Genomic DNA, 115343 nt, shown 5'->3' with positions numbered 1-115343 from the left:
GCGACGATTCGCGCGACCGTATCGGTCGGGCCGCCCGGGGCAAAGCCATGAACCAGCGTGATCGGTCGGTCGGGCCAGTAGGGTTCTGAACGGGCGGGCATGGCGAACAGAGCGGAGAGGCCACCCAATACAGTTCGCCGCGTGAGCGCGGTCATGATTTTTCAGCCAGATGGGACTGCTCCAATGTCGAGGCCAAATCCTCAACCGTCGTGCGCCGCATGTCACGACGATCCTCTGTGTTGTTAAAGGGCCGCCCGCGGTGAAGCGTGCAACGGTTGTCCCAGACGACTAGATCCCCGACCCTCCAGCGGTGCTGATAGACAAAGCACGGTTGGGTAGCAAAAGACATCAACTCGTCGAGAAGCGCGCGACCCTGGTCGACTGGCCATCCGACGATGTGCGAAGCATGCGAGGCGAGATAGAGAGTCTTGCGACCGGACCCTGGATGCACACGCACTAAGGTTTGGGGGACCGCTGGCAGTGTGGCGCGTTCCTGGTCGGAAAAGTCGGTGTAGCCGATGAGACTTCGGGAGTGAAAGATCGAGTGCTCTGCAACAAGATTGTCGATCCGCGCCTTAGTGGCTTCGTCGAGCGAATCGTAGGCAGCGCGAAGATCGGCGAATTCGGTTTCGCCGCCATTCGGCGGCACCTCGTGCGCCGACAGTAGGGACACTTTGCCCGGCACTCGCTTGAACGAGCTGTCGGTGTGCCAAAGCTGGTTGGCCAGTATCATCATGCACCAGCGGTCCGCGAGCAGGCGGACATTGTTATCCTCATCAAGGTTCGAGACGTCGGCGATCTCCTGTCTTCCTAGGCGATGCTTGCGGTCTTTGCGGATCGTGCCGATCGAGGTCTCGAGACGTCCGAACAACTGGCTAAATGCGATCTGCTGCTCGTCCGCCAGCGGCTGAGCCCGGAAGATCAGTACGGCATAGCGGTCGAGCGCGGCTTCGATTTCCCGGAAGATTTCCCGATCGACGGGACAGCGCAGATCGACACCGGATACTTCGGCAACGAAGATGGGATGCAGCGGCCTCACGATAATCGTCATGGTGAGTTCTCCGACAAGATTGCGATTGAGAGCGTAGGGCTGGCCGCTATAATGAGAAGGCGGAAAAGTGTGATATCCCCCTGAGGAAAAGGTTATGTCTCCCTCGATCGAGCATTGGGAGGCGCGGATCGGACGCCGCGTTCGGCTACGCGACCTGCATGTGCTTCTGACTGTCGCGCAATCGGGCAGCATGGCGAGAGCGGCGCAGCGCCTGGCCTTGTCCCAGCCCGCCGTTTCCAAGGCGATCGCGGACCTCGAACAGACGCTCGGGGTGCGGCTGCTAGATCGCGGTCCACGGGGCGTCGAACCCACCTTGTATGGCAGCGCCCTGGTGCGGCGCGGTCTTGCGGTGTTTGACGAGTTGCGTCAGGGAGTCGACGAAATTGCATTCATGGCCGATCCCACTACCGGAGAGGTGCGGATTGGTTGCAATGAGTCGCTGTCAGCGGCGCTGCTTCCGGCTGTGATCGCGCGCCTTTCCGAGCAATCTCCCGGCGTGACCGTACACGTAGCCCAGATGAGCCGTCCTATCACGGTCGAAATCCGGGAGCTGCGCGAACGGAACGTCGATCTCATCATCGGTCGAGGGGTGTTTTCCATTCCCGAAGATGACCTGATCTCCGAGATATTGTTCGAAGAACCATTGATCGTAGTAGCCAGCATACGAAGTCCCTGGGCGCGTCGGCGCAAAGTCGAGTTGGCGCAGCTTGTGCGGGAGAAATGGATACTCTACCCGCGCGATGAAGCACCTGGAGTGCTTGTGCAACAAGCCTTCCGCGACCGAGGATTGGAGCTGCCGCGGGCGAGCGTGGAGACGATGTCCTTTCACCTCCGCGACATGCTGCTGACGACGGGCGAATATTTCACCGTGATCCCGGCCTGCATGATGCACGTTCTCAATGCGAAGCGTCCGACAGTCAATTCTCTGCCAATTGATTTGGGCATTCAGACAAGGCCCGTAGCGATTTTCACCTTAAAGAATCGCACATTGAGCCCGGTTGCGGAGTTGTTCATCAACTGTGTCCGCGCTGCAGCGCAGTCTATAGTTTCCTAAACGAGATAGCCCGGCTCGAGGCCGATCGGCATGGCCGGCTAGCGAAGGGTAACTGGACGGTCTGGCAATATCGGAAGACTCTCAGGAGGCGTAGCGCGAAATCGCAGGCCGTCGCAGTATCGCAGATACGCGCGCGTTGCGGGCTCCGGCATCATAGGGCAACGGCGAAACAATAGTGCCCATCTTCATCGGCCTGGTGCGCCACGGCCGATGAAGATGGGCACTACTCCCTCGCGATTCCCCTATGATGCTGCAGCCCACGATGCGCTCCACTTGGCAAGTCTGCGATGCTCTGCCATTTAGCACTACGCGTCGTGGATCCCCGCGGGGTGGTCCGCTTACCCCTCAATAGCGGTAATCTCGATCAGCCTCCCAGATAGACGCGAAGGGCCATGTGCGGACTCATGCAGTGCAGCTATTGGGGATCCTTACCGCCCCGTGGTCGTGCGCGGAGCGACTGCGAACCGTCCGCTTACTCTTGCAGCGCAAATTCGGTCTGGGCCTCCTCATAGGCCTTCTGGTCCTCGGCGCTGAGCTTGGACTCGCCGAGGGTGACGACGACCTTGTTTAGTGTCCCCGTGAATTTGAAGGGCACCTGATAGTCCTCGCTTACCGGCGTGCCCGCGTCTTCCCCAACGTCGAAGGTCTCGTCCAGCGAGACGCGCATTGGCAGCGTGCGTTCGACCCGGCCCTCGGCCACCGCCTTGCCATCCACCGACAGCACGATAGCGCCGCCTTTGCCGAGGCCTCCGTCGTACTTGAAGTTGGCGGTCAAGGTATGCTTGCCGGCCGGTACTTTCTCCTTCGAGACAACGTTGTAGCGCGCTATCCCCGCGAGGTTGTAGTGATAGACGAGCTTGCCGTTCAGCAGGTAAAGCCCGTAGCCACCGAAGCGTCCGCCCTGCGTAAGCAGCACGCCGTCGGCTCCCGCCTCCGGAGTTTCAACCTCCGCACGGATTTCGAAGGATTTGTTCTTCAGGTCCGGCGCACTGCCTTCGGGGATGCGGATGATGCCGGGATAGTACGTAAAGACGTGGCGTCCACTGAGCAGGCTGGGACGGATCGACACGTCGAAGCGCTCGATGCGGCTGTTGTCCAGAGGCATCACGTTGTAACGGCCGGCCTCTGCCCAAAAAAGCTCCTTGAGCTCCAGGAGCTTGGCCGGATTCTCTGCGGCGAGGTCCTTCGCCTGCGAGAAGTCGTAGGTCACGTGGTAGAGTTCCCATTTGTACTCATCGACAGGAGGCAGCTTGCTCGTCATGTTCCAGGGAGCTATCGGCGGTGTAGTGCTTGCCATCCACCCTTCATGGTAAATGCCGCGGAAGCCGAGCACTTCAAAATACTGCGTCTTGTGGCGTGAGGCGGCCTTGGCGTCGTCGAACGTGTAAAGCAGGCTTCCGCCTTCGACCGGCTTTTGGGCCACGCCATTGATGCTGGACGGAAATTGGATACCGGTGGCTTCCAGGATGGTGGGAGCGATATCGATCACAGAGGAGAATTGCGAGCGGATACCTCCCTTGCCTTTAATGCGCGCTGGCCAGGAGATGACAAGGTCGTTGCGTGTGCCGCCGAAGTGGCTGGCGATCTGCTTCGTCCACTGGAAGGGCGTGTCCATTGCATGCGCCCAGCCGACCGGGTAGTGGTTGTTCGTCATCGGGCCGCCCAACTCGTCCATCCGGCGCTGCACCTCCTTGAAGTCCTCGGGGATGCCGTTCAAGATTGTCAGCTCGTTGAGCAGGCCCTGCGGGGTCCCCTCGGCGCTGGCGCCATTATCGCCCTGTATGTAAATGACCAGCGTGTTGTCCAGGTCGCCCGACTGCTCAATCGCGTCGAGGACGCGACCGATCTGGTAATCACAGTACGAAAGGGCGGCCGCGTAGACCTCCATCATGTGGGCGAAGACCTTCTGGTGGTCGGCATCGAAGGAATCCCAGGCGGGGATGGCCGCCGGCCGCGGCGTGAGCTGGGTGTCCGCCGGGACGATGCCCAGCCTCTTCTGGTTCTCGAGGGTGATCTCGCGCTGCTTGTCCCAGCCCTCATCGAACTTCCCTTTGAATTTGGCGATCCAATCTTTGGGAGCGTGGAGCGGGGCATGAGCGGTGCCAGGGGCGTAATAGGCTACCCAGGGTTTCTCCGGAGCGACCGCCCGCAGCGTGCGGAGGCGGTCGATGAAGTGGTCGGCCAGGTCCTTTTCAAAGAAGTAGTCCTTTTGATCGTGCGGAGGCTCGATGGGCTTGATGTTCTCGTAGAGAGCGGGCGAATACTGGTTGGTGTCCCCACCGAAGAAGCCATAGAAATACTCGAAGCCCAAGCCGGTAGGCCACAGATCGAACGGTCCGGCCTGGCTGCTGTGCCAGTCGGGAACGTTGTGGTTTTTGCCGTACCAGGCGGTGTTCCAGCCATTCTGCTTGAGGACCTCGGCGAACGTCCCGCAGCTCTTGGGCATCAGGCTGTTGTAGCCTGGATAGCCAGTGGCCAGCTCCATGACGATGCCCACGGAACAGGAGTGTTGATTGCGCCCCGTGAGCAGCGCGGTACGCGTAGGCGAACAAACGGCAGTGGTGTGGAACTGGTTGTAGCGCAGCCCGTTTTTGGCCAGGCGATCGAGCGTCGGGGTTGGGATCGGCCCGCCAAACGGGCTGCTGGCGCCGAAGCCGACGTCATCGGTCAGGATGAGTAAGATGTTCGGAGCACCTTTCGGGGCCTTCACTTCCTTGGGAAAGTCGGGGGTCGAGTCCTTGGCTGTGCGGCCGATGGTGCCCAGGAAGGGCGCCTCCGGCGGGGGCAGCACCGGGTAGCCGCCGAGCCCAGCCGGCTCGGGGGTTTTTGTCTTCACATCCGGGGAGACGGGCGGCTGGCTTTGTGCGGTCGCCGTCGCGATGCCCAAGCCAACAGCGGCTAGCGCTGACAGTGTCACTCGATTGCGCATGACAGGCTCCTCGCTCTCCTCGACCGCATCTCGAAGATTTCAGGTCATTGACGGAAACGAGAGTTACCCAAGCTTACGCTTTCGAAAAGCAAAGTCGAATCACGTCAGATGCTCGGAATGACCGCTCGGGGTCAAAAGCGGCGCTCGGCAGCTTCACGAAGGCGTTCCGCTCAGCCCTCGGAAGCGGACCGTGCGAGGCCGAGAGGGGAAGTCAGCCACGGGCCAGAAGCCCACCTCAGTGTCTTGACCGGGTCTGGAGCGAACGGACGGTCTCGGCCGCCGCTCCCTGAAGCTCGCCGAGATGACGGGCGGCAAACGCCTCGATCGAGAACGCGGTCTTGAGCCACAGCATGTTGATGGCTCCCAACACCCGTTGTCCATCGCGCAACGGGACCGCGATCGAGAACAATCCATCTGCGTGGGGCGGCCCACCGTAATAGCCGCCGACATGTGTCGCGTCCCGCGTCGCATAGCCGCGCGAACGTACTTCCGTAAGGATGGCATTCAACCGCGCCGGCTCTCGCGCCAGCCGATCCTCGGGTTTGGTCGAGTTGCGCAACAGATCGAGGACGCGCTGCCGCTCCTTGGCCGGGCAGTAGGCCAAATAAGCCCTGCCGACCGCCGAGAGCAGCCAGTTGACCGGCAGCCCGATGCGCTCCTGCTGCAGCAGGATGGGACTGCGCGCCCGCGTGGTCTCCCGGATCTCCATGTGGTCACCCGCAGGCACCATCAGATCGGATGGCCAGGACACACGTTGGCAGAGCCGCTCCAGGACTGGCGCTGCGGCTTCCGCGATCCGGTCGCGATGTTCGCGCCGCGACGGCGCATGCGAAAGCGTGGCGCCGATGCGGTAGCGACCGTCAGCAAGTCGTCTGGTCACCAACCCGGCCCGAGCAAGCGTGTGAAGGATGCGGAGAAGACTCGGCTTGGAGATGTTGGTGAAGACGTAGAGCTCCTGGAGCGAGGAATTCGGCTGCATCTGCAACGCCTGCAGGACGAGGAGGCCCCGCTCAAGGCTTTTGATCACTTTCGTCATCGTACACCCTCCTCGATTCCGCGTTTTACAATGTGGAACGTAGCGTTTCACAGTGTGGAATGCACGCCGATTTCGCTGGCTAATCCGGCCTCCGCGTTCGAAGTTCGGCGTGCCTGCAGATTGCGAATTGGAATTGATGCCGGATTCTCATTGTTTGATGGAGCAGATTTCCATGACACCTCATCTGTCTTGCCGCACCAGCCTATTGTCGGTCGCGACCCTGGCGCTCCTCGCAGCATCCGGGCAACCCGCCGCCGCACAGGCGCCGTTTCCGACCGGGACTGTGCGCTTCGTGGCGCCGTTTTCCGCGAGCACGCCGCCGGACATCATCAGCCGCATCGTCTCGAAGGAGCTGACCGAAACCGAGGGCTGGCGCGTCATCGTCGAGAACCGGCCCGGCGGCGTCACGACCATCGCGGCGACGGACGTCCTCACCCAGCCGGCGGATGGCAACAGCCTCTATGCGATGTCCGTACCTTCGGCCGCCGCGCCGTCGCTGGTGCCGAACATCTCGTTCGATCTCGACAGGGACTTCGATCCGGTCGTCAAGGCGACGGTTTCCTACAACGTCCTGGTGGTCAATCCGTCGGTGCCGGCCAACACCGTTGCGGAGCTGGTGGCGCTGCTGAAAAGCCAGCCCGACAAGCTGACCTTCTCTTCGGGCGGCTTCGGCACGCCTGCGCATCTGATCGGTGAGCAGTTCAAGCTGCAGACCGGCACACGGGCGCAGCATGTGCCCTACGCGCAGTTTCCACAGGCGATCGGCGATCTGCTCAATGGTACTAACGCGTTCATGTTCATCACCATGTTGCCCGTGGTCGATCTGATCAAGAGCGGCAACCTGCGGGCACTTGCAGTGACCGGGCCAAAGCGGGTGCCGATCCTGCCCGACGTGCCGACCATCGTCGAGGCCGGCTATCCTTCGCTCGTCGTCGAGGACTGGACCGGTTTCGCGGTCAAGCACGGCACGCCGAAGGAGACGGTCGCGAAGCTCAGCGCGGCGATCAACAAGGCGCTGGAGAAGCCATCGGTGCGCGAGGCGCTGGCGAAGATCGGCGCCGAGCCGGCCGGCGGCACGCCGGAAGAGTTCGGCCGCATGGTCGGCAAGGAAGTCGCCCACTGGCACAAGGTGGTCGCCGACGCAGGGATCAAGGTCCAGCAGTGATGGCGGCCGGTTTTCGAGTCACTCTTCTCGGGACGGGGACGCCCATCCCCCGTCCCGACCGCTTTGGTCCCAGCACGCTGATCGAGGCGGGCGACAACACGGTCCTGATCGATGCCGGCCGTGGCGCGACGATGCGCCTGTTCCAGCTTGGCGTCCCGATCGGCGCCATAGATGCGCTGTTGCTCACGCATTTCCATTCCGATCACACTGTTGGCATTCCCGACCTTTGGCTGACGGGGTGGCTGAGCTCGCACTTCGGCAACCGGCAGCGCCCATTCAAGACAATCGGACCCATCGGCACCGAGAAATTGATGCGCCACCTCGAAGCGGCCTATGCGCAGGATATCGAGATCCGCATCGAGGACGAGAGGCTCGCGCGCGAGCATGCCGCGATCAGTGTCGAGGAGTTTGCGAAGGACGGTATCGTCTATCGGGCCGGAGACCTCGTCATCATCGCGTTTGCGGTCGATCACGGTGATGCGATCAAGCCGGCCTTCGGCTATCGCGTCGAGTACCGCGGCCGGGTGGCGGTGATCTCCGGTGACACAAGGTACAACGAGAATGTTCTGCACTATGGCCAGGGCGCCGACCTGATGGTGCATGAAGTGGCAATGGCGCGCCCCGAGCTTCTCAACGAAGCCTACATCCAACGCATCGTCAATCACCACACCTCGCCGCAGGAAGCGGGACGAGTGTTTGCACAGACGAGACCGGAACTCGCTGCATTTACACATCTCGTCATGCTCGCCAGCGAAAACGTGATGGCGCCGACTGTCGATGAGTTGATCGCGGCGACCCGCGAGACCTATGCGGGACAGCTGATAGTCGGCGAGGACCTGATGAGCTTCGAGATCGGTGAGACAATCAGTGTGCGGCGCACTTGAAACTTGGTCCAGAGAGTTTCTCTTCGGGTCAATCGCGTCGATCGACCCCTGCGGTTATAAACTTCCGATCGGCCCTGCGGAGCGGACGTCCTCAACGCCCGTCTAAAGGGCTCCGACGGGCCAGTGAGAGACATTCACCAAGGATGAGGGAGCCTGGTGAACGGCCACGGTGACAAATCGCGTCACCGGCCTTGAGGTCGATGCGGCAACTACTCGGGATAGATCTGGACCTCCTCTGGCCCTGGCTTGTTGAAAAGGATGAATACTAAGGGATTGCCCGGCTCGGACATTGCATCGCTGCGCTGGCCCGTTATCTCTCCGGTCACGTCGCTTGTATACTCCGCAACCACCTCACCGAAGCTATCGCGCTGGATGGCAACCTTCTGTCCGGTTGTGACCTTGTCGTTGAGTCTGACCAGATGCTCAACGAGACCGCCCGCGGTGGCCAGGATCGGGTGCGCGCTGTTGCCGACAAAGACAGTCACGTCCTTGCCTGTACGTCCCATTGGCCCGGCAACGATGCCGTGATGCTTGAGGACGTTCATTGTGCCTTCCACGAAGAGCGAGATCATCTCGAGGTCCAGGCCGCGCGCAGCGCCGATTTCCGGTGTGAAGGACGGGATGCCCACGTCCATAAACGCGTTGTGCAGGACACCGGGATATACATGATTGTTGAAGATCTGACCGACGGGATAGAGTTCCACCATCGCCTTGACCTCGGGCACATCCATGCCGCCAACATTGAATGCGGTGGCTTCGAATCCGGTTGTCCCTGTGTGGAAGTCGATCGCGAAGTCGGCGTTTGGCCGAAGCAGCCGGTTGAACAGAAGCCCAGCGTGTCGGCTGGGTGCGGTGGCGCCGTTCTCGTTCCCGGGCCACTCCCGATTGATATCAATCAGATCGCTGCCTCTGCTCTGGTTGGGCCATCTGCGCTGCATGCTTTCCAAGGCCGGGCGGGACACGTCCGTGACCGCCATCACCGTGCCCGACATCTGCGCCGGGTCGAGTTGGCTCATCACGGTCTGGACCGTATGCACAGAACTCACCTCGTCCCCATGGACGCCACTGGTCAGGACGCCGCGCTTGCCCGGCTTTGCTCCCTTGGCGACCGTCACAGACACATACCAGTGCTGTCCGGTTGGCATCTCAACGCCCTGAAAATACAAAAGGTGCTTCTTGCCGGGCTCCAAGTCATTGACGTCGAGCGCGCTGACGACCTTCTTTCCGCCTATCGTGTCTCCGGTAAAAGCGGTTCCTCGTGATGCAGTCGCTGCCCGCGTACTCGGGGGGGCAGAGCTGGCCGCGAGCGCAGCTGAGGCACCGATTGCGGTGACCAAGAAGTGACGGCGATTAAGGCTGTCCGGTCCCTGATTGTTAGACATCGCGGAGACCCTTTCGCGTTAGGTCGTTACCCCGAGCCGCACACAGACTATCACAAAATTCAACCAGAAGTCGGCTCCGGGTCAATCGGGTCGATTTTGCGACGTCAGCTTTAGCGTCCGCTGTCCACAATATCGGACATTATCACGTCCGATTGGGACCGGTCTGCGAGGCGGGGAAGAGCGGTCCGATCGGTGTCGACGCGGTCCTTCAGCGGAGCAGCCATCGGCGTCGCCAACAGCTTTCGAGCTCACGGGACGGCCGCGAAAAAGATTCGCAGAGTGTCGGAATGAGCGGTCCTTGTCCGTCCTTTGGGGCGGACGGCAATCCAGGAGAACCACAATGGATAGCGATACCGATACCGACCAGAGAGACCGCCTATGCTCCGAATAAACTATTTGGCGGTGATCGCGGCGGCTACTGCGGCGCTTTTGGAGGGCGCGGTGTGGTACAGCCCGCTGCTGTTCGGCGAGGCGTGGACGACGCTGCGTGGCATGGACCCCGGCGCCATGGCCAATCCGAAAATACCGATCGGGGAGATGATCGCCGAGTTTGCTCGCGCCCTCGTCGTCGCCTACGTACTTGCGCGCTTCGTCGTGCTTTTTGGGGTCGTGGATTGGAAGGGGGCGGTTCAGATTGGAATCTGGGTGTGGGTTGGTTTTCAAGCCACGGCCGTTATGGGCGCCGTCATTCACGAGAACTACCCGTGGGCGCTTTATGCCATTCATGCCGGTGACGCGCTCGTGAAGACCCTTGTTATGGCCGCTATTCTCGGCACGTGGCCCAAGTCGAAGGTATCGCCTGAGGCAAGGAGCGCCGGAGATGGCAAAGAACAAAACTGAAAAGATCGACATGGAAAACGTGAACCATCGCGGGCACGTCAAAAGCGTTGACGCGGACATGTACGAAGCAACGAAACGGGCATTCCTGAAGATACTTCCGAAGACATCGCCGGGTCTGACAGCGGATGAAGTTCGAGAAAGGGTGATTGCTTACTTACCCGAGGACCTGTTCCCGGGTGGCGCCAAGGCGGGTTGGTGGACAAAGGCCGTTCAACTCGATCTGGAGGCCAAAGGTGTTATTGCGCGAGAGAAAACGAGGCCGCTGCGTTGGCGTAAGGCATGACGTCGCTAGACTCGCTTTCAAGAAGCGCGAGCGGTCCGGCCGCACCCTCGTCTCACTTCAAGTTGCCTCGGCAAGCGATCACGCCCCCTGCACGACGAGATCGATTGCGGCGTCACCAACCATTTCCCACTGAGGATGGCGGCGAATAGCAACCACCGCTTGCCTCGCGTTGCGGAGAGAGGCACAGCGCCGCAGCGCAAAGCTTGGCGCAACTCTGGGCACTGCATCGTGCAAAATCGTAAACTGGCGCGCCCGACACGATTCGAACGTGTGACCTTTGCCTTCGGAGGGCAACGGCGCCAGATATTCCTTCAACTGACCACAAATTTGGACCGAAAATCACGTTCGATCATTGCCTAAGTATGCTCAACCATGATTGAGCGTGAAGACGGCCCGCGAGTGGGATTGTTGTGGACCAGGATCAGCGCGGTGGCAGACAGTTCCAGCGCGCGCTTGATCACTTCGCGTGGATAGACCGGCGTGTGGTCGACGGTGCCGATCTGCTGCACCTCATCGGCAATGAGCTGGTTGCGCTTGTCGAGGAACAGGAGGCGAAACTGCTCCTTGTCGGCGAAGGCCATGCTCGAACGGCAATAGTCGAGCACGTCGTTCCATGACGACAGCGCCTTGCGCCGCTTCACCTCGCCCTTGGCGACGCGGCTCGCGGCGGCCGCGATCAGCTTGAGCTGGTTGACCGAGGCTTCGCCGATGCCCTCGACCTCGCGCAGGCGGGCGACGGGCGCATGGATCACCTCGGCAAACGAGCCGAAGCGTCTCAGCAATTCCTTGGCGAGCGGCTTGGTGTCGCGCCGTGGGATCGAGGCAAACAGCGCCATCTCGAGCAGTTCATAGTCGCTCAGCGCGTCGGGCCCGGCGCTATGGAAGCGTTCGCGCAGGCGCTCCCGATGGCCGTGGTAATGCGGCGTCTCGGCGGGCTGGTCTGTGTTGGTCTTGGCGGGCATCGGCGCCAAACATGCCGTGCCGCGCGGTTTTTGCAACCATGAAGTGCCGCGGACGCATCGAAGCCTTCGACATGCGCCAGAAGACCGGCCGGTCTTGATCGCTTCCGCGTGATGGGCGGCCAGCAATCGTTGCGATTTGGCTGCGAGCCGGCCACATTGGGGTGGCTGGGGATTTCGTCGATTGCCGGATATCGGGTTATGTCGAATGAATTCCACCCATAAAAAGCTCAACTTCGCATCTCAACCAGAGCAACCGGCGTCGCCAGGGGCACACGGTTTCGGAAGCTACGGCGCCTCGGGGCTTCTGGCGTCTTCCACCGATCGGGGCTGGTCGGGCATAGCGGCGGAGCTTCGCAGTCACAGTAGTGGCACGATCGCCTGGAAGAGCCCGCAGCCGGACATCGAAATCTGCATCGACGTCCGGGGCAATGGGTCCGTGGTCACGCGCGAGAGGTATGGCGTCACCGATCGCAGCGTCTCCGAACGTGGGACGATCTGGGTTTCGCCGCCGGTGGCCGAGCATGGCCTGATCGATTTGTCCGATCCCGTTCCGGCGGTCCTGCACATTTATCTGCCGCCGAGCCGGTTTTCGCCGGAGAGCTTTGGCGAAGGGCTCGCCCCATGCGTTGTGACGTCGCTGCGTCATGAAAGCAGTTTTCGCGATCCGCTTCTGGCCGAGATCGCCTATGCACTCACCTCCGAGCTGGAGCGCGAGACGTCTGCCGGCCGGCTTCTCGCGGAGACGCTGGCCTCGAGTCTGGCCGCAAGATTGGTTCAAAACCATTTCGGCAAGCTATCGCTCGACTTCCTCGCACCCCGCGAGGGACTTGACCGGCGCAGGCTGGCGCGTGTGCTGGATTACATCGAGACGAATTTGGAGGGCGAATTGACGGTCCGCCATCTGGCATCGATCGCGTGCCTGAGCCAGTTTCATTTCGCCCGCGCGTTCAAGGCAGCCGTCGGCCGATCGCCGCATCGTTACGTCAGCGCCCGGCGGCTCGAACGTGCCAAGGAATTGCTGGGACAAAGGGAGCAGCCGCTGGCCGATATCGCGCTCAGGCTCAGATTTTCGTGCCAAGCCAATTTCACCCGCGCGTTCCGGCAGGCAACCGGCCTGACGCCCGCTCAGTACCGCCGCAGCGTCGTGGCCTGATTTGTTACGGATGTAACCGATCTGCGTCCGCTGATCCTGACAGCGGCAAGAAATGACAAAAGCTGAGCAACCGAGGCAAAGCCGCGTCCGGTCGCATCGTGCATCTATCGCTCCGATAAACCCCAGGCAATTGCGAGGAGCGAACATGACATCAGAGCGAAAGGTCGTCATCATCACCGGCGCGTCACGCGGCATTGGCGCGGAATTGCTGAAAGCCTATCGCGAAAACGGCTACCGCGTCGTGGCCACCGCCCGTTCGATCGGCAAGAGCGATGATCCGTCGGTCCTCATGATCGAGGGCGACATTGCACACCCCGAGACGGCCGAGCGCATCTTTAAGCTGGCGATCGAGCGTTTCGGTCGCATAGATACGCTCGTCAACAATGCCGGCGTGTTCATTGCCAAGCCTTTTACCGAATATTCCGCCGCCGATTTCGCAAAGATGGTCGCGGTCAATCTCGCCGGATTCTTTCATCTGACCCAGAAGGTCGCAGCGAGAATGCTGCAGACGGGTTCTGGCCACATCGTCAACATCACCGCCACGATCGCCGAACAGCCGATGACATCGCTCGCAGCGGGTCTTGCGGCGCTGACCAAGGGCGGGCTCAACGCGATCACGCGCTCGCTCGCGATCGAATATGCGCCCCGGAATATCCGGGTGAATGCCGTTTCGCCGGGCGCGATCAGCACGCCGATGCATTCGCCGGAGGCGCATGGTTTTCTCGCCGCGCTGCAGCCGATCGGTCGGATGGGCACGACGCAGGAGGTCGTCGATGCCGTGATGTATCTGGAGAAGGCAGCCTTCGTCACCGGCGAGATCCTGCATGTCGATGGCGGCTGGTCCGCCGGTCGCGGCTAGGAGATGCGAGATGTGGTCCGACCGTCGTCTGCTTGAATTGTTTGGAATCGAACATCCGATCGTGCTGGCACCGATGGCGGGTTTCGCCACGGTTGAGCTCGCTTCCATCGTCGCCGATGCCGGCGGCCTCGGCTCGATCGGCTGCGCCACCATGGACCCGCAGCGCGCCGCCGATGCGATCACACAGATGCGGCGGCTGACCAGCAAGCCGGTCAGCCTCAATTTCTTCTGCCACGAGCCGGCGAAGGCCAATGCGGGGCGCGAGCGTGCGTGGCACGAGACGCTGTCACCCTATTATCGCGAGCTCGGAATTGACGATCAGACACCGCCGCCGCGCACCGATCTTGCGCCGTTTGGCAGTGCGATGTGCGAATTCGTCGAGGACGCGAGGCCGGAGGTGGTGAGCCTCCATTTCGGCTTGCCTGCACCGCCATTGCTGGCACGGATCAAGGCGGCAGGCTGCAAGGTGATCTCGTCGGCGACGACGGTTGCGGAAGCGCGCTGGCTGGAAGACCATGGCGCGGATGCAGTCATTGCCCAGGGCTATGAAGCCGGCGGCCACCGGGGCACGTTCCTCGATCGCGACCGGAACTGGGCGGTCGCTTCGCAGCTCGGCACCTTCGAGCTGGTGCCGCAGGTCACTGACGCGGTCAGCGTGCCCGTGATCGCCGCCGGCGGCATCGCCGATGGGCGCGGCATCGCCGCTGCTCTTGCCCTCGGCGCCTCCGGAGTCCAGATCGGGACCGCTTTCCTGCTTTGCCCCGAGGCGGCGACGCCGCCGCTGCACCGCGACGCCTTGCGCCAGGCGCGCGAGCTTGGCACCGTGATGACCAACGTGCTCTCAGGCCGGCCGGCGCGCGCCATGGTCAACCGCTTCGTCGCCGAGGTCGGCCCTCTGTCCGACGCTGCACCGGATTTTCCGTTGCCGATGGGCGAGCTGGCACCGCTGCGGGCCGCGGCGGAGCGGAAGGGAAGCCGCGACTTCACCCCGATCTGGGCAGGACAGGGCGCTGCGCTGGCACGTGAGCTCCCGGCCAAGGCGCTGATGCAGACCTTGGTGAAGGAGGCCGTCGAGCGTCTGAAGCATATCAGGGGCGGCTGAGATCCGCCGCATTGGCATCACGGCGTGCGTCACGCTATGATCGTCCGTCCCTGCCAATGCAAAGAGGTCTCGCCGCGTGACGTCGTTTAGGGCTATTCGGGCGCGGGCCGAGAAGCGCAAGGGCGGCGCGAAAGCGCTGGAGAAGCTGCTGCCGCCGGCGCCGAACGCGAAATCTCTGGCTAAGCTGAAAGACGATCGCGTTCTCGCCGAGATGACGAAGCGGGTGTTCTGCGCCGGCTTTGCCTGGAGCGTGATCGACGCAAAATGGCCGGGCTTCGAGGAGGCCTTCCTCGGTTTCCAGGTGGAGAAGCTCGCCTTCGAGCCGGACGAATTCTGGGAGCGGCTCACGAGCGATGCGCGCATCGTGCGCAACGGCGCCAAGATCATGTCGGTGCGTGACAACGCCCGCTTCGTGCAGGAGATCGCGGCTGAGCACGGCAGCTTCGGCAAATTCTTGGGCGATTGGCCGTCCTCCGACGAAATCGGGCTGTTGAACCTTCTGGTCAAGCGCGGCAGCCGGCTCGGCGGCAATACCGGCCAGATGCTGCTGCGTTTCCTCGGCTGGGACGGCTTTGTCACATCAAGGGATGTCGTCGCCTGCCTGCGCGACGCCGGCCTCGATATCGCGGAAGAGGTGAAGTCGAAAGGCGATCTCGCCAAGGTGCAGGCGCAGTTCAACGCCTGGGCCAAGGAGACCGAGCTGCCTTATGTGCATCTCTCCCGCATCTGCGCGATGTCGATCGGGGAGAATTACGAGCCGGCCGAGCTCACGCGACGCATGGGCGGCGATGACTGATCAGACCACCGTCCACGGCTTCTCGCCGCTCCGCTGGGACAGCGTGAAGATCTCCACGCCATCGGCGGTCACGCCGACCGAATGTTCGAACTGTGCCGACAGCGAGCGGTCGCGCGTCACCGCGGTCCAGCCGTCGGACAGGATCTTCACATGCGGCTTGCCGAGATTGATCATCGGCTCGATGGTGAAGAACATGCCTGGCTTCAACGCCACGCCTTCGCCGGGCCGGCCGACATGGATGATGTTCGGCTCGTCGTGGAACATGCGCCCGAGGCCGTGGCCGCAGAAATCGCGCACCACGCTCATGCCCTGCGGCTCGACATAGCTCTGGATCGCATGGCCGATGTCGCCGGTGGTGGCGCCGGGCTTCACCGCGGCGATGCCCCGCATCATCGCCTCATAGGTCACCTCGATCAGCCGCTCGGCTTTGCGCGCGATCGGCCCGACCGCATACATGCGGCTGGAATCGCCATACCAGCCGTCGACGATGAAGGTGACGTCGATATTGACGATGTCGCCTTCCTTCAGTGGGCGGTCGCCGGGCATGCCGTGGCAGACCACATGGTTCAGCGAGGTGCAGGTCGAATAGCGATAGCCGCGATACATCAGCGTCGCCGGATAGGCGCCATGGCTGAAGGCGAACTCGCGCACGAACTGGTCGATCTTGGAAGTCGGGATCCCCGGCTTGACGATGTCGGTGAGCTCATCGAGGCATTTCGACACCAGCGCGCCCGCTTTGCGCATGCCGACAAAGCCGCTTTGTCCGTGCAGCTTGATCTGGCCGGTCTTGCGTAGGGAGGTGTCGGTTGCTTCGATATAGCTCATGTTCGGGTCATTTGGCGGGGTCTGTCGGACGGGCGATAATTCACCTAATTTAATGATCGAGGCGGCCAGCGCAAGCCAAGGTTGGGGCCGAAATGGCCTTTCCTGCCATGGATTTAGCTGGAAGTCTCGATCACGGTCTCGACCGGCAGGGCGCCGCGGACCCGAAGTTCCCGCACTGGATAGGGCACGCGGATGCCCTCGCGCTTGAAGGCGTCCCACAGCGCCAGCATCACGTCGCTTTTGACGTTGTCGAGGCCATCGGGATCGCCAATCCAGAAGGTCAGCGAGAATTTCATCCCGGCTTCGGCGAATTCGGTCAGGATGCAGTTTGGCGGCTTGCCTTTCAATGCCCGCGGCGCCGCGGCGGCGATCTCGATGGCGAGCTTGCACACCAGCCGCGGATCGGCCTCGTAATTGGTGCCGAAGGGGATTTTGACCAGCGTGTTCTTGTCGGTATAGGTCCAGTTGACGACCTTCTGCGTCACCAGGTCCTCGTTCGGGATCAGGAATTCGCGGCCGTCGCCGGCGGCTACCGAGATGTAGCGGGTTTTCATCGCGCTGATGCGCCCCGAATTGTCGCCGATGGTGACGAGGTCGCCGGGCTTCACCGACTTGTCAGCGAGCAGGATGATGCCCGAGATGAAGTTGGCGACGATCTTCTGCAGGCCGATACCGATACCGACACCGACCGCGCCGGAGAACACCGCGAGCGCTGACAGGTTGATGCCGACCGCGCTCAGCGCGATGGCGATCGCGACCACCATCAGCCCGATGCGGATGATCTTGATCAGGAGCACCTGGACCGACGGCGTCAGGTCGGTGGCGCGGTTGATGCGGCTCTCGACGAAATTGCTCGCGATGTTGGTGAGCCACAGCGCCAGGATCACCAGCGCGCCGGCTTTGATCAGGAGCAGCGGCGTCAACCGCAGGCCGCCGACCTCGATCGCGACCGAATCCAGCGTCTCGGCCGTCGCATCGAGCTGGCCGATGATGCTGAGCGCCGCGACGATCCAGGCCCCCACCGACACCAGGCGGACGATGAAGGCGTTGCGGATGACCGACGCCACCAGGGAGATGACGAGCCAGGCCAGCGCCAGCTTGGCCGAGACTACGATCAGGTAGCTGCGGCTCGGCCAGGTCGAATGCGCCATGATGATGCGCGTCGCGATCATCAGGAGCGCGAACACCGCGGTCGAGGCGCTGCCGACCAGCACGCGGATGAAATGCCTGAGCGGCAGCGGCAGGTGCGACGCCAGCGAATCCGTGTCGACCCGTAGGCGGATCGCGGCGTCGGCCGCATAGGCGATGCCGGCGGCGGCCAGGATGATGCCGAACTGCAGATAGAACCAGGGCGAGGTGACCTCCGCTCCGACCGACCGTGCGGCCATCTGCAGGGTCTCGATGACGTCCTTCAGCTCCATTTCCATCGGCGAAATCTCATGAAGTGCAGATTCAAGCGAATTTGATTCGAACGGTCGGCACGATCCCACAAACGCGACGCGCGGACCATCGCCACAACTGGCGTGCGAGGTGAGGCTGGGCGCAAAACCAGAAGTCTGACGCCATGTTCAGAAAATGGGTTGGCGTCGAACTGTGGCGACGGTAAGGATGCATTGCAACTCTTCTCTTTCCCTACGGCGTATGGCTTCTCTCGATCAGGTCAGCATAGCCATCCTGCTTGGCGCAGTTCTCGTGATGGCCGGCATCCTGTCGAGCCTTTTGGCGCTGCGCTTTGGCGCCCCCCTGCTGCTGGTCTTCCTCCTGATCGGCATGCTCGCGGGCGATGCCGGTCCCGGCCACCTGCAGTTCGACGACGTCCGCACCACCTATCTGGTGGGCTCGGTGGCGCTGGCGCTGATCCTGTTCGATGGCGGACTACGCACGCGCTTCCAAAGCATCCGTGCCGTGCTGGCGCCCTCGATGGTGCTCGCGACCGGCGGCGTGCTGTTGACCGCGCTGATCACGGCGCCGGTGGCCAAATATATGCTCGACCTCTCCTGGACCGAGGCATTGCTGGTCGGGGCCGTGGTGGCTTCGACCGACGCCGCGGCGGTATTCCTGCTGGTCCACACCCAGGGGTTGCGCCTGCGCCCGCGCGTCGGCGCCACGCTGGAGGCCGAAAGCGGCACCAACGATCCCTTCGCGATCTTCCTGACGCTGATGCTGGTGGAATTCATCTCCCTCGGAGAAAGCTCGGCGTCGCACATCGTCCTGGAGTTCGTCCGCGAGGCCGTGCTTGGGGCGATCGTGGGCGTGATCGGCGGCCGGCTGGTCGTGATCGCCATGAACCGCGTCGCTCTGCCGCAGGGCCTGCACGCGCCATTCGTGACCACGGCGGCGCTCGTGATCTTCGGCGCGGCGCAGATCGCCCATGCCTCCGGCTTCCTCGCCGTCTATCTCGCCGGCATCATTATCGGCAACCGCCCGACGCGCGCGCACAGCTCGGTGGTCGCGTTCCTCGACGCCGCGACCTGGCTCGCGCAGATCGTGATGTTCGTGCTGCTCGGGCTCCTGGTGTCGCCGCACCGCGTGCTCAGCAGCCTGGGTGCTTCGGTCGTGGTGGCGCTGGCGCTGATGCTGCTGGCGCGGCCGCTTGCCGTGTTCGCCTGCCTGGCGCCGTTCCGCTTCAACTGGCGGGAGAAGGTGTTCATCGCCTGGACCGGGCTGCGCGGCGCGGTTGCGATCTTCCTCGCCTCGATCCCGATGCTGGTGGGCCTGTCGAAGGCCTATCTCTATTTCGATGTCGCCTTTGTCGTCGTCATCATCTCGCTTTTGCTGCAGGGCTGGACCCTGGCGCCGGCGGCGCGTCGGCTGCACGTGGCGCTGCCGCGCGTCGACCGCGGCCCGCGGCGCGTCGAACTGGACCTGCCCGGTCAGCTCGAGCAGCAGCTCGTCGGCTATCCCGTCGGCGCGAAGAGCCTGTTTTTCCGCCGCGGATTGCTGCCGTCCTGGTCGAGGCCGACGCTGGTGATCCGCGACGAGAACATTCTCTCCCCCGCCGAGGCCGACCCGATCGCGCCCGGCGACTACCTCTATCTGCTGGCGCCGCCGGAGCGGGCGGAAGCGCTCGACCGCTTCTTCGTCGACATGCCGCCAAGCACCGCGCCGGACCCGCATCTGCTCGGCGACTTCGTGGTCTCCGGCGAGCATACGCTTGGCGAGCTTGCCGAGATCTACGGCGTGACCGTCGATGAGGACCAGAAGAAGCTGACGCTGTCGGACTATTTCGACATCCATCTCGACCGAGCGCCGAAGGAAGGCGCGGAGCTCGCGCTGGACAGCATCGTCCTGGTCGCGCGCAGCCTCGGTGGTGGCAGGGTCAATGTCGTCGGCCTGCGCCTGCCGGAGGAAGAGGAGCCGGTCGTGCCGGCGACCCGGCTGCAGCAGTTCAAGCGCAAGCTCGCCGGGATCTGGACATCGGTCGCAGGCGTCTAAAGTCGCGCCCCGAAAGAGAGCGTAGCCCGGCTGGAGCGCCAGCGTAACCCGGGACCGCTTGCAAACCTTGATGGAGATGTCCCGGGTTGCGCGGCTGTTTCGCGGGACGACAGAATCGTAGGGTGGGCAAAGCGCAGCGTGCCCACCGTTTCTTGCTCCGAACGTGGAGACAGTATCCCACTCGAGTTGCGCGTGATACGCGCAAACCGATCGTTGGTCACGCGGAGACCTTCGTGGTATTCCTTTCAACAGGCCGCATCAGTGCCTTAGCAGTACTATCGCAATATGGGTGTAGCCATTGGCTGTTGTCGATGTCTGCTGCACCGCCTTGCGATTTTTCCTTTATGTGATCCAGATGCATGGATTTTTTGTCGATGCGTGCACCGCATAGTTTGCAAACAAACGCGTTTGCTAGAACGTCGGTAAGTAGTTTGGCGTTCTTTGCGTCTTGGGAAAAGGCCTTCGCTCTCTTTGAGGGGGTTGGACGCTCCTTGACCAACATCTGATACTTCTCATTAGCTGCTAGATCTGTCTCAACCTGCGCCTCACTGCGACCGGCCTTAATACGATCAAGAACGAACTGGTAGTAGTCGCGGATCGGCAGATATCCCTTCACCATGCTTCCGTGGCGAATTGTGAGTTGATTTATGAACATCTTATGATTCACCAAGAAAGTCTCGAACGCGGCGCGATGCTTTGTAAACTCTAGGAAACCGTCGATTTTTTCCATGTCTTTTATGAACTGAGCGACCGCCAAAACGGTTGTCGGCTGGTGTCTGATATTGGTGGCGTAGAAATACACACCGGGATGCAATCCAAGCGACGCAGGATGCGTTGTAGTGATACGGTGAACCAAGCGTTCAGTTTCTTTAATCGTGGATACCGTGGGCGTTTCATCTGGCTTCGCGTGTCCTTGCGGAACGAGATACTTTTTCTTGTTTTTTCCTGCATCCTCAACCGCAAGGCTGTTTGCTATGTTTACAAGATCAAAGATCAAGGGCAGCGTCTGCGAGCCGTAACCATGACCTGCAACTGGTAAATCCTCAGATCGAGGCGGAGTCTGTAAAGGAGGGCTATACAAGGCCGAATAGATCGCCTTGCCCGTTTCAACGACTGCTTTCTGCCCATCGGGAGAGAACGAATCCCAATACTTCGTTCCCGTGGCATTGCGGACTATCGTGCGGGCAGCAACCGCATTAGGTTTCGAACGAGCATTCAGAATCTTTAGCTCCGTTGCGTCGATCTCGACCGCAGACTGGTTGATGGTGAAAAATGCTTTCTCAGCCTTCGTCGCGTCATTTCCAGGAACCCACAGCAACGGGACTTTCGCATGAGCTAACCCGCGCACCTTACCCGTAAGTTCCGGAACGCTATTGGGCTCGGCAGTTTCGCTCCGCCACTGAGCGTAAGAAAGAACCCGCTTATTGACCAGTTCTCGGGTCTTGTGATGCATACGCTCCTGCTGTTCAGGTACTTTGCCGTAAAACCTCAGAGAGCGACTTCCCGCGCCATAGTCGTCCATTATCCAGGCTATGATGGCGCTTAAACGATGGGCGCCATCGATAATGAACGTGAGCCGAGCCGGCGACTGCCAGCAAATGACCGACGGAATAAGATCATTGCTTACGAAAGCTTCGATGAAGTCGCAGACGGCGCTGGGTGTCCACGCCGCCGTTTCTCTCTGGAAATCGGGCTTTCTTAGTGTCTCAAAAAATGATTCTCTGGCTGTTAAGTCGGTCGCTGAAGCAGAGGGTTTCCCGAGTTCACCAGCAGTGGTGCTGGTGTTGTCCGGCGGTGCAATAAAATCTTCCCTCGGAATGAGTGCATCAAGATTGACTACCTCTGCCACGTAACTGCCCCCCGACCGCATAAGTTGTAGTTTGGGGGTATGTAAACCGTCTTTCATGTGCAGTCAAAGTGATAGCCGCCCTTATCAAGGGGTGGCGGCCGCAATGATCTGCTTATCTTCTGAGGGAGCTTGCATCGTTCGCGAACGTCCTGATCAGTTCGCTGAGGTCGTCGTCGGCCGATGTGATGCTGTCGTTTCCATCTTCCGGATTTGGCTCGAGACGAATCTCGGGGGCGCTCCGGATGCGCGGGGCGATGGCGGCTGCCCTGGTGCTGCGGACATCGGGTGCTGCGCGCGGCACCACCGCGACCTTTGGCGCGTGAATCTTCGGCGGGCTGCGATCCGGCTCGGTCCGCGCATGTGGCGATCTCGGTTCTTGATCGACCGATGGCTGATGCACTTCGGGCGATGCCGCCGGCGTGGATTCCTTTCGTGCGGCTTTCGCGATGATCTCGTTGACGATCGCGCCGAGGCGGCCCTTGTCCGGCTGTGCCAGATAGCTATTGGCGAATTCATCGACATAGTGCTGGCCGTAGTCGGACAGCACCGCGGCCAGTCGCGCCAGATCGGGATCGCTCTCGACCAGGCGGCGCCATACTTCCTTGTCGTAAGCGGAGGCGTCGGCGCTCGAGGTCGTTTGCGGTGCCGGCAAGGGGGGAGGTTCCGGAGTGATCGGAACAGTTTCTGCGTTGGCCGGAGGCACTTCGGCAAGTGCGATAGCCGGCTTCGGACGCGCATCGAGGGCGGCGGACTCCGTCTTCTCGGACTTTCGCCGCTTCCGCTCGGCGACCTGCAGCGACACGAGGCCGATGCCCATCAACAGAAAGCCGAGAGCGGCCCAGGCCACCGTGAGGCACAGGACGAATCCTGTGAGCAGCAAAACCCAACCAGCAATACGCATGGCACGCCTTTCTTCCGGCAACAATTTGGCGCGCTCGGGCGGATTTGGCAAATCGACAAGCTTTGTCCTTAAAGCAAACGAATCTGTGAACGAGTCGAGCCGATGTCTTTTGCCGAGCACCGCGGGGAACCGTCACATTGTCGCCAATCGGCGGTCAACAAGCGGTTGCAACCGCTGCGGATCACCCAGTTTCGCTGTGAAATGGGAACCAATACGCCTCGAGGGCTGTTGGTGCCTGCCGTAACGAACTTTCACCAGGAGTGGCACATGCGAAAATTCATCCTCCCGATGATCGTGGTTATGACCCTTGGAATTGCGACGCACGCCAGGGCTTATGATTCTGGCGATCTCATATCGATGCAGAGAGCACTGGCGATCGCGACCGATCTCGGGCTCGTAACCGTATCTCACACTGAATTTGCCGGCTATGAATGGCAAATCGAGGGGCGGGATCTCGAAGGCCGGTACATGGAAGTCGATGTCGACGCCCGCACCGGTGCGGTGCTCAACGTCGATCGATAAACCTGCGAGGTGCTGCTTGATGCGCCCTCGCCCCTTGTGGGAGAGGGCTACTCCGGCGTCAGCACGCACCCGCTTGGGTGAGGGGTCTCTCTCCACGCGCACCGTGCCCGCGGCGACGACCCCTCATCCGGCGCTTCGCGTCACCTTCTCCCGCAAGGGGAGAAGGGAAGGTGACCGAAATCAATTCGAGCCTCCCGTCAGCACCTTTACGCCGCCGAACGCAGTCACCTCGCCACGACGCAGCATCACGATCTGGGTCGCGAGCTGGCGCAGTTCGGCGGCGTCGTGGCTGACGTAGACCATGGGTATGCCCTCGTCGCGCAGTCGGATCAGATAAGGGAGGATCTCCACCTTCCGCCCTTCGTCCAGCGAGCCCAAGGGCTCGTCGAGCAGCAACAGGCGCGGCTTCGACAACAGCGCGCGTCCGAGCGCGACGCGCTGGCGCTCGCCGCCGGAAAGTTTACCCGGACGACGGTCCATGAGATGGCCGATGTCGAGCAGGTCGGTGACGCGTTTGCGCTGCGCCGGATCATCCGGCAGGCGATTCATGCGGCGCCCGTAATCGAGGTTCTGCCGCACGTCGAGATGCGGGAACAGCCGCGCGTCCTGGAACACATAGCCGATGCGGCGCCGGTAGGGCGGCACATGCACGTGCGCTTCGGTGTCGTCGAGCGTCTCGCCATCGAGCGAGATGATGCCGCGGTCGGGCTTCAGCAGTCCCGCGATCATGTTGATCAGCGAGGTCTTGCCGGCGCCCGACGCGCCGAACAGGCCGATGACGCGGCCCTCGCTGGTGAAGGACGCAGAGAGCGTGAATTCGCCAAGGTGCTTGGTGACGTCGACACGGAGCATGGTCAGTTTCCGTGCAGCCGCTTCGTCGCGCGCCGCGCGAACCACTCTGATGCAACAAGCGCGCTCATCGCAAGAACGATGGAGATGATGACCAGCCGCGCCGCCGCAAGGTCGCCCTCGGGCGTCTGGATCAGCGAATAGATCGCCGACGAGATGGTCTGGGTCTCGCCCGGAATGTTGGAGACGAAGGTGATGGTCGCGCCGAACTCGCCGATCGCCTTGGCGAAGCCGAGCACCATTCCGGCGAGCACGCCCGGTAGCGCGAGGGGCAACGTCACGGTCAGGAACACCTGCCACGGCGCCGCGCCCAGCGTTCCGGCGGCCTGCTCCAGCCGCCGGTCGACGGCCTCGATCGACAGCCGGATCGGCCGCACGAGCAATGGAAAGGCCATCACGCCGCAGGCGAGCGCCGCACCGGTCCAGCGGAACGCGAAGACGATGCCGAGATGATCGGCAAGCCAGGCCCCGACGAGGCCGCGCCGTCCAAACGTGAGCAATAGCAGATAGCCGGTGACAACAGGCGGCAGCACCAGCGGCAGATGCACGAGCGCGTCGAGCACCGATTTGCCCCAGAAGTCACGGCGCGCAAGCAGCCACGCCAGCGCGATCCCTAAGGGGGTCGCGACCAGTGTTGCGACGATGGCGACCCGCAACGACAGCAGGATCGCCGTCCACTCGGTCGGCGAAATCTCGAACACGTGGGCTCAGATCATGCTTCCGCTTTTCCGGATCATGCTCAGGTCGTCGGCGTGATCAGGAACTTGAAGCCGTACTTCTCGAGGATCGTCTTTGCCGCCGACGATTTCAGGAAGTTGAGGTACTCGGCGGTCTCGGGTTTGGCCGTCGTCGTCGCCGCGACCGGATAGATGATCGCGGGATGGCTGTCGGCCGGGAAGGTGCCGACGATCTTGACGCCGGGCTCGACCTTGGCGTCGGTCGAATAGACGATGCCGAGCACGGCCTCGCCGCGGGCGACCAGTGTCAGCGCCGCGCGCACGCTTTCGGCCATAGCGAATTTCGGCTCGGCTGCTTGCCAGGCGCCGAGCTTCTCCAGCGCCGCCTTGGCATATTTGCCGACCGGCACGGCCTTGACGTCGCCGGTCGCGATCCTGCCGTCACCGGCGAGCTTGGCGAGGTCGAAGCCGGCGCCGATATTGACGTTGTCGATCTTGGAGTCCTTCGGCGCGATCAGCACGATGCTGTTGCCGAGCAGATTGACCCGCGTCGCCTCGTTGATGTTCTTCTGCTTGACCGCGTAGTCCATCCAGTCGGTGTCGGCGGAGACGAACACGTCGGCCGGCGCGCCCTGCTCGATCTGCTTTGCCAATGCTGAGCTGGCGGCATAGCTCGCATTGACCTTGACGCCGGTCTTGGCGGTGTAGGCGGCGTCGATGTCGTCGAGGGCGTTCTTCATCGAGGCGGCCGCGAACACGGTCAGGGTCTTTTCCTGCGCGTTCGCAGCTAAGGCGGCTGAAGACAGCGCAAGGACAAAGGCGGCGACAATTCCGGCAAGGCGGTTCATGGCAGGCGCTCCATCACGTCCGCATGCACGCGGACCGCGCGCACTTCGGGCGTTGGTTGAATCGGTAAGGATTGCGACAGACGGAAGCGCCGTTCCGGTGATCCCAACGGACTGACGGTCGGTCGGGGCATCGCTATGGCCAGACAATAAACAGGCCCGCGGCCCGGGTAAAGGCGACCCTTTGTGCATTTGCCCAGGCCTATTCGCCGCTCATTCCGCTGGCAGGATCGCGACCGAGATCGAATTCTCTTTGGCCCCGCTGATCTGCAGCACGAATGGGCTCGCGGAAAGCTCGAATTTCACCGTCTTGCGGATACCGTCGCAGTCGGTGGCGCCGCTGAATGCCTTGGGCTTGAGGAAGTGACCATCCTGCACCACGTCCAGCCATGCGCCGGACGACAGGCTGATCGTGTAAAGCCCGGCCTTGGGCGTAGTCTTGAAGCTGGTGAAGCCGGCAAAGGTGCTGTCCTTCGGCGCACGCTCCGGCGGCGTCGGCAGTTTTGCATCTGCCGGCGCCACCAGGGTCAGCGTGAATCCGCTTGCGGGCAAGGCCGCAAACTCGTTGCCTGAGGTCAATTTGGCGCGATCTGGCGCGGTCAGCGCGGCGCGCTCGCGATCGATCGGCCATTTGAACTTGTCGCAGCCGCTCGGTTCTTCCGCCGCAAGGGCGGGTGCGCTGCCGAGCAGCAGCAACCCAACCAGAACAGATGTCCGCCGCATGACTAATCCACCGCGATCATGACATCGGAGGCCTTGACCACCACGATCACCTTGCCGCCCACCTTGATGCCGAGATCGTCGACCGCCTCGTTGGTGATCGAGGACGTCATGACGGTGCCGCCGATATCGACGCGGACATGGGACGTGGTTGCGCCCTTCTTCACCTCGACGACGGTGCCCTTGATCTGGTTACGTGCACTGAGACGCATGATCGCTCCTCGCAAGGGTTGAATGCGCGCAGTCGTGCTGCGCCTATGTGGCTTTTGGTTGAAACGAGCGGGACCGTCGTCCCCGGCAGACGCCTTGCGCTTGCGGCGCTGGCCGATGCGACAATAGCCCATCAAGCCGCCGTGGGAATAGCGTCCTGACGAAGATGTTATCCTCGCGGGACAATGCGTAGCCCGGATGGAGCGTCAATCGAAGAAGATGTTACTGCTTCGCGTCCGGCGCGTTCAGCACCGCTTTGCAGGCGGCCGGCATTTGCGCCAGCGTCATTGGCGGCTTCGGCTTTGGCGGTATCGGCGGCGGCTTCGGATGCAGCACCGCATCGGAGAACCAGAAGTCGAAGTCGGAAGGCTTGCAGCCTTCATCCTCCGACTGCGACGGCTGTCCCTCGCATTCGCTGGCGCCGGCCGGGCAGCGCATGCGGATGTGGAAGTGATAGTCATGGCCCCACCACGGTCTGATCTTGGCGAGCCAGCTACGGTCGCCCTTGGCCTCGCGGCACAACGCCTTCTTGATCGCGGCATTGACGAATATCCGCTGCACGGCGGGCTCCTGCGCGGCGTCGCGCAGCACCAGCACATGGCCGGGGGTGAACACTTTGGGATCGACGTCGAGCCGGTCCGGCCGCACCATCATCACCGCCGACATGTCCTCGCGTTCTTCGCGCGACAGCCTGCGGTCGGGCATCGGCGTCAGCCAGACGTCGGCATCTAAACCGATCTGGTGGCTGGCATGGCCGCTCAGGGCGGGCCCGCCGCGCGGCTGCGCGATGTCGCCGACCAGGATACCCGGCCAGCCGGCATCCTTGTGTGCGTTTACCGACAGGCGCTTGAGCAGCGCGATCATGCCGGGATAGCCCCAGTTGCGGTTGCGCGACAGCCGCATCACTTGCCAGGTCTCGCCATTGATCGGCATCGGCGCCGCGCCTGCGAGACAGCCTTTGGAATAGGAGCCGATCACCCGCGTCGGCGTCGCCGTCGGCAGCACCTTGCGCGCGAACAATTCCTTGGCGCCGAGCTTGGGATCGTTGGGATTGGCGAGCGGCGGCAGCGGCTTCGGATTGACCGAGCCTCTGTCCTGCGCCGACGCCGCGTCGGCACCAAGCGATAGAGCTGCAAGAACCAGCAGGGTCAATATCGGGCGGGACGTCATGGGATTCACTCGAAGGGCAGTCAGGGTAACATGGATTCGATGGTCCGCGAGCCGCCGTGACATCGCAATTGGTTGATGGAGCTAAACTCCCTCTCCCGCTTGCGGGGGAGGGCCGGGGTGGGGGTATCTCCGGACTCTTCGTGTGGAGAGGGCCCTCACCCGGCGCTTACGCGCCGACCTCTCCCGCAAGCGGGAGAGGTCGGAAGAGCCTTCACTGCATCTCGATCTTGGCCGACTTGATCACCGTGCTCCAGCGGTCGACCTCGCTGCGCAGATATTGCGACGTCCGCTCCACCGAGCCGCCATAGATTTCCGCGGAGAGCTTTCGGAAGTTGGCCTGGATATCGGGCCGGGCCAGCACTTCGTTGACGTCGGCATTGATCTTCTCGACGATCGCTTTCGGCGTCCCTGGCGGCGCCACCATCGCAAACCAGGCGACCGCTTCGAAGCCCGGCAGCGTTTCGGCGATCGTCGGCACGTTGGGCATGGATGGCAACCGTTTGGGCGAAGCCACCGCCAGCAGCTTGAGCTTGCCGGCCGTCACCAGCGGCAGCGTGACGCCGAGATTGTCGAACATCAGGTCGACGTCGCCGGCGAGCAGGCCCTGCAGCGCCGGCACGGTGCTGCGATAGGGAATCTGGCGCAGCTTCACCTTCGCCATCGTCTCGAACAATTGGGAGCTCAGATGCGACGTTGTCCCGCTGCCGAGCGTGGCGGCTGTGAGCCCATCGGGGTTTGCGCGCAGATGATCGATCAACTCCGCCACGCTGGACGCCTTGATGCCGTTCGGGCGGACGAAGATCGCGTTCGGCACCTGCGCCATCACGACGATCGGCTCGAACCTCGCCGGATCAAAGCGGAGCTTGCGAAAAAGGTTCTGGTTGATGACGAGCGGCGGCGGTGGCGCGGAGAGAAGGGTGTAGCCGTCGGGGTCGGCATTGTAGACCTCCTCGGCCCCGACGTTGCCGGCTGAACCGATCCTGTTCTCGATTACGATCGGCTGGCCCCATTTGCGCGACAGCCAATCCGCCACCAGCCGCGGGACCGCATCCGCGGTGCCGCCGGCAGAGAATGGCACGATGATCCTGACGGTGCGGTCCGGGTAGTCTCCGGCAGCGCCGGGACCACACGTCAGCAGCAGCGCCAGCGTCGCCGCCAAGAGAGTGCTGATGGTGAGAGATCGATTGTGCGTGCTCTGGCGCATCGGGTGCCCTCCCCAAGGCGATGCTTGCGCCTCGTCCCCTGGAGCGGAGGATAGCCTGAACCGGCAGGCGCCCGAAGCCTTTTTGGCGGCAGCAGATGCCGCCGCCTCGTGATTGGTTCGATGCAAGCTCGCGGCTTAACCGGGTACTAACCCTGTCGCGGAATGACGCAATTTCGTGCGGAATACGCGCCATTGGTGCATCCGCAGCATCGCTACCCGGATCGCGGGAAAATTGGCTGCGCGCGCTTGGTTGATTTGCCCGTTGGATTTGCTTCTCAGCCCCTCCGAGCCGCCCACCGGTATTCAGAGATGCGGACGTCCGCCTCCTAAACAGGCAGCTCGGAGTCCGGCTCTATTCTGGAAACCGGCGGAATACACCATTTTTTCAGACACTTATCGGAGAACCATCCGCGGCGGGAGTGCGTGTGGGCGAAAAGTCGATGCCGAAGATGCGGCCAAGAACGGCTAAGAAACTGAAGCGTAAGGTGGCGGCGAGAATTCCCGGCCGTCCCGTCAAACCCGATCCGAAGCTTGCAAGTGGCAGGCGGCGCGTTCCATCCGAGATCGGCGAGATCGTGCGCAACCGCGCCGAGACTGAAGCGGCAATCGCGGATGCGCGCCGCTCCAACGAACGCCTGCGCGAGGCGATCGACATCCTGCCGCAGGGCATCGTGTTCCTCGACGCCGAAGGCCGCTACATCCTCTGGAACAAGAAATATGCGGAGATCTATAGCCGCAGCTCCGACCAGTTCGAGCACGGTGCGCGGCTGCAGGATACGCTCCGGGTCGGCGTCGCGCGCGGCGACTATCCCGAGGCGGTCGGCCGCGAGGAGGCGTGGATCGCCGAGCGGCTGAAGAAGCTCTATGAGCCCGGAGAGCGGCATGAGCAGAAGCTCGCCGACGGCCGCGTCGTCTTGATCGAGGAGCGGCTGACGTCGGATGGCGGCGTCGTCGGCCTGCGCGTCGACATCACCGAATTGAAGCAGCGCGAGGCGTCGTTCCGCCTGCTGTTCGACGGCAACCCGGTGCCGATGATCCTCTGCTCGCTCGACGGCGAGCGAATCCTTTCCGTCAACGATGCCGCGGCCGAGCATTACGGCTTCAGCCGCACCGAATTTGAGAAACTGACCATCCGCAGCCTGCAGGCATTCGATACCGAACTGCCATGGATCGGCGGCCGCGGCGGCGACGAGCAGGCGGCGCGGACCTGGAAGCATGTGCGGGCCGACGGCACGCTGATCGATCTTGCGATCTATTCGCGCGAATTGATGCATGGCAACCAGCCCGCGGTGCTGCTGGCGCTGATGGACATGACCGAGCGCAAGCGCGCCGAGGCGCGGCTTGCCTTCATGGCCCAGCATGACGGGCTCACGGGGCTGCCCAACCGCAATCTGCTCCGCCAGCAGATGGACGACATGCTGCTGCACACCCGCCGCAGCGCCGAGAAGGTCGCGGTGCTGGTGCTCGGGCTGGACAATTTCAAGGCCGTCAACGACACGCTCGGCCATGGCGTCGGCGACAAGCTCCTGCGCGGGGTCGCAAAGCGCCTGCGCTCGACCTTGCGCGAGGAAGATGCGCTGGCCCGTCTCAACTCCGATGAATTCGCGATCGTCCAGAGCGGCGTGTCGCGTCCGGAGGATGCGGTGCTGCTCGCGAAGCGCTTGCTGGAAGCGATCGGCGAACCCTATCTGCTCGACGGCCATTCCATCGTGATCGGCGCCAGCATCGGCATTGCGATGTCGCCCGGAGACGGTGACGAATCGGAGAAACTGTTGAAGAGCGCCGACATGGCGCTATCGCGCGCCAAGAGCGAATTCCGCGGCACCTTCTCCTTCTTCGAGGCCGAGATGGACGCGCGCGCCCAGACCCGCCGCAAGATCGAGATGGATTTGCGCGACGCGATCCAGAACGACGGCTTGCGGCCGTTCTACCAGCCGCTGGTCGATCTCTCGAGCGGCCGCATCACCGGCTTCGAGGCGCTGGTGCGCTGGCCGCATCCCGAGCGCGGCATGATCTCGCCCGGCGAGTTCATCCCCGTGGCGGAAGAGACCGGCCTGATCAATCCGCTCGGCGGCTTGATGCTGCGGCGCGCCTGCATGGATGCCGCGCACTGGCCCGACGATGTCCGCGTCGCCGTCAACCTGTCGCCGCTGCAATTCCGCACCGGCAATCTGTTGTCGCAGGTAACGGAAGCGCTGAAGTATTCCGGTCTGCCGGCGCGGCGGCTCGAGCTCGAGATCACCGAGACGCTGCTATTGGAAAAGAGCAGCCAGGTGCTGGCCACGCTGCACGCGCTGCGCGCGCTCGGCGTGCGCATCTCGATGGACGATTTCGGCACCGGCTATTCCAGCCTCAGCTATTTGCGCAGCTTTCCGTTCGACAAGATCAAGATCGACCAGTCGTTCGTGCGCGACCTCGGCTCCAACCGCGATGCGCAGGCGATCGTGCGTTCGATCATCAGCCTCGGCAAGGGCCTCGGCGTCACCATCACCGCGGAGGGAGTCGAGACCGAAGCCGAGCTGAGCTGCCTGCGCGCCGAAGGCTGCCACGAAGGCCAGGGTTTCCTGTTCAGCCGCGCCAGGCCCAATGCCGACATCGTCAGCCTGCTGCAGGCGCAGCGCGGCGGGACGAACGACGAAGCCGCGCTGGTAGCGTGATTCCAAATCTCTCAACTCCTCATTACCAGCGAAGCGAAGCAATCCCTAGCGCCACGCGCTGAGACATGGATTGCTTCGCTTCGCTCGCAATGACGAATTGCTCACCGCGTCGTTGGCGATCCCGCGAGATTGCCTGAGAGGATCGCGCGGCCGGCGTCCTCGTAATTGACGTCGCGGGCCTGGATCTGCTGCGCGATCGCGTGCATGTCGCGGAAGCGGCGCTCGAACTTGTTGGCAGCGAACACGGCTGTCGCGCCGGCCATGTGATAGGCGGTATCGACCACGGATGCCGATTGGTGGATGGTCCAGGTCGAGGCGACGCGCAGCGCCACGCGATGGCCTTCGGTCAGGGAAACGCCGCGTTCGAGATCGCGCCAGACCTCCGCAGCAGTCGTATAGAGATAGGCGCGCGCAGCGCGCAGGCTTGCCTCGGTGCGGCCGATCAAACCCTGCACGGCATTGTTCTCGCGCATCGCCTTCAACCCTTGCGGCGTCTTGCCGCGCGAAAGCTCGATCGCCGCATCGAGCGTGGCGCGCGCCACACCGAGCGCGGTCGCCGCAAAGCCCATGCCGAACACCATGTTGGTGGAAAGCTTGTACAGCGGGCCCCCTTCGCGCAAGGCCGAAGGATCGTCGCGCAGCGCCGCGAACTTCTCCGGGATGAACAGATTCGCCACCGAATAGGAATCGGTGCCGGTGCCCTTCAGCCCGATCACGTCCCAGACGTCGTGCATCGTGGCGCTGGCCGCCGGAAACAGGATGGTGCGGATTTCCGCCGAGCCGTCCGGCTTCTTGCGCTGCGTACCATCTTGTTCGACCACGCGCACATGCGCCCCCAGCCAGCTCGCCTGCCGCGAGCCCGAGGCAAAGTCCCAGCGCGCATTGGCGAGATAGCCGCCTGGCACCGCCTTCACCTCATGCGCGATCGCGCCCCAGGCCAGAATGCCCGGCGCGACGTTGAAGATCTCGTTCGCCGCATCAGGCTCGAGATAGGCCGCGGTCATCGCGCAGACGCTGCATTGGCCGAGGCACCAGGCAGTGGAGGCATCGGCCTTGGCGATCTCCTCCTGCATCTGCATGAACGCTTCCAGCGTCGCCTCGGTGCCGCCGAAGCGTTTCGGCAGCAGCGCCCGGTACAGCCCGTTGTCGACCAGTGCCGCCGTCACCGCGCCCGTCAGCCGCCGCGTCCGCTCGATCTCGTCGGCATCTTTTGTGATCAACGGCGCCAGCGCACGCGCCTTCCCGGCGAGATCGAATCCTTCCACCTTGCTCATGCGTTTCCTCGCTGTTGTTGTTTTGTTGAGCGGGAACGCGATGGTGGCTTATCTGTGGGGGGAGGGCAAGGTGGTCGAGGCACTCGCCGCCGTCATTCCGGGGCGCGCGTAGCGAGAACCCGGAATCCATCGGGCCGCATAGTATGTGGAGAAATGGATTCCGGGCTCTCGCTGCGCGAGCCCCGGAATGACGACAGTGCCTCAGCTATCCACCTTCAGCGCGGCAATGAAAGCTTCCTGCGGGATGTCGACCTTGCCGAACTGCCGCATCTTCTTCTTGCCTTCCTTCTGCTTCTCCAGAAGTTTTCGCTTACGCGTGATGTCGCCGCCGTAGCATTTGGCGGTGACGTCCTTGCGCAGCGCGCGCACGGTTTCGCGGGCGATCACCTTGCCGCCGATCGCTGCCTGGATCGGGATCTGGAACATGTGCGGCGGGATCAGTTCCTTCATCTTCTCGACCATGGCGCGGCCGCGGCCCTCGGCGCGGGTGCGGTGCACCAGCATCGACAGCGCGTCCACCGGCTCGCCATTGACCAGGATCTGCATTTTGACGAGATCGGCCGGCTTGTAGTCGGTCAGATGATAGTCGAACGAGGCGTAGCCCTTGGAGACCGATTCCAGCCGGTCGTAGAAATCGAAAACCACTTCGTTGAGCGGCAAATCGTATTTCACCATCGCGCGGGAGAACGGCAAGTTATATCGAGTCCCTGTTATACAGAGGCGACCTGCCAAGGTGGCGCATATCGACGGTCATGACGACGGCCAGCATCCGTCAGGACCTGCTGTATGGCTTGTCGTTCCCGCGGATCATCTTTGATCGATTGAGCATATGGCAACACTAGCTCGGCTATGAATTGTTCCGTGGCGATCTCGCCTGGCGACGGATGAGGCTCTAAGTGTCCGTTGACGTAAAGGTCCAGAAGACGTTTCCCTGAACTGGGCGTTAAATCGTCAGTAGTAATGCCCATCATACGCGGGACAATTAGCCCGAGTACAAAGTCTCTTATCGAACTTTTGCGGTCGTTGGCCCAGCGAATGATCTGAACGTGATCAGAGATGGGCATTGCCCGAGCCAAATAGCTACAGGCCGCACCGAGGGAGAAATCATTGGGCCATTCTTCAATCGAAAAGTGGCTGTGTAGTAATGTGATCCAATCGTGTAGCCGGGTTATCTTTATCGGAAGTTTATCAAAACTGTATTTGAAGAACGCATCCGCCAGAAGTCCCAATGTTGAATGCGTATTGCTTTTGAGAGATTCAAGTATCTCTGTTTCATCAACATCGATAACGTAGTGATCGGCCATCGTACACAAAGCCCGCTCAATGGACGTCAAGGCTGCGCCGGGCTTTGGTGCCTTTAGAAGTATTTTTTTGAAGACGGCGCTCGCCCTCGTTGGAGACAACAACAAGCGCAATACGCGCGCAACTGAGGCATTCTTTTCAATGCGGGAATGATCCGTGATCGCGGTACGCCAATCCTGATTGCGTGTTACAAGGCAGCGAGTTAGCTCTAGCGCCCATCGAACATCCTTGTCATCAGAGCGCAGCGTGCCGATCAATATTTCAAGGCGCCGACTCGTGTAGGGGAGCGTCCACCACATCCACGGTCCTTTGCCATAAACCATCCCCAAGTAGAGAGAGAAAACGGCTTCCGGCACATGTCGATCGAATTGACTGGCCAAATACCGCTGAACGGCAATGTCGTCTTCGACGTCTCTTATTCCGTTGCAGATTGAGCCACGCAGGGTTGCCGATCTTCCCCGAGACCAAGCGAGCAGCCTATCCCGGGAGCTCTTGGAAAGTCCCCCAATGACTGCTTCAAGATTGTATCGCGCCAAGCGCCCTTCGTCCGCACCGCTTGGATCCTTGTTCGGTCGAACAGTCCTGTCCGAAGCCGCTAGGATTTCCAAAAATTCCTCTAGAATTTGGTCCTCAATTCGGGCGCCTAAGGTCGGACCAAAATGATTGATGAAATTGAAGTCTAGTTCTCCCCTGCAAACTCTTTCCATCCAGTGCCGCAGTTCTGCGTCGGGCATTTGATAGGCAAGCAGAGCCGCGGCCCAACCTCCTATTGCGTCACCTCCAACTGTCAATGATCGCAACCTCGGCAAGGCCTCATTCGGAGGGGTCGAATCTTCGAGCGATTCAATGAAATCGTACTGTTGCTCGTCCGGAGGAGGGTATTGAGCCACTAGTTCGAAGAGTGTCGACCAAACGTGAACCTTTCCAACCTCTGCGGCTCGCGCCAACCTGGCGGCTACTTCAGGATCAATAAGATAGACCTCTCGCAAGAATGTCTGGCCTTCAGGCTCGTCCAGCAAGGTCGAGGCCCAAGCGACTGCGTTGTCCCATCGTCGTACGGATAAAACATCTGAAAGCCTTGCGCCGCCGCGACGCCAGTTCGCCAAAAGAAAAAAGGCGGCTAGAAATTCTGCGACCGACCTGTGTACGAATCGAACGTGGCTGTCAATTTCGGAAACGAGAATTCCCGCATCGACGAGGCGCTCGATGAGCCACCGGTTGTCTTGCGTTCTCTTCGATGGTCGCTTCGACTTGGCGAGCTTGCTTGCGGCAGTTTCGATCGGAATCGTATCGTAACCACCGGACAAAACATCAGCAGCGAGCGCCGAAAGATGATCAAAAACCTGATCCGTCCATTCCTTCCCTACCGCTCGCTCTAAAGCTTGATCTAGAAGCTTCGAAAATAGAGCGGGCGTCGAAGTAATATCTCTGTTCAGACCGAGAAGACGTCGGCCCTGAGCCAGAGTAAAAGGAGTCTTCAGAGCCTCAAACAGATCAGGTGTTATTTCTTCCTTTGTTCTTCCAAGTTCTTCCAAATTTTTGATGACGATCCCTTCAGCCAATGGCTGAACAAGGAAGACAGGGATAGATGGATCAGAAATAAGGTCAGCTCTTCTCGTACCAAATTGAATGCTGACATTCTTGAGTTTCGATGCCACTGCTTCAAGATTTGATCGCCAATGTCCAGACTCTAGGTGCTTAGCAGGCATCTCATCTAGGGAATCTACAATCAAAATAACCTTGTGGGCTTGTGAAACTCTTTGCAAGTCAAGCGATGCAGGCGCTGTTGCCGCAATGAGCGGGCCAAAATCGCCGCGGTACAAGCGGGCATCCAGCAAGATCGGCACGACTGGCGGTTCTCCGTCTGTAGAATTCTCTAGGCTCCAGTTGAGAATTTTTTGACCCGCCCGCGAAAGTCGGTCAGATATGGAGAAAGATTTGCCAGACCCAGCTGGACCTTGCAAAACGAAGGGATCGGTACAGCTCTCAAGCAAGTGGGAAAGCCTTGATCCATGAAACTTTCTGACCTGCTCGGGAACTCGATACTGATCGCGCCAACCTTTGAGGAGGACACGGACCGGAAAAGAGACGGCGGATGCGGGTGTGATCAGACGTGCCGCGTAACGAATGAGATCATTGCTGTCATTCATGCCTTGTGACAGGCGAGGCCCTCTTTGAATTTTGAGATTTCTGGCTACGTCGTTTGAAAGAGATCGCAACAGAGCAAGAAGCTCTCGATGGTCATTTCCCTGTTCGCTTGTGGGATATCCAAAAACGCGCAGTCGATACTGGCGCCAGTAGTATTCAACGAGTTCTTTGCTGGCATCTGCAATTATAGCGTAGAATTCTCCTGCGTTGCCGTTGTAGCGTTCCTTTAGCGTTCGAAGCAGGAGCAACATGTCGGGGTCACGCAAACCATAACCAATAAATAGAATTGGACGGCTTACGAACAAAGTTTCGAGTACCGGCCTGACTAGATTTGACGCGCCTAACAAGATGCGATCGTAGTGTGTTGAGGCGAGCACCAGGCTTTCTGCTTCGGCGAGATCGCCGTGGGGCTTAAAGACAAATCGATTCGCGCTAGCCTTCTGAATGTCGGCCAGCTCGGCAATTTGCCTATTAGTCACTGTCCGAAATGAGCCTAAACGGCCTTCAAGCCCCAGTTGCTGTTCAATAAGATTGTCGAAATTGGTGGTGACGAATCGCTCTGGGCCAAGATTCGTCAGAAGGCGATGAATTTCGTGAGGCTTGGCATCGGCGAAGCCCAACTCTTTCCTCAAAGTGGTAGCGATTTCCAGCGGCGTGATTACATCCGCCAGTTTATCGGCAGCGTCTAAAAGATTCCCCCGAGCTAGCGCATCGCGGGCAAGCACAGTGCTTCCATTTCGACGTTCGCACGCGGCTATCAAGCCCAAGAGGAGCTGGTTCCAAGTCGGAAGATTTGACCACGTGGAAATGCCTGACCCAACGAACAGGACGCAATCTGCATGGGTCAAAACATCAACAAGCGCAGATTTTTCAACGGCAAACGACATCCTTGACCCTTCGGAATCGATCAACCGTAAGGTGCGTAGATCAAGGTGGCAAGCCCAGCGTTTTGGTATAGCGGGTTAGCTGGTCACGTTCGCAATGACGGCCTGGATCAGCTATCTATCCTTAGCGCTGCAATGAAGGACTGCTACCGGATGTCGACCTTGCCGAACTGCCGCATCCCCTTGCCTTCTGCTTCTCCATAAGTTTTCGCTTACGTGTGATGTCGCCGCTGTAGCTTTGCGATGATGGCCCTGCCAAGCAACGCGAGACAATAAGGCGTCCCGAAGGCAGTCACCGCCTGCTTTGCATGGGGTTGTTTTTCGATATTTTGTTGTCCGGTCCCCAAAGCCTCAGACTGGACCTGATCTCGCCATGCCCCTGGCGGGTTGGGCCTCTGCCTCAGCTATCCACCTTCAGCGCGGCAATGAAAGCTTCCTGCGGGATGTCGACCTTGCCGAACTGCCGCATCTTCTTCTTGCCTTCCTTCTGCTTCTCCAGAAGTTTTCGCTTACGCGTGATGTCGCCGCCGTAGCATTTGGCGGTGACGTCCTTGCGCAGCGCGCGCACGGTTTCGCGGGCGATCACCTTGCCGCCGATCGCTGCCTGGATCGGGATCTGGAACATGTGCGGCGGGATCAGTTCCTTCATCTTCTCGACCATGGCGCGGCCGCGGCCCTCGGCGCGGGTGCGGTGCACCAGCATCGACAGCGCGTCCACCGGCTCGCCATTGACCAGGATCTGCATTTTGACGAGATCGGCCGGCTTGTAGTCGGTCAGATGATAGTCGAACGAGGCGTAGCCCTTGGAGACCGATTTCAGCCGGTCGTAGAAATCGAACACCACTTCATTGAGCGGCAAATCGTATTTCACCATCGCGCGGCTACCGACGTAGGTCAGCTCCTTCTGCGAGCCGCGGCGGTCCTGGCACAGTTTCAGCACGCTGCCGAGATATTCGTCCGGGGTGAGGATGGTGGCCTCGATCCAGGGCTCATCGATCTCGGCGATCTTGACCACGTCCGGCATGTCGACCGGGTTGTGGATCTCGATCTCGCTGCCGTCGGTGAGCTTCATCTTGTAGATGACGCTCGGCGCAGTCGCGATCAAATTGAGATCGAACTCGCGCGACAGCCGCTCCTGGATGATCTCCAGGTGCAACAGCCCGAGGAAGCCGCAGCGAAAGCCGAAGCCGAGCGCGGCCGAGGTCTCCATCTCGAACGAGAAGCTGGCGTCGTTGAGGCGGAGCTTGCCCATCGCCGCGCGCAGGGTTTCGAAATCGTCGGCGTCAACAGGGAACAGGCCGCAGAACACCACCGGGATCGCCGGCTTGAAGCCCGGCAGCATTTCCGACACCGGCTTCTTGTCGTCAGTGATGGTGTCGCCGACGCGGGTGTCGGCGACTTCCTTGATCGCCGCAGTGATGAAGCCGATCTCGCCGGGACCAAGTTCGTCCACCTGCTGCATCTTCGGCGTGAAGAAGCCGACGCGCTCGATGTCGTAGGCTGCGCCCGTGCCCATCATGCGGATGCGGCTGCCCTTCTTCATCACGCCGTCGACGACGCGGATCAGGACGACCACGCCGAGATAGACGTCGTACCAGCTATCGACCAAGAGCGCCTTCAAGGTGGCATCCTTGTCGCCCTTCGGGGGCGGCAGGCGGGTGACGATGGCCTCTAGCACATCAGGCACGCCGAGGCCGGTCTTGGCCGAGATCATTACGGCGTCGGAAGCGTCGATGCCGATCACGTCCTCGATCTGCTGCTTGACCTTCTCGGGCTCGGCCGCAGGCAGGTCGACCTTGTTCAGGACCGGCACGATCTCGTGGTTGTTGTCGAGCGCCTGGTAGACATTGGCGAGCGTCTGCGCCTCGACGCCCTGGCTGGCGTCGACCACCAGCAAGGAACCTTCGCAGGCCGCCAGCGACCGCGAGACTTCGTAGGCGAAGTCGACATGGCCGGGCGTGTCCATCAGGTTGAAGATGTAATCCTTGCCGTCCTTGGCGCGGTACTTCAGCCGCACCGTCTGCGCCTTGATGGTGATGCCGCGCTCGCGCTCGATGTCCATGGAATCGAGCACCTGTTCCTTGCCCGCCATCTCGCGATCCGACAGGCCGCCGGTCATCTGGATCAGGCGGTCGGCCAGCGTCGATTTGCCATGGTCGATATGGGCGACAATGGAGAAGTTGCGGATGTTCGGAATAGGGACGGTCGTCATGGGGCGCGAGATAGCATTCGCACCCCGAAGCGGCAACCACATTGCGGAAATTTGAGCCGGTTTTGGTTGGTTTTGGCGGGTGTTTCTGCCGATTGTGGGTCGCTGCGGCAAACGGCAGCGGCGGGGAAACTCTCTGGCGCCGGTCTCCCATAGTCACGCCAAGCTGATTTCATTCGCCCGTAAAACAGGCTAGGCAGGGCCCATGGCGACTGCATCAATCCTGCCCGCGGCGGCGCGCGCAAAACGGAAGTTCTCTATCCCCCGCCTGGCGGCGTGGCTGGTGGCGCGCGCAACCGATCCCGTCACCGGATTATGGTTCGTCACCGCCTTTGCGCTCGCCCATGCCGTGCTGTGGACGCTGATCCTGGTCAATCTGAAGTCCGCGCAGGACATCCATATGGACGTCGCGGAGGCCTTTGCCTGGGGCCAGAAATTCCAGCTCGGCTATGGCAAGCATCCGCCGCTGTCCGGCTGGGTCGCCGGCCTCTGGTTCCGCATCTTTCCGGTGACGGATTGGGCGACCTATGCGCTGGCGATGGCGGTCATCGCCGTGAGCCTTATCGTCTGCTGGTTGATCGCGCTGCGTGTCGTCGACCGCCGCCGCGCCTTCTTCGTCGTGGTGACGCTCGCGCTCTATCCGATCTTCAACTTCAAGGGCTACAAGTACAACGCCGACCTGTTGCAGCTTGCGACCCTGCCGCCGGTCGTGCTGGCCTATCTCTACGCGTTCGAGAAGCGCACTGTCATTTCGGGCGTCTGGCTTGGCCTTGCCGGCGCGCTGGCGCTGATGACCAAATATTGGGTGCTGACCATGATCGGCGCCATCGGGCTTGCGGCGCTGATCCATCCCGAGCGCCTTCGCTTCCTGGCTTCGCCGGCGCCGTGGGTTGCGATCGCAACGATGATTGTGGCGATGATTCCGCATATCGTCTGGCTGAGCGAGACCCATTTTGCGCCATTGACCTATGCCGGGGATGTCTACAGCATCGACAATCGCGCGGTCAGTCTGTACCTCGTCAACGGCTACATCGCCCACAATCTCGGATTGCTCGCCGCCTGTATCGTGCTGGCGGCGCTCGCGCTCGGCTGGGGCGCGCTGGTGCGGCGGCCGTCGACCTTGTTCACGCGCAACTGGTCGCTCGGGCCGAATCCCGGCGTCAATCTCTCGCAGGCGCTCAATGTCTGGATCATCCAGATCATCGTCGCGATCGGGCCGCCGCTCGGCGCGCTGTTTTTCGAGATCTATATCAAGACCGACTGGGGCATCTCGCTGTTCTTCCTGACGCCGCTCGCGCTGGTCGCGATCCCCTGGCTGCGGATCCCCAGAATGGCGCTGTTTCGGATCAGCGCGATCTGGCTCGTGATCAGTATCGCCATGCTGTTCGCGTCGCCGACCATTGCCGAGCGCGAGCTTGCCGCCGATCCGAACAGCGTCGCGAAATACGGCGCACGTGCCGAGCTTGCGCGCGAGCTCACGGAGGCCTGGCACCGCAAAGCCGCCTCGCGCTGGGCCGTGGTGGCGGGCACCACGGAGGTGATCATGCCGCTGGTGTTCTACAGCCCTGATCATCCAGCGCCGTTCACGCCGGGCGAAATCTGGGGCGCGGGCCTCACCAGCGAAGCGGAAGCCAAGCGCCTCGGCTTCATCGGCGTGTTCGATCCCAATGACGGACGCCTGCCTGCGTTCGAGAGCTGGATCGACAAGAACGCGCCGCACGCCGAGCGCCTGATCATGACCACACGCCGCTTCGTCCACGGCCACCCCGGCCCCTCCGTAAGCTGGAAGGTCTACATCGCGCCGCCGGTGCCCTCTGTGCCCGATCGCCCGAAATCGTAGGATGGGTAGAGCGAAGCGAAACCCATCATTCGCACTGCTTGCTCCGTCGCGATGGGTTTCGCTTCGCTCTACCCATCCTACAGGCCTTGCTGTTTGCACGGCGCCCCCCGCATAACCTCGGTCCATTTGCGCTGGTTGATCGGGCGGCGTCCGCTCTCCATAGTGCGCCGGCAACAGCGAGGTTCCCTGCCGGGCGCCTTGGAATGGGAACGTCGATGAGTGCCATATCCAGCGATGAGATCGCCGACGACGCGCGGGCGCGCGCCAATGTGCTGCGGCTGGCTGCGGCGCAGGCGCTGACCGGCGCCAATTCGGCCGTCATCTTCGCGACCGGCTCGATCGTCGGCGCGACACTGGCGCCCGACGTTTCGCTCGCGACCGTGCCGCTGTCGATGTATGTGCTGGGGCTTGCCGCCGGCACGCTGCCGACCGGCGTCATCTCGCGCGCCTATGGCCGCCGCACGGCCTTCATCATCGGCACCGGCTGCGGCGCGCTGACCGGCGCGCTCGGCGCCTTCGCCATCCTGCACGGCGCTTTCTGGCTGTTCTGCCTTGCGACCTTTCTCGGCGGGCTCTATGGCGCGGTGGCGCAATCCTATCGCTTCGCCGCCGCCGACGGTGCCAGCGCCGCGTTCCGGCCCAAGGCCGTATCCTGGGTGATGGCAGGCGGTGTATTCGCCGGCGTGCTCGGTCCGCAACTCGTGCAATGGACCATGGACATCTGGCCGCCTTATCTCTTCGCCTTCAGCTTCCTGATGCAGGCGTTCGTCGCCCTGGTCGCGATGGCGGTGCTGGCCGGCGTCGATGCGCCAAAACCGGCCGCGGTCGACCTGCATGGCGGCCGGCCGCTACTCGAGATCGCGCGGCAGCCGCGGTTCATCGCCGCCGCGCTGTGCGGCATCATCGCCTATCCCATGATGAACCTGGTGATGACGTCGGCGCCGCTCGCCATGAAGATGTGCGGCCTTTCCGTCAGTGATTCCAATTTCGCGATCCAGTGGCACATCATCGCGATGTATGGCCCGGGCTTCTTTACGGGCTCGCTGATCGCCCGCTTCGGCGCATCGCGCATCGTCGCGTTCGGCCTGCTCCTGGAGGCGCTTGCGGCGGCGATCGGGCTCTCGGGCCTGACCGCGCTGCACTTCTGGGCGACCTTGATCGTGCTCGGCGTCGGCTGGAATTTAGGCTTTGTCGGCGCCTCCGCGCTGGTGCTGGAGACGCATCGGCCGCAGGAGCGCAACAAGGTGCAGGCGTTCAACGATTTCCTGGTGTTCGGGACGATGGCGATCGGCTCGTTCTCGTCAGGCCAATTGCTCGCCAATTACGGCTGGTCGGCGGTGAATCTCGTCGTGTTCCCGCCGGTGGTTCTGGGGCTCGTCGTACTGTGGATCGCCTCGTTCGCGAAGCGGCGGGCGAAATTGCGCGCCGTCGATGAGTTTCCGGAACCGAGTCTTTAGAGCATGATCCGGAAAAGTGGACGCCGGTTTTCCGAACAGACCATGCTCAAGACCGGGACTTGCTGACAACTGCTGACAGTTCGATCGTGGTCGAAATGATGATCTTGTAGGCCCTGCTAATAGTGGTTCGTCATGGCCGGGCTTGTCCCGGCCATCCACGTCCTTGGCGGCCAGGAAGAACGTGGATGCCCGGGTCAAGCCCGGGCATGACGGCTAACGGACAAACGACAAGCAAGAATCGTGGACGCATCAACTCACACCAGCACCGACGAGGCCGCGCTCCGCTACGACGGCTGGCGCATCGTGCTGGTCTGCTTTCTGCTCGCGACGTTCGGCTGGGGCCTCGGCTTTTACGGTCAGAGCGTCTACGTTGCCGAGCTGCAGCGCCTGCATGGCTGGCCGGCGTCGCTGATTTCCTCCGGCACCACGTTCTTCTATCTCGCGGGTGCGGGTCTGGTCGTCTTCGTCGCCGAAGCGATCAAGGCGTTCGGTCCGCGGAGCTGCCTGGTCGCGGGAACGATCGCGATGGCTGCGGCGGCGGTCGCGATCGGGCAGGTGCGCGAGCCCTGGCAGCTCTATCTTGCCGACGCTGTGCTCGCCTTCGGCTGGGCCGGCACCAGCCTTGGCATGATCACCAACACGCTCGGCCTGTGGTTCGACAAGAAGCGCGGCATGGCCATCAGCCTGGCGCTGAACGGCGCGAGCTTTGGCGGCATCGTCGGCGTTCCGCTGCTGATCGCCGGCATCGGCTATTTCGGTTTCTCCGGCGCGATGACGGCGGCGGCGATCGCGATGGTCGCGCTGATGGTGCCGGTGATCCTGGTCTTCGTCGGCCGGCCGCCGGCGCATATCGGGGCGGTGGCATTGTCTGCTGCGGGAGGGCCGTCACCGACGCAGATCCGCGCCCGTGCGCTTCGCGATCTCGGTTTCCTCTCGGTCTCGATTGCATTCGCCCTGGTGCTGTTCGCCCAGGTCGGCTTCATCGTGCACCTGATCTCATTCCTGGATCAGGTGATCGGCCGCGAGCGCGCGGCGGTGGCGATGGCGCTGCTGACCGCGATGGCGGTGGTCGGGCGCGTGAGTTTCTCCTTCGTGATCGACCGGCTCAATCAGCGCTTGGCGTCGGCGCTGTCCTTCGTCAGCCAGTCCGTGGCGCTCCTCGTCATCATCAACCTGCGCAGCGATTGGGCGCTGATTGCGGCCTGTGCCGTATTCGGCTTTTCGGTCGGCAATCTGATCACGCTGCCGGCCCTGATCGTGCAGCGCGAATTCGACCCGCGCTCGTTCGGCGTATTGGTGAGCCTGGTCACCGCCATCAACCAGATCACCTATGCGTTCGGTCCAGGCGTGGTCGGCCTGCTGCGCGATGTGTCGGGGAGCTACACGCTGCCGTTCTACGGCTGCATCGTGCTCGAACTCATCGCGGCCGTGCTGATCATGCTGCGGGGACGCGCCAATGCGTAGCTACACGCACCACGCACGCCGACCTCATCCTGAGGAGCGGCCTTCAGGCCGCGTCTCGAAGGATGGGCCACGGGCGACATAGGGGCCTCATGGTTCGAGACGGCGCTGCGCGCCTCCTCACCATGAGGGGTTAGATTTCCCGTTGCCGCAGCAAATCCTCGAGATCGAGCCGCTTGGTGAACATCGCAAGCTTGCCGTCCGGCGTGCGCGGCCATTGCTCTTGGGGTCGGTCCCAGTAGAGCTCGACGCCGTTCTCGTCGGGGTCGCGCAGGTACAGTGCCTCGCTGACGCCATGGTCGCTGGCGCCGTCGAGTGCGATACCAGCGCTGAGCACGCGGTGGAGCGCGTCCGCGAGCGCAGGGCGGGTGGGGTAGAGGATCGCGGTGTGGTACAGGCCGGTGGTGCCTGATGGCGGCGGGTGCCCGCCTTTGCTCTCCCAGGTGTTCAGCCCGATGTGGTGATGGTAGCCGCCCGCCGAAATGAACGCAGCGCCGGAGCCCAGTCGCTGCTGCAGCTCGAAGCCGAGCACGCCGCAATAGAAGCCGAGCGCGCGATCGAGATCGGCGACCTTCAGGTGCACATGCCCGATCCGTGTGCCGGCGATGATGGGAGGATTTTGCGCCATGGTGCTGCTCCGGTTAAAGGCAGTATGTAGCGATGATCCGAACCGCACGGAACCGGCCTGTCCGGAAACCCTGTGTTTCCGGCGGCGCTCCTGGCTCACGCCAGCTCCGACACCTCGCCGTCGGGCAAGCCGAATTCGAACGTGTTCAGCGTCATCGACACCATCGTGTAGTAGCCGCAGAGCCCGATGATCTCGACCACGCCACGCACGCTGAGCGTCTCGACGGCTTGGTCATACAGCGCCTGCGACAGTCCATGGCCTTCGTGCAGCGATTTCGCCACGTCGTAGATCATGCTGGCCTTGGAGTCGTCGAATTCCGGCGTGCGGCGGTCGCGGATGGCATCGATGATGTTCGGGTCGAGGCCGCCCTTCAGCGCGAGGCGCTTGTGCGCCCACCATTCGTAATGCGCGGTGAAGTGGCGCGCGGTGACGAGGATCGCGATCTCCGAAAGTTTTGGCGGAAACATCGTGTTGAAGCGCAGCATTTCGCCGAGCCGCGCGCCGTGCCGCGCCATTTCCGGGCTGTTGAGCCAGGCCATCATCGGCGCCGGCGCGGAGCCGCGCTTGCCGGCGATCGCCTCGTCATAGGTCTGTTTTTGCGCCTCGTTCATTTCGCCAGGCGAAAGCAGCTTCAGCCTCATGTCCGTTTCCTCTTGTTTTTCAATCGTTAGGCCAGCAAGCGAATACACCCGTTCCGGCCTCGCGGCCACCGGCGCCAGGCGCAGGGAGATATTGAATTCCACGGTCCGGCGGCTAAGGTCGTTTCAACAATTCGTCAGATGGAAACGCGCCATGGCCGATCTTGAGAAATTCCGCAGCGAAACCCGCGCCTGGCTGGAGCAGAACTGCCCGCCGGAGATGCGCAAGCCCATGACCTCGGACGGTGACACGTTCTGGGGCGGCCGTAATGCAAAGTTCTCCTCCGAGCCGCAGCGGGTCTGGTTCGAGCGGATGCGCGACAAGGGCTGGACGGTGCCGCATTGGCCGAAGGACTATGGCGGCGGTGGGCTCGATGGTGAGGAAGCCAAGATCCTGCGCCAGGAGATGACGGCGATCGGCGCGCGGCAGCCGCTGACCTCGTTCGGCATCTCCATGCTCGGGCCGGCGCTCCTCAAATACGGCACGGAGGAGCAGAAGAGAGAGCATCTGCCCAAGATCACGGCCGGCCTGATCCGCTGGTGTCAGGGCTATTCCGAGCCGAACGCCGGCTCCGACCTCGCCTCGCTGCAGACGCGGGCCGACAGCGACGGCGATGATTTCATCATCAACGGCCAGAAGATCTGGACCTCCTATGCCAACTATGCGGATTGGATCTTCTGCCTGGTGCGCACCGATCCCGCTGCGAAGAAGCATGACGGCATCAGCTTCATCCTGTTCGACATGACCTCGAAGGGCGTGTCGACCAAGCCGATCCTGTTGATCTCAGGCTATTCGCCGTTCTGCGAGACCTTCTTCGACAATGTGCGGGTGCCGAAGTCGCATGTTGTCGGCACCATCAACCGCGGCTGGGACGTTGCAAAATATCTGCTGCAGCACGAGCGCGCGATGATCTCGGGGATGGGCGAGCGCGGCGTCGGCCGTCCGCTCGGCCAGATCGCGGCTGATTCCATCGGTGCCGACGCGCAGGGACGGCTGGACGACGCGGTGCTGCGCAGCCAGATTGCGAGCTTCGAAATCGATGAAGCAGCACTCGCTGCGGCCGCCGAGCGCGCGGTTGATCTCGCCAAAGCGGGGCAGGCGCATCCGGCATTTTCCTCGGCGATGAAATATTACGGCACCGAGCTCAACAAGCGCCGCTACGAGATCCTGATGTCGGCCGGCGGCATCGATGCGCTGGAATGGGAAAGCGAGCGCTCCCGCGGCGGCGCGCGGCCGCGCGCCTGGCTGCGCACCAAGGCCAATTCGATCGAAGGCGGCACGTCGGAGGTGATGCTCGGCATCGTCGCCAAGCGCATCCTCGACCTGCCGGGAGCTTAACTTCACCTCTCCCTGAAAGGGAGAGGTCGGCGCGCTCGGCAGCGCACTTGCGCGCCAGAGCGCGACGGGTGAGGGTCAGCCACAGACACGGAGCAAGCGGCAGACCCCCACCCAACCTCCCCCTTGCAGGGGGAGGAGTGCAACGGAAACATTCATCGTCTCAGGTTTTCGGATTCAGTCTATGGCCCTCATCCTCACCGAAGAACAATCCATGCTGCGCGACAGCGCGCGCGGCCTCATCAGCGACAAGGCGCCGGTCTCGCATTTGCGCCAATTGCGCGACAGCAAGGACGAAACCGGCTTCTCGCGCGAGCTCTGGAAGACCTTTGCCGAGATGGGCTTCTCCGGCCTGTTGGTATCAGAACAATTCGGCGGCAGCGGGCTCGGCGCGGTCGAGGCCGGGATCGTGATGGAGGAGATCGGGCGCACGCTGATGCCGTCGCCGTTCCTTGCCACGTCCGTCCTCGCCGCCTCGGCGCTGTCGCGCGGCGGCAGCGAGGCGCAGAAAGCGCAGCATCTGCCCAAGATCTCCGACGGCTCGCTGCTGGCCGCGCTCGCGGTCGACGAGGGCGCCAAGCATCGCCCGCTGCAGACCAGCATACAGGCGGTACGCAGCGGCAACGGCTTCAAGCTGAATGGCGACAAGGCGCTGGTCGTCGACGGCCACACCGCGGGTCTGTTGATCGTCGCGGCCCGCACGGCCGGCAGCGCCGGGGAGAGCAACGGGGTGACGCTGTTCCTGGTCGATCCCAAGGCAAAGGGAATTGCGACCGAGCGCACCATCATGGTGGACTCGCACAACGCTGCGCGCATTGTGTTCGATAATGTCGAGGTCAACGCCGACAGCGTATTAGGGGAGGTTGATCAGGGTTATCCGCTGCTCGAAGGCGTGCTCAATATCGGCCGCGGCGCGGTCGCGGCGGAAATGGTCGGCCTGAGCGAGGAGGTGTTCGGCCGCACCGTCGCTTACCTGAAGGAGCGGAAGCAGTTCGGCAAGCCGATCGGCGAATTCCAGGCGCTGCAGCACCGGGCCGCCCAGCTCTATATCGATATCGAGATCACGCGCGCAGCGGTGCTGAAGGCGTTGCAGGCGCTCGATGCCGATGCCGCCAATGCCGGCAGCGCGGTCGCAGTTGCAAAAGCGCGCGCTGGCACCACGGCAACGCTCGCGGTGCAGGAAGGCGTGCAGATGCATGGCGGCATGGGCATGACCGATCAGTTCGACATCGGCTTCTTCATGAAGCGCGCCCGCGTCTGCCAGGAATTGTTCGGCGACAGCAATTTCCACGCCGATCAGTTGGCGAGGGCGAAGGGGTATTGATGGAGTTACCCTCATTGCAATGAGGGTGGGAGCCAATGCTTCGGTGCGCGTTGATGTGCCCTCGCCCCTTGTGGGAGAGGGCTGCTCCGCCGTCAGCAACTGATACGCTTGGGTGAGGGGTCTCTCTCGACGCACGCCGACGTTCGCGGAGGCAACCCCTCATCCGGCGCTTCGCGCCACCTTCTCCCACAAGGGGAGAAGGGAAGCGCGAGACGTCGATGCGGTTCGGAAGCTCGCAATGACGGCGTGCGAGACCTTTACCGGATCGGAGGCGCATATTGGATGCCGCCGGCGTTCCAGAGCTGGTTGAGGCCGCGCGGGATCTTCAGCTTCGACTCGCTGCCGACATTGCGGTCGTAGATCTCGCCGTAGTTGCCGACGTGGCGGATGATGCGGGCGGCCCAGTCCTTGGTCAGGCCGAGGTCCTCGCCATAGGAGCCTTCGGTGCCGACCAGCCGCATCACCTCGGGCTTCTTCGATTTCAGCGCCTCATCGATGTTCTTCGACGTGATGCCGAGCTCCTCGGCGTTGATCATCGCATACAGCGTCCATTTCACGATCATCATCCAGTCGTCGTCGCGCAGCCGCACCACGGGCGCGAGCGGCTCCTTGGAGATGATGTCGGGCAGGATGACGTGATCGTTGGGCTTGGAGAGGTTGAGCCTGAGCGCATAGAGCTGCGAGGCATCGGCGGTGATGGTGTCGCACTGCCCGCTGTCATAGGCTTTGACGACATCCTCGAGCTTTCCGAACTTCATCTCCGTAAATTTCATATTGTTGAGACGGAAATAGTCGGCGAGGTTGAGCTGCGTCGTGGTCTCCCCCTGCACGCAGACCTTGCTGCCGTTCAAGTCGAGTGCGGAGTCGATGTTGCGCGAGCGCGGCAGCATGAAGCCTTCGCCGTCATAATAGGCGACGGCGGGGAAATAGAGGTCGTAATTGGTCTCGCGCGACATGCTCCAGGTCGAGTTGCGCGAGAGGATGTCCACCTTCCGGCTCTGCAACTCCTTGAAGCGCTCGCTGGCATCGAGCGGGATGAATTTCGCCTTGGACGGATCGTCGAAGATCGCGGCCGCCACCGCGCGGCAGAAATCGACGTCGAAGCCGGTCCAGTTGCCCTTCTCGTCGGGGATCGAGAAGCCCGGCAGGCCCTTGTTGACGCCGCACAGCACTTCGCCGCGGCGGATGGTACGCTTCAAGGTCTTGGTGTCGTATCGCTCATAGGCGATGGCGGCGGCGCCGACCAGCACCGCAACCGCGAGCCCGATCAGCAGGCCGCCTCGAAATGTGCGCTTCATTATTTATTTCTCACCAGGTGTAGGTGTCAGGAAGGGAAAAGCGGGCGGGCAGTTACAGTTCGGGCTTCTGCCGGACGATGACCTTGGTGCCGACCGGGACGCGATCATAGAGATCGGCGACGTCGGCGTTGACCAGCCGGAAGCAGCCGGAGGAGATCGCGGTGCCGATGGTGTTGGGCTGGTTGGTGCCGTGGATGCGGTAGACGGTGGTGCCGAGATACATCGCGCGAGCGCCGAGCGGGTTGCCGGGGCCGCCGGCCATGAAGCGCGGCAGGTAGGGTTGGCGTGCGATCATTTCCGGCGGCGGCGTCCAGTCCGGCCATTCCGCTTTACGGGTGATGTTCAGGAGACCCTGCCACTGGAAGCCTTCACGGCCGACGCCGATACCGTAACGGATCGCGCGGCCGTTGCCCTGGATCAGGTAGAGATGACGCTCCTTGGTCGAAATGATGATGGTTCCCGGTGCCTCGTTGGTGCGGTAGTAGACCACCTGCTTGCGCCACTCCGGATCGAGCTCGACATTATCGTCGGGGACAAGGCCTGGCTGATCGCCGACATCGGGCGCCTGGGCCTGGCTTTGCGAGGCCGAAAGCATCAGGCCGCCTGCCGCAATGACCATCCAGATGAGTTGACGAAGTTTCGTCATACAAAGGTCTCCTCGTTGGCCCGCGGCCAAATGCATTGATGCTCCACCCAAATCAGGAAGCATCAAATCTCAGTGGCAGCTTGATGGCAAGTTTGGGGCGGAGGAGATAGCTCGCTGGAATACCTGCGATTTCCGTCATGACCCTGTAGTGCAGCGGTCTTATTGTGGTGCGATCCAGAGCCGCAGGCCGAACGAAATCAACGCCACGGTGCCGACGCCGCTGAGCCAAAGCGCGGCGAACCACATCAGGCGCTTCGCGAGCGGGCGTGGATTCTCCTCGTGCGGCATCAGTGATACCCGCTGCCGGGCCGCACCTTGCCGCGAAACACCCAATATGCCCAACCCGTGTAGGCGAGGATCAGCGGAATCAGGATCGCGACGCCGACCAACATGAAGATCTGGCTGTTGGCAGGCGAGGCCGCCTCCCAGATCGTGATGCTCTGCGGCACGATATAGGGATACATGCTGATGCCGAGGCCGGCATAGGACAGCAAGAACAACGCCAGCGTCAGGAAGAACGGCTGGTAGTCATATTTGTTCGCAAGGCTGCGCAATAGCAGCGCGGTGACGGCCGCCACCGCGAGCGGCACCGGCGCGGTCAGGATGATGTTCGGCCAGGTGAACCAGCGCTGGGTATATTGCACGCTGAGGAACGGGGTTGCGAGGCTGACGGCGACGATCGCACCGAGCATCGCGAACAGTAACGCCCAACTCAATTGATAGGCCTTGTCGCGCAGCGCGCCCTCGGTCTTCATCACCAGCCAGGTCGCGCCCAACAGCGCGTAACCCACCAACACCGATATGCCGGTCAGCACGCTGAACGGCGTCAGCCAGTCCCACCAGCCGCCGGCATATTGGCGGGCCTCGACATGCACACCCTGCAGGATGGCGCCGAGCGCAACGCCCTGGGCCAGCGCCGCGACCAGTGACCCGCCGAAAAAGGCGCTGTCCCAGCGGTTGCGTTCCCTTTGCGTGGTGCGCCAGCGGAATTCGAAGGCGACCCCGCGGAAGATCAAGCCGACCAGCATCGCGATAACGGGCGTATAGAGCGCCGGCATCAGCACGGCATAGGCGAGTGGGAACGCCGCCATCAGCCCGCCGCCGCCGAGCACCAGCCAGGTCTCGTTGCCGTCCCAGACCGGCGCCACGCTGTTCATGATGATGTCGCGATCCGCCTTCCTTGGAAACAGCGGAAACAGGATGCCAAGGCCGAGATCGAAGCCGTCCATGACGATGTAGACGAACACCGCGAAGGCGATGATGAAGGCCCAGACCGTGGCAAGGTCGACCGCGCCGCTCATGACGCGACCTCTGTTGCCGCGGCGGCGGCCGGGGTGATGCCGGCGGCGCGGGCGGGAACGTCACGCGGCGGTCCCGCTTCGCCGGGATGCGGCGGCGCCGCCATCAGCCGCAGCAGATAGATCACGCCCGCCGTGAACACCGCGAAATAGACGATGACGAAAGCGAGCAGCGAGGAGCCGACCGCAGGCGCAGCGAGCGGGGAAGCGGAGTCGGCCGTCCGCAGCAGGCCATAGACCGTGAATGGCTGCCGCCCGGTCTCGGTGGTGATCCAGCCCGCCAGCACCGCGATGAAGCCCGCCGGCCCCATCAGCATTGCGAAGCCGTGCAGAAAGCGCGAGGAATAGAGCTGACCGCGCCAGCGCATCCACGCGCTGAGCAGGCCGAGCCCCATCATCAGGAAGCCGAGCCCGACCATGATGCGGAACGACCAGAAGGTGATCGGTACCGGCGGCCAGTTTTCGCGCGGCACGGTGTCGAGCCCGTCCATCGGCGCGGTCGGCGAATGCTTCAGGATCACTGATCCGAGCTTGGGTATCTCGACGGCGAAGTCGACCCGGCCGGCCGTCTGGTTGGGCCATCCGAACAGGATCAGCGGCGCGCCGTCCTTGTGGCTCTGGTAGTGGCCTTCCATCGCCATGATCTTCACGGGCTGATGCTCCAGCGTGTTCAGCCCGTGCTGGTCCCCGGCCAGGATCTGGATTGGCGCCACGAAAGTCGCCATCCACATCGCCATCGAGAACATCACGCGTGGGCCGGCGAGATGCTGGTCACGCAGCAGATGATAGGCGCCGACCGCGCCGACCACGAGCGCGGTGGTCAGATAGGCCGCGAGCACCATGTGCACGAGGCGATAGGGGAAGGAGGGGTTGAAGACCACCTTGAGCCAGTCGGCCGCCACGAACTGGCCGCTCGCATTGATCGCGTAGCCGGTCGGCGTCTGCATCCAGGAATTGGACGAGAGGATCCAGAATGCCGAGATCAGCGTGCCGATCGCGACCATCAACGTGGCGAGAAAGTGCAGCCTGGGACCGACGCGGTTCAATCCGAACAGCATCACGCCGAGGAAGCCTGCTTCAAGGAAAAACGCGGTCAGGACCTCATAGGCCATCAGCGGTCCGATGACGGGCCCGGTCTTGTCGGAGAAGGCCGACCAGTTGGTGCCGAACTGGTAGGACATCACGATGCCCGACACCACGCCCATGCCGAATGCGACCGCGAAGATCTTCAGCCAGTAGTGAAACAGATTGATGAAGACCTCGCGCCCGGTCCAGAGCCAGAGCGCTTCGAGCACCGCGAGGTAGCTGGCGAGCCCGATCGAGAAAGCCGGGAATATGATGTGAAACGACATCGTGAAAGCAAACTGCGCCCGGGCGAGCGCAACCGCATCCCAGCCTTCGAACATGACACGCTACCCATCGTGAATTACGACGTGAGGTTATCACGCGTCCGATCGTAGTGAAAACATGTCAATATGACCAAGGCAGAGGGAGCGACCCGGCGCGGACCTGGCGCGGACCTGGCGCGCCGGGTTTGACGATAGTACTTTGGTTGTCGCAGAAGCGCTCAACTGTTGGCGTTGAGCAGCCGGGCGACGGTGCGGTCAATCTGCTCGTACTGTCCCTCGCCGTCGTGATGGAATACGATATGTCCATTCTGGTCGATGATGTACTGCGCGGGCCAATACTGGTTGCGGTAGGCATTCCAGGTCTGCGACTCATTGTCCTGCGCCACCGGATAGGTGATGCCGTGCCGTTTCAGCGCGGCCTGGACGTTGGACGCTGAGCGTTCGAACGGAAATTCCGGCGTATGGACGCCAATCACGACGAGACCTCGATTCCTGTACTTGGCGTCGAGCGCAACGACGTGGGGCAGCGTGTTGACGCAGTTCACGCAGCCATAGGTCCAGAAGTCGACCAGCACGACTTTGCCGCGCAGGTCAGCGATGTCGAGCGGCTGCGAGTTGAACCATTTGGTGATGCCGGCAAAATTTGGCGCGCTCTGTTGCGCCGCCGTGACCTTCGCCGCGGGCTCCTGCGCACGAGCGATATGGGGAGCGGTCATGCCGGTCAGGCAAACGGTGCCGATCAGCGCGGATATAAGTGAACGCAGGATCATGGTGATTTCCTTTGAGGTCAAAGGCCGATCTGGCCGTTGGGATAGAAGCTGGTCAGCCACGCCACGATCAGCGTGTCGTATTGGAAGTAGGAGAGGGCCGCGAACGCGATGATGACGACGCCAAAGCCCTGCTGCAGTCGCGGCGCGATCCGCGCAATGCTGCGGATGCGGGTCGTGACGGCCTGACCGCCGTAGGCGATGGCGAGCATCGGAAGCGCCGCCCCGACGGCGTAGACGACAAGCTGCAAGCTGGCCCAGCCGGTATCTTTCGACGTCGCGACAATGGTCAGGATCGAGCCCAGCACGGGCCCGGCGCAGGGCGTCCATACCAGCCCGAGTGTCGTGCCGAGCACGAAGCCGCCGATCAGGCTTTGCGATGGTGTTGCATTGCCCGGCGAACCGCCCGCGGTGAGCCCGGAAATCCGGATCGTCAGCCATTCGAACGGCGCGGGCCAGATCATCAATAGCCCGAAGCCGAGCAACAGGATCGCGGCGCCGGTTCGCAGCACGTTGGGATCGAAATCGAAGGCGCGGGTGATCGCGCTCAGCAGCAACGCCACCATCGAGAACGACATCACAAAGCCGAGCGCGATCATCGCCGGCCGCGCCTTGCTGGTCTGGCCTATCGATCCCCCAAGCAGGATCGGCAGCATCGGCAGGGTGCAAGGCGCCGCGACGGTAACGACACCTGCGAGCAGCGCCAGAACAAGATTCAACATCACGATCGTCCGTCACAACCCGGCCACGCCCAATGCCTGAGCCGGCAGTGTGATGTTGTTCGCGAAGACAAGATCAGACGTTACGTCTGCCTTATTCGGATGTGGTCACGTCTGTGTGAGGCTTCCACGGTGATTGTACGAGCCACAAAAGCAGAGCGACCCGGCTGGGGGGCATCCCGGCCGGGTCGTTAGAGGTCGTCTTGGGAGGTTAGAACTTGAAGATGTAAGAACTCGCTATCTGATCTCGCAGACTTCCGCGGCGCTCTTGGTGCTGCAATCGATAACCTGCTCGCGCACTGGCGTTGCACCGGCATCGCGCTGCGCGCGCGGGGCGACATTCTGGCTCGACAGCGTTGCAAGCGTAGCCACTGCGCCGAGCGGGATGATGAAGAAGCGGAAGGACGGCTTCAGCATGTCGTTCTCCTGTTCGGCGTTGGCGTTGCGTTCGATGGTTAACGTATACAGGCTGAGCTTTTCCGGGTGATGTCGTCGATTGTTTCAATTGTTTCGTGGCCGCCTTCTGGCTCCGAAGACGATCCGTACAATTTCCGGCCTTCCTTACGACATTCCGGATCGCTCCTTCACGCCGCGAGGCTTTCCACGCCGGCGCACCTCAGCAATTCGGCGAGCTGCTTGCGGGCATAGAACATGCGGGTCTTCACCGTGCTCTGGGGAATGCCGATGATCGCACCGGCCTCTTCCACTGACTTCTCGTGATAATAGACGAGGTTGATGATCTCGCGATGCGCCGGCGACAGCTTCGCGACGCAGGCGCGCAGGATCTCGCTGGTCGAGGCGCGGTCCAGCGCGGCTTCCGGCGTGTCGGCGTCGTCGACGATCTCGAGCACTTCTTCCTGCTCGATATCCTCGTGCCGGCGCTGGCGCAGCGCGGTCAACGCCTTGAAGCGGGCGATCGACAACAGCCAGGTGGAAACCTGCGAGCGGCCTTCGAACTGGTCGGCGGTGCGCCAGACGTCCAGGAACACCTGGCTCACGAGATCTTCCGCCACCGTGGTGTCGCGGACCATGCGCAGGACAAAACGGTAGACTCGGACGTTGTGGCGGGAATAGAGCACGTGCATGGCTGTCCGGTCGCCTATGGCGATCTTGCCGAGCAGCATTTCGTCGGATGTCTGGCGTGCAGCGGCGATATGATCGTTGGCTGCAGCGTTGATGGCGACGACGTTCGACATGACAGGCTCCCAGTTCGCCTTGGCGGCTTTCGTTGGGAGAATTGTTAATGAGCCACGGTTTCGGGATGTCTGCGCGAAAAGCGGAAAATGGTTTCATCCGTAGGAGAATTGTTTCGTCGGGGGGCGGGCGACGAAACATTCGGGGCAAAAATGCTAGTAATTTCAATGCGAGGAAAATGGCGGGGAGGTTGCGGATAGGGCGAAACCGAACGGCTCGTTGATACGTTCTCCCGCCCCCAGCATTGGGCGGGCGGTGAAGATCAGGCCTTTTCGCCGCTCGGTGAGAACAGATAGCCGCCGCCGCGGATGGTGCGGATGACCGCGGGCTTGGTCGGATCGATTTCGATCTTGCGGCGGATGCGCATGATCCGGAGGTCGACGGCGCGGTCGAAGGCTTCGGCGTCGCGCGCATTGGCCAGTTCGAGCAGCCGCTCGCGCGACAGCACCCGTTTCGGATTGGCCGCGAACACCTTCAACAGCCCGAATTCGGATGCCGTCAGCGGATGCTCGTTCCCCTCGTCGTCGCGCAGCGCCTGCGCCTGCAGGTCGAGCCATTTGGTGCCGAAGCGGACCAATTGTTCCTTCTCGGTCTTGGCGGCCGTCGCCTCTGGCGCTGCCGCTTTGGCCGGCGTGCTCCGCCGCAGGACCGAGCGGATCCGCGCCATCAATTCGCGCAGCTCGCAGGGTTTTGCCACGTAATCGTCGGCCCCGAGCTCAAGCCCGACCACGCGGTCGATCGGGCTCGCGGTCGCCGTCAGCATGATGACCGGCACATTCATCCGGCTCTTGAGATCGCGGATGATCGACAGCCCGTCTTCCTCGGGCATGTTGAGATCGAGCACCACGAGGTCGGGATGGTTGGTCTCGATCACGCTGCGCAGGCTCTTTCCGCCGTCGCACAGCGTCACGCCAAAGCCGTGCATCTTGAGATAATCACCGACCATTTCGCGGGCCGGTGCCTCGTCATCGACAATGATGATGTGCGGGCTCTGGGTCATGATGTCTCTGCTGTAGCAGGCAATGTAACCGTAAAGATCGAGCCTTGTCCGGGCCCGGGACTCTGTGCCGTTACATGGCCGCCATGCATGTCGATGATGCGCTTGACGATCGAAAGTCCTAACCCGGTCGAACTCTCCCCTGCTGTCGGCTTGGCTGACAGGCGCTGGAACCTGCCGAACAGGCGACCCAAATCCTCCGGCGAGAGGCCGGCGCCCTCGTCGGCGATCCGGATCACCGTGTTGTCGCCCTCATGGGTGACGATCACCGTGATCTTGCCGCCGATTGGTGAGTATTTGATGGCATTGCTGACCAGATTGTCGATTGCCTCGCGAATGCGGTCGGCATCGCACATGGTCACGAAATTCGGCGGTGCGGAGACCGAGATGCTCTGCTGCTTGTTGACTGCCAGCGGCAGGTTCGCTTCGGCGACCTCGTTGATAAGAGCCGCGACATCGACCGGTTCGCGGCGGATGGTGATGTCGAAGGCGTCGGCCATCGCATCCGAGATCAGATGATCGACCATCGACGTCAGGCGCTTGGTGGCATCCCTGATGTGCTCGACCTGGGTCGCGACCGCCTCCTTTGGCGAGCCGGCGCCGATCAATTCGGTCAGCATCTCGGTGCGGCCGAGGATCACGCCGAGCGGGTTCTTGAGGTCATGGGCAACCGTGCCCAGGATCTCGTTCTTGAAGCCGTTGGCACGCTGCAATCTCAGCCATTGCGCCGAAAGCCGGCGGTTGGCCTGCATCAGTGCCCGGGTGCGCTGGGCGACGCGGTCCTCGAGCTGCGTGTTGGCCTCATGAAGCTGCTGGTAAAGGATCACGTTGTCGAACGCGATCGAGAGGCGGCTACTGAAGATCTCGACCAGCGCACGGTCGGTGTCGGAGAGCTGGCGCTCCGCCTGCAACAGCACCACGACTTCGCGGCCGCTGCCGGTGCGCAAATAGAGCACGCTGCGGTGGTCGGCGAATTCGTTCTTGCGACGCTGGAAGGCGGCTTCCACCATCTCGCGCAGATCAGGATCGAGCGATTTCGAGCTGGTGGTGCCGATGAAACGGCTGTAGCAGCCGGAGCCTGCCAGCACTGACAATTCGCTGCCCGCGCCGTCATCGCGCAGCACAAGGATGCCGGCGCACTCGACATTGAGCAGCGAGGCGAGCTGGGTCAGCACGCCCTCGGCAAGCCGCTGCATCGATTTGAAGTCGTAGAGCGTGGAGGCGGCGTCGATGATGATCTCGAGCCCGCGCCTTGTCTGCACCATGCGCTCGAGCTGCTGATAGCTGCGCAGCGCCGCCGTCAACGAGGTGAACAGCTTGTCGGCGGTGAGCTCGGTCTTGGCCTTGTAGTCGTTGATGTCGTATTGGACGATCACGCGCCGCTCCGGCGCCTGTCCCGGCTGTCCGGTGCGCAGGATGATGCGGACGGTCTCGTTCTTGATCTCGTTGCGGATATATTCGACGAGCTCGAGCCCTGCGACGTCGGTCTCCATGATGACGTCGAGCAGCACGGCGGCGATGTCCGGATGCTCCCGCATCAGCTTGCGACCTTCCGCCGCAGAATAGGCCGACAGGATTTCCAGGGTGGCCCCGTTCAGGCTGTAGTCGGACAGCGCGAAGCGGGTCCCTTCATGCACTGCAGCATCGTCGTCGATGACTGCCACTTTCCATTTGCGTGCGGACGAATCTTCCGGTGCGAGCCCGGTGTCGTCGATCAGGTGGAGGACATCGTCCTGTTCGGCCATTGAGCAGTTCCGTCATTGGCTTGGTCCGCGATCGTGGGCTCGCCCGTAGGCTGCCCCTTGGCGATTCTCGGCATGATAATGCGAAAAGTGGTGCCTTGTCCCACCCTTGACTCCAGCACCATGCGACCGCCGAGCTGCTGGGTGACAAGATTATAGACAATATGCAAGCCCAGCCCGGTGCCGCCTTCGTTGCGCCGCGTGGTGAAGAATGGATCGAACGCCTGGCGCTGCACGTCCGGCGTCATGCCGGCGCCGTTGTCGGCGAAGATGATCTCGATGTCGTCGCTGCCGCGGGCCCGCGCTGAAATCGTGATCGTCCCCGATCGCCGGTCGGCGAACGCATGATTGACGGCGTTAAGGAAAAGATTAGTTAAAATTTGTCCGTAGGAACCGGGATAGCCGTCGATTATCAGGCCTTCCGGCACGTCGACGGTGAGGGCGATCGCGGCTTTCTTCAGCACCGGCCGCAGGCTGGCGACGATCTGGTCGGTCGCTTCGCTCAAGGAAAACTGGCGGCGCTCGGCATGTGAGCGGTCGACCGCCACCTGCTTGAATGACTGGATCAGTTCGCCCGCACGCTGCAGGTTGGCGACGAGCTGCTGCGCGGCATCGCGCGAGCTTTTCACGAATTCGTCGAGCTTGGAGCGGCGGAGCTGGTCCGATTTCAGCTCGTGCTCGAATATCTCGGTGCGGCGCGCGAAGCTCGAGGCCACCGTCAGGCTGATGCCGATAGGGTTGTTCACCTCATGGGCGACACCGGCGACAAGACCGCCGAGCGCCGCCAGCCGCTCGGCATCGATCAGGTTCTGCTGCGCCGTATTGAGTTCGAGCAGCGCGCTCTCCGCCCGTTCCTTGGCGGCGCGCAATTCGTCCTCGGCCTGGCGCTTGGCGATCGCGTTCTCGCGGAACACTTCCACCGCGCGCGCCATCGCGCCGACCTCGTCCTTGGCATCGGTGCCCAGCACGTGGCGATCGTAACTGCCCGACGTGATGGCGTGCATCGAGGCCATGATCTGCTGCAGCGGCAGGCGGATCGAGAGCGCGATCAGGACGCCCGCGGAAACGATGATGCCGAGGAAGATCACCGCGATCGAGAGCACGCGGCGCGAAATGTCCGACAGCGTCCGGTCGAAGGTCTCCTGCGCCTTCTGCTCGCGCTGGCGCATGTTGATCGAGAGATCGTCGATGACGCCGATGGCGTCGGCCTGGCTGGCGTCGATGGTGTTGCGGAGCAGCTCGGTGCGGCTGGCGAGCTGCTCGGTCAACTTGCCCAATCCCTCGCGCAACGCTTCGGTTCGCTTGTTGAGCCGCGCCAGCGCCAGGCGCTGCAGGTCGTTGTCGGCGAGGTCGATCATGACCGGGATCGTCTTCTCGATCGTCTCGGTGTTGCGGCGGGCCTCTTCGGCGGATGCGCTCGAGAGCGACAGATAATAGGCGTTCGCCGCCACCAGCATCGCGGTGAAAGCCTCGCGGGATTTGCCGAGCGATGGCCAGATCAGCGCGTCGCGATGGCCGGTGGCGCCTTCGATGATGGAGTAGAGACCGGCCATGTCCTTGGCCGGCCCGAGCACCTGCTCCTCATAGGTCTTGGTGATCTTTGCCTGCACGGCGCGCAATTCGCCGAAGCCGTCCAGGAAGCGGCTGGTGACGCGCTCGAGCTGCTCCACCGACCCCGACAGCATCGGATCGGTGGCGGCGCGCGTGGTCAGCGTGCCGAGCACGGCTTCGCGGAGCAGCAGGATCTCGGCGAAAAGCTCCGGGCTCGGCTGGTTGATGTAGCGGTGGATCAGGTTCTGCAGCCGGCTGGTCTCGGTCTCGAGCTTGGCCAGGATCTTGTCGGACTCCCGGACCTGCCGGACATCCTCCCACGCCGAGCGAAGCACGGTGGCGCCGTTCCAGATCAACGCCGCCAGCACCACCACGACCGCCGAGTTCAACAGCGCGATCGACAGGATGCGCCAGCGGATCGGCACCGCCCGCAGCATCTGGACGATCTGCACGCGGCCGCGCGCGGCGAGGCTCGCCTGCCGTCCCACTGCTCCATCCTGTGCGGGTGTTGCCAAGCTTGCTTCACTCCACCTTGCGGATGCGCGCGATCAATGACGCGATCGCGCCGTCGCGCTGCGCTTTGGCATAGAGCCCTGCCATCGCCGCCTCGAACGGCCCGCGGTCGAAATCGCTGACGATCTTCACGCCCGCGGCTTCCGCGCGCTGGCGCGAGCGCTCGTCGAGGTCCTTCCACTTCTCGCGCATGAAGGTGCTGGAGCGCTTCGCGGCTTCGCGGAAAAGCGCCTGGTCTTCGACCGACAGGCTCGCCCACGCCTTTTGCGACATCACCAGCACTTCCGGGCTCATCGTATGTTCTGTCAGCGTATAGAAGCCTGCGAACTTGTAGTGATCGGCGGTGATGAAAGACGGCCAGTTGTTCTCGGCGCCGTCGATCAATCCGGTGGCAAGTCCGGTCTTCACCTGACCGTAGGGCAGTTCAATCGGTTCGGCGCCGAGCGCGCGGATCATGTCCGACATCTGCTGCGACTGCTGGACCCGAATCCGCAGGCCCTTGAAGTCGTCGAGCGAACGGATCGGACGAGCGCTGTTGTAGATCGAGCGCGCGCCTGAATCATAGAAGGCCAAGCCGACGAATCCGTAGGCCTCGAATGAGTTAAGGATCTCGTTGCCGATGGGGCCATCCAGCACCTTCTGCAAATGTTCGACCGAGCGGAACAGGAAGGGCAGCGCCAGCACGTTGGCCGCGGGCACCATGGTGCCGATCAGCGCCACATTGGTGCGGTTGATGTCGATCGCACCCGCCCGCGTCTGCTCCAGCGTTTCTTTTTCCTCGCCAAGCTGCCGCGAATGAAACACCCGCACATGATGACGGCCACCGCTTCGCTCCTCCACCAGGCTGCCCATGTAACGCAACGCCTGGACGGTCGGATAGTCCTCGCTCTGGGTATCGGACGCCCGAAACTCGCGCGCAGCCGCACCCGTTGCGACCGCCGTCAGCAGCAGCGCGATAACAAGCGTCATGGTCCGCGAAAGGCCGGCGCGGCGGTACACAGGCTACAAATCCCCTTGTGATATGGTCTGTGGCAGGAAGAAAAGGTTCAATACGTTTTAGCAGAAGCCTGAAAGATAGCTATCCGACGATCTACGGTTAATCGGCCATTCCGACGCATTGTCGGATTGCAACCGTAACGATGCAGCCTTAATCAGGGGCAAAAGTCATTTTGCTTCTCAAGCGCGAAAGCCTGGATTGGCGCACCGTGACATTGTTTATGAGATTCCTATACCCAGCGGCGCTTGCGACCACTCTCCTCGGATCTCCAGCGCATGCCGCGACCGAGATCATGTGGTGGCACGCGATGTCGGGAGAACTCGGCAAGCAGGTCGAGAAGCTCGCTGCCGATTTCAACGCGTCCCAGTCCGACTACCGGATCGTGCCGAGCTACAAGGGCAACTATACCGAGACGGTCACGGCGGCGATCTTCGCCTTCCGCTCGCGCAGCCAGCCCGCCATCGTCCAGGTCAACGAGATCGCCACCGCCACCATGATGGCGGCTCGCGGCGCGATCTATCCGGTGTTCGAGCTGATGCGCGATCAGTCCGAGCCGTTCCTGCCGTCGGCCTATCTGCCGACCGTGACCAGCTATTACGCCGATCTCAGCGGCAATCTGCTGTCGTTTCCGTTCAACGCCTCGACGCTGATCCTCTATTACAACAAGGATCTGTTTCGCGCCGCCGGCCTCGATCCCGAGGTGGCGCCGAAGACCTGGCCCGAGCTCGGTGCGGCGGCAAAGCGGCTGCGCGCGGCGGGTGCTCCGTGCGGATTCACCACGTCGTGGCCGTCCTGGATCAATGTCGAGAATTTCTCCGCCTTTCACAATGTGCCGATCGCGACCAAATCCAACGGCTTCGGCGGGCTTGATGCGGAGCTCATCTTCAACAATCCGCTGATGGTGAAGCACATCGCCCAGCTCGTGGAATGGCAAGCCACCAAGGTGTTCGACTATAGCGGCCGCGGGCAGTCGGCCGAGCCGCGCTTCCAGAAGGGCGAATGCGGCATTTTCATCGGCTCGTCCGGCACCAGCGCCGATATCAAGGCCAACTCGAAATTCGAGGTCGGCTACGGCATGCTGCCCTATTGGCCTGATGTCGCCGGCGCGCCGCAGAACAGCATCATCGGCGGCGCCACGCTATGGGTGCTGCGCGATCGCCCGCGGCCGGAATATGCCGGGGTTGCGAAGTTCTTCGCCTATCTATCGAAGCCCGAGGTGCAGGCCGCCTGGCACCAGGCGACAGGCTATCTGCCGATCACCCGCGCAGCTTATGAGCTCACCCGCTCGCAGGGCTTCTACGACCACAACCCCGGCGCGGCGATCGGGATCGAGCAACTGACGCTGAAGCCGCCGACTGAGAATTCGAAAGGTATCCGGCTCGGCTCCTTCGTGCTGATCCGCGGCGTCATCGAGGAGGAGCTCGAGCAGGCCTTTTCCGGCAAGCAGTCGCCGCAGGCCGCGCTCGATCTGGCCGTCGAACGCGGTAACCGGCTGCTGCGCCAGTTCGAGCGCGCCAATCCGGACAGGTAAGGGATCGTAGCCCGGATGGAGCGCAGCGCAATCCGGGATGTCTGTATCTGTTCGCGGCATTGCCCCGGATTACGCTGCGCTCCATCCGGGCTACGGTTCTGCGAATGACGATGCCACTGCCCACCTTCCCCGATTACGAAGCCTTTCGCGCCTGGCGTGCTGACCCATCGCGCTGGCTGCCGGTCGCGATGGATATCGCCCGCAGTCACGGAATTGCGTCCACGCCGCCTCACGTCTTCACGACCGGCACCAACCTCGTCGTCGGACTCGGTGATGATCTCATCCTGAAGTTATTCCCACCGCTGCTGCGGGCGCAGTTCGTATCCGAGCGCGGATCGCTCGCGCAGCTTCGCGGACGGCTCAAGATTCCGATTCCGGAGATCGTCGCCGAAGGCGAGTGCGACCGCTGGCCCTATCTCATCATCACGCGCGTGTCGGGTATCCTAGGTGCGGAGGTGTGGCCCTCGCTGCCCGAAGCGGACAAGGAGCGCGTGCTCGCCGAGATCGGCGAGACCATTGCCGATGTTCAGCGCGCGCCGCCGGGCCCGCTGCTTGACATCGAGCCACGCTGGAACGTGTTCATGCGGAGCCAGATGGAAGGTTGTCGTGCCAGGCACGAGCGGCTGGGGCTGGCGCGAAAATTCCTCGACGGGCTCGGTGATCTCTTGCGCGACGCCGCCGAGTTGATCCCGATGCACGAACCGCCGGTCATCCTCACCGGCGAATACATCCCGCAAAACTTCATGCTGACGCAGCGGGGCGGCCGCTGGCACCTTTGCGGATTGATCGATTTCGGCGATGTGCTGGCGGGATGGCGCGACTACGATCTGCTCGGCCCCGGCGCATTCATGGCCGCGGGCCGGCCGGGCCGCGTGCTGAGCCTGCTCGAAGGCTTTGGATATTCCCGCAGCGACATCGATTTCACGCTGAAGCGGCGGCTGATGGCCTTGATGCTGTTGCACCGCGCAAGCGACCTCAACCGGCACATCTGCATCGAGGGCTGGCAAGCGAAGGCTGACGATCTCCTGCAACTGCAGGAACTGATTTGGGCCACGTAAAAGTGACTCGCCTAATAATCGGGCGTTCAAAAATATCCGCCTAATCAATAGGCAAAAACACTGGTTTGTATGCAACGTGGTGTCTGCCAATTGGAGCGTTTGACCCTGCTTCTCTCGATATTCCGAAGCGTTATCAATGCCTTGGGTCTGCGCCAACGCTCCGTTAAGGCTTGGCACAAACCTTGCGAACCTGTTCCTCGCCATTTCCCAGGGGCGTTGGAGCATCACCCATGAAACGTCGCGATTTCCTCAGATCCGTATCCGGATTGGCCGCAAGCGCGATGGTGCCTGCACCGGCGATCTGGTCGCCCGCCAAGGCCGATGCGCGCTCGGAGACGCTTCTGATCGTCTCCGAGGGCGGCCCGAACAATCTCGATATCCATGGCGTCGGCACCAATGTGCCCGGCTATGAAGTGTCGTGGAATTGCTATGATCGCCTGATCACCCACGAGATGAAGAGCGGCCCGGGCGGCGTACCCTATTACGACCGCGACAAGTTCAAGGGCGAACTCGCCGACGACATGAATGTCGGCGACATGTCCGTCACCTTCAAACTGAAGAAGAACGCCAAATTCCACGACGGCACGCCGGTGACGGCAAAGGACGTCAAATGGTCGCTCGATCGCGCGGTCAGCGTCGGCGGCTTCCCGACCTTCCAGATGAGCGCGGGCTCGCTGACCAAGCCCGAGCAGTTCGTCATCGTCGATGACTCCACGGTGCGGGTCGATTTCGCCACCAAGGACCGCCTCACGATTCCAGATCTCGCCGTGATCGTGCCCTGCGTCGTCAATTCGGAACTGGTCAAGAAGAACGCGTCCGAAAAGGACCCCTGGGGCCTCGAATACACCAAGCAGCAGACCGCCGGCTCCGGCGCCTACAAGGTTACGAAGTGGACCGCGGGTACTGAGGTGATCATGGAGCGCAACGACGCCTGGATCGGCGGCCCTGTGCCGAAGATCAAGCGCGTGATCTGGCGCATGGTGCCGCAGGCCGGCAATCGTCGCGCGCTGCTCGAGCGCGGCGATGCCGACATCTCCTACGAGCTGCCGTTCAAGGATTTCCAGGAGATGAAGGCGAACGGCAAGCTCGACGTGGTGTCGCTGCCGTTCTCCAACGGCATCCAGTATATCGGCATGAACGTCACCAAGCCGCCGTTCGACAATCTGAAAGTCCGTCAGGCGGTGGCTTACGCCATTCCCTATCAGAAGATCATCGATGCCGTGCTGTTCGGGCTCGCCAATCCGATGTTCGGCGCGAAGGACAAGCCGACCGAAGTCGCCTGGCCGCAGCCGCACAAATATTACACCGATATCGAGAAGGCCAAGGCGCTGATGGCGGAGGCCGGCTATCCGAACGGCTTTGAGACCACGATCTCGTTCGACCTCAATTTCGCAGGCGTCAACGAGCCGCTCTGCGTGCTGGTGCAGGAGAGCCTGGCGCAGATCGGCATCAAGACCACCATCAACAAGGTGCCCGGCGCCAACTGGCGCACCGAGTTGACCAAGAAGGAAATGCCGCTATTCACCAATGTATTCTCGGGCTGGCTCGATTACCCCGAATACTTCTTCTATTGGTGCTATCACGGCAACAATTCGATCTTCAACACGATGAGCTACAAGTCGCCGGAGATGGACAAGTTCATCGACGGCGCGCGCAAAGCTGCCGCGCTCGGCGACGCTGCCGCCTACGATGCCGACGTCAAAAGCTTCGTCGATCTCGCCTTCACCGACATCCCGCGCATTCCGCTGTATCAGCCGTTCGTCAACGTGGCGATGCAGAAGAACATCTCCGGCTATCAGTACTGGTTCCATCGCCGCCTAGACTATCGCGCGATGGCGAAGGGGTGAGTGGGCGAATGGTGAGTGGCGAATAGCGAATAGGGAGTAGCGAATGTGACCAACGGCCGCGAACATCCATTCGCTACTCGCCATTCGCTATTCGCCAGCACGCCATTCGCCAGCTCGGAGCGCTCCCCATGCTGACGATGATTGGCAAGCGGCTGATGTTCGCGATCCCGAGTCTGATCGGGGTCGTCATTGTCACTTTCCTCCTGACGCGCGCGCTGCCGGGCGATCCGGCCGCGTATTTCGCCGGTCCCGCCGCGACCAAGGAGGCGGTCGAGCAGATCCGCAAGAAACTCGGTTTCGACCGGCCGCTGATCGAGCAGTTCTTCCGTTACACCAGCGATCTCGCTCATGGCGATTTCGGCACCTCGCTCACGACCGGCCAGCCGGTCGCGACCGAACTCCGCAATCGCCTGCCGGCGTCCGCTGAATTGACGCTGCTTGGCCTTTTGGTGTCGGTCGCGATCGCGATCCCACTCGGCGTGCTCGCAGCGACGCGCCCTGGTTCCTGGATCGACCATCTCTGTCGCGTCACGACGACGGCAGGCGTCTCGCTTCCGGTGTTCTTCACCGGCCTCGTGTTGGTCTACGTCTTCTATTTCCGGCTTGGCTGGTCGCCGGCGCCGCTGGGGCGGCTCGACGTGTTCTACAGCGCGCCGCCGACCGTGACCGGCTTCTATCTGATCGACACGCTGATCGCCCGCGATTTCGAAGCGTTCCGCTCGGCGCTCAGCCAGCTCGTCCTTCCGGCGACGACGCTTGCGATCTTCTCGCTGGCGCCGATCGCGCGCATGACCCGCGCCACGATGCTGGCGGTGCTCGCCTCCGACTTCGTGCGCACCGCGCGCGCCAGCGGCCTGTCGCCAGGCACCGTGATCGTCACCTACGCCTTCCGCAACGCGATGCTGCCGGTCATCACCACGCTCAGCATGGTGTTCTCGTTCCTGCTCGGCGCCAACGTGCTGGTCGAAAAAGTGTTCGCCTGGCCCGGCATCGGCTCCTACGCGGTGGAAGCGCTGATATCGTCGGACTTCGCGCCGGTGCAGGGCTTCGTGCTGACCATGGCGGTCATGTATGTGCTGCTCAATCTCGTCATCGACATTCTCTACGGCGTCATCGATCCGCGTGTGCGGCTGGAAGGGTAGGGGTGAAGCATGAGCACCGTTGCGCCTGTCGTTGAGCCCGTCGGTCCGGCGCGGACCTCGGGGCTGTCAGCCATCTTCGAGCACGCGCGCTATGTGCTCAGCGAGAACAAGGTCACCGGCTTTGCCTTTGCGCTGCTGATCTTGATCCTGTTCGCCGCGCTGTTCGGCCCCTATGTCGTGCCTTACGATCCGCTCGCGAGTGATACGTCGGCGGCGCTGAAACCGCCGTCGGCGGCGCACTGGTTCGGCACCGATCAATTGGGCCGCGACATCTTTAGCCGCGTCATCGTGGCAACCAGGCTCGATACTTTCATCGCGGTCGCTTCCGTCGTGCTGGTGTTCCTGATGGGCGGGCTCGCAGGCATCGCGGCCGGTTATTTCGGCGGCTGGACCGATCGCATCGTCGGCCGCATCGCCGACACCATCATGGCATTCCCGCTGTTCGTGCTGGCGATGGGCATCGTCGCTGCGCTCGGCAATACCGTGCAGAACATCATCATCGCCACCGCGATCGTGAATTTCCCGCTCTATGCCCGTGTCGCCCGCGCCGAGGCCAATGTCCGCCGCAATGCCGGCTTCGTGCAGGCGGCGCGGCTCTCCGGCAATGGCGAATACCGCATCCTGCTGGTGCATATCCTCCCGAATATTGTGCCGATCATGATCGTGCAGATGTCGCTCACCATGGGTTACGCGATCCTGAACGCTGCCGGCCTTTCCTTTATCGGCCTCGGCGTCCGGCCGCCGACCGCCGAATGGGGCATCATGGTCGCCGAAGGCGCCGGCTTCATGGTGTCAGGCGAATGGTGGATAGCGCTGTTCCCTGGGCTCGCGTTGATGATCGCCGTGTTCTGCTTCAACCTGCTCGGCGACGGCCTGCGCGACATCGTCGATCCGCAGCGGAGGACGTAATGGCCGCACTCTTTCAGTTGATCGTCATTGCCGGGCTTGACCCGGCAATCCATCGCGCGAAGCGCAGCGTTGACCTTCCGATGGATGCGCGGGTCAAGCCCGCGCATGACGAGCTGAGAATGAGGCGCTCGTCATGACCGCGCAGCCGCTGCTTGACGTCAAGGACCTCACAGTCGAGTTCACCACGCGGCGTGGCATCGTCAAGGCGGTGCAGCATGTCAATATTTCGGTGGCAAAAGGCGAGACCGTCGGCATCGTCGGCGAATCCGGCTCCGGCAAGTCGGTGACCTCTTACGCCGTGATGCGCATCCTCGATCGCGCGGGAAAAATCGCCGAGGGCTCGGTGATGTTCTCCGGCATCGACGTCAAGGCCGCGACCGAGACGCAGATGCGCGACCTGCGCGGCCGCGAGGTCTCGATGATCTTCCAGAACCCCCGCGCCGCGCTCAATCCGATCCGCAAAGTCGGCGACCAGATCGAGGACGTGCTGCGTCAGCACGTTCAGCAGTCGACGGTGGCCGATCGCGGTGAGAAGGCGATCGAGGCGCTTGAGCAGGTCAAGATCGCCCGGCCACGCGAGCGTTATCACGCCTATCCGTTCGAGCTTTCGGGGGGCATGTGCCAGCGCGTCGTGATCGCGCTTGCGCTGGCCTGCAATCCGCAGCTCCTGATCGCGGACGAGCCCACCACCGGTCTCGACGTCACCACGCAGAAGGCGGTGATGGAGCTGATCGTCGAATTGACGAAGCGTCGTTCGATGTCGACGATCCTGATCACGCATGATCTTGGCCTCGCCGCCGCTTATTGCGACCGCGTCGTGGTGATGGAGAAAGGCCGCGTGGTCGAGACCGCCAGGTCGGCCGATATTTTCGCCAAGCCCGAGCATCCCTATACCAAGAAGCTGATGCGCGCGACGCCGCGGATCGGCGTGTCGCTGCGCGATCTGCTGCCGGAGGACGACGCTAACTCCGTCATGGCCGGGCTTGACCCGGCCATCCATCGATCTTCGAAAAACTCTTCTCCTGAAGGGATGGACCCCCGGGTCAAGCCCGGGGATGACGAGAAGACAGAGCCGCTCCTCCTCGTCGAAAAGCTCGTCAAGGAATATCCGCGCCAGGGCGCAGGTGCGATGCTGTCAAAATTGTTCGGCCGCAAGCCGCCGGTGGAGCAGGAGGTGTTCCGCGCCGTCGACGGCATCAGTTTCCATGTCGGCCGTGGCGAGAGCGTCGGCCTGGTCGGCGAATCCGGCTGCGGCAAATCGACCACGTCGATGATGGTGATGCGGCTCCTGGACCAGACCTCCGGCCGTATCGCCTTCGACGGTGAAGAAATCGGCGAGATCAAGCCGCCATCCTTTGCGCGATTGCCGCTGCGCAGCCGGATCCAGATGGTGTTCCAGGATCCGACCGACAGCCTCAATCCCCGCTTCACCGCTGCGCGCGCGATCGCCGATCCGCTTCTGCAACTCGGCGACATCAGGGGACGGGACGCATTGCGGGCCCGCTGCGAGGAACTCGCCACGCTGGTCGGTCTTCCCGTCAATCTCCTCGACCGCTTCCCGCATCAACTGTCCGGCGGCCAGAAGGCGCGCGTCGGCATCGCGCGGGCGATTGCGCTGCATCCAAAGCTTGTCATCCTCGATGAGCCGACGGCCGCGCTCGATGTCTCGGTGCAGGCGGTGGTGCTGAACCTGTTGCAGGATCTCAAGCAGTCGATGGGGATGAGCTATCTTTTCGTATCACACGATCTCAACGTCGTGCGCCTGTTGTGCGACCGCGTCATCGTGATGCGCAGCGGCAAGATCGTCGAACAGGGGAGTTCCGAAAAGGTCTTGGGCGATGCGCAGGAAGCTTATACAAAGGAGCTGCTGACGGCGATCCCGCATCCGCCGTTGCCTGTTCATTGAGCAGCCTCCGGAAAGAAAACAGGCACGCAGGCTTTCCCGGCGCTCGATAAAACAGATGAGGTTGTGATTCGATCCAAGTCATCGGATCGTGGTTGAGTTGAGATCGTCGGGTGGGAGAGTCATGGCTGCCGACAACCTGGATGACTATATCGACGCCGTCGCAACGGCGATGGGGCTGCCGGTCGAGGACGCCTGGCGGCCGGCGGTTCGTGCCAATCTCGAGGTCTCGCTGAGACTGGCACGGATGGTGGACGAATTCCCGTTGCCTGACGAGACCGAGCCGGCCAGTGTCTACTCCGCCTGATAGCGCAATGACCGATCAATCCTTGTCCGCCGCCGACATCGCGCAGGCCGTCGCCGCGCGAAAGCTCTCCGCGCTGGAAGCAACCGAGGCGGCGCTCGCCCGCATCGCCAAGCACGACTCCGTGCTCAACGCCTTCACCGATATCACCGCCGATCGCGCCCGCGCCAAGGCCAAAGCCCTTGATGCAGCGATTGCGGCCGGCCAGACCGTCGGCCCGCTCGCGGGCGTGCCCTTCGCGGTGAAGAACCTGTTCGACGTGCAGGGCCTCTCCACGCGCGCCGGATCGAAGATCAATCGCGATCTGCCGCCGGCCGCGCGCGATGCGACGCTGATCGAGCGGATGGAAGCAGCCGGCGCCGTGCTGGTCGGCGCGCTCAACATGGGCGAATACGCCTATGACTTCACCGGTGAGAACGTGCATGACGGTCCGTCGCGCAATCCGCACGATCCGACGCGGATGGCGGGCGGCTCCTCGGGCGGCTCCGGCAGTGCGGTCGGCGGCGCCCTGGTGCCGATCGCGCTCGGCTCCGACACCAATGGCTCCATCCGCGTGCCGTCGTCCTTCTGCGGTATCTTCGGTCTGAAGCCGACCTATGGCCGGCTGTCGCGCGCGCGTTCTTTTCCGTTCGTCGCGAGCTTTGATCATCTCGGGCCGCTGGCGCGAAGCGCAGGTGACCTCGCATTATCCTATGACGCGATGCAAGGACTGGATCCTGATGATGCCGCCTGCAGCCCGCGGCCGGTCGAGCCGGTTGTGCCACAGCTTGCGCGAGGCATCCGTGATCTCCGCATCGCCATTGCCGGCGGCTATTTCCAGCAGAACATCTTTCCGGAGGCGGTTGAAGCCGTCGGCCGCATCGCCAAGGCGCTCAACGCGACGCGTACGGTCGAAATTCCGGAAGCCGCGCGGGCCCGCTCGGCGGCCTATGTCATCACGACAACGGAAGGCGCCTCGCTGCATCTCGATCGCCTGCGCAAGCGGCCGAATGATTTCGATCCCGCGGTGCGTGATCGCCTGATCGCGGGTGCGATGATCCCGGCGCCCTATGTCGACAAGGCGCAAAAATTCCGCCGCTGGTACCGCGAGAAGGTACTGGAGCTGTTCATGACGGTTGACGTGATCCTGGCCCCGGCAACGCCCTGCGTGGCGCCGAAGCTTGGGCAGGTGAACTTCACGCTCGATGGCGTCGAACTGCCGGTGCGCGCCAATATCGGCATTCACACCCAGCCGATTTCGTTCATCGGCCTGCCGGTGGTGGCGGTGCCGGTTCCGCTCGAGCCGATGCCGATCGGAGTGCAGATCATCGCCGCACCCTGGCGCGAGGACATCGCGCTGCGGGTCGCCTACGCTTTGGAGCAAATGGGCGCGGCCGCCGCGCCGCCGCCGCGAGGATTCTAGCGAATGGACATCGATCTGCCCGACGTGCTCGCCGAAGTGACTGCGCAATTCGAGCGCTACGAGAAGGCGCTGGTGTCGAACGACGTCGCCGTGCTGGATGAGCTGTTCCGCAACGACAAGCGGACGCTGCGCTACGGCATGGGCGAGAATCTCTATGGCTATGACGCGATCATGGCGTTCCGCGCCGGGCGCTCGCCGGCCGGGCTCAATCGCCGGATCGACAAGACGGTGATATCGACCTACGGCCGCGACACCGCGGTCGCGTCGACCCTGTTCTATCGCGACTCCGCACCTGGCAAGGTGGGGCGGCAGATGCAGACGTGGATACGCTTCCCCGAGGGCTGGAGAATCGTTGCCGCTCATGTCAGCATCATCGACGAACCGAAGGATCCGAAGACATGAGTCTGGACGACCTTCCGCGTCGCCCTGCCGCCGCCGGACCGGACATGCTGGTGCGGCGCGTCGACCGTCCGTCTCCGCAACAATCCAGGATCACGCGCGCCGAAGAGCTGCGCCTGCAGCTCGCCGATGAGATCGTGCGCGGCGCGCTCGGGCCGGGCTCGCCGCTCGACGAATCCGATATCGCGCGCCGCTTCAATGTCTCGCGCACGCCGGTGCGCGAGGCGCTGCGCCAGCTTGCGGCGAGCGGCCTGGTCGAAGCGCGCGCCCATCGCGGTGCGGTGGTGGCGCGGCCCTCGGTCGAACGGCTTACCGGCATGTTCGAGGCGATGGCGGAATTGGAAGCGCTGTGCGCGGGACTCGCTGCGGAGCGGATGACGGCAACCGACCGGCATGCGCTCGAAGCCGTGCATGAGGAATTGCGCGTGCTCAGCTACACCGGCAATCCCGAGCGCTTTCACGAGGTCAACGAGCGCTTCCACAACACGATCTATGCCGGGTCGCACAACGATTATATCGCCGAGATGACGTTGGCGACACGGGTCCGGGTGCAGCCGTTCCGCCGCGCCCAGTTCCGCAATCTCGGACGATTGGCAAAATCGCATGTCGAGCACGATCGCGTCGTGGTCGCGATCCTGCGCGGCGATAAGACCGGCGCCGCCGCCGCCATGCGCGCCCACATCACATTGGTACGCGGCGAATACGAGATCTACTCGGTGTCGGTGTAGTTTCGTAGTCCCGTAGGGTGGGCAAAGCGAAGCGTGCCCACCATCTCGCGCACTGCTCGTGGTGGTGGGCACGCTTCGCTTTGCCCATCTACGAAATCGGTGTTGTCGGAAACGTGTCCTCCACGTCATTGCGAGCGCAGCGAAGCAATCCATCTCTCCACAAGCGGCGGCATGGATTGCTTCGCTGCGCTCGCAATGACGGCTAGACCGTAGCGCTCTCCGCCATGAACGCACGCCAGCCGCCGAAGGCGGAGATGTCGCGGGCGCCGTTGATCGCCGCCGGCTCCACGATAAAGCCCTTCACCTCGCGGCCGTCGGCGAGGCGGATGGTGCCGATCGAGAGCGGCGGCGGGATCGCGGCGACGAACTTGCCAAAGGATGACGGCGAGAGCGCCCAGAGTTCGAGCTCGATCGATGCGCCGCTGCCCGCTTCGACGCGCAGCATCCCGGGTTTCGGCGGCGTGGTGCCGAGCGCATAGAGCTTGTAGTCCGGCGCGGTCGCGGTCTCCTCGAGCAAACGTCCGTCGAGCGCGCGCAACTCGCCGTTCAGCGCCATGCCGGACAGGTGCGCGCCGACCACAGCAATCGGAATGTCTTCGCCGCTTGACGGCGGTAGCGGAGCGAGCAGCGGCTGCGGCAGCGACTTCGCGCCGATCGGCAGCTTTGTATCGGCATGGAAGACGCGGCCGATGCTGGCAAGCAGCGCGTCGCGGCCGGCCGGCGCCAGCAGCGTGATGCCGAACGGCGCGCCGTCTGGCCGCATCGCCGAGGGCAGCGCGAGGCCGCAGAGGTCGAGCAGGTTGACGAAATTGGTATAGGTGCCGAGCCGGCTGTTGAGCTCGATCGGATTGGCCAGCACCTGCGCCGTTGAATAGACTGTCGGCGCCGTCGGCAGCACGATCGCCTCCATCGAGGCGAAGGCGCGCTCGGCGATCCGGCGCAGTGCCTGCAGCCGATAGAGCGCGGCAAATGTTTCGGCGGCGGTGAGCCGCGCGCCGGCCGCGGTGATCTCGCGCGTGACCGGGTGGATCGACTCCGGCGACGAGGCGAGCAGATCGCGGATCACCAGATAGCGCTCGGCAACCCACGGGCCTTCGTAGAGCAGCCGCGCAGTCTCGTAGAACGGCTCGAGGTCGAATTCGACCAGCGTCGCGCCGAGCGCGGCCCAGCGCTCGATCGCCTCAGCATAAAGCTGCTCCGACTGGCGGTCGCCGAAGAAGATCAACTGCCCTTTGCGGGGGACACCGAGCCGAAGCTTGGCCGGCAACTCCGTCATCTTGCCAAGCGGTCGCTCGCGCGAGAAAGGATCGGCGCCATCAGTGCCGGCCATCACCTTCAGCGCCGTCATGGCGTCGTCGACGGTGAGCGAGAACACCGAGATGCAATCGAGCGTACGGCAGGCCGGCACCACGCCGGCGGTCGAGATCAATCCGAGGCTTGGCTTCAGTCCCACGATGTTGTTGAGCATCGCCGGCACGCGGCCGCTTCCCGCGGTATCCGTGCCCAGCGCCAGCGGCACCAGTCCGGCGGAGACCGCAACCGCCGATCCCGAGCTCGATCCGCCCGGAATGAGGTCGTTGCGGACTGGATTTTTCGGGATCCCGTAGGGCGAGCGCACGCCGACTAGGCCGGTCGCGAACTGGTCGAGATTGGTCTTGCCGATGATGATGGCGCCGGCCGCGCGCAACCGCGCGATGGCAGTCGCGTCATGCGTCGGCATATAGGAGAAGGCTGGACAAGCCGCCGTGGTCGACATTCCCGCGGCGTCGATATTGTCCTTCACCGCGACCGGCACGCCATAAAGCGGCAGGCGCGCGGCGTCCTTGCCGGCCAGCGCCTCGGCTTCGGCTTGCGCGTCTTTCTCGGCGCGCAGGGTGATGAAGACGGCGGGATCGCCATGGTCGTGGATGCGCTGAAAACTGCGCGCGACCGTTTCCGCAGGCGTCATGGTGCCGGCGCGGTGCGCAGCAAGGATCTCAGCGACGGTTTCAGTCACGTGGTGCCTCGTCCATTTGGTCGGCCGATCTCCGTCACAATCGACGGCGCCCGGCCTGACAAAACCCAAGCCCACCGAAGCAAGCGATGTGCCATTGTGTACATTTGCAGTATTGGGGTGCTTGCGGAAATCGGGCTGTAATCTCCGTGACTTAAGTCTCTCGCCGAGAACCGGCGGAAGCGCGCAACGACGACCGGTTGCGATGCTCTGCCCAATTTTTGGGCGCAGTACCGCAAGCTTTGCGATCCTCTATCCGCGGCGTGCGGCGACATTGCCTGATGGCGGGATAGTCGCGTAGAGCAGAGCCAGCCCCAGCAAAGAGGGCGTGTGAGGAAGCCCCAATGACCTTAGCCGTCGCCCGCCGCGATGATCCCGAAATGCTGTTTGCCGTGCCCGCGATCGTTGCCGATCGGCGGAACGACGGCAGCATCATCGTGAGATCGACCGTGCCCCTGCGCGAAGGCGCGCGCTGCGTCGGCGACTGGCTGGAGCATTGGGCGCGGCTGACGCCGGACCGGGTCTTCCTCGCCGAGCGCGCCGATGTCGAGGCGCCCTGGACCACCCTCAGCTATGCCGATGCCCTGCGGCAGGTGCGTTCGCTTGCCTCCTGGATCCTTGCGCAGGGTCTCGGCGTCGAACGTCCGGTGATGATCCTCTCTGATAACAGCATCGATCATGCGCTGCTCGCGCTGGCCGCCCAGCACGTTGGGGTGCCCTCGGCGGCGATCTCGCCGGCCTATTCGCTGATGTCGAAAGATTTCGACAAGCTGAAGAGCATGGTCCGGCTGCTCGAGCCCGGCGCGATCTATGTTTCCGCCACCAGGCCGTTCGCGGCGGCGCTTGCCGCGGTCAAGCCGCTGCATACCGCGAGCATCATCAGCGGCAATGCCGACGACAGCGACGCCATTTCGTTCAGCGCCATCGCGGCTACGCCGGAGACCGCGGACGTGGAAAAAGCCTTCGCTGCGGTGACACCGGACACCATTGCAAAATTCCTGTTCACCTCGGGGTCAACGGGCGCGCCAAAGGCCGTGATCAACACCCAGCGTATGCTGACCTCGAGCCAGCAGGCCAAGGCCCAGACCTGGACCTTCCTCGATACAGTGCGCGATGATCTCGTGATCCTGGACTGGCTGCCCTGGAGCCACACCTTCGGCGCCAACCACAATTTCAACCTGGTGCTGCGCAACGGCGGCACGCTTTATATCGACGGCGGCAAGCCGGCGCCCGGCCTGTTCGCGACCTCGCTCGCCAATCTGCGCAGCGTGGTGCCGACGGTCTATTTCAACGTGCCGCGCGGTTTCGACATGCTGATCGCGACGCTTCAGAGCGATGACGCGTTGCGCCGCAAATTCTTCTGCGAGGTGAAGTTCGCCTTCTATGCCGGCGCGGCGCTGCCGCAAAATCTTTGGGACGCGCTGGAAGAATTGTCCATGAAGACGGTCGGCCGTCGGCTTCCGATGGTGTCGGCCTGGGGCTCGACCGAGACGTCGCCGCTCGCGACCGACTGCCATTTCCTGGCGGAGCGTTCCGGCAATATCGGCGTGCCGGTCCCGGGCACCGAATTGAAGCTCGTCGCCTCCGGCGACAAGCTCGAGGTGCGCGTGCGTGGCCCCAATGTCACGCCGGGCTACTGGAAGGCGCCGGAGCTGACCGCGCAGGCGTTCGACGAGGAGGGCTTTTACCGGATCGGCGATGCCGTGAAGTTTGCCGATCCGGAAAAGCCTGAGCGCGGGCTGTTCTTCGACGGCCGCGTTGCCGAGGATTTCAAGCTCAATTCCGGCACCTGGGTCAGCGTCGGCACGCTGCGCGTCGCCGGCATCGCCGCACTGGCGCCGCTCGCGCAGGACATCGTCGTCACCGGTCATGGCGGCGACGAGGTTCGCTTCCTGGTATTCCCCAATATCGCCGCCTGCCGCGCGCGGGCCGGGTTGCCTGACAGCGCCGATGTTTCCGATGTGATCGGCCATGAAATGATCCGCGGCGCGATCGGGCAGGGTCTTGCAAGACTGAAGGCGCAGAGCGGCAACTCCTCCGGCCATGCCACGCGCGCGCTGTTGCTTGCGGAGCCCGCCTCCGTCGACGGCGGCGAGATCACCGACAAGGGCTACATCAACCAGCGCGCGGTGCTGACGCGCCGCGCCGGCGCGGTAGCGGTACTGGACGATGATGCTTCGCGTGAATGGATCGCCTGCGCCGGCTGACACCGGACCTGGAGTCAGGAGCCGGTCCGGCCGGTGATGGCGCCGAGATTATTGTGCAGCCGCCGCAACAGATCGATCAACACCTCCCGCTCGTCCTTGCGCAGGCAGGACAACAGCCGACGCTCGCGATCGAGCGCGGCGACGATAACCTTGTCATGGATCGCGCGGCCTCTGGCCGTCAGCGCGATCGAATGGCTGCGGCCGTCATGCGGGTTGGCGCGGATCGCGACCAGCCCGCGCTTTTGCAACAGCGCCAGCGTCCGGCTCACTGGTCCCTTGTCGAAGCCGATGATGTGGCAGATGCGGGAGGCCGGGATGCCCGGCTCGATCGCGAGCTGCGACATGATCCGCCACTCGGTGACGTTGACGCCGAAATGACGCTGGTAGAGCGTGGTGGCGCTGTTGGAGAGCTTGTTGGCAATGAAGGTGACGAAGCCCGGCACATAGCGGTCGAGGTCGAGTGTCGGGCCGGAATTGACAGAAGCAGCTTGCGCGGCTCTCGGCCGGCGCGGCTTCCTGGGGGAGGTTTGAGTGCTCATATTTCAATCATCGCTGCGGGGTCGCTGCCCGCAATAAGGACGTTCCAGCGGTTCTTTTTGGTTAAAGTTATCGCGCCACCTTGCTGCTGCCTTGCGTGATCAGCCGGGCCGCGCGCTGGTCGCGGGCGTGAATCCAGAGCCAGCTCAGCGCGACGCTGAGGCGGTGTCGGATGCCGATCAGGAAGTAGATGTGGGCGATGCCCCAGATCCACCAGGCGATGGCGCCGCGCAGCTTGAGCCAGCCGAAATCGATCACGGCGAGCCGCTTGCCGATCTGGGCGAGGCTGCCCTGGTGCTTGTAGCGGAATGGCGGCAGCGTGCGGCCCTCGAGCCGCGCCCTGATCAGCGATGCGACATAACGCCCTTCCTGCTTCGCGGCTGGCGCGATGCCGGGCACCGGCTTGCCGTCGGGGCCGGCGATCGTGATGGTGTCGCCGATCGCAAAGATGTCGGGATGGCCGGGGACGGTGAGGTCGGGATTGACCTGCAGCCGGTAGGCGCGGTCGGCGGGGGCGTTCAGCCATTCGGCGGCCCGCGAGGCGCGCACGCCGGCGGCCCAGATGATGGTCCGTGCGTCCAGCCTCTTGCCGCCATAAACCACGCCGTCGGCATCGCATTCGGTGACCGGCGCGCCCAGCATGACCTCGACGCCGAGCTTTTCCAGCGAGCGCTGCGCATAAGTCGAAAGATCGTCGGGAAAGCCCGCGAGCACCCGCGAGCCCGCCTCGATCAGCACGACGCGGGTCTTGTGGGTGTCGATGTTGCGGAAGTCGGGCGCCAGCGTATCGCGTGCGAGGTCGGCGATGGTGCCGGCCATTTCGACGCCGGTCGGTCCGGCGCCGACGATGACGAAGGTGAGTAGTGCTGCCCGGCGCGCCGGATCGGTCTCGCGCTCGGCGCGCTCGAAGGCGACGAGGATGCGGCGCCGCAGCGTGGTGGCATCCTCGAGCGTTTTGAGGCCCGGTGCGAACGGCTCCCATTCGTCGTGGCCGAAATAGTCGTGGCGTGCGCCGGTCGCCAGGATCAGCGTGTCGTAGGGGACGCTGTCGCCGTCATCGAGCACGACACGCTTGCCTTCGGTGTCGATGCTGTTGACGTTGGCGAACAGCGTCGTCACCTCACGGCGGTCGCGCAGGAGGTAGCGGATCGGCCAGGCGATTTCGGAGGTCGCCAGCGAAGCGGTTGCGACCTGGTAGAGCAGCGGTTGGAACAGATGATGGTTGCGGCGATCGATCAAGGTAATCTTCACCGGCGCGCCGGCGAGCCCAAAGGTCGCCTCCAGGCCGCCAAACCCCGCGCCGACAATCACCACGTGATGCGGATCTTTCGGCGGCGTCGTCATCGAATATGGCCCCAGGGTTCTCGGTATCTCCGGGCGAATTATGTATTAGTTCGCGTAGTCGTTCCAAGGCGCTTCTTTCTAATCGCACGATAGCGAAAGCGTGTGGGGTCAGCCCTCGCGGTGCCGTCGCCGTGAGCATCAGGCTATTGAACAGTGCGCCGGCCAGCGAAAGTGTCGGGGCTATTGCGCCAGCCAGCGGGGCCGGCAACAGCTCCAGAACTGCGACAATGGTTGCCCGCGCAACCGGCACTATAATTCTTGCCAGCCTCGCATTTTACGAATTATGGTGCAGATCAGGCGCAAGCATGCGCCGAAGGTTCTAAACGCCGCCTTCGGTTCGCGCTTGCTGCCCGGTCAGGATTCCGCGCACAAAACACGTCACCTAAAAAGGGAGTGACGGGGGCACGGACAACGCTGCCGGACGGTTCACCCGCCTGGCGGGTCGGTTGGAATGGTTGAGGAGGAGGGGAGTGGACATGAAAACGTCATTTTGGCTGGCGGGCGTCACCGCGCTGGCGCTGGCCCAGCCCGCATTGGCGGCTGACACCATCAAGATCGGCTTTGTCTCGACTTTCAGCGGTCCGACCGCCGTCATCGGCAACGATATGCGGAACTCGTTCGAGCTGGCGCTTGACCATCTCGGCCGCAAGATGGACGGCAAGCCGGTCGAGGTGATCTATGAGGACGACCAGCAGAAGCCCGATATCGGCAAGCAGAAGACCGAGAAACTGATGCAGTCCGACAAGGTCGATTTCATCGTCGGCTACATCTGGTCGAACGTGCTCCTGGCCTCGCTGAAGACCGCCGTCGACAGCAAGACCTTCCTGATCTCGGCCAATGCCGGTCCGTCGCAGCTCGCCGGCGAGCTTTGCTCCCCTTACGTCTTCTCGACCTCCTGGCAGAACGACCAGACGCCCGCCGCCATGGGCCTCTACATGAACCAGAAGGGCGTGAAATCGGTGTTCCTGATCGGGCCGAACTATGCCGCCGGCAAGGACATGCTTGCGGGCGTCAAGAGCACCTTCAAGGGCGAAGTGGTCGGCGAGGAATATACGGTGTGGCCGAGCCAGCTCGATTTCTCCGCCGAGCTGACCAAGGCGCGCAACTCGAAGGCCGAGTCGATCTTCGTGTTCTATCCGGGCGCCGCCGGTGTGCAGTTCCTCAACCAGTATGTGCAGGCTGGCATCAAGCAGCAGATCCCGCTCTACACCGCCTTCACCATCGACGAATTGTCGTTGCCGCTGCAAAAGGAGAACGCGCTCGGCGTTCCCGGGGCCCAGGAATGGGTGAACGATTTGCCGAATGAAGAGAACAAGCGTTTCGTCGCCGATTACCGCAAGAAATACGCGAACCTGCGCCCAACCTATTATGGCGCGCAGGCCTATGACGCCGCCCAGCTCATCAACAGCGCGGTGGTCGCAGTGAAGGGCGACCTGACCAAAAAGGACGCGATGAAGGCGGAGATGGAGAAGGCGAACTTCAAGTCGCTGCGTGGTCCGTTCAAATACGGCAACAACCACATCCCGATCCAGAATTTCTACCTGCAGGACGTGGTCAAGGACGCGGACGGTCAGCTATCGCTGAAGACCGTCGCAACCATCGTCGAGAACGACCAGGACCGGTTTCACGACAAGTGCCCGATGAAGTAATTGTAAGTCACCTCGCCCCGCTTGCGGGGAGAGGTCGGATCGCTCTTGCGATCCGGGTGAGGGGGCCTCTCCGCGAGCGCGGTGTTCGTGGAGGCAGCCCCTCACGCCAACGCTCTCAGAGCGAGCTTTCGCTCGTCTCGACCCCGCAAGGGCGGGGCGAGGGAGAAGGCGGCGGCGCATGCGCGCTGCCGCTGTTTTGTTTGTGAGGCTGACTTAAGCTCCCGATGTTCCTTCTGATCGAACAACTTCTGAACGGATTGCAGTTCGGCCTGCTCTTGTTCCTGCTGGCGGCCGGGCTCACGCTGGTGTTCGGCATCATGGATTTCGTGAACCTGGCGCATGGTTCGCTCTACATGATGGGCGCCTATTTCGCCGCGACCTTTGTCGGCTGGACCGGCAGCTTCGTGCTTGGCGCGATCCTCGCGCTCGCCGCCACGCTTCTGCTCGGCATCGCCCTTGAATTCGTGGCGCTCAGGCATCTCTATGGCCGCGACCATCTCGACCAGGTGCTGGCGACCTTCGGCCTGATCCTGTTCTTCAATGACATGGTGCGGCTGATCTGGGGCCCGGCGGGCCTTGCGCTGCCGCTGCCGACATGGCTGACCACCCCGGTGCAGCTGCTGCCCGGCGTGTACTATCCGGCCTACCGGCTCTCGATCATCATTGTCGCGCTGCTGGTCGCCGCGCTGCTCTATCTCGTGGTGATGCGCACCCGCATCGGCATGCTGATCCGCGCCGGCGCCTCCAACCGCGAGATGGCCGGTGCGCTCGGCATCAACATCAAGCTGCTGTTCACGCTGGTGTTCGGTCTTGGGGCCGCGCTCGCGGGCCTTGCCGGCTTGATGCAGGCGCCGATCCTGACCGTGCAGATCGGCATGGGCGAGAACATCCTGATCCTCGCCTTCGTCATCATCGTGATCGGCGGCATCGGCTCGATCCGCGGCGCCTTCCTCGCCGCGATCTTCGTCGGCCTGATCGACACGCTCGGCCGCGCCTTCCTGCCGGATCTCCTGCGCAAGGTGCTGAGCGGCGCCGCCGCCTCGACCGCCGCACCCGCTTTGTCCTCGATGCTGATCTATTTGTTGATGGCGATCGTGCTGGTCATGCGGCCGGAGGGGCTGTTTCCGGCCGCCAAGCGATGAAGTTCAAGCTCAACGCCAGCAACGCCGTTGTGGCGGTGGTTTGCGCCGCGCTTGTCCTGCTGCCGGTCTATTCGGCTGTTACAGGCAATATCTTCATCCTGACGCTGTTCACGCGCATCATCATCTTTGCGCTGGCGGCCTCGAGCCTGAACCTGATGATGGGCTATGGCGGCATGATGAGCTTCGGCCACGCCGCCTATCTCGGCATCGGCGGCTATGCGGTCGGCATCCTGGCGGCCGAGGGCATCGGCTCCGGCTTCATCCAGTGGCCGGTGGCGCTCGCCGTCTCCGCTTTGTTTGCGCTGGTGATCGGCTCGCTCTCCCTGCGCACCCGCGGCGTCTATTTCATCATGATCACGCTCGCCTTCGCGCAGATGGCCTATTACGTCGCCTCCGCGCTGTCGCGCTATGGCGGTGACGACGGCCTGACCATCTACAAGCGCAGCACCTTCGACGGGCTGATCAACCTCTCGGACCGCACGCAGTTCTACTATCTCTGCCTCGCCTGCCTCCTCGGCGGCATCTACCTGATCTGGCGCATCGTCAATTCGCGGTTCGGCCTGGTGGTGCAGGGCGTGCGCTCCAACGAGCAGCGCATGCAGGCGATCGGCTTTCCGGCCTATCGCTACCGGCTGACCTGCTTCGTCATCGCGGGCACGATCTGCGGCCTTGCCGGCGCACTGCTCGCCAACAATACGGATTTCGTCAGCCCGGCCGTGATGTACTGGACCCGCTCCGGCGAACTCATGGTGATGGTGATCCTCGGCGGCATGGGTTGGCTGTTCGGCCCGTTGATCGGCGCGATTGTCTTCCTCGTGCTGGAAGAATTGCTGTCGCAGTTCACCGAATATTGGGCGCTGATCATGGGCCCGCTATTGGTCTTGATCGTGCTGTTCGCGCGTGGTGGCATCATGGGCCTGCTCGGGAGGGTGCGTCGTGGCTGATCCCCTGCTTCGCGTCGACAATCTGGTGCGCCGTTTCGGCGGCATCCTCGCCACCGACAATCTGTCGCTCGAGGTGCCGCGCGGCGAGTTGCACGCGATCATCGGCCCCAATGGCGCCGGCAAGACCACGCTGATCAGCCAGTTGACCGGGCAATTGATGCCGAATTCCGGCAGCATCCATTTTGCCGGTCGCGACGTCACGCGGCTGCCGTCCTATCGGCGCAGCCGGCTCGGGCTGGCGCGCTCGTTCCAGATCACCTCGCTGCTCAAGGATTTCACCGCGATCGACAATGTCGCGCTCGCGGCGCAGGCGCATGACGGCCACTCCTTCCGCTTCTGGGGCAACGCGCGCAAGGAGAAGCACCTGCGCGATACCGCGCGTGCGGCGCTGGAACGCGTCGGCCTCGGATCGCGCGCCGATGTCCTGGTCTCCGAGCTTAGCCATGGCGAGCAGCGTGAGCTCGAACTCGCGGTGGCGCTCGCAACCAAGCCGCAGCTCCTGCTGCTGGATGAGCCGATGGCAGGCCTCGGCGTCACCGAGTCCGCGCGGATGGTCGGACTGCTGAAGGAGCTGCGCAAGGAATTCACCATCGTGCTGGTCGAGCACGACATGGAAGCGGTGTTCGCACTCGCCGACCGCATCACGGTCCTGGTCTATGGCCGCGTTATCGCCTGCGATACGCCGGATGCGATCCGCCGGCACGAAGAGGTGAAGCGGGCCTATCTCGGCGAGCAGCATGCGGTGACCCGCCAGGGAGACCCAATTGGCTGACACGTTGCTTGAAGTGGAGAGGATCGAGACCTGCTACGGCCTCAGCCAGGTGCTGTTCGGCCTGTCGCTCTCGATCAAGAGCGGCGAGATGGTCGCGCTGATGGGCCGCAACGGCATGGGCAAGACCACCACGATCCGCTCCATCATGGGATTGACCCCGGCGCGATCAGGCGCGATCCGCTTCGCCGGGCAACAGGTGCGTGGCCTGCCCTCCTACAAGATTGCGAAACTCGGCATCGGCCTGGTGCCGGAGGGCCGGCAGATCTTCCCGAACCTGACCGTGCGCGAAAACCTGGTCGCGGCCTCAGGCAATCGTCTGCGCAGCTCGGATCCCTGGACGCTGGAGAAGATCCACGCGCTGTTCCCGCGGCTCGCCGAGCGCGGCAGCAACATGGGCGTCACGCTCTCCGGCGGCGAGCAGCAGATGCTCGCCATCGGCCGCGCACTGATGACCAATCCGAAACTCCTGATCCTGGACGAGGCCACCGAAGGCCTCGCCCCCTTGATCCGCGACGAGATCTGGAGCTGCCTGTCGATGCTGAAAGGACGCGGCCAGTCCGTGCTGGTGATCGACAAGAACGTCGGAAACCTCGCCCGCATCGCCGACCGCCATTACATCATCGAGCGCGGCCGGACCGTGTGGAGCGGCACATCGGAGCAACTGGTCGCCGAGCCCGATCTGCAGCACCGGTATTTGGGCATTTGAGATACGCTAGGCGCCGCGATGTCGGCTCGAAGAAGGTGTCGCTCCAGACCAGCTGCACCGCGTAGCCTGCTTGTTCGACCCGCCGAAGAATAAAAAGGTCATCTCGCATGCTATCCATGGAAGCAGGACGAAAATTATGCATGGCAGTCGTATGGTTGCTGCTCGCGTCGTACTTCTCGGTAGTGGTCGGTTTCGGTCTCGGCACGGATTCTCAGCTAGGCTGCGGGCTGGCGGGTTATTCGTCTCATGTGTGGCCTTCATTGAACGACGAGATAAATGCCGTCAGAAGCTCTCTGCCTCGCTACGAATGCGTTTTCGTTTTCTTGAAGTCGTTCAATCTGCTCCTGTCAGGAGCTGCTGCCTTGGTATTCATGGCGATATTCTTACGCAATTTCCGTGTGAGTAATACCCTGTTTCGGAGATGGCCATGGCCGTTTGTAGGTTCGTTTCTGTTGGGCGTAGCTTGCTTCGTCCTTGTCCGCTACTACCCAGTCAGCAGTTTTTCCCACCAGTCGCTTCTGAGGTCGATAATGTCGCCCGTTGTTATCTATTTTTTTATGTCAATAGGTCTCTTAGGACCGTTGGTGAAGGACGAGAGTGAGTAAGCAGCAATCGGGAAATCGCATTTTGAGACACTGAGGGTCAGGTAGGCCCTCCCAAGTTCAGCAGATGCCGGCCGGATGTCCGCTTGGCCGCCAAAGCGGGATGAGGGTGAACGATGACGAAGCTGTGCAGATGATCGACAGCTCGATTTGGTCGATATCAACGCCCACCGGTCTGGATCGCACTGGCAGCCGGTGAGGCCGACCGCCTTGCGCCGGCGCTCGCCGCAAACTCCGCCGTCATTGCGAGCGAAGCGAAGCAATCCATGCCTCTATCTCGGGATTTGAGGCACGGCTTGGCGCCGCGATGTGGGCCCGAAGAAGAGCTCCGTCGCCTACGCCGCTTGTGCGATCCACTGAAGTCGATATCCGCTTCGCGCCCAAAGCGATGGAATTGCTGCGCGGCAGTAAATGACGCAACGGGCCAGAATTCGACATGCAGGTCCATGCTGCGTGTACGCAGATGGCGCGATTCTGCTCAACCAAAAGCGGTTATGTGTCGATCTCCGTTCATGAAGATGAATGGAACTCGATGAGATGTTTCGCATGTTATGGCACAAGTAGCCCTTGCGCGCCGGTTTCGCCGAGCGCAGTCTTCCCGAGCGTTTCACAAGAACTTACGGAGGGTGCGACCATGCCAAGGGTCAAGCAGGCTTCGAAGCAGAAACGCGCAACCAAAGCCGCCACCGTGAAGGTGCTAGGTGCCGTCGGACTGGGTCTTTCGCTGGCGGGTAGTGCATCCGCATCCACGATGCCCGCTGCCGGTGTCCCGCAGCCTTACAATACCTCGCCAAATCAGCGCTTCTTTCTCGGCGAGGAGGAAATGGCCGACGTCAGTCTGGCCACGTTCCATCTCTTCGATAGAGAAAACTTTGGTCGCGGCGTGCAGCTGGCGCGCGGCGGCGGCTGCGGCGGTTGCGGGTGCGGCCATGGTGGCGGCGGTTGCGGCGGCGGCCGAGGTTGCGGTGGTGGCGGGTTTGGCGGCGGCCGAGGTTGCGGTGGTGCCGGATTTGTCGGCGGCGGAGGTTGCGGTGGTGGTGGATTTGCTGGCGGCCGAGGTTGCGGTGGTGGCGGGTTTGTTGGCGTCCGAGGTTGCGGTGGTGGCGGATTTGTTGGCGTCCGAGGTTGCGGTGGTGCCAGGTTTGTTGGCGTCCGAGGTTGCGGTGGCTTCCGTGGTTGCCTTGGCTTCCGTGGTTGCGGTTGCGGCGGCTGCGGGTTCAGCGTCGGGTTCTATGACGACATCGGGTTCGATGACGACATCGGGTTCGGTGGCTGGGGGTATGGTGGCTGGGGGGTTGGTGGTTGCGCGGGTTGCTGCGCATCCTGGGGGGCGTGCCGCTTGTGCTAAGTCCCACCAAGGACTCTGCCAAGCCGCGATCAGCCTCTCGCTGGTTGCGAGTTTAAGGTCGCCTTTGAAGGGTTTCGGACGCCGGCCGCCGAATATGCCGCGCCGTCAATCATGCGACCGGCATCCGAAACCCTTCACAAACCCGGAAGTCGCCACGACGCGACTTCCGGGTTCAAATCGGTCGAGCGCTCGGTCTTAATTGTGTGATAGCGACGCCGGAGATCGCGAGCAGCCCACCGACAATCAACTTTGGAGTCATGCGGTCGCCAAGGAATAACACGCTCGAAATCAAGGCGAACACCGGAAGCAGCAGACCGAAGGGTGCGACGCGGCCCATGGAGCAGCGGGCGATCAGCCAGAACCAAAGGCCAAACCCAACAATTCCTCCGATGAAAATTGTGTAGGCGAGTGCCAGCCAACCACGGTGATCCGCTGTGACAAGGCTCGCCAGTTGTCCATACTCAAGGAGCAGCGACAGCAACATGACCTGCGGCACCGTGAGCAGGGACGACCACCCCATCAACGCCAGGGGATCAAAAGGGCCGTAGCGTTTCGTCAAGACGTTGGACACCGCGAATGCGAAGGCTGATCCGACCACAAGCAGCAGCGGACGCGCATTTGCCGACAGGCCAGGCTCCGCTGCCAACACGACCACGCCGACGAATGCAAGCACCACTCCGGCGGACGTGGTGAGAGACGGCCTCTCCGCCAGTAACGGCCAGGCTAACAGCACAGTAAAGGGCGTGGCGAGCTGATATGCGACGGCCGACATGCTTCCCGAGCCGAGCCCAAGGCCAACATAGAAGAGTCCGAAGTTCAGTCCACCAAAGAAAATCGAAATAGCTGCGATCGGGCCGAGCTGTTGCCGCGTGGGCCTCTTGACGAACGGAACCAGCAGCAGCGCGATGGCCAGGAAGCGCAGTGCGAGGAAGAAGAGAGGCGGAAACTCCGTAACGCCCACCTTGATGGCCACGAACTGATAACCCCAGAGCAACGGAACGACCACCGCGCAGACGATCTGGATGGCAGACATGGGCATCTTCCTTTCAAGACCGATCAGTCTAGATATCGCTGCGCCAATAGCGGAGGCGTCGAAGGGGCGATTACCTGACGAAGGGTTGTTTACTTGATGAAGCGGTCGAGAAGAGCGTCAACGGTGGCTTGCGATGTGATCCGAGTCGGTGCCGTTTTGCCGACCACTCGCAGCCCCTCAACGAAACAGACGAGAATTCGGGCGGCACTTGAAGGCTCAACACCATCGGCCAACTTGCCCGCCGCCTTCCCGCGAGAAAGCGCATCCGCCACCCTGGCCTCCATGGCTTTGAAAAAGCTCGCGATGCGACGACCAACTTCAGCATCCTGGCCAGCCAGCTCCATGGCTGCGGCCACCAGCAGGCATCCGCGCCGACCATTGGCACCGCTGGTGCGGTCAACGTAGCCGGCAAGGTAGGCCCGCAGGCCGTCGACCGGCTCTCTGCGGGGGTCGAGTTCGATATCCATCCTTGTCAGAGCATCGGCAATGTAGCGATCAAGCGCCCGCAAGAAGAGCGAGTGCTTGTCACCGAAAGCCGCGTAAAGGCTGCCACGCGAGAGCTTTGTCGCACGAAGAAGGTCAGGGAGCGCCGTGGCGTGATAGCCGCGCGACCAGAACACACCCATCGCGCGTTCGACAGCAGCTTCCATGTCGAAACTTCGGGGGCGGCCACGGGGCAACTGTGCTGGGGTCTGGTGGCTCATTGCCAACATATAGACCAATTGGTCTTTAAATCGCAAGTGGCCGCTGTGGGTGATTTTCGACCGAGTAAGCAAACTCCGCCGTCATTCCGGGATGCGTACGAAGCGCGCGGGCCCGGAATCCATTTGGCCGCAAGCGCCTGTGGTGAAATGGATTCTATGATGTGCAATTGCACATCATAGCTCGATGCTGTCGCATCGCCCCGGAATGACTGGGGACACATCGCGCAATCCTCTCCTCCGTCATGGCCGGGGTTGACCCGGCCATCCACGTTCTCTCGGGCGCGTGGAAAGACGTGGATGCCCGGGACATCTGCGCGAAGACACGCCTCGCGCTTTTGCCCGGGCATGACGGTGTCGTATCATTCGCGCGATTTTCCTTAGGCCAATCAACGTGATTTGCCCTGTCCACCCCTCGCAGGAAAAACATTCCGCTTCCGTCGTCGGGCAAATCAGTGATTTAACTCCGCGCGTCTCAGCGCGAATGAGGGGCGGGGCGCGATCGTCACGAACGTTGCGGTGAGATGCGGTGGACGCGATGCGTATGACTGACGAGCACGCGCATCACGGACGGCGAAGTCGTGTGGTCCTGGCACCCCGACGCTGGCGCTAAGCTCGCGAGCAGCAAGAACTGCCGCGGGTGATGGTGGCAAGAAAGCCCGGTCACCAAGGAGAGCACGAAGTAAGCCGTAAACCACTGCGCAGGGAAAGCCGGAATGCTTCGGTTGACCTGTGGTCCTACCCCCGTGCTTTTTGTTGCACGGGACCCACGGGTGCAACCGGCACCCGGCTTTCCCTGCGCCCTCTGATATCGAGGAGGGTGAAACGAGACGCAAAGCTCGGGCGCAAAACGCCGCGAGAATGCGGACTCGCATCCTCACTGCTGTTTGAAATCAAACGTAGGATGGGTAGAGCGCAGCGAAACCCATCATTCGTGCCGCCGTCGCCGAAGCTGATGGGTTTCGCTGCGCTCTGCCCATCCTACGGAATTGCTGTTTGACATTCAAATCAGAACTCTCCGCTCGTCATTGCAAGCGCCAGCGACTTGAGCCCTCATATTGCTGATCGGCCAACCGGCGCGATGAAGCCGCGCATCGAAGGCATGAAGGTCGCCGGCGGCGGCGCTGACGTTGTTGTCACCCCATACGCTTGACCAGCTTCCGTTCGGAGTCAGTCTTGCCAATTGCGTTGGCCACGACTTGCTCTTGGCGTTGGACGCGAGTTCGTTGCTGGCGGCACCCTGGCCGGCGACCGTTGAATCGCCGAGACAGCCGATGATCGCATTGGCGTCTCCGCGCTGCTGCGCCACCGATGCTTTCTGCCAATTGGGGAGGTTGGAGCCGGTAAAATTGTAGAAGCCGGTAGGCAGCGGATTGCCGGGGGGCAGTACCTCGCCATAGGCCGGCGTCAGTAGACCAGTCCGCCTCGAAAGTTGCATACAGGCCGCCAGCGCCGCCGCGCCTGCAATGAACTCGCGTCGCCGCATCAATAGCTTCCCCGCGCAATCGCCAGGGCCTTCAAGAACGCGCGTAGCCTGCCCATTGCCATTCCTGCGTTTGTAGGCACATGAAAGACACTGCTATACTTCTTCCGTAAATCTACGGATGGGGTCTGCCGTAGTTGCGTGCGGCGAATTTGGGGATTTAGCTTTGGCTTGACCGGGCCAGGCTAAAGCATTTGAAACGATGTCTTCAATCGCTTTCTTCAGCGAACTGGATGGTTCCTCGCGCTCCCCTGCGATCGTCGGTTCGGACGCAGCCCGGAGCGCTCAACTGATGCAGCTCGATGTTCCCGCCGGATCAAGCCCCAATCGTGCGAGCCGGTTGCCCGGTGGCGCCGCCATAAGATCGCCGCTTAGGGTTGCCGCGCCGCTATGGCTGTTCCTACTGTCCATGTGCATCATTGTCGCGGTTTGGTGCTGGCTGGCAACGCCGGTCCCATTGGGACATGCGCCCGTCGATCTCGCGAAAAAGCTGGATTGTGTTTCCTATGCGCCATTTCGCGGCCACCAGACGCCGTGGAATTCCTCCGCCGTCATCAGCCCGGACCAGATCGCGGAAGATATCGCCGATCTTGCCAAGATCAGCACCTGCATCCGCATCTACTCGGTGGAGAACGGCCTGGACAAGGTGCCCGAGCTCGCGTCAAAGGTCGGGCTGAAGGTGATCCTCGGCGTCTGGATAGGACGCGATCGTCTGAAGAATGCCAGCCTCATCGAATCCGCGGTGTCGCTGGCCAACCAGTTCACCGATGTGGTGACCGCCGTCATCGTCGGCAACGAGGTGCTGCTCCGTGGTGAACTGCCCGAGGCGGGCCTTCGCGAGGCCATCCGCTCCACCAAAGGCCGCGTCAGCGTTCCCGTGAGCTACGCCGACACCTGGGACTTCTGGCTGCGCTACCCGGAGCTCGGCCATGACGTCGATTTCGTGACGATCCACGTCCTGCCCTATTGGGAAGACGTTCCGCCTCGCGCCGAGGAAGCGCCCCAGCATGTGCTCGACGCACGCAACAAGGTCGCGCTGGCATTTCCCGGAAAGGAGATCTTCATCGGCGAGGCCGGCTGGCCGAGCCGAGGACGCATGCGCGACGGTGCGCTGCCATCGCGCATCAATCAGGCGCGCTTCACCTTCGAGCTGCTCGACAAGGCCAGTCGGGAGAACGTTCGTATCAATTTGTTCGAAGCGTATGACGAGCCATGGAAGCGCCAGTGGGAAGGGACGGTGGGCGCTCATTGGGGCTGGCTCGATGGAGAAAGCCGCCGGCTGAAATATTCACCCGGAGCTGCCGTCAGCAACTATCCGTTCTGGAAGCTGCAGCTCGGCGCTGGCCTAGCTTTCAGCATCGCCATGTTCGTCACGGCGTTGTTGGCGCGCCTGCGCTCGGCTGCGCCAACGGCATTGTCGCGGTGGCTTGCGGTGTCGGCATCCGCCACCGTCGGCGGAATCCTGCTCGGTATCAGCGTCGAGAATGCGCTCCACGAAAGCTACGGCCTTGCCGGGTTGATGCGGCAAGGCTCGTTCTTGATCGCGGCAACGGCTCTGCCGCTCCTGTGCATGAACGCCTTGATGTCGGGCCGCGCACTCCCGGCGTTTGCGGAATTGATCGGACCGCGCGAGATGCGAACACGATCCCTGCCGGCACTGCTTCACGGCGCTGTGCTCCTCCTCACTGCCATGGTCGCAGCGGAAAGCGCACTGGGCTTCATGTTCGACCCGCGGTCGCGCGACTTCCCATTTGCCAGCTTGACCATGGCGGCGGTGCCGATCCTGGTGGTGGCGCTGCTGAACCGTCGAAAGCCAGAGGTCAGCGCAAGGTCTGAGTCGGTATTCGCGGGGCTGTTCGCGGCGGCCGCGGTCTTCATCCTGCTGAATGAAGGCATTCAAAACTGGCAGTCGCTATGGACCGCGGCCGCGTTTGTCCTGCTTGGCGCCGCGCTGTGGTCGTCGCGCGAGCGGTGAATTTCTGGAGTACATCGATGTCGCTGGATGGACTTTCACGGCGTCATTTCGCAACGCTCGCCGGAGCGGCAGCGCTCGGATTGTCGGCCGCGCCGGCCTATCCGGCCGATGCCGGCAAGCCGCAGGGGGGCAGAGCCGCCGGTGAAAATTCGCTGGCCGGCTTTCCGGCCGATTTCCGATGGGGCACGGCGACCTCGGCCTATCAGATCGAAGGAGCCGTCAACGAAGACGGCCGCGGGCCGGCGATCTGGGACGGCTTTGCTCACACGCCCGGGACCATCTTCGATCACAGCAATGCGGATGTCGCCGATGATCACTATCGCCTGTACCGCGACGACGTCCAATTGATGAAGGCGCTGGGAGCCACGGCGTATCGTTTCTCGATCGCGTGGCCGCGCGTCTTCCCGGAGGGGGCAGGCACGCCAAATCCGAAGGGCCTCGACTTTTACGACCGGCTGATTGACGAACTCCTGGCGAACGGCATCGAGCCGTTCGCCACGCTCTATCATTGGGATCTGCCCCAGGCATTGCAGGACCGCTTCGGCGGCTGGATGTCGCGCGACACCGCGAAGGCCTTTGCGGATTACGCGGCCTATGTCGCCGAGCGCCTGACCGATCGCGTCAGCCACATCTTCACCATCAACGAATGTTCGAGGCTCGTTCATCTCGGCCACGGCCTTGGGATCGACGCCCCTGGTTTGAAACTGCCGCAAGCCGAGTTGAATCAGGTCTGTCACAACGTTGCGCTCGGACATGGCCTGTCGGTGCAGGCGATCCGCGCGCGTGGGCGGCCGGGGACGAAGGTCGGGCCCGCGGAGAACCTGGTCGTCTGCATACCGGCGATCGACACTCCCGCGCATGTGCGCGCCGCAGAAATCGCGACACGTGAACTCAACGGCGGCTATCTGACCGTGATGCTCGAAGGGCAGTACATCGACGGCTTTCTGGCTCCGGCCGGAAAGGACGCCCCAAAATACACGACCGAAGATCTCCGCATCATCTCGTCGCCGATCGATTTCTTGGGGCTGAACATCTACAAGCCCGACCATTACGTGCTGGCGGCCGACAACGAACGCGGCTTCGCCTTGGCGCCGTTTCCCGCATCGTTCCCGCACATGGATGCGGATTGGCTCCGGTTCGGCCCCGAGGCGATGTATTGGGCGCCGCGTCACGCGGCAAAGCTGTGGGGCGTGCGGTCGATCTATATCACCGAGAACGGGACGTCGTCGTCGGACCAACCTGCAGCGGACGGCAACGTCTACGACCTCGATCGGGTGATGTATCTGCGCAATTATTTGCAGCAGCTCCAGCGCGCGACGTCACAGGGAGTGCCCGTGGCCGGGTACTTCCACTGGAGCCTGATCGATAATTTTGAATGGGCGGATGGCTATCAGAAAAGGTTCGGGCTCTACCACGTCGACTTCAAGACGCAACGCCGTACCCCGAAATTGAGCGCTTCATTCTACCGTGAGGTCATCAAGCAAAACGCCGTGGTCTGATATGCCGGACAGGCGTACATAAATGCTTTGATGTCAGCGGCCCAGATGGTGCCGTCCCATTTGCGCAAGGCTGGCGCGGCAGGCAAAGCGGTAAATGATGTTAAAGAAATATGCCAACATGATCGAACTCCGCTGTTGATCATGGAGGGGTAGGTTGACCCCTTATTCTTTCAGGAGATTTTCGTGGCTTGGCAAAATGGTTTCGTTGCCGCCATAGTGGATTTCGTCGGGCGACAATGCACGAAATCGATTCACGCGCGTGTGAGGAATATCGCCGTCATTTGGTGAGGTCTACTGTCCTTGTTCGCGGCGTCCGTCCCCTCAGAACATCTCGAAATATTCGCGATGCTCCCAGTCGGACACTTCGGCCTGGAAACGCTCGATCTCGGCGTTCTTGATATGCACGTAGTAATCGACGAACTCCGCGCCGAGCGCCTGGCGGAAAAACGGATCGTCGCTCAGTGCGAACACCGCCTCACGCAGGCTCTTTGGCAATAGCGCCGCCTTGGTTTCGTACGGAGTGTCGGCCGATGGCCCCGGATCGAGCTTGCGGTCGATGCCGTCCAGCCCCGACAGGATCTGCGAGGCCATGTAGAGATAGGGATTGGCGGCCGGCTCCCCGATCCGGTTCTCCAGCCGCGTCGCGGGATCGCCCGTGCCGCCGAGCACGCGGATCATGACGCCGCGATTGTCACGGCCCCAGATCGCGCGGTCCGGCGCCAATGAGTAGGAGCGGTAGCGCTTGTAGCCGTTGATGGTCGGCGTCGTGAACACGGTGGAGGCGCGGGCATGCTGCAACAGCCCGGCGAGATAGCAGGACCCGAACGGGCTCAAGGCCTGGTCGGGCTCCCTCGCCATGAGTGCATTCTCGCCGCTTGTGCGCGACACCAGCGACTGATGCAGGTGCCAGCCCGACGCAAACACGTTCGGCAGCTTCGGCCGGCACATGAAGGTCGCGTGGTAACCATGCCGCCGCGCGATCTGTTTCACGGCGGCGCGGAACAGCACCATGGTGTCGGCGGGCTCGATGCCTGCGGTCGGCTGGAACGTGAATTCGCACTGGCTCGGGCCAAACTCGACCTCGACCGAGCGCAGCGGCAGGCCAAGCGCGAGGACGTCGCGGCGGATGATCTCGAGCGCCGGCTCCATCTGGTCGTAGCGCTGCTCGGTCAAATACTGATAGCCGTGCGAGAGCAGGCTCACCGAGGGCGGCCGGCCCGGCTGACCGGAATGCTCCGGCGCCATATGCGCGTCGTCGAGCTTGAAGAGGTGGAATTCGACCTCCAGGCCGGCAACGAAGTCATAGCCGCGCGCGCCGAGCTGCTCGAGCACCCTGCGATAGAGATTGCGCGTCGCGAACGGCACCGGCCGGCCGTCATTGAAATAGATGTCGCAGAGCAGCCAGCCCGTCGTGGGCGCCCATGGCAGTATCCGGAACGTAGTGGGGTCGGCCACCATCAACACGTCGGCGGCGCCTTCCATCTCCTTCATGCCGAAGCCGCCGCCGGCGGTGAATACGGGAAACACCGTCTTGTGCGAAGTGTCCTTCGCCAGCATGGTCGTGGTGATGGAGCAGCCGTTTTCCAGCGCGCGCACCGCCTCGGTTGCGATCAGCGTCTTCCCGCGCAGGATGCCATGCTGGTCCGGAAACGACAGCCTGACAACTTCGAGGTTCTTCTCTTCGACGATGCGGCGGACGCGCGCCGCCGCCGCCTTTTGCTCATCCGACCACAGGCCGTGACGCTGGACAAAGCTCAACGCGCTGTTCCTTTGCATTGATCGTCATTGCGAGCGCAGCGAAGCAATCCATTGCCTCCGCGCGTGTGGATGGATGGATTGCTTCGCTTCGCTCGCAATGACGGGGAAAGCAGCATCACTCGGCCGCCGAGAGATGCCGCACCTTGCCGGCGATCTCGCTCGGCACCGGCGCAGCCCACGGCGCGCCGCGGCGCCGCTTCACGTCGACTTCCATCCAGTAGAGCTCCCAACCTTGGGTCGGCCCAATGCCGTCCATGGTCGCGGGGCCCTGGATGCTGCGGGACGACGCCTCATCCAGGAACAGCATCGGCTTCTCGCCGCCGGACACCTTTTCGATCTCCTGCCGCAACAGCCGGCGATACTGCACGATCGCCTTGTCGCTTTGGCCGAGATGCTCCTTGGTGCGATCCTGGATCGGGCCCATCGATTCCACCGCCCATTGGTCGTGGACGTTGATGTCGTTGCCCATGCCGGTATAGGTCGCCGTCATCTGCTCGTGCGGATCGAAGCCGTAATCGTTCGACCTGTTCTTCCGCGACGTGTAGTCGGGCAGCTCGTAAAGTTCGAGCCGCTGGTCGCGCATCTTCTTCTTGTCGACCGGCGCCGTGTAGCTGGTGAAGATCGCGTACCAGTAGCAGTTCTCGTCATCGACAGGCACGTGCCACTGCGTGATCGTCATCTCCGTGCTCATCGGAATGACGAAGCCGTGCGGGAAGAGCTGGTTGGTCACCCGCACATGGGTGCGCGCTTCATCCAGTTCGCGCAGCGCGATCAGCCGCAGGCCATATTCGGTGTGCTCGACATTGATGATGGGCCGGTCATATTCGCGCAGGATCCTGGTCATCGGCATCTCGGATCCCGCGGACGCGCCGCGGAACTGCTTGCCATATGCGGTCGAGGTGTCCTCGTCCTCGAAGAAGCGGTGCAGGTAGGAGGCGTGCGAGGGATCGATGCCGACTTCGAGCGCCTGCAGCCAGTTGCAGTTCATGTGGCCCTTGAAGGCGAAGGTGTGGCTGCCGGGCGCCACGAAGCAGTCGATCTCCGGAAAGGCCGGCGGGGTACCTTCGCCGAGATAAGCCCAGAGGATGCCGCTCTTCTCGACCACGGGATAGGAGCGCTGCCGGATGCCTTTGCAGAGCTGCGAGTTCTTCGGCTCGGCCGGCGTCTCCAGGCATTGACCGGTGACGTCGAACAGCCAGCCGTGGAAGGCGCAGCGCAGGCCGCCATGTTCGAGCCGGCCGAAGGCGAGGTCGGCGCCGCGATGTGCGCAATGGCGCTCAATCAGGCCGTAGCGGCCCTGCTCGTCACGAAACAGTACGAGATTTTCGCCAAGCAGCCTGACGGGGCGTACCGGCCGCGCCCCCTCGAGTTCGTCCACCAGCGCCGCCGGCTGCCAGTACATCCGCATCAATTTCCCGCACGGATCCTTTGGCCCGGTGCGGGTGATCAGGTCGTTCTGCTCCTGGCTCATCATGGCGGCGTTCCTTCCCGGGTATCTGGATTTGTTCGCCTATTGAACGAATGGGCGAATTATGCCATGGCTCAATACGGCGGCAAGCCTAATTTTTGATCCGCGCCGCCAGGGGCGGGCCTATGCCGAAGCTGAAGCGTGAAGATCGCGAGGAGCGCGCCACCGATTTCGTCGAAAGCCTCGACCGTGGGCTGCGGCTGCTCCAGATCTTCGGCACCATCACCGGCCCTGCGACGCTGAGCGACCTGGCGCGTGCCGCCGACCTGCCGCGCGCCACCGCGCGGCGCATCCTGTTCACGCTGGAGCGCGGCGGGTTCGTCGCAACGGATGGCAAGCTGTTCACGCTCACGGCGCATGTGCTGACGCTCGCAGGATCGTACCTGCGCTCGAACCAGGTGATCGCGGTGCTGCAGCCGGTGCTCGATTGTATCGCGAGTGCGGCGCAGGAGATCAGTTCGCTGGCCTTGCTCGATGGCGACGAGGTGGTGTTCGTCGCGCGCGGCAGCCCGGCGCGGATGTTCTCCAGCGGTCTCGATATCGGCTACCGCCTGCCGGCCTTCTGCACCTCGGTCGGCCGCGCCATGCTCGGCCGGCTCCGTGATGAAGAACTGGCAATGCGGTTGAAGGCAATGCGCCGCGAGGCGCTGACGCCGCAGACGGTGACCGACCCGAAGCGGCTGCTCGCCGCCATCATCGCCGATCGGCAAAAGGGCTATTCACTGGTCGACCGCGAAGCCGAGCCACATTTCCGCTCGATCTCGGTGCCGGTGCGCCGCTACGACGACACTATTGTTGCCGCCATCAACATGGGCGCCCATGTCGACCGCGTGCCGACGGAAGAGTTGATCGAGCGATTCCTGCCGCTGCTGCGCGAGGGAGCGGAGGATGTGAAAGGCAGGTTGCTCTGAAGCGTGTAGCCCGGGTTGCGCTTCGCTCTTTCCATTCTACGACTGTCGTCCCCGCGAAGGCGGGGACCCATAACCACAGGGAGAGGTTGTGGCGCGAGCAAGCAGTTGCAGCGGAGCATACAACAAAGGCCTGTGGTTATGGGTCCCGGGTCAAGCCCGGGACGACGGGGAGTTGCGTGGTTGGCGTAACTACATCGCCACGCTGCGCAATCCAAAACTGCGCGCCTGGTTCTGTAGCACCGGCGTCACTGCTTCGATCAGCCGCGCGGCTGCGGCATCGACGGAAAGGCCGGCCGTATCGACCACGGCCGATGCACGGGAATAAAGCGGCTCGCGGCTGAGCAGGATGTTGCGCAGCTCGGCCATCGCCGAGCGATCGTCGGCCATCGGCCGCAGATCACCTTGCCGGCGCACCCGCGCCATGTGTTCCTCCGGCTCGGCCTTCAGCCAGATCGTGTAGAACGACGACAGGATCAGGTCGAAGGTCAACGGCTCGGAGACGATGCCGCCGCCGGTGGCGAGCACCATCAGTTCGTTCCGCGCCAGCAATTGCTTCAGCGCGGCCTGCTCCATGCGCCGGAAACCTTCCTGGCCGTAAAGCGCGATGATCTCGGCGACGGAGAGGCCGTTCTCGCGCTCGACCTCCTTGTTGAGTTCGACAAAGCTCCAGCCGATCCGCTTCGCCAGCATCCTGCCGAGCGTGGACTTGCCGGCGCCGCGCAGCCCGATCAGCGCGATGCCAGAGAACGAGGAGCGCCGCGGCGTGGATGCGCTGCCGCCGGCGAGGATGTCCTTGGCGTGCGCGATCTGCTCCGGCGTCGCCTTGCGCAGGAGGTCGCGGATCACGGCCCAGTCCGGCGCCGGCTCAGCGGAAGGGATCAGGTCTTGCAGATGCGCGCCCATCGCGTGCGACACCCGGCGCAGCAGCACGATCGAGACATTGCCCTTGCCGCTTTCGAGCTGCGCGATATAGCGCTCCGAAATTCCCGAAACCTTGGCGAGCACTTTCCGCGACATGCCGCGCAGCGCGCGCATCGTGCGCACGCGCTGGCCGAGCTGTTCTAGGAAATCGGTTTCGGGATCGCCTTGGTCTGTCATGTCCCCCCGCAAAGGAGTCGCAGGAAGGATAGTGCCGACGAGGATTGACAGCAAGCCGCTCCAGTGGCTTTCTATGAATTATAATTCTTAAAATCTGGGGAGAGACGTCGTGGCGCGCGTGGGCGTACGGAGCAGGGCATGAGCGGCACCTCCTACAACGCGGTGACTTGGCTGTTGGACCGCAATGTCGACGAGGGCCGCGGCGACAAGCTCGTCTTCGACGACACCGTCTCGCAACTCACCTATGGCGAGCTGCAGCGACAGACGCGTCGCCTTGCCAACCTGCTGCGCCGTCTCGGCGTCCGCCGCGAGGAGCGGGTGGCGATGATCATGCTCGACACGGTCGATTTCCCGATCGTGTTCTTGGGCGCGATCCGCGCCGGTGTGGTGCCGGTGCCGCTGAATACGCTGCTCACCGCGGATCAATATGCCTATGTGCTCGCCGACTGCCGCGCGCGGGTGCTGTTCATCTCCGAAGCGCTGCTGCCGATGGTGAAGGACATCGTCGGGCGGATGCCTGACCTCGAGCATGTTGTGGTCTCCGGCAAGGATGCGCACGGCCACAAGACGTTTTCCGACGAACTGGCGCGCGAGGGCGATGACTTCACAACCGCCGCGACCCATCCGGACGAGCCGGCGTTCTGGCTCTATTCGTCAGGATCGACCGGCATGCCCAAGGGCGTGCGCCACCTGCATTCCAATCTCGCCGCGACGGCCGAGACCTACGCCAGGCAGGTGCTCGGCATCCAGGAGAACGACGTCGGGCTCTCGGCGGCAAAGCTGTTCTTTGCTTACGGTCTCGGCAACGCGCTCACCTTCCCGATGTCGGTCGGCGCCACCACCATCCTCAACTCGGAGCGGCCGACGCCTGCGGTGATGTTCGCGCTGATGAACAAATATCACCCGACCATCTTCTACGGCGTGCCGACGCTGTTCGCGTCGATGCTGCACGATGAAGCGTCGAAGACGATGCCCGCGGGGAAGCGGCTGCGCATCTGCACCTCCGCCGGCGAGGCGCTGCCGGAATCCGTTGGCAATGCCTGGAAGGCGCGTTTCGGCGTCGATATCCTTGACGGCGTCGGCTCGACCGAGCTCTTGCACATCTTCCTGTCGAATGCGCCCGGCGACATCAAATACGGCTCGTCCGGCCGTCCGGTCCCCGGCTACAGGGTGCGCCTCGTCAATGAGTCGGGCGCCGACGTGCCGGATGGCGAAGTCGGCGAACTCTTGGTCGATGCGCCCTCTGCCGGCGAAGGCTACTGGAATCAGCGCAGCAAGAGTCGGCAGACCTTCGAAGGTCACTGGACCCGCACCGGCGACAAATATATCCGCGATGCCGAGGGCCGTTACACCTTCTGCGGCCGCAGCGACGACATGTTCAAGGTCTCCGGCATCTGGGTCTCGCCTTTCGAGGTCGAGAGCGCGCTGATCACCCATCCCGCGGTGCTGGAAGCCGCCGTCGTGCCGGAAGCCGATCCGGAAGGATTGCTCAAGCCGAAGGCCTTTGTGGTGCTGCGCGCGGACGCGAACACCGATGGCTTGCACGAGACGCTGAAGGAGTACGTCAAGCAGAAGATCGGCCCGTGGAAATATCCGCGCTGGATCGAGGTGGTCGAGAGCTTGCCCAAGACCGCGACAGGCAAGATCCAGCGCTTCAAGCTGCGGGAACACTAGTCGTCATGGCCGGGCTTGACCCGGCCATCCACGTCTCGCCACTTGGCAAAAGGACGTGGATGCCCGGGACAAGCCCGGGCATGACGAGAGACACAAGAGGAGCAACATGACTCTTTCTCCGTCCGGCTTCCTTCGCATCAACGGCTCCGATCTCGAATACCGCATGATCGGTCCGGCTCCTGACGCAGCACCAACCATCGTGATGCTGCATGAAGGCCTGGGCTCGGTCGGACTGTGGGGTGACTTTCCCGAGAAGCTGCAGGCAGCGACCGGCGGCGGCGTGTTCGCCTATTCGCGCGCCGGCTATGGCGCCTCGAGCCCGGTGAAGCTGCCGCGGCCGCTCGACTATATGCACACCGAGGCGCAGGAGGTGCTGCCGAAGCTGTTGGATGCCATTGGCTTCCGCCGCGGGCTTCTGGTCGGGCATTCCGATGGTGCGTCGATCGCGGCGATCTACGCCGGCTCGCACCAGGACCATCGCCTGCAGGGCATCGCATTGATCGCGCCGCATTTCATCGTCGAGGACATCTCGGTGAAGTCGATCGCGGAGATCAAGACGATGTACGAGAGTACGAACTTGAAGGAGAAGCTGGCGCGCTGGCACAAGGATGTCGACAACGCCTTCTACGGCTGGAGCGGCGCCTGGCTCGATTCGAAATTCCGGGACTGGGATATTTCCGAATACCTCGCCTATGTCCGCGTACCCATCGCGATCCTGCAGGGCGGGGCCGACCAGTACGGGACGCTGCGCCAGGCCGAGATCGCCAAGGAAGAGTGCTACTGCCCGGTCGATGTCACGGTCATTCCGGGCGCGGGACATTCGCCGCACCGCGAGGCGCCGGAGGCAACGCTCAACGCAATCGCGGATTTCGCCGAGGCGGCGTTGCGGACTGACCAGCCGCAAGCGGCCTAGGCCATTGGCCGAGTGCCGGAACATGAAACAAAGTGCATGTTCTCGCGTTCTTGACTGGACCAATTTCAAAACATGCATTATTGTGCATGATCAGATAACCAATAACGCACAAGGGTGGCTCATGGCCGGTGAGGATCGCGTGCTCGCGAACGGCGCGAAATACATCGATTTTCAGACCGACCCGTCCCGGTACCGGCATTGGAAACTCGATGTCGACGGCGAGGTCGCAACCCTGACCATGGACGTCGACGAGAATGCTGGCCTGTTCGAAGGCTACCAGCTCAAGCTCAATTCCTACGACCTCGGCGTTGACATCGAACTCGCCGACGCCGTGCAGCGGCTGCGCTTCGAGCATCCCGATGTGAAGGTCGTGGTGATGCGCTCGGGCAAGAACCGCGTGTTCTGCGCCGGCGCCAACATCCGCATGCTCGCGGGCTCGACGCACGCGCACAAGGTCAATTTCTGCAAATTCACCAACGAGACCCGCAACGGGATCGAGGACTCCTCGGAGAATTCCGGCCAGCGCTTCATCACCGTCGTCAACGGCACCGCGGCCGGCGGCGGCTACGAGCTTGCGCTGGCGACCGACCACATCATCCTCGCCGACGACGGCGCGGCCGCCGTGGCGCTGCCGGAAGTGCCGCTGCTCGCGGTGCTGCCGGGCACCGGCGGGCTGACGCGTGTCGTCGACAAGCGCAAGGTGCGCCGCGACCATGCCGACTTCTTCTGCACCATCGAGGAAGGCATCAAGGGCAAGCGCGCCGTGCAGTGGCGCCTCGTCGACGAGATCGCGCCGAACAGCAAGCTGGAAGGCAAGCTCGCCGACCGCGTCAAGGAATTCGCCGCCAAGTCGACGCGCAACGGCAGCGGCAAGGGCATTGCGCTCTCGCCCCTCAACCGCGTGATCGACGAGAACAGCATCCGCTATGGTTTCGTCAGCGTCGATATCGACCGCGCCGCACGCATCGCCACGATCTCGATCCAGGCGCCGGAGGCCGCGCCGCCGTCCGATATCGACGGTCTGATCGCGCAAGGAGCGGCGTTCTGGCCGCTGCAGGTCGCGCGCGAGCTCGATGACGCGATCCTGCATCTGCGCATCAACGAACTCGGGATCGCGATGCTGGTATTCAAGAGCCACGGCGATCCCGCTCATGTCGTCGCCTATGACGATTTCCTCGAGGCCAACAAGTCCCATTGGCTGGTCAACGAGATCAGGCACATTTGGAAGCGCGTGCTAAAGCGCATCGACGTCACCTCGCGCACGCTGGTGACGCTGGTCGAGCCCGGCTCCTGCTTCGTCGGCACGCTCGCCGAACTCGTGTTCGCCGCCGATCGCTCCTACATGCTGATCGGCTCGCGCGAGGGCGACAACCGTCCGCCGCCCGCGATCCAGCTCACCGCGATGAATTTTGGGCCCTATCCGATGAGCCACGGGCTGACCCGTCTGCAATCACGCTTCCAGGCCGACCCATCCGATCTTGAGCGGGCGCGTGGCGCGATCGGCAAGGCGCTCGATGCGGAAGAGGCCGAAGGGCTCGGCCTCGTCACCTTCGCGCTCGACGACATCGACTGGGACGACGAGGTGCGCGTGTTCCTGGAGGAGCGCACCAGCTTCTCCCCCGACGGCCTTACCGGCATGGAAGCGAACCTGCGCTTCGTCGGCCCCGAGACCATGGAATCGAAAATCTTTGCGCGTTTGACCGCGTGGCAGAACTGGATCTTCCAGCGCCCCAACGCGGTCGGCGAAGAGGGCGCGCTGCGGCGCTACGGCACCGGCCAGAAGGCGCAGTTCGATATGACAAGAGTCTAGACGGGAGGTTCGCCATGAACGTCAACATCATGAACGTCGACTACTCGACCAAGATTCCGAACAACGTGAACCTGTCGGCGGATCGCCAGGTCTTGAAGGCGCTGGAGGGCTGGCATCCCGGCTACATGGACTGGTGGAGCGACATGGGGCCGGAAGGCTTCCAGCAATCGCTGGTCTATCTGCGCACCGCCTATTCGGTCGATCCGCGTGGCTGGGCCAAGTTCGACTACGTCAAGATGCCCGAATATCGCTGGGGCATCCTGCTCGCGCCGCAGGAAGAGAACCGCGTGGTGCCGTTCGGCGCCCATTATGGCGAGCCGGCCTGGCAGGAAGTGCCAGGCGAGCACCGCGCCATGCTGCGCCGGCTGATCGTGATCCAGGGCGACACCGAGCCGGCCTCCGTCGAGCAGCAGCGCCATCTCGGCAAGACCGCGCCCTCGCTCTACGACATGCGCAACCTGTTCCAGGTCAATGTCGAGGAGGGCCGCCATCTCTGGGCGATGGTCTATCTGCTCCAGAAATATTTCGGCCGCGACGGCCGCGAGGAGGCGGATGATTTGTTGCGCCGCCGCTCGGGCGATGCCGATGCGCCGCGCATGCTGGGCGCTTTCAACGAGGCGACGCCGGATTGGCTCTCCTTCTTCATGTTCACCTATTTCACCGACCGCGACGGCAAGATGCAGTTGCACTCGCTGGCGCAATCCGGCTTCGACCCCCTGTCGCGCACCTGCCGCTTCATGCTGACGGAAGAGGCGCACCACATGTTCGTCGGCGAGACCGGCATCAGCCGCGTCGTGCAGCGGACCTGCGAGACGATGCGGGAGGCCGGCATCGAGGATCCGACCGATATCGCGAAAGTGCGGGCGCTCGGGGTGATCGACCTGCCGACCATCCAGAAGAAATTGAACCTGCACTATTCATTGTCGCTCGATTTGTTCGGCTCCGAAGTCTCGACCAACGCCGCCAACGCCTTCAACGCCGGCATCAAGGGCCGCTACAAGGAGACGACGATCGAGGACGATCATCAGCTCCAGAACTCGACCTATCCGGTGCTGAAGCTGATCGACGGCGAACTCAAGCTGGTCGACGAGCCGGCGCTGACCGCGCTCAACATGCGCCTGCGCGACGACTATACGCAGGACTGCGTGAAGGGCATGCTGCGCTGGAATAAGGTGATCTCGACATCAGGCTACGACTTCAAGCTCGCAGTGCCGCACGTCGCCTTCCACCGCGCCATCGGCGAGTTCAAGGACGTCGCGGCGACCCCCGAGGGCATCCTGATCGACGACGCCACCTGGAACAAACGCAAGACTGAATGGTTGCCGACAACCGAAGATGGCGAGTTCATCGCTTCGCTGATGAAGCCCGTCACCGAGATCGGGAAATTCGCCTCCTGGATCTCGCCGCCGAAGGTCGGTATCGACAACAAGCCCGGCGATTTCGAGTACGTGAAGATCGAGTCATAAACCGGGCATTCGGGGAGAAGACGGCATGGACCCCGACCATGACCTTGAAGGGATGGACCGCGACCAACTGGTCGCGGAGGTGAAACGCTTGCGGGCAGGTATCCGCGCGCACCGGGACAGCACCGGTCACGATTTGTGCTGGCATCATCCCGACATGTGGGGGCTGCTTCCCGAGCGGGTTGCGCCGGAGGTCGCCGTCCCGCCATGGCTGAAATTCTTGCGAGGCTGCCTCCGATACCGGGAGGCGCTCGATCGCGAACTGCCCAACGCGCCGCGCGCCGACCACGAATACGAGTGACGCTGCCGCAAGCTCGAACGCGATCTTAGCCTCAGCTATCCCACCCGCTGCCCGTGATTCCGGCATTCGCATAGACGATGCCGCCGTCCACGGTGATGGTGGCGCCGACCACATAGTCGCCGGCGCGGGAGGCGAGATAGATCGCAGCACCCGCCATGTCCTCGTCGGTGCCGATCCGGCCAGACGGCACCTTCGTCGCGACCTCATCGGCATTGTCGCGCGCCGCGCGGTTCAAGTCCGATTTGAAAGGTCCCGGCGCGATCGCCGTGACCACGACGTGGTCCTTGATCAGCTTCACTGCCATCCGCCGCGTCAGGTGGATCAAGCCGGCCTTGCTCGCGGCATAGGAATAGGTCTCCAGCGGGTTGACGAAGATGCCGTCGATCGAGGCGATGTTGATCACCTTCGCCGGCCGCTCGGCGCTCGCGGCTGCGCGGAGCGGCGCGGCCAGCGCCTTGGTCAGGAAGAACGGCGCCTTGACGTTGAGGGTCATCACCTTGTCCCAGCCGCTTTCCGGAAACTCGTCGAAGTCCGCGCCCCATGCCGCGCCGGCATTGTTGACGAGGATGTCGAGCCTCGGCTCGCGCTTCTTGATCTCCGCAGCCAGCATCTCGATGCCGGCGAGACTGGAGATGTCAATCGGCAGCGCGATGCACTCGCCGCCATATTCGGCCGAAAGCTCCTTTGCCGTCTCTTCACACGGCCCGGCTTTCCGCGCGGTGATGTAGACCTTAGCCGCGCCTTGCGCGAGGAAGCCCGCCGCGATCATCCTGCCGATGCCGCGCGAGCCGCCAGTCACCAGCGCAATGCGACCCTTGAGTGAAAACAGATCCTTGAACATGCGTTCCTCCGATTGCTTGCCGAAGGTTGTGAAAGGAGCATCGAGACGAGTCAAGGAAGTACCCGCAACGCGGAGCAGCTCGCGTGCTTTGTTCGCTCGCCAATCATCACAACTTCAAGGTTGCGAGTTGATGCGCCCTCGCCCCTTGTGGGAGAGGGCGGCTCCGGCGCTACGGCAAATTCGCTTGGGTGAGGGGTTCTCTCCACGAACACCTGCGCCCGTGGAGACAACCCCTCATCCGGCGTGGACTGCGTCCACGCCACCTTCTCCCACAAGGGGAGAAGGGAAGGGCGCCGTAGCGAGGGTAGAAAAGCTACGCCGCGTCGATGCGGCGGAAGCCGTTCCAGACGGCGGTGGCGGCGCCGGAGGTGAGGACGGGGATGATGCGCGCGTCCTGGTAGTTGCCGTTCAGCGAGACGCGCTGCAGGGCGGTCAGGTAGTCGGCGCTTTCCGGGAAGATCATGCCCGGCCGCGTCGTCACCGCGGTCTTGAAGCCCGCGGCGCTGGCAAGCGCGAATTCGCGTTGGCCGGCCGCGATCTTGTCGCCATAGGGATAGGCGAAATGCAGCACCGGTCGCGCCAGCGCCGCTTCGATCCGCTCCCGGCTGGCGGTCATCTCGAACGCCGCCACGTCCTCGGACTGCCGGGCGAGGTTGCAATGGGTGATGGTGTGCGCGCCGATTGTCACCAGCGGATCGTTGGCGAATTCCTTCAGTTCGCTCCAGGACATGCAGAACTTGCGCGCGATCGTCGTCTCGTCGACATCATGGCGCGCGCAGAGCGCCGAAACCTCGTGCTGGACATCCTGCTCGCCCGGCAAGCTCCGCAACCAGTCGTGCAACTGCTCGAAGGCGGTGTGTTTCGCCTCCGGCGTCGAAGTATCGATCGGCGCCATCGCTCCGCCGATCGGCGCCTCGATCGCGGCCGCCTTGGCGACCACCTGCTCCAGCGCGATCCACCACAGCCGGCCGGTCCCTTCCGCGAAATCGCTGGCGGCGTAGACAATGAACGGCGCGTCGAACTCGCGCATGACAGGCAGTGCATGGTCGCGGTTGTCGCGATAGCCGTCGTCGAAGGTGAAGCAGGCAAAGCGCCGCGCGAAATCGCGCTCGGTCATTCGCCGGTGCATCTCGTCCATGGTGACGATATCGATGTCCAGCGAGCGCAGATGCTCCAGCATCGCGCGCAGGAACTCCGGTTCAACCTCGAGATGATGGTTCGGCTGGAACTCATCGTTGCGGCGTGGCCGGACATGGTGCAGCATGAAAACCGCCCCGACGCCTGCGAAGATCGGTCGCAGCAGGAAATGGGCTCCGGAGAAATACAGCGCTTCGAGCCCGGCGCGGATAACGGTTTTTCTGAGCTGTTTTTTCATCCGCGACATCGGCCGGCCGGTTGCATTACGGCGCGAAATTAGCGAACCACCGCTGAACAAACGGTTAGCCGGCCCGGTTATACGCGGCTCTTTGCCAGACGCGGTATTTCGGGTTTGACAGTCAGCCAAGGGTTTGTTTTCTCTCTGGTTCCGGAGCCAGGACCCCGAATGCACGAACTTTTCAAGTGGAGTCGCAAGTGGTGGCCGGGCGTGATTCCGCTGGTCATCTGTTGGGGTATCGCGGCCTGGACCACGACCGCAACCGTGGAGGCTGATCTCGCCGCGCGATCAAACGCCGCGCTCAAGGACACCATCCTTGACAAGCGCAGGATCGCGGTCGCCGGACGGGACGTGACGTTTGCCGCCGAGGCGTTCTCGGAGGAGGGCCGTCAGAGCGCGGTGGCCTCCGTCGAGGCGGTGCCCGGCGTGCGCCTCGTCAATAACGAGACGCGGCTCGTTCCCGAAGCAAAGCCATTCGTCTGGTCGGCCGAGCGCGACGTCGTCCGGGTGACACTCACCGGCAGTGCGCCGTTACCGTCGAGCAAGGGCAAGCTGCTCGAAGCGGCCCGCAATACGCTTGGCAGCGTCGAAGTCGCCGACCAGATGTCGCTCGCGCGCGGCGCGCCGCCGCGCTTCGACAGTGCGGCGCTGCTGCTGCTCGACCAGATCGGCAAGTTGAAGGATGGCAAGATCACCTTGACCGACACCAAGGTCAACCTGTCCGGCATGGCGCGCGAGCTCGGCGGGCGCGAGGCGATCGCGGCCGCGCTACGGAATCTGCCGGAGGGCTATTCGGTCGCAGCCAATGACATCAAGGCGCCGCCCTACATCTTCCAGGCCTACAAGGATCCGGTCGCGGTGACGCTGACGCTCACCGGCAATGTGCCCGACAACAACGCTCATGCCGCGCTCGTCGCGGCCGCCGAGCGCAAGTTCTTCTCGGAGAAGGTCGTCGACAACCTCAAGGCCAGCCTGGGCGCTCCTTCCGGCTTTGCGAACGCCGTGGTGCCCGCGCTCGGCGCCTTGTCGCGGCTGTCGACCGGCACGCTCGTGGTGACCGATCGCGAAGTGAAGCTGTCGGGCGATGCGTTCTATGACGCCGCCGCCAACCAGATCCGCGCCGGACTCGGCCGGGATTTTCCGCAAGGCTGGCAGTACAAGGCCGATATTTCGGTGAAGCCGGCGGCCTCCCCGGTGGATGCGACCGTGTGCCAGCAGCTCTTCACCGAGCTGCTGTCGAAGGCGAGGATCCGCTTCGAATCGGGCAAGGCCGATATCTCCGCGGATTCCGTGGGCCTGCTCGATCGCCTGACCGAGACCGCGCTGCGCTGTCCGAATGCCACGATCGAGATCGCCGGTCACACCGACAGCGACGGCGACGAGAGCGCCAACCAGGCGCTCTCGGAACGGCGCGCCGAGGCGGTGATGGACTATCTGGTCAAAGCGGGCCTGCCGCCAACCCGCTTCCAGGCGGTCGGCTACGGCGCTACGCAGCCGCTTGCCGGCAACGACAGCGAAGAAGGCAAGGCGCAGAACCGCCGCATCGATTTCGTGGTGAAGTGATGGCCTATCTGGCGACGTTCTTCTGGGGTTGGCTGCTCGCGGCGCTGTTGATCGGCCTTGCGATGGGCTGGATATCGGTGGTGCAGCACGGGGAAGGCGTGTCACGAAAGCTGGCGCGATGGCTGGCGCTGCTCGCGGCGATCCTGATCGCCCTTGCGCTCGGCCACATCGTTCCGGGCCGGTTCGGCTATTGGCTCGACCTGTTCCTGATCATGTTCGCGCTCTACCTCGCCGGATGCCTGGTGGGATCGTGGCTGCGTGACTGGGTGGTGGCGCGCAGCCAGCCGGCCCGATGAGGTGGTCGGGTGAGGCGGCAAGTTGCGGCTGCCAGGCGGGTTTTTGTGCTCCCGATGGCTGCTGCCGGGACGTTCGGTCGCATCGGTGCCGGGCTGGCCATGGCCCGCGCCTACGTGTCAACTCCTTGTCGGATCGGAGAGAATGCAGCAAAACTGTGCACCTGCTGTCATGAACTCCCCCTAATGTGTTGAAGATGCGCGTTTTATCGTCGCCAGACGAATTCCACTTCGACCCGAAACGCGCTACGACAGGCGGGAGGGAACAGCGGAGCGTCGGCGGGGTTCGCCCGATAGCCGTCGTCGCGGGATCGCAATTCGAGGTCTAGATGCTGGAAGCAATCCGCAGGGCGATCGCGTTTCTGCGCCAGAAGCAGGTCCTGCACAAATTGGGCGTTGCGATCAGTATCACGGTCATCGCGATCGCGTGCTACGTGCTCTATCACATGCTGCGCGGCATCGACACCAACGAGGTGCTCGAGGCCATCAAAAGCACCGAGCCGCGCCAGATCGCCCTGGCGGCGCTGTTCGTGGCGGCCGGCTATTTCACGCTGACCTTCTACGACCTGTTCGCGGTGCGTGCGATCGGCCACAGCCACGTTCCCTACCGCATCAATGCGCTCGCCGCCTTCACCTCCTATTCGATCGGGCACAATGTCGGCGCCAGCGTCTTCACCGGCGGGGCGGTGCGCTACCGCATCTATTCGGCCTGGGGGCTGAACGCGATCGACGTCGCCAAGATCTGCTTCCTGGCCGGCCTGACCTTCTGGCTCGGCAATGCCGCCGTGCTCGGCATCGGGATTGCCTATCATCCGGAAGCCGCCGCTGCGATCGATCAGCTTCCGCCCTGGCTCAATCGGGTCGCGGCATTCACCATCATCGTCGCGCTGGTGGCCTATGTGGTCTGGGTCTGGACCCAGCCGCGGGTGGTCGGGCGCGGGCCCTGGACGGTGACGCTGCCGGGCGGCCCGCTGACGCTCTTGCAGATCTGCATCGGCATCATCGACCTCGGGTTCTGCGCCTTGGCGATGTACGTGCTGGTGCCGGACGAGCCCAATCTCGGCTTTGTCGTGGTGGCCGTCATCTTCGTCTCGGCGACGCTACTGGGCTTTGCCAGCCACTCGCCCGGCGGCCTTGGCGTGTTCGACGCCGCCATGCTGGTCGGCCTCTGGCAGATGGACCGCGAGGACCTGCTTGGCGGGATGCTTTTGTTCCGGATGCTCTACTATATTTCACCTTTTGTCATATCTGTAATCTTGCTGACGTTTCGGGAGCTTATCCTTGGAGCGCGAATCAAGCGCCTGCGCCATTTGGGAGCTGGCTCCGACGCCAAACCGCGGCATGAGGCCGTTTATGTCCGCGAGCGCGGAGACACCAGCGCCTGACGCCGCCGCCTGAACAGGAAGAAGCCGGCTCAATGGCCCTTCACGAATCCTCTTCCTCCTTTTTCTCGCCGTGGCCCGACCGGCTGCGGCACTCGGCTATTGTCCTGCTTGCCGCGGGGCTGGCGCTCAGCGTGCTGGTCGCGCTCGATGAGCTCTCGCTGATCCGCGCCTTTGCGGTGTTCCTCTGCATCGCCGCCGCGGCGTTGGTGCCCTGGCGCCTGCATGACGTGGCGGCCTCCCGCGAGGACACCCGCAGCGTCAACCCGGTCGAGAACGGGGCGGTTGCCGCCGTCGTCGCCGGCATGCCGGACCCCGCCGTGCTGCTCGACCGCGCCGGCCGCGTCATTCATCTCAATGCCGCGGCGGCCCAGTTGGCGCCGGCGCTGCGCAAGAACGAGCTGGCCCAGTTCGCGCTGCGCTCGCCGGAGATCATCACCGCGCTGCGCGAGGCGATCGCCACCACCGAGCCGCGGCGCGCCACCTATCTCGACCATGTCCCGGTCGATCGCTGGATGGAATTGGTGATCACGCCGGTGCCGGTGCCGACCCTGTTCGGCGGCACCGACAAATGCATGCTGATGACCTTCCACGACCTGACGCCGCTGCGCCGGGTCGAGGAAATGCGCGCCGACTTCGTCGCCAATGCCAGCCACGAATTGCGGACGCCGCTCGCGGCGCTGTCGGGCTTCATCGACACCCTGCAGGGGCCGGCCAGGGACGATCCGCGGGCGCGGGAGCGCTTCCTCGGCATCATGCACACCCAGGCCACGCGGATGGCGCGGCTGATCGACGATCTGTTGTCGCTGTCGCGGGTCGAGCTCTCGGCCCATGTCCGCCCTGACACCTGCGTCGACCTGATCCCGATCATCCGCCAGGTCGCCGACGGCCTGGAGCCGCTGGCGCGCGAGCGGCAGGTCGTGATCGAGATCCAGCTTCCCGAGACGCCGGTCATGATCGCGGGCGACCGCGAGGAGCTGTTGCGGCTGTTCGAGAACCTGATCGAGAACGCCCTGAAATATGGCGCCTCCGGCGGCCGGGTGATCGTCTCGCTGAAGGAGGCCGCCTCCGGCGAGGGCGCCCCGGAGATCCGGGTCCTGGTGCGGGATTTCGGTCCCGGCATCGCCCCGGAACACCTGCCGCGGCTGACCGAGCGCTTCTACCGGGTCGACGTCGGCGACAGCCGCCTCCAGGGCGGAACCGGGCTTGGATTATCCTTGGTGAAACATATTCTTAACCGTCATCGCGGCCGTCTTTTGATCGAAAGCGTGCCGAAAAACGGCGCCACTTTTACCGCCTGTTTTCCCCAGGTGAAGACCCCTGTGGCGGCATAAAATCAAGCACTTTCAATTGGTTGAATGTGTCATCCAACTGTCATCCAACCTTCGTAAAACGAGCATCGACCGCTCCTAAACGGACCGGCGTGAGCGCGATCGGGCGCATCCGGCGCTTCGCTCACAGGATTGGAGACCACCCCATGAATTTCTTTAGGACAATCGTCGCTGCCGGCTTGGTGGCCGTTTCGACGTCGGCCTTTGCGGCCGATATCACTGGCGCGGGCGCGACCTTTCCGTTCCCGATCTATTCCAAATGGGCGGACGCCTATAAGAAGGAAACGGGCAACGGGCTGAATTATCAGTCGATCGGCTCCGGCGCCGGCATCAAGCAGATCCAGGCCAAGACCGTGACCTTCGGTGCCACCGATGCGCCGCTGAAGGCCGAGCAGCTCGAGAAGGACGGACTCGTCCAGTGGCCGATGGTGATGGGCGCGATCGTGCCGGTCGTGAACCTCGAAGGCATCAAGCCGGGCGAACTGGTGCTGTCGGGCGAGGTGCTCGGCAACATCTATCTCGGCAAGATCACCAAGTGGGACGATGCGGCGATCGCCAAGCTCAATCCGAAGCTGAAGCTGCCCTCCGACGCTATCACCGTGGTCCGCCGTTCCGACGGTTCGGGCACCACCTTCAACTTCACCGACTTCCTCTCCAAGTCGAATGCCGATTGGAAGTCCAAGGTCGGTTCGGGCACCGCGGTCGAGTGGCCGGTTGGCGTTGGCGCCAAGGGTAACGAGGGTGTTGCCGGCAACATCAGCCAGACCAAGAACGCCATCGGCTATGTCGAATACGCCTACGCCAAGCAGAACAAGCTGACCTATGCGGCGATGGTCAACAAGGCCGGCAAGACCGTGCAGCCGACCATTGCTGCGTTCCAGGCCGCTGCTTCCAACGCGGACTGGGCCAAGGCTCCGGGCTACTACGTGATCCTGACCGACCAGCCAGGCGATGCGTCCTGGCCGATCACCGCGGCGACCTTCATCCTGATGCACAAGGAGCCGACGGATAAGGCGGCCTCGGCCGAAGCCATCAAGTTCTTCAAGTGGTCGTTCGAGAAGGGTGGCAAGGCCGCCGAAGAGCTCGACTACATCCCGATGCCGGAGCCGGTCGTCAAGCTGATCGAGAAGACCTGGTCGTCGGACATCAAGAGCTGAGGCTCGCATAGCGAGCGTCGCGCCCCGTCCTCTGCGGGCGCGACAAAGTCGAGAAACCGGAATCCATCGCTTCGCAACCGAAGCTGTGGATTCCGGGTCTACGCCCGACGGGGTGCATCCTGCGACGATGCGGGAAAACGTTCAGAACGGGTCGCGCAGTAAGTTGCGATCGAGTAAACACAGGGGATTGGCGTGGCAGACATGGCCGTTCAAAGCGACGTAATGGCAGCCTCCGGACCTTACGATCGTGCCAGGGCCCTCAGCGCCTTCAAACTCGGTGACATCACCTTCTACTGGATCACTCGCGCCTGCGCGATTTCGGTGCTCCTGATCCTAGGCGGTATCATCCTTTCGCTGATCGCCGGCGCCTGGCCGGCAATGAAGGAATACGGCTTCTCGTTCCTGTGGACCCAGCGCTGGGCGCCTTCGGCAGACCCGCCGGTGCTCGGCGCGCTCGGGCCGATCTACGGCACGCTGATCACCTCTGTCATCGCGATGATGATTGCCATTCCAGTTGGCATCGGCATTGCGATCTTCCTCACCGAGCTCTGCCCACAATGGCTGCGCCGCCCGATCGGCATCGCGATCGAACTGCTCGCCGGCATCCCCTCGATCATCTACGGCATGTGGGGCTTCTTCGTGCTGGGCCCGTTCCTCGCCAACACGTTCCAGCCGTTCATGATCCGCGTGTTCGACGGCGTGCCGGTGCTGGGTGCGATATTCGCAGGCCCGCCATCCTATCTCAGCCTGTTCAACGCCGCGCTGATCCTGGCGATCATGGTGCTGCCCTTCATCACGGCGATCTCGGTCGACGTGTTCAAGACGGTGCCGCCGGTCCTCAAGGAGGCGGCCTACGGGGTCGGCTGCACCACCTGGGAAGTCGTCCGCAACGTCGTGATCCCCTATACCCGCGTCGGCGTGATCGGCGGCATCATGCTGGCGCTCGGCCGCGCCCTCGGCGAAACCATGGCCGTGACCTTCATCATCGGCAATTCGTTCCGCATCTCCTCCTCGATCTTCGCGCCGGGCACGACGATCTCGGCGGCGATCGCCAGCGAATTCGCCGAGAGTGACGGATTGCACCAGTCGGGCCTGATCCTGCTCGGCCTCTTGCTGTTCGTGCTGACATTCATCGTTCTCGCTTGCGCGCGACTGATGCTGATGCGTCTGGAAAGGAAGGCGGGGAACTGACATGAACCCGATTTACAAAGCACGCCGCCGCAACGACATCATCATCCGCGGGCTTTGCATCGCCGCTGCCGCGTTCGGGGTGACCTGGCTGGCGCTGATCCTGTTCACGCTGTTCTACAACGGTCTCGCCGGCCTCAGCCTCGACGTCTTCACCAAGAACACGCCGCCGCCCGGCTCCACCGATGGCGGTCTGTTGAACGCGATCGTCGGCTCGGTGATCATGACCGTGATCGGTGTCGGCATCGGCGCGCCGCTCGGCCTGTTCGCGGGCACCTATCTGGCCGAATACGGCAAGCATGACCGGCTCACCTCGGTGATCCGCTTCATCAACGACATCCTCTTGAGCGCGCCGTCGATCATCATCGGCCTGTTCATCTATGGCGCGGTCGTCGTGCCGATGGGCGGCTTCTCCGCGCTGGCCGGCTGTCTGGCGCTGGCGGTGATCGTCATCCCGGTTGTGCTCCGCACTACCGAGGACATGCTGCTGCTCGTCCCCAACCCGCTGCGGGAGGCGGCCTCCGCGCTTGGCCTTCCGCGCTCGCTGGTGATCAAGCGGATTGCCTATCGCGCGGCGCGCTCCGGCCTGATCACGGGCGTGCTGCTGGCGACCGCCCGCGTCGCCGGTGAGACCGCGCCGCTGCTGTTCACCGCGCTGTCCAATCAGTTCTTCAGCCTGAACCTGACCAAGACGATGGCGAACCTGCCGGTGACCATCAACAACTTCGTGCAGAGCCCCTACGCCTATTGGAAGGAGCTCGCCTGGAGCGGGGCCTTGCTTATCACCTTGACCGTGCTCGCGCTCAACATCGGCGCGCGCATTCTCGGCGCCGAAAGGAGCGCAAAATGACCGATCTGTCCGTATCGACGACCAGCCCGAGCGCGGCCATTCCCCAGAAGTCGCTGCCGGAAGCGGCGCCAAAGGTGACTGCACGCAGCCTCAACTTCTATTACGGCGAGCACCATGCGTTGAAGAACATCAACCTGACGCTCGGCACCAACCGCGTCACCGCCTTTATCGGCCCGTCCGGCTGCGGCAAGTCGACCCTGCTCCGGATCTTCAACCGGATGTACGACCTGTATCCCGGCCAGCGCGCCACCGGCCAGTTGATGCTGGACCAGACCAACATCCTCGACCCCAAGCTCGACCTCAACCTGCTGCGGGCGCGGATCGGAATGGTGTTCCAGAAGCCGACGCCGTTCCCGATGACGATCTATGAGAACATCGCCTTCGGCATCCGCCTTTACGAGAAGATCTCGAAATCTGAAATGGACGGCCGCGTCGAGAAAGCGCTGCGCGGCGGCGCGCTGTGGAACGAGGTCAAGGACAAGCTCAACGCCTCCGGCCTGAGCCTCTCCGGCGGCCAGCAGCAGCGCCTCTGCATCGCCCGCACGGTTGCGGTGCGGCCCGAAGTTATCCTGTTCGACGAGCCCTGCTCGGCGCTCGATCCGATCTCGACCGCCAAGGTCGAGGAGCTGATCCAGGAATTGTCGGAGGACTACACGATCGCGATCGTCACGCATAACATGCAGCAGGCGGCGCGCGTCTCCGACAAGACCGCGTTCATGTATCTGGGCGAACTGATCGAGTTCGACGACACCAGCAAGATCTTCACCTCGCCGAGCGATCGACGCACCCAGGACTACATCACCGGCCGGTTTGGTTGAGGAGGGACATCATGGCTTCTGAACATACCGCCAAGGCATTCGACAGCGATCTTCAGGAACTGACCCGTCTGGTCGCAGAGATGGGCGGGCTGGTCGAACGGATGATCACCGAATCCGTCGATGCGCTGATCCGCCGCGACGTCGCGCTCGGCAAGCGTGTCGTCGCTTCCGACATCGAGATCGACAGCCTGCAGCGCGTGATCGAGGAGCGCGCCGTGCTGACGATCGCCCGCCGCCAGCCGATGGCTGTCGACCTGCGCGAGATCGTCGGCGCGATGCGGGTGGCGACCGACCTCGAGCGGATCGGCGACCTCGCCAAGAACATGGGCAAGCGCGTCGCCGCGCTGGAGAACGACTTCCAGCCGCTGAAGCTGATCCGCGGCCTGGAGCACATGACCGACCTCGTGCTGTCGCAGGTCAAGTCCGTGCTCGACGCCTATGCCGCGCACGATCTGCCGGCGGCGATGAACGTCTGGAAGAGCGACGAGGAGGTGGACGCGATCTGCACCTCGCTGTTCCGCGAGCTCCTCACCTACATGATGGAAGATCCGCGCAACATCTCGTTCTGCATCCACCTGATGTTCTGCGCCAAGAATATCGAGCGGATCGGCGACCACGCCACCAACATCGCGGAAACGGTCTTCTACATGATCGAGGGTCAGCAGATCACCGACAAGCGGCCGAAGGGGGATATGACGACGTTCGCCACGACCGTTCCGGGCAACTAGAGCAACATCCGGAAAGTCGACGCCGGCTTTCAGCCAAGATCCTGCTCAAACATCAAAGGAAGAGTGGGATGACGATTCAAGCAGAGAGTCATCCCGCTATAGGAGAAGCCAAGCCGATGAGCGCACGCATTCTGGTGGTCGAAGACGAAGAAGCGCTGACGACGCTGTTGCGCTACAATCTCGATGCAGAAGGCTATGATGTCGAAACGGTCGCCCGTGGAGACGATGCGGACACAAGGCTCAAGGAACGTATTCCCGACCTTGTCGTGCTCGACTGGATGCTGCCGGGACTCTCCGGCATCGAGCTGTGCCGCCGTCTGCGGGCGCGGCC

General features: G+C 62.9%; 97 protein-coding genes and 1 pseudogene (2 of these 98 running past the window's edge). 51 read left to right on the top strand and 47 right to left on the bottom strand.

Going from position 1 to position 115343, the window contains the following annotated elements:
* Together AC5ZGW_RS09045 and AC5ZGW_RS09040 are read right to left on the bottom strand one after the other, a co-directional pair.
* Positions 1-155: the 5' portion of a Bug family tripartite tricarboxylate transporter substrate binding protein gene (locus AC5ZGW_RS09045; RefSeq protein WP_130227166.1), read on the bottom strand. 817 nt of this gene lie to the left of the window's left edge; 155 of the gene's 972 nt are visible here — the first part of the coding sequence; it begins with the start codon at positions 153-155; its stop codon lies beyond the left edge, outside the window.
* Positions 152-1051 (bottom strand): TauD/TfdA dioxygenase family protein, encoded by a 900-nt coding sequence (locus AC5ZGW_RS09040; RefSeq protein WP_130227165.1) that lies wholly within the window; start codon positions 1049-1051, stop codon positions 152-154. Before AC5ZGW_RS09040 ends, AC5ZGW_RS09045 begins: the two co-directional genes overlap by 4 nt.
* Positions 1052-1145: 94 nt before the next feature.
* Here AC5ZGW_RS09040 and AC5ZGW_RS09035 point away from each other — a divergent pair, with 94 nt between their 5' ends.
* Positions 1146-2105: a LysR family transcriptional regulator gene (locus tag AC5ZGW_RS09035; RefSeq protein ID WP_130227164.1), complete on the top strand. Its 960-nt coding sequence runs from the start codon at positions 1146-1148 to the stop codon at positions 2103-2105.
* Between the two features lie 472 nt (positions 2106-2577).
* Here the strand turns inward: AC5ZGW_RS09035 and AC5ZGW_RS09030 are convergent, their stop codons facing one another.
* Entirely contained in the window at positions 2578-5034 is a 2457-nt protein-coding gene (locus tag AC5ZGW_RS09030; protein WP_130227163.1) for an arylsulfatase, read from the bottom strand.
* 235 nt (positions 5035-5269) lie between these two features.
* Positions 5270-6070 (bottom strand): IclR family transcriptional regulator domain-containing protein, encoded by an 801-nt coding sequence (locus AC5ZGW_RS09025; protein ID WP_130227162.1) that lies wholly within the window; start codon positions 6068-6070, stop codon positions 5270-5272.
* A gap of 172 nt (positions 6071-6242) precedes the next feature.
* On the opposite strand from AC5ZGW_RS09025, the gene AC5ZGW_RS09020 reads away from it, so the two are divergent.
* On the top strand, positions 6243-7235 hold the full coding sequence (locus AC5ZGW_RS09020; RefSeq protein ID WP_130227161.1) for a Bug family tripartite tricarboxylate transporter substrate binding protein: 993 nt from the start codon (positions 6243-6245) through the stop codon (positions 7233-7235).
* Positions 7235-8119 carry an MBL fold metallo-hydrolase gene (locus tag AC5ZGW_RS09015; protein WP_130227160.1) on the top strand — a complete coding sequence of 295 codons (885 nt, stop codon included), beginning with the start codon at positions 7235-7237 and terminating at the stop codon, positions 8117-8119. The genes AC5ZGW_RS09020 and AC5ZGW_RS09015 overlap by 1 nt, the downstream gene beginning before the upstream one ends.
* Before the next feature lie 209 nt (positions 8120-8328).
* Here the strand turns inward: AC5ZGW_RS09015 and AC5ZGW_RS09010 are convergent, their stop codons facing one another.
* The gene (locus AC5ZGW_RS09010) at positions 8329-9501 is read right to left on the bottom strand and encodes a M14 family metallopeptidase (protein WP_130227159.1); all 1173 of its coding nucleotides are present in this window, start codon (positions 9499-9501) and stop codon (positions 8329-8331) included.
* Positions 9502-9903: 402 nt separating this feature from the next.
* Here AC5ZGW_RS09010 and AC5ZGW_RS09005 point away from each other — a divergent pair, with 402 nt between their 5' ends.
* The gene (locus tag AC5ZGW_RS09005) at positions 9904-10341 is read left to right on the top strand and encodes a DUF1761 domain-containing protein (protein ID WP_245474806.1); all 438 of its coding nucleotides are present in this window, start codon (positions 9904-9906) and stop codon (positions 10339-10341) included.
* Positions 10322-10624, top strand: coding sequence for a DUF6958 family protein (locus AC5ZGW_RS09000; protein ID WP_130227157.1), 303 nt, complete (start codon positions 10322-10324; stop codon positions 10622-10624). Before AC5ZGW_RS09005 ends, AC5ZGW_RS09000 begins: the two co-directional genes overlap by 20 nt.
* 356 nt (positions 10625-10980) lie before the next feature.
* Here the strand turns inward: AC5ZGW_RS09000 and AC5ZGW_RS08995 are convergent, their stop codons facing one another.
* A complete protein-coding gene (locus AC5ZGW_RS08995) occupies positions 10981-11586 on the bottom strand; it encodes a JAB domain-containing protein (RefSeq protein ID WP_130227156.1) in 606 nt (201 codons plus the stop codon).
* Positions 11587-11791: 205 nt separating this feature from the next.
* Between AC5ZGW_RS08995 and AC5ZGW_RS08990 the strand changes: the two genes are divergently transcribed.
* From AC5ZGW_RS08990 to AC5ZGW_RS08975, 4 genes are all read left to right on the top strand, one after another.
* Positions 11792-12739 (top strand): helix-turn-helix domain-containing protein, encoded by a 948-nt coding sequence (locus AC5ZGW_RS08990; protein WP_130227155.1) that lies wholly within the window; start codon positions 11792-11794, stop codon positions 12737-12739.
* A 145-nt stretch (positions 12740-12884) separates the two neighbouring features.
* Complete coding sequence (locus tag AC5ZGW_RS08985; RefSeq protein ID WP_028163376.1) at positions 12885-13598, top strand: SDR family NAD(P)-dependent oxidoreductase; 714 nt, start codon at positions 12885-12887, stop codon at positions 13596-13598.
* Positions 13599-13608: 10 nt separating this feature from the next.
* The gene (locus AC5ZGW_RS08980) at positions 13609-14700 is read left to right on the top strand and encodes an NAD(P)H-dependent flavin oxidoreductase (protein WP_463327033.1); all 1092 of its coding nucleotides are present in this window, start codon (positions 13609-13611) and stop codon (positions 14698-14700) included.
* A 76-nt stretch (positions 14701-14776) separates the two neighbouring features.
* Positions 14777-15496, top strand: coding sequence for a DNA-3-methyladenine glycosylase I (locus AC5ZGW_RS08975; protein ID WP_130229465.1), 720 nt, complete (start codon positions 14777-14779; stop codon positions 15494-15496).
* On the opposite strand, the gene map is transcribed toward AC5ZGW_RS08975, so the two are convergent.
* Both map and AC5ZGW_RS08965 read right to left on the bottom strand, forming a co-directional pair.
* The gene (map, locus tag AC5ZGW_RS08970) at positions 15497-16321 is read right to left on the bottom strand and encodes a type I methionyl aminopeptidase (protein ID WP_028163378.1); all 825 of its coding nucleotides are present in this window, start codon (positions 16319-16321) and stop codon (positions 15497-15499) included.
* A 113-nt stretch (positions 16322-16434) separates the two neighbouring features.
* Entirely contained in the window at positions 16435-17748 is a 1314-nt protein-coding gene (locus AC5ZGW_RS08965; RefSeq protein ID WP_165435528.1) for a mechanosensitive ion channel family protein, read from the bottom strand.
* Between the two features lie 214 nt (positions 17749-17962).
* Here AC5ZGW_RS08965 and AC5ZGW_RS08960 point away from each other — a divergent pair, with 214 nt between their 5' ends.
* Positions 17963-19756 (top strand): potassium/proton antiporter, encoded by a 1794-nt coding sequence (locus AC5ZGW_RS08960; RefSeq protein WP_130229466.1) that lies wholly within the window; start codon positions 17963-17965, stop codon positions 19754-19756.
* A gap of 217 nt (positions 19757-19973) precedes the next feature.
* On the opposite strand, the gene AC5ZGW_RS08955 is transcribed toward AC5ZGW_RS08960, so the two are convergent.
* Both AC5ZGW_RS08955 and AC5ZGW_RS08950 read right to left on the bottom strand, forming a co-directional pair.
* Positions 19974-21605 carry a GmrSD restriction endonuclease domain-containing protein gene (locus tag AC5ZGW_RS08955; RefSeq protein ID WP_165435529.1) on the bottom strand — a complete coding sequence of 544 codons (1632 nt, stop codon included), beginning with the start codon at positions 21603-21605 and terminating at the stop codon, positions 19974-19976.
* A gap of 112 nt (positions 21606-21717) precedes the next feature.
* Complete coding sequence (locus AC5ZGW_RS08950; RefSeq protein ID WP_130229468.1) at positions 21718-22506, bottom strand: hypothetical protein; 789 nt, start codon at positions 22504-22506, stop codon at positions 21718-21720.
* 102 nt (positions 22507-22608) lie between these two features.
* Between AC5ZGW_RS08950 and AC5ZGW_RS08945 the strand changes: the two genes are divergently transcribed.
* Complete coding sequence (locus AC5ZGW_RS08945; RefSeq protein ID WP_463327032.1) at positions 22609-23028, top strand: PepSY domain-containing protein; 420 nt, start codon at positions 22609-22611, stop codon at positions 23026-23028.
* 180 nt (positions 23029-23208) lie between these two features.
* On the opposite strand, the gene modC is transcribed toward AC5ZGW_RS08945, so the two are convergent.
* The 7 genes from modC to AC5ZGW_RS08910 form a co-directional block, all read right to left on the bottom strand.
* A complete protein-coding gene (gene modC, locus AC5ZGW_RS08940; RefSeq protein ID WP_130229469.1) occupies positions 23209-23880 on the bottom strand; it encodes a molybdenum ABC transporter ATP-binding protein in 672 nt (223 codons plus the stop codon).
* Between the two features lie 2 nt (positions 23881-23882).
* Positions 23883-24578, bottom strand: a complete 696-nt coding sequence (modB, locus tag AC5ZGW_RS08935) for a molybdate ABC transporter permease subunit (RefSeq protein ID WP_028163384.1) — start codon at positions 24576-24578, stop codon at positions 23883-23885.
* 38 nt (positions 24579-24616) lie between these two features.
* On the bottom strand, positions 24617-25402 hold the full coding sequence (gene modA / locus AC5ZGW_RS08930) for a molybdate ABC transporter substrate-binding protein (RefSeq protein ID WP_130229470.1): 786 nt from the start codon (positions 25400-25402) through the stop codon (positions 24617-24619).
* A 210-nt stretch (positions 25403-25612) separates the two neighbouring features.
* Positions 25613-26122 carry a hypothetical protein gene (locus AC5ZGW_RS08925; protein ID WP_130229471.1) on the bottom strand — a complete coding sequence of 170 codons (510 nt, stop codon included), beginning with the start codon at positions 26120-26122 and terminating at the stop codon, positions 25613-25615.
* A gap of 2 nt (positions 26123-26124) precedes the next feature.
* Positions 26125-26331 carry a TOBE domain-containing protein gene (locus AC5ZGW_RS08920; RefSeq protein ID WP_130229472.1) on the bottom strand — a complete coding sequence of 69 codons (207 nt, stop codon included), beginning with the start codon at positions 26329-26331 and terminating at the stop codon, positions 26125-26127.
* Positions 26332-26551: 220 nt separating this feature from the next.
* Complete coding sequence (mepA, locus tag AC5ZGW_RS08915) at positions 26552-27499, bottom strand: penicillin-insensitive murein endopeptidase (protein WP_165435530.1); 948 nt, start codon at positions 27497-27499, stop codon at positions 26552-26554.
* A 211-nt stretch (positions 27500-27710) separates the two neighbouring features.
* Positions 27711-28703, bottom strand: coding sequence for a Bug family tripartite tricarboxylate transporter substrate binding protein (locus tag AC5ZGW_RS08910; protein WP_035689921.1), 993 nt, complete (start codon positions 28701-28703; stop codon positions 27711-27713).
* Between the two features lie 440 nt (positions 28704-29143).
* Here AC5ZGW_RS08910 and AC5ZGW_RS08905 point away from each other — a divergent pair, with 440 nt between their 5' ends.
* The gene (locus AC5ZGW_RS08905) at positions 29144-31360 is read left to right on the top strand and encodes a putative bifunctional diguanylate cyclase/phosphodiesterase (RefSeq protein ID WP_130229474.1); all 2217 of its coding nucleotides are present in this window, start codon (positions 29144-29146) and stop codon (positions 31358-31360) included.
* 101 nt (positions 31361-31461) lie between these two features.
* On the opposite strand, the gene AC5ZGW_RS08900 is transcribed toward AC5ZGW_RS08905, so the two are convergent.
* The 4 genes and pseudogenes from AC5ZGW_RS08900 to lepA all read right to left on the bottom strand — a co-directional run bounded on the left by AC5ZGW_RS08900 (position 31462) and on the right by lepA (position 39180).
* Positions 31462-32634 carry an acyl-CoA dehydrogenase family protein gene (locus tag AC5ZGW_RS08900; RefSeq protein ID WP_130229475.1) on the bottom strand — a complete coding sequence of 391 codons (1173 nt, stop codon included), beginning with the start codon at positions 32632-32634 and terminating at the stop codon, positions 31462-31464.
* Between the two features lie 201 nt (positions 32635-32835).
* Positions 32836-33318: pseudogene (locus tag AC5ZGW_RS08895) on the bottom strand (elongation factor 4); the annotation flags it as partial.
* A 26-nt stretch (positions 33319-33344) separates the two neighbouring features.
* Positions 33345-36971 carry an SIR2 family NAD-dependent protein deacylase gene (locus AC5ZGW_RS08890; RefSeq protein WP_130231624.1) on the bottom strand — a complete coding sequence of 1209 codons (3627 nt, stop codon included), beginning with the start codon at positions 36969-36971 and terminating at the stop codon, positions 33345-33347.
* A gap of 397 nt (positions 36972-37368) precedes the next feature.
* Positions 37369-39180: a translation elongation factor 4 gene (gene lepA, locus AC5ZGW_RS08885; RefSeq protein ID WP_208829676.1), complete on the bottom strand. Its 1812-nt coding sequence runs from the start codon at positions 39178-39180 to the stop codon at positions 37369-37371.
* 202 nt (positions 39181-39382) lie between these two features.
* Here lepA and AC5ZGW_RS08880 point away from each other — a divergent pair, with 202 nt between their 5' ends.
* The 3 genes from AC5ZGW_RS08880 (at position 39383) to AC5ZGW_RS08870 (ending at position 43938) form a co-directional block, all read left to right on the top strand.
* The gene (locus AC5ZGW_RS08880) at positions 39383-41017 is read left to right on the top strand and encodes a glycosyltransferase family 39 protein (RefSeq protein WP_130226678.1); all 1635 of its coding nucleotides are present in this window, start codon (positions 39383-39385) and stop codon (positions 41015-41017) included.
* A 215-nt stretch (positions 41018-41232) separates the two neighbouring features.
* Positions 41233-42474 carry an MFS transporter gene (locus AC5ZGW_RS08875; RefSeq protein WP_130226677.1) on the top strand — a complete coding sequence of 414 codons (1242 nt, stop codon included), beginning with the start codon at positions 41233-41235 and terminating at the stop codon, positions 42472-42474.
* 240 nt (positions 42475-42714) lie between these two features.
* Positions 42715-43938, top strand: a complete 1224-nt coding sequence (locus AC5ZGW_RS08870) for an MFS transporter (protein WP_130226676.1) — start codon at positions 42715-42717, stop codon at positions 43936-43938.
* 130 nt (positions 43939-44068) lie between these two features.
* On the opposite strand, the gene AC5ZGW_RS08865 is transcribed toward AC5ZGW_RS08870, so the two are convergent.
* Both AC5ZGW_RS08865 and AC5ZGW_RS08860 read right to left on the bottom strand, forming a co-directional pair.
* Positions 44069-44563: a VOC family protein gene (locus AC5ZGW_RS08865; protein ID WP_028163396.1), complete on the bottom strand. Its 495-nt coding sequence runs from the start codon at positions 44561-44563 to the stop codon at positions 44069-44071.
* A gap of 95 nt (positions 44564-44658) precedes the next feature.
* Positions 44659-45204: a carboxymuconolactone decarboxylase family protein gene (locus tag AC5ZGW_RS08860; RefSeq protein ID WP_130226675.1), complete on the bottom strand. Its 546-nt coding sequence runs from the start codon at positions 45202-45204 to the stop codon at positions 44659-44661.
* Positions 45205-45355: 151 nt separating this feature from the next.
* Here AC5ZGW_RS08860 and AC5ZGW_RS08855 point away from each other — a divergent pair, with 151 nt between their 5' ends.
* Both AC5ZGW_RS08855 and AC5ZGW_RS08850 read left to right on the top strand, forming a co-directional pair.
* The gene (locus AC5ZGW_RS08855) at positions 45356-46540 is read left to right on the top strand and encodes an acyl-CoA dehydrogenase family protein (protein WP_130226674.1); all 1185 of its coding nucleotides are present in this window, start codon (positions 45356-45358) and stop codon (positions 46538-46540) included.
* Between the two features lie 181 nt (positions 46541-46721).
* Positions 46722-47861: an acyl-CoA dehydrogenase family protein gene (locus AC5ZGW_RS08850; RefSeq protein ID WP_130226673.1), complete on the top strand. Its 1140-nt coding sequence runs from the start codon at positions 46722-46724 to the stop codon at positions 47859-47861.
* Between the two features lie 257 nt (positions 47862-48118).
* Here the strand turns inward: AC5ZGW_RS08850 and AC5ZGW_RS08845 are convergent, their stop codons facing one another.
* The 13 genes from AC5ZGW_RS08845 to AC5ZGW_RS08785 all read right to left on the bottom strand — a co-directional run bounded on the left by AC5ZGW_RS08845 (position 48119) and on the right by AC5ZGW_RS08785 (position 60904).
* On the bottom strand, positions 48119-49159 hold the full coding sequence (locus AC5ZGW_RS08845; protein WP_130226672.1) for an amino acid ABC transporter substrate-binding protein: 1041 nt from the start codon (positions 49157-49159) through the stop codon (positions 48119-48121).
* A gap of 52 nt (positions 49160-49211) precedes the next feature.
* Positions 49212-49805, bottom strand: a complete 594-nt coding sequence (locus AC5ZGW_RS08840; protein WP_130226671.1) for a L,D-transpeptidase — start codon at positions 49803-49805, stop codon at positions 49212-49214.
* Between the two features lie 159 nt (positions 49806-49964).
* Entirely contained in the window at positions 49965-50093 is a 129-nt protein-coding gene (locus AC5ZGW_RS08835; RefSeq protein ID WP_130226670.1) for a DUF2474 domain-containing protein, read from the bottom strand.
* On the bottom strand, positions 50093-51106 hold the full coding sequence (cydB, locus tag AC5ZGW_RS08830) for a cytochrome d ubiquinol oxidase subunit II (protein WP_130226669.1): 1014 nt from the start codon (positions 51104-51106) through the stop codon (positions 50093-50095). Before cydB ends, AC5ZGW_RS08835 begins: the two co-directional genes overlap by 1 nt.
* Positions 51103-52509 (bottom strand): cytochrome ubiquinol oxidase subunit I, encoded by a 1407-nt coding sequence (locus AC5ZGW_RS08825; protein ID WP_130226668.1) that lies wholly within the window; start codon positions 52507-52509, stop codon positions 51103-51105. Before AC5ZGW_RS08825 ends, cydB begins: the two co-directional genes overlap by 4 nt.
* 161 nt (positions 52510-52670) lie before the next feature.
* The gene (locus AC5ZGW_RS08820; RefSeq protein ID WP_130226682.1) at positions 52671-53228 is read right to left on the bottom strand and encodes a thioredoxin family protein; all 558 of its coding nucleotides are present in this window, start codon (positions 53226-53228) and stop codon (positions 52671-52673) included.
* 11 nt (positions 53229-53239) lie between these two features.
* Complete coding sequence (locus AC5ZGW_RS08815; protein WP_130226667.1) at positions 53240-53941, bottom strand: cytochrome c biogenesis CcdA family protein; 702 nt, start codon at positions 53939-53941, stop codon at positions 53240-53242.
* A 234-nt stretch (positions 53942-54175) separates the two neighbouring features.
* Positions 54176-54355 carry a hypothetical protein gene (locus AC5ZGW_RS08810; RefSeq protein WP_130226666.1) on the bottom strand — a complete coding sequence of 60 codons (180 nt, stop codon included), beginning with the start codon at positions 54353-54355 and terminating at the stop codon, positions 54176-54178.
* Between the two features lie 167 nt (positions 54356-54522).
* On the bottom strand, positions 54523-55134 hold the full coding sequence (locus tag AC5ZGW_RS08805; protein WP_130226665.1) for a sigma-70 family RNA polymerase sigma factor: 612 nt from the start codon (positions 55132-55134) through the stop codon (positions 54523-54525).
* Between the two features lie 260 nt (positions 55135-55394).
* Entirely contained in the window at positions 55395-56132 is a 738-nt protein-coding gene (locus AC5ZGW_RS08800; protein WP_130226664.1) for a response regulator, read from the bottom strand.
* Positions 56129-57874 (bottom strand): ATP-binding response regulator, encoded by a 1746-nt coding sequence (locus tag AC5ZGW_RS08795; protein ID WP_130226663.1) that lies wholly within the window; start codon positions 57872-57874, stop codon positions 56129-56131. Before AC5ZGW_RS08795 ends, AC5ZGW_RS08800 begins: the two co-directional genes overlap by 4 nt.
* On the bottom strand, positions 57844-59859 hold the full coding sequence (locus tag AC5ZGW_RS08790; protein ID WP_165435275.1) for a sensor histidine kinase: 2016 nt from the start codon (positions 59857-59859) through the stop codon (positions 57844-57846). Before AC5ZGW_RS08790 ends, AC5ZGW_RS08795 begins: the two co-directional genes overlap by 31 nt.
* A gap of 85 nt (positions 59860-59944) precedes the next feature.
* Positions 59945-60904: a TRAP transporter substrate-binding protein gene (locus AC5ZGW_RS08785; RefSeq protein ID WP_051396679.1), complete on the bottom strand. Its 960-nt coding sequence runs from the start codon at positions 60902-60904 to the stop codon at positions 59945-59947.
* Positions 60905-61152: 248 nt separating this feature from the next.
* Between AC5ZGW_RS08785 and ugpB the strand changes: the two genes are divergently transcribed.
* From ugpB to AC5ZGW_RS08735, 10 genes are all read left to right on the top strand, one after another.
* Positions 61153-62463 carry a sn-glycerol-3-phosphate ABC transporter substrate-binding protein UgpB gene (gene ugpB, locus AC5ZGW_RS08780; RefSeq protein WP_130226662.1) on the top strand — a complete coding sequence of 437 codons (1311 nt, stop codon included), beginning with the start codon at positions 61153-61155 and terminating at the stop codon, positions 62461-62463.
* Positions 62464-62567: 104 nt separating this feature from the next.
* A complete protein-coding gene (locus AC5ZGW_RS08775) occupies positions 62568-63521 on the top strand; it encodes an aminoglycoside phosphotransferase family protein (RefSeq protein ID WP_130226661.1) in 954 nt (317 codons plus the stop codon).
* A 230-nt stretch (positions 63522-63751) separates the two neighbouring features.
* Positions 63752-65368, top strand: a complete 1617-nt coding sequence (locus AC5ZGW_RS08770; protein ID WP_130226660.1) for an ABC transporter substrate-binding protein — start codon at positions 63752-63754, stop codon at positions 65366-65368.
* Positions 65369-65496: 128 nt separating this feature from the next.
* Complete coding sequence (locus AC5ZGW_RS08765; protein ID WP_130226659.1) at positions 65497-66510, top strand: ABC transporter permease; 1014 nt, start codon at positions 65497-65499, stop codon at positions 66508-66510.
* Positions 66511-66519: 9 nt separating this feature from the next.
* On the top strand, positions 66520-67419 hold the full coding sequence (locus AC5ZGW_RS08760; RefSeq protein WP_130226658.1) for an ABC transporter permease: 900 nt from the start codon (positions 66520-66522) through the stop codon (positions 67417-67419).
* Between the two features lie 133 nt (positions 67420-67552).
* The gene (locus AC5ZGW_RS08755; RefSeq protein ID WP_130226657.1) at positions 67553-69325 is read left to right on the top strand and encodes a dipeptide ABC transporter ATP-binding protein; all 1773 of its coding nucleotides are present in this window, start codon (positions 67553-67555) and stop codon (positions 69323-69325) included.
* Between the two features lie 121 nt (positions 69326-69446).
* A complete protein-coding gene (locus AC5ZGW_RS08750; RefSeq protein WP_130226656.1) occupies positions 69447-69629 on the top strand; it encodes a DUF4089 domain-containing protein in 183 nt (60 codons plus the stop codon).
* Between the two features lie 7 nt (positions 69630-69636).
* Positions 69637-71028, top strand: a complete 1392-nt coding sequence (locus AC5ZGW_RS08745; protein ID WP_165435273.1) for an AtzE family amidohydrolase — start codon at positions 69637-69639, stop codon at positions 71026-71028.
* A gap of 3 nt (positions 71029-71031) precedes the next feature.
* On the top strand, positions 71032-71430 hold the full coding sequence (gene hpxZ, locus AC5ZGW_RS08740) for an oxalurate catabolism protein HpxZ (protein ID WP_130226655.1): 399 nt from the start codon (positions 71032-71034) through the stop codon (positions 71428-71430).
* Positions 71427-72155, top strand: coding sequence for a GntR family transcriptional regulator (locus tag AC5ZGW_RS08735; protein ID WP_130226654.1), 729 nt, complete (start codon positions 71427-71429; stop codon positions 72153-72155). The genes hpxZ and AC5ZGW_RS08735 overlap by 4 nt, the downstream gene beginning before the upstream one ends.
* A gap of 202 nt (positions 72156-72357) precedes the next feature.
* Here the strand turns inward: AC5ZGW_RS08735 and atzF are convergent, their stop codons facing one another.
* Positions 72358-74151 (bottom strand): allophanate hydrolase, encoded by a 1794-nt coding sequence (atzF, locus tag AC5ZGW_RS08730; protein ID WP_130226653.1) that lies wholly within the window; start codon positions 74149-74151, stop codon positions 72358-72360.
* 341 nt (positions 74152-74492) lie between these two features.
* Here atzF and AC5ZGW_RS08725 point away from each other — a divergent pair, with 341 nt between their 5' ends.
* Entirely contained in the window at positions 74493-76355 is a 1863-nt protein-coding gene (locus AC5ZGW_RS08725) for a feruloyl-CoA synthase (RefSeq protein WP_130226652.1), read from the top strand.
* 14 nt (positions 76356-76369) lie between these two features.
* Here AC5ZGW_RS08725 and AC5ZGW_RS08720 read toward each other — a convergent pair whose 3' ends face one another.
* Both AC5ZGW_RS08720 and AC5ZGW_RS08715 read right to left on the bottom strand, forming a co-directional pair.
* On the bottom strand, positions 76370-76894 hold the full coding sequence (locus AC5ZGW_RS08720) for a MarR family winged helix-turn-helix transcriptional regulator (RefSeq protein WP_130226651.1): 525 nt from the start codon (positions 76892-76894) through the stop codon (positions 76370-76372).
* A gap of 67 nt (positions 76895-76961) precedes the next feature.
* Positions 76962-78236 (bottom strand): NAD(P)/FAD-dependent oxidoreductase, encoded by a 1275-nt coding sequence (locus AC5ZGW_RS08715; RefSeq protein ID WP_130226650.1) that lies wholly within the window; start codon positions 78234-78236, stop codon positions 76962-76964.
* Between the two features lie 476 nt (positions 78237-78712).
* On the opposite strand from AC5ZGW_RS08715, the gene AC5ZGW_RS08710 reads away from it, so the two are divergent.
* The 5 genes from AC5ZGW_RS08710 (at position 78713) to AC5ZGW_RS08690 (ending at position 83449) form a co-directional block, all read left to right on the top strand.
* Complete coding sequence (locus tag AC5ZGW_RS08710) at positions 78713-79885, top strand: ABC transporter substrate-binding protein (RefSeq protein ID WP_130226649.1); 1173 nt, start codon at positions 78713-78715, stop codon at positions 79883-79885.
* 224 nt (positions 79886-80109) lie between these two features.
* Positions 80110-81027, top strand: a complete 918-nt coding sequence (locus tag AC5ZGW_RS08705; protein ID WP_130226648.1) for a branched-chain amino acid ABC transporter permease — start codon at positions 80110-80112, stop codon at positions 81025-81027.
* Complete coding sequence (locus AC5ZGW_RS08700) at positions 81024-81971, top strand: branched-chain amino acid ABC transporter permease (RefSeq protein ID WP_130226647.1); 948 nt, start codon at positions 81024-81026, stop codon at positions 81969-81971. The genes AC5ZGW_RS08705 and AC5ZGW_RS08700 overlap by 4 nt, the downstream gene beginning before the upstream one ends.
* Positions 81964-82743, top strand: a complete 780-nt coding sequence (locus tag AC5ZGW_RS08695) for an ABC transporter ATP-binding protein (RefSeq protein WP_130226646.1) — start codon at positions 81964-81966, stop codon at positions 82741-82743. Before AC5ZGW_RS08700 ends, AC5ZGW_RS08695 begins: the two co-directional genes overlap by 8 nt.
* Complete coding sequence (locus AC5ZGW_RS08690; RefSeq protein ID WP_130226645.1) at positions 82736-83449, top strand: ABC transporter ATP-binding protein; 714 nt, start codon at positions 82736-82738, stop codon at positions 83447-83449. The genes AC5ZGW_RS08695 and AC5ZGW_RS08690 overlap by 8 nt, the downstream gene beginning before the upstream one ends.
* A 2122-nt stretch (positions 83450-85571) precedes the next feature.
* Here AC5ZGW_RS08690 and AC5ZGW_RS08685 read toward each other — a convergent pair.
* The 3 genes from AC5ZGW_RS08685 to AC5ZGW_RS08675 form a co-directional block, all read right to left on the bottom strand.
* The gene (locus AC5ZGW_RS08685; RefSeq protein ID WP_463327023.1) at positions 85572-86432 is read right to left on the bottom strand and encodes a DMT family transporter; all 861 of its coding nucleotides are present in this window, start codon (positions 86430-86432) and stop codon (positions 85572-85574) included.
* 89 nt (positions 86433-86521) lie between these two features.
* Complete coding sequence (locus tag AC5ZGW_RS08680) at positions 86522-87136, bottom strand: TetR/AcrR family transcriptional regulator (RefSeq protein WP_130231770.1); 615 nt, start codon at positions 87134-87136, stop codon at positions 86522-86524.
* Positions 87137-88136: 1000 nt separating this feature from the next.
* On the bottom strand, positions 88137-88619 hold the full coding sequence (locus tag AC5ZGW_RS08675) for a hypothetical protein (RefSeq protein ID WP_130229157.1): 483 nt from the start codon (positions 88617-88619) through the stop codon (positions 88137-88139).
* A gap of 289 nt (positions 88620-88908) precedes the next feature.
* On the opposite strand from AC5ZGW_RS08675, the gene AC5ZGW_RS08670 reads away from it, so the two are divergent.
* The gene (locus AC5ZGW_RS08670; RefSeq protein ID WP_245475007.1) at positions 88909-90591 is read left to right on the top strand and encodes a glycoside hydrolase family 17 protein; all 1683 of its coding nucleotides are present in this window, start codon (positions 88909-88911) and stop codon (positions 90589-90591) included.
* A 17-nt stretch (positions 90592-90608) separates the two neighbouring features.
* Positions 90609-92090 carry a GH1 family beta-glucosidase gene (locus AC5ZGW_RS08665; RefSeq protein ID WP_130229156.1) on the top strand — a complete coding sequence of 494 codons (1482 nt, stop codon included), beginning with the start codon at positions 90609-90611 and terminating at the stop codon, positions 92088-92090.
* A gap of 321 nt (positions 92091-92411) precedes the next feature.
* On the opposite strand, the gene AC5ZGW_RS08660 is transcribed toward AC5ZGW_RS08665, so the two are convergent.
* Both AC5ZGW_RS08660 and AC5ZGW_RS08655 read right to left on the bottom strand, forming a co-directional pair.
* Positions 92412-93848: a glutamine synthetase family protein gene (locus AC5ZGW_RS08660; RefSeq protein WP_130229155.1), complete on the bottom strand. Its 1437-nt coding sequence runs from the start codon at positions 93846-93848 to the stop codon at positions 92412-92414.
* Between the two features lie 115 nt (positions 93849-93963).
* On the bottom strand, positions 93964-95322 hold the full coding sequence (locus AC5ZGW_RS08655; protein ID WP_130229154.1) for an aromatic ring-hydroxylating dioxygenase subunit alpha: 1359 nt from the start codon (positions 95320-95322) through the stop codon (positions 93964-93966).
* A 119-nt stretch (positions 95323-95441) separates the two neighbouring features.
* On the opposite strand from AC5ZGW_RS08655, the gene AC5ZGW_RS08650 reads away from it, so the two are divergent.
* A complete protein-coding gene (locus tag AC5ZGW_RS08650; RefSeq protein ID WP_130229153.1) occupies positions 95442-96227 on the top strand; it encodes an IclR family transcriptional regulator domain-containing protein in 786 nt (261 codons plus the stop codon).
* A 189-nt stretch (positions 96228-96416) separates the two neighbouring features.
* On the opposite strand, the gene AC5ZGW_RS08645 is transcribed toward AC5ZGW_RS08650, so the two are convergent.
* Positions 96417-97325, bottom strand: a complete 909-nt coding sequence (locus AC5ZGW_RS08645; RefSeq protein ID WP_130229152.1) for a helix-turn-helix transcriptional regulator — start codon at positions 97323-97325, stop codon at positions 96417-96419.
* 138 nt (positions 97326-97463) lie between these two features.
* On the opposite strand from AC5ZGW_RS08645, the gene AC5ZGW_RS08640 reads away from it, so the two are divergent.
* The 5 genes from AC5ZGW_RS08640 to AC5ZGW_RS08620 all read left to right on the top strand — a co-directional run bounded on the left by AC5ZGW_RS08640 (position 97464) and on the right by AC5ZGW_RS08620 (position 103486).
* Positions 97464-98999 carry a benzoate-CoA ligase family protein gene (locus tag AC5ZGW_RS08640; protein WP_130229151.1) on the top strand — a complete coding sequence of 512 codons (1536 nt, stop codon included), beginning with the start codon at positions 97464-97466 and terminating at the stop codon, positions 98997-98999.
* Positions 99000-99105: 106 nt separating this feature from the next.
* Positions 99106-99912: an alpha/beta fold hydrolase gene (locus tag AC5ZGW_RS08635; protein ID WP_130229150.1), complete on the top strand. Its 807-nt coding sequence runs from the start codon at positions 99106-99108 to the stop codon at positions 99910-99912.
* A 121-nt stretch (positions 99913-100033) separates the two neighbouring features.
* Positions 100034-101722 (top strand): 2,3-epoxybenzoyl-CoA dihydrolase, encoded by a 1689-nt coding sequence (gene boxC, locus AC5ZGW_RS08630; protein WP_130229149.1) that lies wholly within the window; start codon positions 100034-100036, stop codon positions 101720-101722.
* 14 nt (positions 101723-101736) lie between these two features.
* Positions 101737-103188 (top strand): benzoyl-CoA 2,3-epoxidase subunit BoxB, encoded by a 1452-nt coding sequence (gene boxB, locus AC5ZGW_RS08625; protein WP_130229148.1) that lies wholly within the window; start codon positions 101737-101739, stop codon positions 103186-103188.
* 25 nt (positions 103189-103213) lie between these two features.
* On the top strand, positions 103214-103486 hold the full coding sequence (locus AC5ZGW_RS08620) for a hypothetical protein (protein ID WP_130229147.1): 273 nt from the start codon (positions 103214-103216) through the stop codon (positions 103484-103486).
* A gap of 31 nt (positions 103487-103517) precedes the next feature.
* On the opposite strand, the gene AC5ZGW_RS08615 is transcribed toward AC5ZGW_RS08620, so the two are convergent.
* Together AC5ZGW_RS08615 and AC5ZGW_RS08610 are read right to left on the bottom strand one after the other, a co-directional pair.
* On the bottom strand, positions 103518-104327 hold the full coding sequence (locus AC5ZGW_RS08615) for an SDR family oxidoreductase (RefSeq protein WP_130229146.1): 810 nt from the start codon (positions 104325-104327) through the stop codon (positions 103518-103520).
* Positions 104328-104640: 313 nt separating this feature from the next.
* Complete coding sequence (locus AC5ZGW_RS08610) at positions 104641-105702, bottom strand: polysaccharide deacetylase family protein (protein WP_130229145.1); 1062 nt, start codon at positions 105700-105702, stop codon at positions 104641-104643.
* Between the two features lie 168 nt (positions 105703-105870).
* On the opposite strand from AC5ZGW_RS08610, the gene AC5ZGW_RS08605 reads away from it, so the two are divergent.
* The 10 genes from AC5ZGW_RS08605 to phoB all read left to right on the top strand — a co-directional run.
* A complete protein-coding gene (locus AC5ZGW_RS08605; protein ID WP_028163445.1) occupies positions 105871-107265 on the top strand; it encodes an OmpA family protein in 1395 nt (464 codons plus the stop codon).
* Complete coding sequence (locus AC5ZGW_RS08600; RefSeq protein WP_130229144.1) at positions 107265-107561, top strand: hypothetical protein; 297 nt, start codon at positions 107265-107267, stop codon at positions 107559-107561. Before AC5ZGW_RS08605 ends, AC5ZGW_RS08600 begins: the two co-directional genes overlap by 1 nt.
* A gap of 326 nt (positions 107562-107887) precedes the next feature.
* Positions 107888-108943, top strand: coding sequence for a lysylphosphatidylglycerol synthase domain-containing protein (locus tag AC5ZGW_RS08595; RefSeq protein ID WP_130229143.1), 1056 nt, complete (start codon positions 107888-107890; stop codon positions 108941-108943).
* 32 nt (positions 108944-108975) lie between these two features.
* A complete protein-coding gene (locus tag AC5ZGW_RS08590) occupies positions 108976-110274 on the top strand; it encodes an ATP-binding protein (RefSeq protein ID WP_463326997.1) in 1299 nt (432 codons plus the stop codon).
* A 143-nt stretch (positions 110275-110417) separates the two neighbouring features.
* Complete coding sequence (gene pstS / locus AC5ZGW_RS08585; protein ID WP_028163449.1) at positions 110418-111428, top strand: phosphate ABC transporter substrate-binding protein PstS; 1011 nt, start codon at positions 110418-110420, stop codon at positions 111426-111428.
* 201 nt (positions 111429-111629) lie between these two features.
* Positions 111630-112619: a phosphate ABC transporter permease subunit PstC gene (gene pstC / locus AC5ZGW_RS08580; RefSeq protein WP_035689936.1), complete on the top strand. Its 990-nt coding sequence runs from the start codon at positions 111630-111632 to the stop codon at positions 112617-112619.
* Between the two features lies 1 nt (position 112620).
* The gene (gene pstA, locus AC5ZGW_RS08575) at positions 112621-113466 is read left to right on the top strand and encodes a phosphate ABC transporter permease PstA (RefSeq protein WP_028163451.1); all 846 of its coding nucleotides are present in this window, start codon (positions 112621-112623) and stop codon (positions 113464-113466) included.
* Positions 113463-114284 (top strand): phosphate ABC transporter ATP-binding protein PstB, encoded by an 822-nt coding sequence (gene pstB / locus AC5ZGW_RS08570; protein WP_028163452.1) that lies wholly within the window; start codon positions 113463-113465, stop codon positions 114282-114284. The genes pstA and pstB overlap by 4 nt, the downstream gene beginning before the upstream one ends.
* Before the next feature lie 11 nt (positions 114285-114295).
* On the top strand, positions 114296-115012 hold the full coding sequence (gene phoU, locus AC5ZGW_RS08565) for a phosphate signaling complex protein PhoU (RefSeq protein ID WP_028163453.1): 717 nt from the start codon (positions 114296-114298) through the stop codon (positions 115010-115012).
* Between the two features lie 116 nt (positions 115013-115128).
* Positions 115129-115343, top strand: partial view of a phosphate regulon transcriptional regulator PhoB gene (gene phoB, locus AC5ZGW_RS08560; RefSeq protein ID WP_028163454.1) — the beginning only. It continues 493 nt past the right edge of the window; only the first 215 of its 708 coding nucleotides appear in the window; its start codon is at positions 115129-115131; the stop codon falls past the right edge of the window.

The organism is Bradyrhizobium sp. Crot121 (genome assembly GCF_059512385.1).
Note: the sequence above shows the minus strand (reverse complement) of the source record. Positions and strands in the feature narration are given on the sequence as shown.

Coding starts and splice junctions, on each gene's coding strand:
- AC5ZGW_RS08595 (WP_130229143.1), top strand. CDS start 107,888: ATGCTGGAAGCAATCCGCAGGGCGATCGCGTTTCTGCGCCAGAAGCAG.
- AC5ZGW_RS08615 (WP_130229146.1), bottom strand. CDS start 104,327: ATGTTCAAGGATCTGTTTTCACTCAAGGGTCGCATTGCGCTGGTGACT.
- AC5ZGW_RS08850 (WP_130226673.1), top strand. CDS start 46,722: ATGGCCCTCATCCTCACCGAAGAACAATCCATGCTGCGCGACAGCGCG.
- AC5ZGW_RS08835 (WP_130226670.1), bottom strand. CDS start 50,093: ATGCCGCACGAGGAGAATCCACGCCCGCTCGCGAAGCGCCTGATGTGG.
- AC5ZGW_RS09015 (WP_130227160.1), top strand. CDS start 7,235: ATGGCGGCCGGTTTTCGAGTCACTCTTCTCGGGACGGGGACGCCCATC.
- AC5ZGW_RS08945 (WP_463327032.1), top strand. CDS start 22,609: ATGTCTTTTGCCGAGCACCGCGGGGAACCGTCACATTGTCGCCAATCG.
- AC5ZGW_RS08950 (WP_130229468.1), bottom strand. CDS start 22,506: ATGCGTATTGCTGGTTGGGTTTTGCTGCTCACAGGATTCGTCCTGTGC.
- lepA (WP_208829676.1), bottom strand. CDS start 39,180: ATGACGACCGTCCCTATTCCGAACATCCGCAACTTCTCCATTGTCGCC.
- AC5ZGW_RS08705 (WP_130226648.1), top strand. CDS start 80,110: ATGTTCCTTCTGATCGAACAACTTCTGAACGGATTGCAGTTCGGCCTG.
- AC5ZGW_RS08670 (WP_245475007.1), top strand. CDS start 88,909: ATGCAGCTCGATGTTCCCGCCGGATCAAGCCCCAATCGTGCGAGCCGG.
- AC5ZGW_RS08785 (WP_051396679.1), bottom strand. CDS start 60,904: ATGACGCTTGTTATCGCGCTGCTGCTGACGGCGGTCGCAACGGGTGCG.
- AC5ZGW_RS08900 (WP_130229475.1), bottom strand. CDS start 32,634: ATGAGCAAGGTGGAAGGATTCGATCTCGCCGGGAAGGCGCGTGCGCTG.
- modA (WP_130229470.1), bottom strand. CDS start 25,402: ATGAACCGCCTTGCCGGAATTGTCGCCGCCTTTGTCCTTGCGCTGTCT.
- AC5ZGW_RS08725 (WP_130226652.1), top strand. CDS start 74,493: ATGACCTTAGCCGTCGCCCGCCGCGATGATCCCGAAATGCTGTTTGCC.
- hpxZ (WP_130226655.1), top strand. CDS start 71,032: ATGGACATCGATCTGCCCGACGTGCTCGCCGAAGTGACTGCGCAATTC.
- AC5ZGW_RS08650 (WP_130229153.1), top strand. CDS start 95,442: ATGCCGAAGCTGAAGCGTGAAGATCGCGAGGAGCGCGCCACCGATTTC.
- AC5ZGW_RS08815 (WP_130226667.1), bottom strand. CDS start 53,941: ATGTTGAATCTTGTTCTGGCGCTGCTCGCAGGTGTCGTTACCGTCGCG.
- AC5ZGW_RS08665 (WP_130229156.1), top strand. CDS start 90,609: ATGTCGCTGGATGGACTTTCACGGCGTCATTTCGCAACGCTCGCCGGA.
- boxC (WP_130229149.1), top strand. CDS start 100,034: ATGGCCGGTGAGGATCGCGTGCTCGCGAACGGCGCGAAATACATCGAT.
- AC5ZGW_RS08760 (WP_130226658.1), top strand. CDS start 66,520: ATGAGCACCGTTGCGCCTGTCGTTGAGCCCGTCGGTCCGGCGCGGACC.
- AC5ZGW_RS08770 (WP_130226660.1), top strand. CDS start 63,752: ATGAAACGTCGCGATTTCCTCAGATCCGTATCCGGATTGGCCGCAAGC.
- AC5ZGW_RS08675 (WP_130229157.1), bottom strand. CDS start 88,619: ATGCGGCGACGCGAGTTCATTGCAGGCGCGGCGGCGCTGGCGGCCTGT.
- AC5ZGW_RS08600 (WP_130229144.1), top strand. CDS start 107,265: ATGGCCTATCTGGCGACGTTCTTCTGGGGTTGGCTGCTCGCGGCGCTG.
- AC5ZGW_RS08840 (WP_130226671.1), bottom strand. CDS start 49,805: ATGACGAAACTTCGTCAACTCATCTGGATGGTCATTGCGGCAGGCGGC.
- AC5ZGW_RS09000 (WP_130227157.1), top strand. CDS start 10,322: ATGGCAAAGAACAAAACTGAAAAGATCGACATGGAAAACGTGAACCAT.
- AC5ZGW_RS09035 (WP_130227164.1), top strand. CDS start 1,146: ATGTCTCCCTCGATCGAGCATTGGGAGGCGCGGATCGGACGCCGCGTT.
- pstA (WP_028163451.1), top strand. CDS start 112,621: ATGAACCCGATTTACAAAGCACGCCGCCGCAACGACATCATCATCCGC.
- AC5ZGW_RS08655 (WP_130229154.1), bottom strand. CDS start 95,322: ATGATGAGCCAGGAGCAGAACGACCTGATCACCCGCACCGGGCCAAAG.
- AC5ZGW_RS08755 (WP_130226657.1), top strand. CDS start 67,553: ATGACCGCGCAGCCGCTGCTTGACGTCAAGGACCTCACAGTCGAGTTC.
- AC5ZGW_RS08795 (WP_130226663.1), bottom strand. CDS start 57,874: ATGGCCGAACAGGACGATGTCCTCCACCTGATCGACGACACCGGGCTC.
- AC5ZGW_RS08680 (WP_130231770.1), bottom strand. CDS start 87,136: ATGAGCCACCAGACCCCAGCACAGTTGCCCCGTGGCCGCCCCCGAAGT.
- AC5ZGW_RS08910 (WP_035689921.1), bottom strand. CDS start 28,703: ATGCGCCAGAGCACGCACAATCGATCTCTCACCATCAGCACTCTCTTG.
- AC5ZGW_RS08720 (WP_130226651.1), bottom strand. CDS start 76,894: ATGAGCACTCAAACCTCCCCCAGGAAGCCGCGCCGGCCGAGAGCCGCG.
- AC5ZGW_RS08775 (WP_130226661.1), top strand. CDS start 62,568: ATGACGATGCCACTGCCCACCTTCCCCGATTACGAAGCCTTTCGCGCC.
- AC5ZGW_RS09040 (WP_130227165.1), bottom strand. CDS start 1,051: ATGACGATTATCGTGAGGCCGCTGCATCCCATCTTCGTTGCCGAAGTA.
- AC5ZGW_RS08855 (WP_130226674.1), top strand. CDS start 45,356: ATGGCCGATCTTGAGAAATTCCGCAGCGAAACCCGCGCCTGGCTGGAG.
- AC5ZGW_RS08925 (WP_130229471.1), bottom strand. CDS start 26,122: ATGCGGCGGACATCTGTTCTGGTTGGGTTGCTGCTGCTCGGCAGCGCA.
- AC5ZGW_RS08790 (WP_165435275.1), bottom strand. CDS start 59,859: ATGCTGCGGGCGGTGCCGATCCGCTGGCGCATCCTGTCGATCGCGCTG.
- phoU (WP_028163453.1), top strand. CDS start 114,296: ATGGCTTCTGAACATACCGCCAAGGCATTCGACAGCGATCTTCAGGAA.
- AC5ZGW_RS08765 (WP_130226659.1), top strand. CDS start 65,497: ATGCTGACGATGATTGGCAAGCGGCTGATGTTCGCGATCCCGAGTCTG.
- pstC (WP_035689936.1), top strand. CDS start 111,630: ATGGCCGTTCAAAGCGACGTAATGGCAGCCTCCGGACCTTACGATCGT.
- AC5ZGW_RS09030 (WP_130227163.1), bottom strand. CDS start 5,034: ATGCGCAATCGAGTGACACTGTCAGCGCTAGCCGCTGTTGGCTTGGGC.
- AC5ZGW_RS08640 (WP_130229151.1), top strand. CDS start 97,464: ATGAGCGGCACCTCCTACAACGCGGTGACTTGGCTGTTGGACCGCAAT.
- AC5ZGW_RS08745 (WP_165435273.1), top strand. CDS start 69,637: ATGACCGATCAATCCTTGTCCGCCGCCGACATCGCGCAGGCCGTCGCC.
- AC5ZGW_RS08920 (WP_130229472.1), bottom strand. CDS start 26,331: ATGCGTCTCAGTGCACGTAACCAGATCAAGGGCACCGTCGTCGAGGTG.
- modC (WP_130229469.1), bottom strand. CDS start 23,880: ATGCTCCGTGTCGACGTCACCAAGCACCTTGGCGAATTCACGCTCTCT.
- AC5ZGW_RS08610 (WP_130229145.1), bottom strand. CDS start 105,702: ATGAAAAAACAGCTCAGAAAAACCGTTATCCGCGCCGGGCTCGAAGCG.
- map (WP_028163378.1), bottom strand. CDS start 16,321: ATGAGCTATATCGAAGCAACCGACACCTCCCTACGCAAGACCGGCCAG.
- ugpB (WP_130226662.1), top strand. CDS start 61,153: ATGAGATTCCTATACCCAGCGGCGCTTGCGACCACTCTCCTCGGATCT.
- AC5ZGW_RS08715 (WP_130226650.1), bottom strand. CDS start 78,236: ATGACGACGCCGCCGAAAGATCCGCATCACGTGGTGATTGTCGGCGCG.
- AC5ZGW_RS08805 (WP_130226665.1), bottom strand. CDS start 55,134: ATGTCGAACGTCGTCGCCATCAACGCTGCAGCCAACGATCATATCGCC.
- AC5ZGW_RS08645 (WP_130229152.1), bottom strand. CDS start 97,325: ATGACAGACCAAGGCGATCCCGAAACCGATTTCCTAGAACAGCTCGGC.
- AC5ZGW_RS08905 (WP_130229474.1), top strand. CDS start 29,144: ATGCCGAAGATGCGGCCAAGAACGGCTAAGAAACTGAAGCGTAAGGTG.
- AC5ZGW_RS08700 (WP_130226647.1), top strand. CDS start 81,024: ATGAAGTTCAAGCTCAACGCCAGCAACGCCGTTGTGGCGGTGGTTTGC.
- AC5ZGW_RS08880 (WP_130226678.1), top strand. CDS start 39,383: ATGGCGACTGCATCAATCCTGCCCGCGGCGGCGCGCGCAAAACGGAAG.
- AC5ZGW_RS08995 (WP_130227156.1), bottom strand. CDS start 11,586: ATGCCCGCCAAGACCAACACAGACCAGCCCGCCGAGACGCCGCATTAC.
- AC5ZGW_RS08605 (WP_028163445.1), top strand. CDS start 105,871: ATGCACGAACTTTTCAAGTGGAGTCGCAAGTGGTGGCCGGGCGTGATT.
- AC5ZGW_RS09020 (WP_130227161.1), top strand. CDS start 6,243: ATGACACCTCATCTGTCTTGCCGCACCAGCCTATTGTCGGTCGCGACC.
- pstB (WP_028163452.1), top strand. CDS start 113,463: ATGACCGATCTGTCCGTATCGACGACCAGCCCGAGCGCGGCCATTCCC.
- AC5ZGW_RS09010 (WP_130227159.1), bottom strand. CDS start 9,501: ATGTCTAACAATCAGGGACCGGACAGCCTTAATCGCCGTCACTTCTTG.
- cydB (WP_130226669.1), bottom strand. CDS start 51,106: ATGAGCGGCGCGGTCGACCTTGCCACGGTCTGGGCCTTCATCATCGCC.
- AC5ZGW_RS08960 (WP_130229466.1), top strand. CDS start 17,963: ATGGCTTCTCTCGATCAGGTCAGCATAGCCATCCTGCTTGGCGCAGTT.
- AC5ZGW_RS08750 (WP_130226656.1), top strand. CDS start 69,447: ATGGCTGCCGACAACCTGGATGACTATATCGACGCCGTCGCAACGGCG.
- AC5ZGW_RS08875 (WP_130226677.1), top strand. CDS start 41,233: ATGAGTGCCATATCCAGCGATGAGATCGCCGACGACGCGCGGGCGCGC.
- AC5ZGW_RS08865 (WP_028163396.1), bottom strand. CDS start 44,563: ATGGCGCAAAATCCTCCCATCATCGCCGGCACACGGATCGGGCATGTG.
- boxB (WP_130229148.1), top strand. CDS start 101,737: ATGAACGTCAACATCATGAACGTCGACTACTCGACCAAGATTCCGAAC.
- AC5ZGW_RS08635 (WP_130229150.1), top strand. CDS start 99,106: ATGACTCTTTCTCCGTCCGGCTTCCTTCGCATCAACGGCTCCGATCTC.
- AC5ZGW_RS08620 (WP_130229147.1), top strand. CDS start 103,214: ATGGACCCCGACCATGACCTTGAAGGGATGGACCGCGACCAACTGGTC.
- AC5ZGW_RS09025 (WP_130227162.1), bottom strand. CDS start 6,070: ATGACGAAAGTGATCAAAAGCCTTGAGCGGGGCCTCCTCGTCCTGCAG.
- mepA (WP_165435530.1), bottom strand. CDS start 27,499: ATGACGTCCCGCCCGATATTGACCCTGCTGGTTCTTGCAGCTCTATCG.
- AC5ZGW_RS08985 (WP_028163376.1), top strand. CDS start 12,885: ATGACATCAGAGCGAAAGGTCGTCATCATCACCGGCGCGTCACGCGGC.
- AC5ZGW_RS08810 (WP_130226666.1), bottom strand. CDS start 54,355: ATGCTGAAGCCGTCCTTCCGCTTCTTCATCATCCCGCTCGGCGCAGTG.
- AC5ZGW_RS08590 (WP_463326997.1), top strand. CDS start 108,976: ATGGCCCTTCACGAATCCTCTTCCTCCTTTTTCTCGCCGTGGCCCGAC.
- AC5ZGW_RS08990 (WP_130227155.1), top strand. CDS start 11,792: ATGAATTCCACCCATAAAAAGCTCAACTTCGCATCTCAACCAGAGCAA.
- AC5ZGW_RS08710 (WP_130226649.1), top strand. CDS start 78,713: ATGAAAACGTCATTTTGGCTGGCGGGCGTCACCGCGCTGGCGCTGGCC.
- AC5ZGW_RS08735 (WP_130226654.1), top strand. CDS start 71,427: ATGAGTCTGGACGACCTTCCGCGTCGCCCTGCCGCCGCCGGACCGGAC.
- AC5ZGW_RS08685 (WP_463327023.1), bottom strand. CDS start 86,432: ATGTCTGCCATCCAGATCGTCTGCGCGGTGGTCGTTCCGTTGCTCTGG.
- AC5ZGW_RS08860 (WP_130226675.1), bottom strand. CDS start 45,204: ATGAGGCTGAAGCTGCTTTCGCCTGGCGAAATGAACGAGGCGCAAAAA.
- AC5ZGW_RS08890 (WP_130231624.1), bottom strand. CDS start 36,971: ATGTCGTTTGCCGTTGAAAAATCTGCGCTTGTTGATGTTTTGACCCAT.
- AC5ZGW_RS08825 (WP_130226668.1), bottom strand. CDS start 52,509: ATGTTCGAAGGCTGGGATGCGGTTGCGCTCGCCCGGGCGCAGTTTGCT.
- pstS (WP_028163449.1), top strand. CDS start 110,418: ATGAATTTCTTTAGGACAATCGTCGCTGCCGGCTTGGTGGCCGTTTCG.
- AC5ZGW_RS08965 (WP_165435528.1), bottom strand. CDS start 17,748: ATGGAAATGGAGCTGAAGGACGTCATCGAGACCCTGCAGATGGCCGCA.
- AC5ZGW_RS08845 (WP_130226672.1), bottom strand. CDS start 49,159: ATGAAGCGCACATTTCGAGGCGGCCTGCTGATCGGGCTCGCGGTTGCG.
- AC5ZGW_RS08980 (WP_463327033.1), top strand. CDS start 13,609: ATGTGGTCCGACCGTCGTCTGCTTGAATTGTTTGGAATCGAACATCCG.
- AC5ZGW_RS08800 (WP_130226664.1), bottom strand. CDS start 56,132: ATGACCCAGAGCCCGCACATCATCATTGTCGATGACGAGGCACCGGCC.